Source organism: Bradyrhizobium iriomotense (assembly GCF_018130765.1).
Lineage (GTDB): Bacteria > Pseudomonadota > Alphaproteobacteria > Rhizobiales > Xanthobacteraceae > Bradyrhizobium > Bradyrhizobium iriomotense_A.
Genome location: NZ_JAFCJZ010000016.1, coordinates 115,343 through 199,871 on the forward strand (window position 1 = coordinate 115,343; position 84,529 = coordinate 199,871).

Here is an 84,529-nt window from a genome sequence, read left to right on the forward strand (position 1 = left end):
CCAATGCGACGTTGTCGAAGGCCGTCAGATCGTCGAACAGGTTAACCAACTGGAAGCTGCGCGCGATGCCGGCTTTTACCCGTTCGATCACGGATGAGTGGGTCACATCGGAACCCCTGAAGATGATTCTTCCGGAATCGGGAACGAGAAGGGCGCTGATGACGTTGCAGAGCGAAGTCTTTCCGGCTCCGTTGGGGCCGACCACGGAAATGAACTCGCCTTCCGCAATTGTCAGGTTCACATCGTCGACAGCGTGCGTGTCGCCGAAGTATTTCTTCAGGTTGACCGTCTCAAGGAGGGTCATTTCGTCCGTCTCCTGAGCTTTGCGGCGAGCCGCGCGATCGTTCCAACGATCCCGGCTGGTAGCGCCATGACCAGAATGACAAGCACGACGCCAAGCAGAAGTTGCCAATATTCGGTGCTGGCGATCGCGTAGGTCTTCAGGTAGTTGAACGCGATCGCACCGACGATCGGACCGGTGAAGGAGCGGAATCCGCCCAGCACGGTCATGAACACGATCTCGCCGGAGAATGGCCAATAGAGAATGTCGGGCGTGGTGAGGCCGTTGAGCGGAACCCACAGAATCCCGGCAAGTCCGGTAAATATCCCAGAAATCATGAAAGCGATCCAGCGGTAGCGCCGAACCGAGATGCCGACGAACCGCGCGCGCGTTTCGTTGTCACGGATCGCTTGTAGCGCCTTGCCGAACGGTGAATGGGTGATCACCCATAGAATGGCCGTGGAGATGGAAAACAGCACAAGCACATAATAGTAATAAGCATAGATGAAGCGCTGGAACGAGCCCGCACCCTTGAAATCGACCAGGCCGCCGACCAACGTGAGATTGGTATAGGGTACCCGAATGCCGTCGGTGCCGCCCGTCACCCAGAAGAACTTGAAGGCAAGGCTCCAGAGAACCTGCGACAACGCAAGCGTCAGGATGCCGAAGAAAATGCGTGTGTGCCGTACGCAGACGAATCCGAAGATCGCCGCAACGACCAGCGTGCCAAGCATCCCGCCGACGATGTAGAGCTCCATGGAGTGCGCGCCAAGGTCCCGCGCGATGAAGGCCACTGCATAGGCGCCGGTGCCGAAGTAAGCGGAATGGCCAAATGACAGGAGGCCGGTGTAGCCAAGCAGCAGATTGAAACCGAGGGCGGCAATGGCCATGATCAGACCGTAGGTCAGCAGCACCGTTTGATAGGGATCGACGATCTGCGGCAGGATCGCAAGGATGACGAGAATGATTGCGGATACGATGGTGATCCGCCAACTCGAGGTACCAGTTGCTGCTATCGCCATCGTCATGCCCTTCCAAAAAGGCCAGTGGGACGGACGAGCAGGACTGCGGCTGCAATCAGGTAGAGAACTGCGAGTTCAATCTCGGGGAAGAATTGAATGCCGGCGGTGCGCACGAAGCTGACGATCAGCGCGCCGACGAGCGCTCCTTGCAAGCTCCCGAGCCCGCCGATCACGACGACAACGAAGGCCAGAATAAGCACCTCGATACCTAGGCCGAGGACCGCCGCCTGCGCCGGTACCACCACCGCACCGCCGAGGCCGGCCATGAAGCAGCCGATGGCGAAGGCCTGGACATAGACGCGACTGACATTGATGCCGAGCGCTGCAGCCATGCGTCGATCCTGAGAGGTAGCGCGCAGGATGACCCCGAACTTGGTGCGGTAGATAAACGCCCACAATCCGATCGCGGCGGCAAGCCCGACTGCGACGACGAACAGATTGTAAGTGGGATACATCAGCCGCCCAACGGGAATACTGCCCATCCGATCCATGATCGCGCCTGCCGAGAGTGGCGTGCGGCCGAACACGAACTTCATAACGTCTTCGAGGATCATGAGCAGGCCGAATGTGACCAGCAGGTGATATTCTTCCGGTCGTCGATAGAGCGGGCGCAGCAGGGTGGGCTCGATCAGCGCGCCGACGGCCGCGATGGCAATCGCGCCAAGCGGGAGGAGGAGAAGCATTCCGGCTAGGCCGAGATTGCCTTCCACCGCGTGGCCAACGGCGCTGCCGACAATCCAGGCGGAGACGTAGGCGCCGAGCGCATAGAGCGCCCCATGCGCCAGGTTCACGATGCGCATGACGCCGTAGATGAGACTTAAGCCTGCAGCGATAAGGAACAGGACTGCCGCATAAAAGAAGGAGTTGAGAATCTGGATGACGAGAATCGTCACGGTTTTCTCTCCTCGTCCCTGGCGTCTCCGGCTTGCCCGGCCTTGCCAATTGTTCCGCTATTCCGAAGTTCGATGCGTCCGATTGCTGGATTGATCGTGTTCCTGTCGAGAAAGATCGCCGCGAACAACGTATAGACGCCGGATTGAAGAGTGGTCGGCAGCGATACCGCAAAGCGATTGTCCGGTTGCCGCACCAGGTTTCCGGCGTGAGCGACCCGGCCGTCTTGGCCAATGACGACGTAGTGCGATTCCGGTCGAATGGGCAGCAGTGTGCCGCGCATTGTGTCGGGCTGCAGCGGTGCACGAACGAGACGATGGTCGCGTTGCTGCTTGACAGCGAACTCGGCGTCGGCGCTGACCAGCACGAGATCGCCCGCGCGCTCCATTCTGTTGATGAGCGCGCGCGCCGGGTAGGCAAAGCCGTTGAACGTACCGAGACCCACGGGATAGGTGAATTCCCGCACAACCTCAAAAACGAACGCGCCGGGCGACCAGGCCTTTAGCCGGTACGGGCCGTTGGTCACCAGCAAATGACCGTTGGCTTCAACGAACTTGTCGAGAAGTGCCCAGCGGCCCTTTGCCGTCTCCGGGCCGACCAGCGATTCGAGCGCCGCCGGCCGGTAGCCGGTTTGCGCAAATTCCCTGATCAGCGCTCGCAATGTCTTCAATTGCGCTGGATCGCGGACAAGGTCGAGCCACGGCAGGTGTCGCCGCTCGGCCTCGCCGCGCGAGAAGGCTGCGATGCCGCGCTCGACCGCCGCATCCATCAGCGCAAGCACGTGCCAGGGTACCGAACTCCAGGGCGGAGCGATGAGAGCATTCTCCTGTTCGTCGAAAGTTAGGTTGTCGAGATAAACCTCGATAATCGGGCTGCGATAGGTGAAGGTCTGATCAGCGATCGACCGCGAGGTTTCCTCCACCCGGACGAGCTTCACGCCGCGCAGCCGCTCGCGCATCAGTCGCGTCGCAGCGGCGATGTCCGGATCATGGGTCGCCGCGTCGTGTCCGCCAGTGCCCCAGCGGAATGCCAACGCATACGGATAGAGTAAATCGGCCGGCTCCATCACGGAACCGTCGCTGAAATTCGAGGCCGAAAGGCGGTACAGCGCTTTGGCCATCGCGCCGTGGCGCGGCCCGACCGGTTCAAGGCTCCCGGTTATGGCCTGCGGCATCAGCGCATCGTTGGGAATGCGAACCGACTGCTTGATACTGGGCTCGTCCACAGTGCGGACTTCGGCACGGTTCTGAACCCATCGGCTATTGAAGGGAATCGGCAGGAAGGCGTTATCGCCGACGGTTGACCACACCAGGCGACCGGCCGAATCGGTGAAGCCCGCGACCGGATTCCAGGCTGCGGTCGGGTGTGGATCGATACCAATGCGCAGTGAGCCATTCCAAAGGAAATCCTTCAGCTTGACCGTCCTCAGGAAGACGGCCGAGTTCAGCCCAGACTGCGAATCCACGGCGGCATTCTCTATGCCGTCGGAAAAGTCGTCAGAGTAGAATTCCCGCCGCAGCCGATAGCCGACCACCGCGCGCTCGCAACTGCCGATCAAACCGGTCACCAACTCGCGCTCGAGGTTGAGCTGTTCGGTGCGATCGATGAACTCGCTATGGGTGAGGCGCTCATAAAGCTCATCGACCTGCTCTCGGTCGCTCGCCTGGCTGAGGGCGGGGCGAAGCAGCCGGTAGGCCTGGAACCATCCTTCTTTCGTCCAGGGTGGCGCCGGCCATTCGTTGGAGCCTACGCCGGCGTCGATCAGCAATGCGTTCACCGAAGTCTCATCGAGAACCACATCCCAATCGGTTTCCTGGACGCGGGCTCGCGGCGAGAACAGGGACATATCGGCTCCGGCGCGAAACGTCGGCGCCGCCGCATCTGTTGGCTCGCGCGTGGCCTTGCCCGGAGAGACCCGATCTGCGTGGCAGAGATAGTCGGCGTGATAGGGCGTGATCGGATAGGGGTGCATAACGACGTCAGGTCGCGCGGCTAGCGCCGCGGCGGCCTGTTCGATGGCGTGGCAGCGCGCCTCGCGGCCCTGAAGCTGCGATGACTGCGGATTGACGCTAATGGTGATCAGCGACTTGAGCGAGTCGACCGACTTAAGGTGCCCGGGGATATTGCTGGCAAAGTGTGGTGCGGTGCCCAAATAGACGTGCAGCGGATCGGTCTTGTTGACGAACTCGCGTGCTGCTTCTTCCGGATCTAGCGGCTCGATGCGGATTTCATGCGGGTAGAACGAGGGAAAATAAGATACCTCGTGGTCGGCCCGCGCCGATGGCGACGCAACAATAACCGCACATGTCAGCCCCAGCACCAAGCCGCCGATTCGCGCCTGAGGCGAAGCTGCGCGCCGAGACATGTTCCGCTCCACCGCGACCGCCGCAGGGCCTGCAGCATCTCGCCGCGGCCGCACAACGCGGATGTAGGGTTCGGGTTGGCGGCCGCCCGATCAAGACCCGAACACCGCCATGCCTTCGAGAAGAAGGCATGGCCGTCTCCATTGCGCCACTCAAGCGACCTGCGGCCAAGTTTCCTTGATCCAATTATAAGTGGCCGTCGGATCGTTGTGGCCATGGCCCGGCTTCGGCCAGTGCGGAGGCGCCGTGATATTGCGAATCGGAATGGTGACCATCCGATTCGGGTCCAGGATCTGGAACGGGTATTCCGGCACGTTCTTGCTGAAGCCGGTTACCGCGTCCTTGTAGCCCTGGTGATTGTCCGGGCGGATATAGAGATCACCGGCCGCCGTCTCGAAATACATGCCTTCGAGCTGGCTGATGATCGCCTCTTCTTCCGGCCAGCCGCCGGTAAGCCTGTTCGCCTTCTCGACTGCCGTCTTGTACATGTAGAGCGTGTGATACGCACCATCCGATTGGAAGTTCGGATACTCGTTCCAGCGCTTGTAGTACTTCTCGACGAATATCTTGTTAGCCGGCCAGCGATTTCCCGGCGGGAAGGTGAAGTAATAGTTCGCGTGCACGCCCGCGATCACGCCCTCCGGATGATCCTTGCCGATGGCATGCGGCGCAACGCCGAAAGCGATCGTGCTTGCGAACTTGGCGTTATTGAACATGCCGTAGCGCAAGGCCTGCTTGTACATTGCCACGTAGTCGCCGCCCCAGACCGACGAAACGATCAGGTCAGGATTTGATGACATCGCCTTGGTGATGTGAGCGGTGAAGTCGGTGGTGCCGAGCTTCGGCCAGCCTTCCGAAACGACCTGGGTACCGGGCACAAGCTTGCTGAACGCGAGGCCGAAATGGTCGAAGGCATTGCGGCCATAGCTGTAGTCCGGGTGGATGTGCGCAATCCGCTTTGCCTCAGGCCAGGCCTGCGCCGCCGCCACTGCGCAGGTGACACCGTCCGCTGACTGGATGTTGGTAATGCGGAACGCGAATTTCGGATTCGGCACTGCCTTGTCCCACAGGAAGTCGGTGCAGCCATCGACAAAAATCGTCAGCACGCTAAGCTCCTCGGCGACCGGGCCGAGCGCCGGCGTGTTGCCGCTCGATATGACGCCGGTAAACATGTCGATCTTTTCGGAGAGCTTCATACGGCGAAGCTCTTTCACGTTGGCGTCCGTGCCGGCTGCTTCGTCGGCGGTTATCGTCTCGATCTTGCGCTTGCCGAGAATGCCGCCCTTTGCGTTGATTTCTTCGGCAGCCAGGATGTGGCCTTTGAGTGAAGGCTCGCCGAGCACAGCTCCGGGGCCAGTCAAGAAGGTCATGTGACCGAACTTGAGGGGGGCGTCGGGAATATTTCCTTTCGGCGCCGCCGGAGTTTGCGCCGATGCCGGGTTCATGGCCGGTATTGCGGTTGCTGCCGTGGCGCCGCCGACCACAACGCCGAGTTGATTGAGAAAGCTTCTGCGATCTACGTTTCTCTGCTCCATGGTTTATCCTCCTTTGTCGAGGACACTGATGATCTCGCCAGCCTCATCGAGGGCTCGTCGCCGCATTTTAAGCCATTGTATCGCGCCAAACCACAGCTCTTTAATGTATCTTTGACGTTCAAAGCGTTCGGCGTCAGCGATTGAACCTCTCCAGCCAGGGCCGATCCATGGCCGTCGCATGCCAGGCGGTGCCGGGGCATTGAGCCCTGTCAGCGGCGCTGCGATGCGCGCGACGCCTTGGTCAGGGAGCCATCCGTTGAACCGAAGGGGCGCGCAAGCTTGGTAATGTCTTGCACATCCCAACCCGCCGCACTGCAGCATTTCTCGCAAACCGACCGTCCCGGCCTCGCGCCCTTTGACGATTAGGGTTACCCTTTCTCTCTGATCTTGCTTTCGGCGAACCGCATGAAGCTTGGCTCCCGGTGGCGGCTCCCGGTGCAAGAATGGGCCGCACAGCTTCCGTCGGGATCATCAAATGACGCACGGCGGCCAAAAGGGTTTCGGCATGACCAAGCACGGCCGATCGGGGCACGCGACCCGATCGCCGCGTTTCCGCTTCCTGCAGAAGCTCGAGGCACAGAAGAACGATCGCAAGGACCGCTCTAGGATCGGGGACCCGAAGCAGTCTGTCGAAGAGCTATTCCATCCCCGGAAGCCAACACGGGCCTGACGCTCTCGGGGATGTTAGGCGGGCAGCTAAACCATGCTGTTCGCCTCGGGTCTGGGAACCCCTTGGCTGACGCAGCTGCAATGCTGGAAGCCGCACCCGTGGCATCGAGCCGGCCGACGGCAAAAGGCAGGTCGCAATTTACCCGAGCTAAGATCTCAAAGGAAACCCGACGATGTCGACATACAACGTTCTGATCCTGGGCGCTTCATACGGTTCGTTGCTCGCATCGAAGATTCTGTTCGGCGGGCATTCGGTTAAACTTGTCTGCCTTCCGCCGGAGGCAGATCTGATCAACTCCGAAGGGTTTCGTGTTCGGATTCCGATCCGCGGCCGGAGCGAACCCGTCGAGCTCGATTCACGCAAGCTTCCTGGCCGAGTGTCGGCAGCGGGAGCGACAGGCGTCGACCCGCGGGAATATGACCTCATCGGACTTGCGATGCAGGAGCCCCAATACGGATCACCCGGAGTGCGCGAGCTTATGAACGCTGTGGCGACATCGCGGGTGCCGTGCATGTCGATCATGAACATGCCGCCGTTTCCCTATATGAGGCGCGTTCCCGGGATAGATTCCGAACTACTTAAGCCCGCCTATACGTCGCCGGAAGTGTGGAAGGAATTCGACCCCGCTACCCTGACGCTCTGCAGTCCAGATCCCCAGGCAATACGGCCGGCGGACGAGAAGGCCAACGTATTGCAGGTAACTCTACCGACCAACTTCAAAGTCGCCCGCTTCGATACCGAGAAGGGGAACGAGATCGTGCAGCGGTTGGAAACGGAGATCGATGCTGCGCGTTACGATGCCCCCGAGGGCAGGATACAATTGCCGGTGAAGTTGCGGTTCTATGACTCGATCTTCGTACCCTTGGCCAAGTGGGCCATGCTGATGGCCGGGAACTACCGGTGCATCACCGAGGACGGGATGCGAACCGCCCGGGAGGCCGTTCATTCGGATCTGGAAGCGTCGCGCTCCATCTACGATTTCGTGCTCGAAGTATGCGTCAAGATTGGTGCCTCGCGTGACGAATTGGTGCCTTTCGAGAAGTACGCAACGGCGGCGGAGAGCCTGTCGCGTCCATCCTCCGCGGCCCGCGCCCTGAACAACGGCGCCCTGAATATCGAACGCGCGGACAAGCTCGTTCAGCTTGCTGCGAAGCAGAAGGGCATGCGCCACCCCGCTCTTGATGAGATCGTGACACTGGTCGATCGAAGGCTGGAAGCCAATCGGAAGATGAAACCCGCGGCGGCATAGTCAGGCAATCCATCGGGCCAGCCCCGCTGAGCGGACATCTTGAGTGCCCGTCGCAAGGTCTAAAACGGGCCAAAGGCGGATATCCTTATTGAGGAATGAACGTCTTGCCCGACGGCCCAACACCGGTGACCTGAATAATCACCTCCCCGTCCTTCGCCCATGTATAGTGCGGAGCTCTTGGAGGCTCGGAGTAGAACGTTCCCGCGGGGTATGGTTTGAATTTGCTTTCATCCCACTTCTCTCCCGAAGCGAAGTAAAAAGTGCCGGACAGGACGACGACCGTGCGCACTTCATCGGGATGCCAGTGCGGCATATCTTTCCAGCCGGCCGAGAACTTTACTCGCGTGACGAACATCCCGGGTTTGCTGGGATCGCCGTACAACACGACGGTTTGTGGTGCCCCTGCTAGAGGACCTTTGAACTCAATATCCTGCGGGAGCTTGAGGACACTCGTGTCCGTGCCCTGTGCGTAGGCGAGCGTCGCAACCAGTGCAGCCCAGAGTACCAACAATCCGGACCTAACTCTCATCTTTTCCTCCCTAGCGCTCCTTCGTTCGGCCCCGGCAAAGTAGCAGGGAAGAGGCTCAAGGCGCTGCGTCAATCCGCCACCGCGCCATGCAAAATATCCAGTTTGGGTCTTGTGCGGGTGGACCGAAGATTTTCTGATCCACCCCTATTAACGGACCTTCTCAGAGCCTGTCGGCATGTCTCAAAAGGGCCAGAACCGGGCGTGCTGACCTTGAGCGGCACCGAGACTATAGTGGCGTTTGCCATCCCTATAGTTTAGTCCGCTCGCAAAGGATTGACCAATGACCCGTATATATTTCGAAGATGCCGAAATTGGTACCGCCGGAAAGGCGGGTCCTTATTTGGTCTCGAAGGAAGAGATTATTCAGTTCGCCAAGCAATACGATCCGGTACCGCGCCACATCAATGAGGAGGCAGCAGCACGTTCAATTTTTGGTGGATTAACCGCATCGGGCGCCCACACGTTTGCAGTCTTCATCTCGCTTACGCCCAAGCTCCAGCCTCGGCCTCTCCATGTCCTCGCCGGAATGGGCTGGGATGAGCTGAGGTTGCCGAACCCGGTACGCCCGGGAGATGAACTTAATCTCGAAGCGATTATCTTGGAGAAGCTGGAATCAAAAACGAAACCTGATCGCGGTATCGTGCGCAATCAAATTCGATTATGTAATCAAAGAAACGAAATCGCCTTGCAATGCATCGGCACCATCCTCGTTGCGAGGCGACCGGACGCGAAAGCATCGGCGTAAGCCGTTCTACAAGGTTCCGTCGGTTGGTTGCGCTCCGATGTCTCTTGTGGGTCAAAACGCGAAGAACTCAGGTAGAGCAAATCTGGTCCGCTCTGGGCTCAACGAGCGGACTTCTGACCGCCGAGGCGCAACTTCGCAGATGGGGCAAAAACGGACTTCGCGGTACCGAGCTTAACAATGGCTCAAGCGAGGGATGTCTGCAGTCCTCAACTTACGCTATGGATGGACTGACATAACCTGCTACGTTGTCCCTGTTACGAAGACGGGGCGAGGTAAAATGGGCACACAAGCCGGAGCATGTCTTCGTTTAGCAGTATTGGTTACGTGCGTTTGCACCAACGCCCGTCACCATGGCACAAGAGTTGGTCAGGTTCGACAGTGCTCCAGTCCGCCTTGGCCAGCTCCAGCAGCGCTTGGCGCGCGAGCGTGGCGAAGCGCCGAAGGCGGGGGATACGATCGAGGGCTACCTCGCGAAACCTGAGGGCGACGGCCCATTCGCAGCCATTGTGTATCTCCATGGATGCGATGGACTTTCGAAAGATGCCCCAAAGTTCATCGCTCAATTCGTGACCGGTTTGGGGTATGTGTCACTTGCAGTCGATAGCTTTGCGACCCGTGGCATCAAGGACGCCTGCACCAAACCGATGCCTGCCATGATGCTTGCCCGCCAAGGTGATGCCTTAGGCGCTCTATCCTATCTTTCCAAACTTCCTTTTGTCGATCCTCAACGTATCGCTGTCCTGGGAGGATCGATGGGTGCAATGGTTGCGCTGCAATTAGCGTCGACCCACCACGTGGAAACATTCGACGCTCCTCGGGATCTGCAGTTCAAGCCCGCGGTGGCCTATTATCCGCTGTGCGGCGTTGCTTCCGAGGAACTCATCGTTCCCACATTAATCCTGATCGGCGAACTCGACGACTGGACGCCTGCGAGGGACTGCGAACTTTGGATGAAGAGGCGGGCCGACAGGGGTGCACCCGTTAAGCTGGTCGTCTATCCCGGTGCCTATCACGCCTTTAGCGTCCCGGCTTTCGCTGACGGCAGGGAAATGCACGGGCACTGGCTCAAGTACGATGCGGAAGCGGCCAGGAAGGCAGTCCAGGAGATGCAGAGTTTCCTCTCTGCTCAATTTTTCCGTTGAGTGACAGCGAGGCGAATGCTCCCATACGCGACTTGGAGCAGCTTCCGCTTCGGGTCATTCACGTCATTTTTGCAGTTGGACAGCTACTTCCGATCTACCCCCAACTTCAGACTTGTCGCGGCGCTGCGCTAGCTGAAGCGATGGGCCATGAGCCAACATTCCAACTTAGATTTTATCAGGGAAACGGATGATGAAGCCGCCACGGTTCGGCATCCGCACCTTGGGCAGCGTCTCGGGGTTCATGGTGTCGGTCTCGCCTATGAGTTTGTTTTTCGCCAGGATGAACGCGGTCAGAGCGTAGACCTCGTCGTCGGTGAGTGAGTTCGGCTGCTGCCACGGCATCCCTCTACGGATGAAGTCGAAGAGCGTCGTGGAGTAAGGCCAAAAGTTCGCGATGGTCTTCATCCCGGCCGATATGTCGGTGATCTTGCCGCCTCCGAACAGTGGTGAAAAACCGAATTTGTTCTTGCCGTCCTTGTCGTGGCAGGCGACGCATTTCTCCGCGTAAATCCGCTCGCCTTGCGCTGGCGTACCGCTTCCTGCCGGCAGGCCGGAGCCGTCAGGCATAACGCTGATATCCCAAGCCGCGACGTCGGCGGGGTCGATAGGCGTGCCAAGATTGGGCCCGTCGGCGAACGCTACGCTGATGCTCAGAGCGAACCCCAACGACGCGCTATAGACGAAAATTCTATGTATAGGCATGGCTGATCTGCCCATTGGCGTCGACCGCCCAACTAGTGACCGCGTTGAAGTGCTGGTTGGGATACGCCCCAATCGGGGGGACATTCTTCAACTCGCCGCGCTGAGCTACGAACTCGGCGCGTGTGGGTTGGAAGTTCCCGGCTTCATCCCAGGCCCGACTTTGAAGTATTGCGGGGCCACCGTTCCAATGCCAAGCCATGCGGAAACGGGTGAAAGCCTTCGCCAATACCGGCTCCTGCAGCGCCGCTTCGGCCCAACTCTGCCCGCCATCGGCCGAAACCATAACCCTGGCGATACGGCCGGTGCCGGAATATGCGACACCGGAAATCTGGTAAAGGCCGGGCTGCTTTAGGGGCATTCCGGGAGACGGCTGCGTGATGAACGATTTGACTTCTTGCAGGAAATAAAACTGGTATGCCTCGCCGTTCGGGAGAAGCTGCGTGTAGGTCTTGGTCTCCCAGAAGCCCATGGCTGGTTCCGTCACGAGCTTGATGCGCCGCAGATACTTGACGTTCATGTTGCCCTCGTAGCCGGGCAACAGCAGGCGCACCGGATACCCGTTACTCGGCGTGAGGCGCTCGCCATTTTGATAGAGGGCGATCATGGCGTCGTCCAAGGCCTTCGCCACGGGCACGCTGCGTGTCAGGTGAGGCGCGTCCGCGCCTTCGGCGATGAACCATTTCGCCTTCGGATCAATGCCGGTTTCTTCGAGCAGGGTGGAGAGTTTCACACCCGTCCATTCAGCACAAGACGCGAGGCCGTGCAGTGCCTGAACGTTGCCCTGCAGCGGCTGGGGGGAAAACAGCGGTGCGCTGTTGCCGCCGCATTCCAGGAAGCTGATACGCGACACCATCGGATAGCGCGCAAGTGCCTCAAGCGTGAACATCAAGGGGCGTCTGACGAGGCCGTGGATAACGAGGCGGTGTTTATCCGGATCGATGTCGGGCGGGCCGCCATAGGCGACCACAAAGTGCAGGCCATTCGGCGTGATCATTCCGTGTAGCATGTGATGCGGGGTACGCGCAGTTTGAACGAATGGCAGGCCGTCGGGGTTGTTCAGCGTTCGGGCGACGTTCTTCTCAAACCGAGACGGCAGCTCATACGATTTGATGCTCGAACCGGGCTCGAGGCTCCATGGATCATCCTTGAGGGGCTCGGCCGCGGCGCTTGTCAGCGAGGCCCCGACGCCCGTGCTGAGCGCGCCTGCTATAGCGACGCCCTGTCCGAGAAGTGCACGCCGGTCAATCAGACCGTTTCCAGCTACAGCATCCCCCGAAGGACGACGGATTCCTTTGGGCATGACCGCCTCCTCAGCTGTCGGCGTCTTGAAAGTATAGAACTGATTTTCTCTCGCCCGCAATGACCGGTTCGGGGCGTCCGGCTATCCGCCAGGCGATCGGAGGAGTACGATGCGAAGGCCCAGAGCATGAGCGAAAAGGAGATGAGCCCGTCGGCCCAGACGAGTACGACATCCTTGCTGACCCGGAGCGCCTGCGCCAACTCGACTTGCGGCCTCGGCGACGGATGTTCCGCGCCTCGGCCCGGCACCATCCGCAGGAGATCGGAGCAAAGGAGGCACAGATGGCAACGATCGTAGAGAGCATTGAGATATCCCGTCGGCCCGAAGACGTCTTCGTATACGCGACGGACTTTTCGCATTTCCCCGAATGGCAGGGTGGCGTCGTATCGGCACGCCGGGAAGGTGACGCCCCACTGAAAGCCGTGGTGACCCGGCGGCTCGGTCCGCGGAATTTGCAGAGGACGGAGGAGATAACCGAACTGAACCCTCCGAGGACGTGGACCGTGCGCGGTGTTGGCGGCCCGCTCACAGCGATTGCCAAAGGCACAGTTGAGCCACTCGATGACGGCAAGCGGTCGCGCGTAACGATCGCCCTCGAATTAGAAGCCCACGGGATCGCCAGGGTGCTTGCTCCGCTCATCCTTCGGCAAGCGCGAAGGCAGCTGCCGAAAAACGAGCAAAAGCTGAAGGAACTGCTCGAGCGGGGCGCGTAACCGCAAAACGGGACGTTGTGTTCAAAATCGACCGCGGTGCCGCGCCTCTGGGCGCATAGAGAGGTCGATGGTGCGCCGGCATGGCCGACCAGGCGCTCAATCTTCTCGGGGACGTGGCTGGCTCGCACGGCGTGGGCGGCGCTTTGTGGGCTTCACTATCGCGCGGGCAGGGATCGTCGAAATCGACGTTGTTGCCGACTCCGAGCGCCTTCGCGGGGCCCACTTGGCAGTTCTCAACGACTGACGAGCCAACCTGCGTTACCAGGCACGTGCCAGCTGGCAGTTTTAGGCCGATGACCGCGATGTCTCACTTGGGTCAATGCGCGACCTCGCGGAGAGGGCTGCTTCCGGCGCAAAAGAGGACGTTTGGCCGGGTGCGCATGTCTCAGAAGACAACCGGCGGTTATGACGAACGCGGGCTAACGTCCAGTCTACCCAGACAGTCGACATGCTTATGGCTTACGCATTGATCGGCTCGGGGCCAGCGGCAGAACTCCGAGCGTTGCAAAATGAGCGAGCGCAATCGGTCGATAACGCGGTTGGCGTTGGCGAGAACGCGGTCGGGAACGGCAACGTCGTGACCGCTGACTTCGCGGTTATTAGCAGAAGCATGTATCGTAGTAAGGTTGTGTCCCTAATGAGAGCCAAGATTATGAAACTAACCTATACGGATTCACGGGATGGAAGGGTGATTATTGGGTTCACCGACGAGCGCGGTGAACATGAAATCGCTCTAAGCACAATAGAGACGGCAGACCTTATCGGTGCGTTGAGGACCTCGTTAGAGGAGGCGATTGGAAGTCCGGCCGCAGACAGCATGGCCCTTCCCGGCATTGAAAGAGTGCAGATCGTTGAGACTGCGGAAGAAGTGCTTTTCCGCGTCTATATGAATGATCGCATTTCCCATGATTATCCGGTGCCGAAAAGGACCGTTCTTGCGGATGAGCTTCGGATGCTGGCTGACCGGATGGAGGCGCGCAATTCGGCAAAGGCCACACATCCATCGCCCGATGCCCAAAAGGGCAAACTAAATTAGCGGATGGTGGGTACTCACAAATCGCGACCGTTCTGCAATCTCTAAGTGATGTCTGCTTAGCTCCCAAGAGCGGCGGAAAAGCGGAAATCGTGGGAGGTCCGGCCAGGGCCACAACCGGACCTTCTCTTAAGGGTGCAAAACGTTGCGGATCAAATCAACACAACAGGTTGGAACTTCTGAGGGGCTCAATCGGCTGGCGAATTTCGTTGCGCGCTCATCGACCGCGTTCATCGAAATCGGGGAGCATGACTCGAAATGTCACCGTGTCACAGTTTCAGGGTATCGAAGACCATCGCATTCGAACAGTTCTACCGCCCCCTTCCCCTTGAGCTCCACTAATCCGCGGCTTCGGCCCGTACAGCAGTGCTGAATCCGGGCCCATGCGGTAGCACTCATTAGGATCGATCCGCCTTCCGCATGAGAGGTGACACGGGCGGCAGTGTTGACAGTGTCTCCCCACAAATCAAACGAGTATTGGCGCCGGCCCATGATCCCAGCGACCACGGGGCCGCTATGAATCCCGATGCGGACCGCCCAGCCGGGCTTGAGTCTCTGCGAGGTCTCGATCATCGCCCTTGCACACCGCACCGCGGCCAGCACGCCGTTCTCCATGGGATGAAGAAGCCCCGCGGTGGAAAGGAACGCATCTCCGATGGTCTTTATCTTTTCCATGGCGTGCGCTTCGACGATGTCCTCGAACGCGTCGACAAGAGTGCGAAGCTCAGACACGACCTGCTCGGCCGGATGGCGATCGCAGTATCGCGTAAACCCGACGATGTCGCTGAACAGCACCGTGACATCCTCCATGCGACGAGGCTTAACCTCGTTGGTCGCCTTCAGCTCGGCCACCGCGCTCGGCGGCAGGATGGCCTGCAACAATTCGTCGCCGCGCCGCCTCTCGCGCTCGATTTCTTCGAGGTAGTAGGCCTCCCTGTCGCGCAGACGTTTCTTCTCAAGACATGCGCCGACACGAGCGCCGAGAACCACGGGATTGAAAGGCTTCAGAAGATAGTCGTCGGCGCCGAGTTCGATACCGCGAACCACGCTTTCAATCTCGTCCACTGCGGAAATCATGATGACTCGGATCTCTCGCGATGCCGGACATGCCTTGAGCTGTTCCAGCACTTGATGGCCATTCATCCCTGGCATGAGGACATCGAGGAGGATGAGGTCTAAGGGCTGTTTGGCAACCATGGCGATTGCCTCGGCCCCGTCGTTAGCGGTCAGCACTGTTTCATAGCCCAGGCGCCGCAATCGACGCGTGAGCAGATAACGATTGTCCTCGTTATCATCTACGACGAGAATCACGGGGTGCGGCTCATTCATGTCTTCGGCGTCGCGTTCAGCAGGGCGTCGATTCGATCAATCAGGCGCGGAAAATTGACCGGTTTCGCAAAGAAGTCATCACAGCCCGCCGCGAATGCTCGCTCGCGATCCTCCGGCATGGCGTGGGCGGACAGTGCAACAATCGGGACAGCCGCAGTTTCCGGTGCTTCGCGCAACTGCCGTGTAACTTCCCAACCGTCGATGACTGGTAGCCCTAGGTCCATCAGAATAAGGGCCGGGACCCGGCTCTTGGCTTGCGCCAAGCCGTCCGCGCCGTCGCGGGCGATGAGGACCTCGTAGCCCTTTCGCTGCAACCTGCGCGACATCATGTAGATGTTGTCCTCGTTGTCCTCAATGTACAGGATCTTAGCCATCGCGTTCGGCCCGCTGCTGCATTCCACCGATGGGGACGTTGTGCACGACGAAATCCCGGATTCTTGCCAGCAACTCGTCGCGGTCGCAGGCCGCTTTGGACACGAACTCCGCAATTCCGCTATCGAGTCGGCGGCGGTCCGCCTCGCTCAAGCTGGTAGCCGTCATCGCGACGACCGGAATATTGCTGAATGCCGCATCACCTCGGAGCAGTTCGAGAAATTTGAACCCGTCCATGTCAGGCATCATGAGATCGAGCAGGATCAGACTCGGCCTGCGTTCCCGAAGCCGCGTCAATCCCTCTCGACCGTCCCCGGCTTCGATGGTCCGCCAGCCCTCATCGGCGAGTGTCGACGTCAGCAGTCGCCGCGTCCCCTCATCATCCTCTATGACGAGAATATCTCTTGGACTTCCGTTCAGATGACGTAATACCGCTCGGAGCCGTGCCCAGTCGATCGGCTTGGTGATGTATTCGCTCGCGCCAAGCGCATAGCCTTTGCTGCGCTCATCAACGATGGTTAGCATGATCACCGGAATCGCCGCCAACTCCGAGGTCGATTTGAGTTCTCGGAGCACGCTCCAGCCGTCGGGCTCAGGCATCAATACATCCAGTGTAATCAGCGAGGGGCGAACCTCACGCGCGAGCTTGAGGCCTTCTCGTCCTCCCTGCGCAGTCAAGACGTCAAAACCTTCCTTGCTGAGGAAGCGACGCATGACATCCAGGGTATTGAGATCGTCGTCGATGACGAGCACGCGCGGAGCCGTGCCGCCCGTGCCGCGAATCGGTGGGATGCCCGGCGCAACCGCTGGCATCTCGGCGCGCAGTGGCGTCCCCTGAACAGCTTGAGCAGGTAGACGGACGGTGAAGGCCGCGCCGCAACCTGGCGCGCTCTTGACAGTGATTTCTCCGCCCATTGCTCGAGATAGGTGCCGGCTAATTGCCAAACCCAGCCCGGTCCCGCCGTACTTGCGCGTCGTCGAGCTGTCGGCCTGAGAGAACTCCTGGAAGAGGCGGCCAAGTTGCTCCTCCGTCATTCCGATGCCGGTATCGGCTACGGTGAAGATCAACCATTCGGCCGATCCGTCAGCTTCGCGCTTGGCGGTGAGGCGGATCTCGCCCCCTTCCGTGAACTTGCACGCATTGCTAAGCAAGTTCAGAAGCACTTGACGCACCCGGGTCGAGTCCGCCTGCATCGCCCCAATGTCCGCAGGGCAGTCGACGACAAGTTGGTTGCTGCTCCTGTCGGCGATCGGCTGGGTTGTCTTCGCGAGTTCGCCAACCAGTGTCGCGACATCGAGCTCTTCTGGATACAGATCGAGCTTGCCGGCTTCGATCTTGGACAAGTCGAGGATATCGTTGATCAGCATGAGAAGGTGTTTGCCTGCCCGCACGATACGCCCAACGGGCTCGGAAATAGCTTCCTCACGTTCTTCCTGCGCTTCCTCGTGGAGCACCTCGGCGATGCCAATGATGGCGTTCAGGGGTGTTCGAAGTTCGTGGCTCATATTTGCGAGAAACTGGCTCTTCGTTCGATTTGCCGCCTCTGCCTCCTCGCGCGCCTGCTCGAGTTCGATCTGACGGCGCTTCAGCTCGGTGATGTCGGTGTAAACGGCGACTGTTCCGCCGTCATGGGTCCTGCGCTCGGTGATGCGGACCCAACGATCATTCAGGTACGAATATTCAGCCACGCTGTAGGGCGCTGAATGCTCTCTCAGGCGTCCCTCAATCCACTCCTCTGGCGTCCGCTCATTCAGCTCCGGCACAGAGCGTGCAACTCCTGCTTCGAGAATCTCGCGTAATCTGGTGCCGGGCCGGAAGAGGTCTGCCACGGCGGGGTAGATCTCGCGCACACGCTCATTGCACGCCACGATGCGGTCGTCCGCGTCATAGAGAACGAAGCCATCCGAGATGGTTGCGATTGCGGCCGCCAGCGTCTTGCGTTCATGCTCCCGTTCGGCAGTCAACCGGTCCCGCTCTGTAAGAGTGTCGCGGAACATCGCCAATGTCCGTGCCATGGCACCGATCTCGTCCTGGCCCGCAGCCGGAATCTGGACTTCCACGTTCCCGGCGTTGAGGCCATCGATCGCCACGACAAGTCGCCGCAGCGGAAGCGTGATCGAGCGCAACAGGAAGAAAGTGACGAGTGCTCCCATGGTCACCACGAGCACTGTGATCCCCTGCGTGATCCGGGTCGCAGTGTCGACATCCGCAACCGCACGTTCGCGAGCCGCAGCCGCCTCTCGGGTTAATTCAGTGACGATTGATCTCAAGAGCTCATCAACGACTGCACTGTGTTGTCGCGCCTGAGCCAGGAGAGAATTGCCCATCACTCGGCGATCAGCAGTGTACTCCTCAACGGCATCAGCGGCGAATTTCTGAAACTGCGCCAGCTCCGCCCGAACGGCGTCAATGCGGTCGGGTTTCCTCGCCGCTACCTGGTCGAGAAGATGCTCCATTCGGCTCCGAGCTTCTTCGGCATTTCTCTCCGAAAGTGTCAGCATGCTAACGGCGAGGTCGGTCAACCAATAACGCAACTCCCCGAACGCGACGCGTGCGCCATTTGCCGATTCGATCACATCGATCAAATCAGCCACTTCGGCAACAACCGCCGAGTTATCCGTTAGCTTGCGTGTGAGATAGATATTCGTTCCCAAGATAACGAGGAGCAGCGCGCTCGATAGAAGAATGATCCGGGTTCGGATGTTCAGTCGCGCCATCGTCGCGAGCCTCGCATGCTCAAATGCCGGGCTATCGGTAGAGAATGATGCTAATGACGCCGCCCAGCTCATCCAATTTCGCGCCTTCCTTCGGGTAGCCTGTTATGTCGACTTCGCCTTTTGGTGAACCGTGGCAAGCCAGACAGGTTTGATCGTAGTATTGGGGCACCATGACTCGGAACGCCGGACGCCCGCGCGTTTCGACAGCAGCTGAATAGGCCTGATCGCGCAGCCAGTTCGACGCGAGCAGCTTTGATTTTATGACATCGGCCTCCCACGCGTCTGGACGTGCTTTTCGGTTGCGGATGCGATCGGGCGGGCCCGTGACCTTCACTTCAGCCTCGCCCTTTGCTCTGCGGGCAAACGCTTCGTTGACCAGGCGCGCGAACACCGCCGGGATGAACCCCTTGAACCCGGTCCCTGTCGCGTTGATCGTTGCCTGATTTGCGTCCATGACCTCGATGATCGCATCCATTTGGGCGCGCAGCAGTCGGCCGTGCCGGGAGGCGGGGTCGACTGATGCCGGATCGATGCCGTTTGTTGCGCGGTAGATTTCGCGAGCCCGTTCGATCAACGCACCGCCGCTAAGGCCCTTGTCGCCGAGCTTTGGATCGTTGATCCGGTCCTGCTCGCGGGAGATGACAGTTTCGCCAGCGACCAGCATATCGGCCAGGCTATTGCCAATTGACAGATCTTCGCTCGGATCCTCTCTTTCCGGGGCCGCGCAAATCACCGACGCCGGGATCGTGCCCATAAGGATAAGGGCTATCATCGCTGTCACCAACGAGTGCCTCGACAGGACCATCCCTTGATCTCACAGTTGTTGAACGACTACAGGTCAGTGCCCCTCGATCGCTGCCAAAACCTTCACCGGGGTGAACGGGACGGAACGTAACCGCACGCCAAGAGCATCGAAAACCGCATTCGAGATCGCGGATGGCACGATCGTGGCTGCTGGCTCGCCCGCCCCCCAAGGCCTTTCGTTTGGACGATCAATAAGCTCGATGATGACGTCCGGCACCTCGGGGAAGGTGAGGATCGGGTAGGTTGCCCAATGCAGGCTCGTCACCGCCGAGCGGTCAAAAAGGATTTCCTCCTTCAAGGTGCGACTGACGGTCTGGATGATGTTTCCTTCGATTTGATTTTTCACCCCGTCGGGATTGATGATCTGCCCGCAATCGTGCACGACAAAGAAGCGCTGCACGCTGATCTCACCAGTCCGCCGGTCGACCTCGACCTCGGCGACGGCGCCGACGTAGGTGCGCCCCAGCTCATACTTGACGTAGCTGATGCCCCGTCCTTGCGCGATGCCGCCGCCGCCCTTCTGCGGCGAAGGTCGGTTCTGCCATTTTGCAAGAGTAGTGAGCCGTTGCAGGAGCTCAATACCGCGTGCGTCGTCAAGATGCGCAAGGCGAAACTCGAGTGGGTCGGCTTCGACAGACGCCGCCAGCTCGTCCATGAAGCACTCATTGGCGAAGGTGCTCTGCAGCCGCCCTGGCGAGCGGATCCAGGACGGACGGAATAGCGTCTCGGCGAGGAGGTGCGCGACTGTCTTGACGTTCGCGAGGGTGTAAGGAATAGCCGAGTTCTCGGCGAAGACGTTCTGGAACTTAGCCCGAACGTATTGTAACGGCGGCTCGGTCGCTGACGGCAGCCCGGCGAGTGTTGCCGCGACGAGGGGTACCGGTTTGAGGCCGTCTTCGGGGACGAAGGATTCCGACTCCCAGGCGACGACTTGGCCTGCGCGGTCAAGGCCGGCGCGCAGGTCGACGAGGATCGGCGGACCCTTCGGGTCCCAGCCGTGCTCGTCAGCCCGCATCCACTGGACGCGCACGGGTCTTCCCCCCACAGCACGGGACAGGAGCGCGGCGTCGCCGGCCGCGTCTTCGTGCCCGTTTCGGCCGTAACAGCCTGAACCTTCGATATAGAGGCAGCGCACATTGTCGAGGGGGATTGCCATCATCGCGGCAAGCTGATTTCTAAGCCGGTGCGGCGCCTGCGAGGCGCTCCAGCACGTAATTTTGCCCTCAATAATCTCGACCACCGCGCAAGATGGGCCGAGAGAGCCATGCGTGTGGATGGCGAAATCGTACGTCGCTGAAATGCGTTTCGGCGCATCGCTCAGCGCATTGGCGCTGTTTCCGACATTGGAGGAAATCTCATCGCTGTTGACCCGAGTGGCGCGAACGTGCTCCCAGAGGTGCGTGCGCTCCGGCAGTCCTTCCCATTTTGACCAGGTCGCCTTCAGCTTGCGCGCCGCCTGAATGGCGCCCCATTCGGTTGTTGCCACGACGCCAAGGAAGTTGCCTTCGCGCACCACCTTCACGAAACCCGGGACGTCGTTCACCGAAGACCCGTCGACATTCTCAAGTTTGGCGCCGATCGCCAATGGACGAACTACGCGGCCATGCAACATGCCGGGGACGCGGAAATCCTGCATGTACGTGAAGTGTCCGGTCGCCTTTGGCGGAATATCGACACGTGGCACCGACTTGCCGGCAATGGCGTACAATGCCGGGTCCTTGACTGGCGCGTCCTTATCGACCTTCAGCGAGAACGTGCTGCCGCCGACGAGCTCGGCATATGAAATGCTCCTGTCGCCGGCCTTGATTGAGCCGTCCTCGATCCTCAGCCCGGCCGCCGACACGCCCAGGCGCTGAGCGGCCATCTCAGCGAGCGCCTTTCGCGCGGTCGCCGCCGCCTTGCGGATCTGCATCCCGCCGTTCTGGATCGAGAGGCTGCCCCAAGTGGGACCCTGATCGGGCGTCAGCGCGGTGTCGCCTTGAATGAGGTTTACCTGATCGAGCGGCACGTCGAGCTCTTCAGCGGCGATCTGCGTCAGCGCAGTACGCAATCCGGTCCCGAGGTCTACTTTGCCGGAATAAACAGTGACCTGTCCGTCGGCGTCGATGGACAGAAATGCGTCGACTTGGTCGGATGCGACAGTCTTGTTTCGGGCGCTGCTCTGCGCCAAAGCCGAACAAGCCGTCGCCGCGAGCGTGAAGGTGACGAGGAGTGCGCCGCCGGTCTTCAACACGTCGCGACGGGTAGAGACGAAATCCGGCATCCTTGTCTCCTTTGCCTCATGCATTCCGGGCCGCCCGTTGCACCGCCCGAATAATCCGAAGATGCGTACCGCAACGGCAAAGATTGTCGGCGAGCGCCTTCTTGATCTGCGGAATCGACGGGTTCTTGGTTTTCGCGAGCAGCGCGGTCGCCTGTATGATCATGCCGTTAAGACAGTAGCCGCACTGTGCCGCCTGTTCATCGATAAAGGCTTGTTGAACGGGCGACGGCTGCTCCGGGCTGCCGAGTCCCTCGAGCGTCACGACCTTCTTGTTTGCGGCCTTGGTGAGAGGCGTTTCACACGAAAGTACCGGCTCGCCATCCAATAGGACAGCACAGGTGCCGCACTGGCCTAGTCCGCAGCCGAAGCGCGGCCCCTTCAACTCAAGATTATCTCGCAGAGCGTAGAGCAGCGGCATACCCGGATCATCGACTTCGATCGTGACCGCGCGGCCGTTTACATCCAACGAAACAGACGTGGGCATGAATATCCTCCCCACTATCCGTTTGTGCTTATTCAAAGTCGCTTATATGCCTTTCGGCAGCTGTTTTGAATGCCCAAGAGCGCCCCCGGGCAAAAGACCCGCGCGGGCTTGTAGGCGCTCCTCATCCGCGAGACACTCTGTCGCAGAACCATTCGTTTTGCCGGAAGACTAACCTCTAGGCGGAAATCTGCCGTTCGCAATGTCGAACGGCGTGCAGCGGGGTAATTCCGCGCCGCTTCGGTTGCAAGAGTCCGTGGGCGTGGCCGCCCTTCTGCTGATCCGTCCAAGAGCATGAGAGCTGACTGCCGAAATACTGACCGCCAGTCACGGAGGAGATGCCATGGCGGAGATCCGGCTGGCCTCGCTGCAGGGCGGGGCGATTACGCTTGAAAGCGATGCAATTGCTGCCTTTCGCCAAACCTTGCGAGGCAACGTCTGTCTGGCCGAGGAGCCGGGCTACGATGAAGCACGCACGATCTGGAATGCGATGATCGATCGTCGCCCAGGCGCGGTCGTGCGCTGCAGAGGGGCCGCAGACATCATTCGTGCCGTACGGCTTGCGCGTGAGCACGGCCTCTTGGTCGCCGTGCGCGGCGGCGGCCATAACATCGCGGGCAATGCCGTTTGTGACGGCGGGCTCTTGATCGATCTCTCGCTCATGCGTTCCGTCCGGGTCGATCCATTTCACCGCACCGCGCGCGTGGACCCGGGGGCAACGCTTGGCGACTTCGACAAGGAGGCGCAAGCTTTCGGCCTTGCCACCCCGCTCGGGATCAACTCGACGACCGGCGTTGCGGGATTGACGCTGGGCGGCGGCTTCGGGTGGCTTAGCCGCAAGTTCGGGCTTGCCGTCGACAACCTGATCTCGGCCGACGTGGTGACGGCCGAAGGCGAGCTCGTCCGGGCAAACATCGCCGAGAATACCGACCTGTTCTGGGCGCTGCGCGGAGGCGGGGCCAATTTCGGGGTGGTGAGTTCGTTCGAGTTCCGCCTGCACCCTGTTGGTCCGATGGTTCTGGCCGGGCTCATCGTCCATCCCTTTGCGCGGGCGAAGGAGCTGCTCGCGGGCTATCGCGACGTCGCTGCCAGGGCGCCCGACGAACTGACGGTGTGGGTGGTGCTCAGGCAGGCGCCGCCGCTGCCGTTCTTGCCCGCCGAGGTTCATGGCAAGGAAATCGTCGCGTTCGCCGTCTGCTATGCGGGAGATGAGAACGAGGGCAAGCGTGCATTGGAGCCGTTGCGCGCGCTCGGAGAGCCGATCGCAGACGTGATCGGCATGCAGCCCTTTGCGGCTTGGCAGACCGCGTTTGACCCACTGCTCACGCCCGGCGCCTATAATTACTGGAAGTCGCATAATTTCGTTGCGCTCAACGACGGTCTTCTCGACACGCTGGTAAGCCATACGACAAGCCTGCCGACCGGGGAGTGCGAGATTTTCATTGGTCAGCTTGGTGGCGCCACCAGTCGCATGGCCGTCGACGCCACGGCGTTCCCCCACCGCGATGCGAAGTTTGTCATGAACGTTCACACGCGATGGCGCGATCCGGCGGATGAGCAACGTTCGATCGCCTGGGCGCGCAGGCTCTTTACTGAGACCGCGCCTCACGCAACCGGCGGCGTCTATGTCAACTTCATGCCGGAGGACGAGACCGATCGCGTAGCCGGCGCCTACGGCCCGAATTACGCCCGTCTTGCCGCGTTGAAGGCCAAGTACGATCCCGGCAACCTGTTCCGGCTAAACCAGAACGTCAGGCCGTCTGCCGCACAGCGACCGGCCGCCTGACAAGCGGAGGAGGGGATCCGTAATCGAGGGGGCTACGGAGACGAAGTTGGACATCGGAGAATGGCTGCGCAGCCTGGGCCTGCAATCCTATGAGCAGAGGTTCCGCGACAACGGAATTGACCTTGAGATCCTGTCCCACCTGACGGTTGAAGATCTCAAGGAGATTGGAGTCCAGGCCGTCGGCCACCGGCGGAAGCTTCTCGATGCAATCGGCCTGCTACCAGCGGACCTGGCGGCGGCGCGGCCCCCCGCTTCGGTGGAGCGCCGTCAGCTCACGCTCATGTTCGTCGATCTCGTCGGCTCGACCGACCTCAGCCGCCGTCTCGATCCCGAGGAGCTGCGCGAGGTCATGCGGGCCTACTCGAACACGGTGGCGGGAGAGATTGCGCGACTGGAGGGCCACGTCGCGAAGTTTCTGGGAGACGGTGTGCAGGCCTATTTCGGCTGGCCGCGCGCAAGCGAAGATGCGGCAGAGCAAGCTGTCCGGGCGGGACTTGCGGTCGCAACAGCGGTCAGCGGCATGTCGTCAGGCGCAGGAGGCTTGCTGGCAGCACGCGTCGGCATCGCCACCGGGCTTGTCGTGGTGGGTGATCTGCTCGGGGAAGGTGCTGCGAGGGAGGAAGCGGTCACTGGGGAGACGCCTAATCTCGCGGCCCGTCTGCAACAGGTTGCGGAGCCAGGTACGGTCGTTATCGCCGACAGCACGCGCCGCCTGGTCGGCGATCTCTTCGAATTTATTGAGCTCGGTTCCCTTCGGCTCAAGGGCTTTGCCGAGCCGGTGCAAGCTTGGCGGGTCATCGGCGAAGGCCGGGTAGAGAGCAGGTTCGAGGCTTTGCACGGAGCCCACGTCACGCCACTCGTCGGGCGCAGCGAGGAGCTCGATTTGACGCTGTCACGGTGGCGGCTTGCCAAAGGACGGGCTGGACAGGTCGTCCTGATTTTTGGCGAGCCAGGAATCGGAAAATCACGATTGGTGCTCGCGCTGCGCGAACGACTACAGGCCGAACAAATCACGCTCGTTAGCTACGCCTGTTCGCCGCATCACCTAAACAGCCCGCTCTTTCCCTTCATCTCGCAGCTCGAGCGCGAGGCGCGGTTCGCACCCGAGGATACCGCGGAAACACGACTCAAGCGCCTCGAATTGCTCCTTGGCGAAAACGGCGAAGGGCTGTCTAGCGATGCAATCCAGCTTCTTGCCGATCTGCTCGGCATTCCAAACGAGAGGCCGAGCACCCAGCCAGAGATGTCGCCGCAGCAAAGGAAGGCGCTCCTGTTCCGCACATTCCTGGCCCGGCTCAATCGACTTGCCGCTCGTGGCCCGGTGCTGATGGTGCTTGAAGACGCGCACTGGCTCGATCCCACCTCGCGCGAGCTGTTCGACCAGATCGTGGATCGTCTTCAGGACCTGCCAGTGCTGGTCGTCGCCACATTCCGCCCGGAACTCCCACCGCCATGGACCGGGTTTCCGCACGTCACGTTGCTCATGCTAAATCGCCTGCCACAGGCGCAGGTGGTTGTACTCGTCGACCGGATCACCGAAGGCAAAGCGCTTCCCGCCGAGGTCCTCGACCAGATTCTGGCGCGGACCGAGGGTGTGCCGCTCTTTACCGAGGAGCTCACGAAGGCCGTTCTTGAAGCCGGGATCCTCCGCTACACCGGCGCTCGCTACGTGCTCGCCGGAGCATTCCCGTCCTTGGCGATCCCGGCGACGCTGCACGATTCGTTGATGGCGCGGCTTGACCGTCTTGCCCCAGTCAAGGAGGTTGCCCAGATCGGAGCCTGTATCGGCCGTGAGTTCGATCACGAGCTGCTTGCTGCGGTCGTGTCGATGCCAGGTGGGGAGCTCGCCGCGGCGCTTGACCGCCTGGTAGCGGCAGAGCTCGTTTTCCGGCGCGGCCTCGCGCCTGCCGCTACCTATGTCTTCAAGCACGCCCTGGTGCGCGATGCCGCCTACGAAAGCCTGCTCAAGCGGCGCCGCCAGGAGCTGCACGCGCGGATTGCCACATCGATCGAAGCGCTCTTTCCGCAACTTGTCGAAGCACAGCCGGAGCTCGTCGCCCGTCACTTTGGCGAGGCGGGATTGGCCGAGAGGGCCATTCCATACTGGCTGAAGGCCGGCCGCCTCGCAGCCGCCCGATCGGCGAATATGGAGGCAATTGCCCATCTGAGATCGGGGCTCGAGTGCGCCCAAGCACTTCCTTCTGGAGCATCACGCTCGCGCTTCGAGCTTGCCCTGCAGCTTGGGCTTGGCGGCCCGCTGATTGCAACAAAAGGATTTGCTTCACGCGAGGCAGAAGCGGCGTTCCAGCGCGCACAGGAGCTCAGCCGCGAGTTGCAGAGCGAGGTTGATCTCTCCGCCGCGTTGAAGGGGCTCGGCCACGTCTACCACGTGCGCGCCAACCTGCGGGAGGTCACAAGCCTCGTCGAGGAGACGGAGGCACTAGCGAAACGAAGCGGTGATCCCGTGCGTCAAGCCGAAGCCGATCATCTTGCGGGAGTGCTCTCATTCCACCTCGGCCAGTTTCAATTCTCGCGCGACCGGCTCGAGAGAAGCGCACAAGCCGGCGAATACCGCGGCCGCTATTATTCCGAGGTCTACGGAATTGACATGAGCGTATTCTGCCGCGCCTACATGAGCCATTGCGACTGGCATCTCGGCTATCCCGTTCGTAGCCTTGGGATTGCTGAGAAAGGGCTCGCCGTCGCGCGTGAGATTTCACATCCATTCAGCATCGCGCTCGCGCTCAACTATCTGGCGATGCTATATCAATTCCGGCAAGAGCCCGATGCCGCACTGAAAGCCGCTGCAGAGTCACGCGACATCTGCGCCGAGTACCGCTTCGACTACTATGGCGCATGGGCCAGCCTCGTTCGCGCCTGGGCGATCGCTGAATTCGGCAGGCTTGAGGAAGGTCTTGCGGACTTTGATGCCGGGCTCGAGGATTTCCGGCGTACAAGTGCGGGGCTACGTATTCCGCACCATCTTGGCTTGCTCGCGGCGCTTCATCGCAAGGCCGGAAACGCCATGGCCGGGCTTCGGGTCATCGACGAAGCGGTCGCAATTGCGGACGCAAGTCTCGAGAGCTGGTGCGCCGTCGAACTTCACCGGGAGCGCGGTGAACTGCTGTTGCTGGCAGCCGGGGAGGAGGCCGAAAATCAAGCGGACGCGGAGTTCGAGGCCGCGATTGAAATTGCCGCTGCCCAGGGAGCAAGGCTGCCCGAGCTTCGCGCAAGCGTTGCGCGCGCCAGACTCCAGGCGGCACGCGGCATGCGGCGAGAGGCGCGCGACGCTCTTGTGCCGATCTACAGCTGGTTCAGAGAGGGCTTGGAAACACGCGATCTCGTGGAAGCTCGCAAGTTGCTGGCAGACCTGTGACGAAGTTACCGCAATAGCGACCCATCTCCCCGTCCGGCAACGTGTTGCGCCATCGTTCTGCAATGCGGTGATCAATTCGGTAATACTCCTCGCAGCGGGCAGCGCGCCGCGATATATTTTCGTTCGAAGGACTGCTGCCCCCAAGGTTTGTGGGCATCATGGTCAACCCCACGCCCGGAATGCGGAGAGTGCTACGGCAAGCGCACCTGTACGGCCGTTTGGTCGCACATGATGGGAAATTGTACTATCCTGGCGGTAACCACCGGTTATGCAGTGAAGAGACCGCGATCGCGATGGTAAAGGCAGGCTGGCTCAGGCATCGCGACGACGACTATGAAATTACATCCGACGGAATAAGGGCTGATGCGCGGCGTGAATAGCTCCTTCTGACCGGCACGTCCGCCTCGTGCGGAAACGGCAGTGATATGCAGGCTCAGACCGAGAGAATTCCACAACCACGAGTGTGCCTCCGGGGGCATGGATAATTTGCGGGCGCAATCGGACGTCGCCGCGACCGCAATGCCCAAGGGAAAGAAATGCCCAAGGGAAAGATAGGCTGATCTATTGCGGCGACGGTTTGCTAGCCGGATGTCAGTGGCGCCATGCAGCAACTCCAGCTGTTAGCCACCAGACCCGAGCAAAAACGCATCGACCGACGCAGCTAATCGGTCTGCCACTTGCATGGCCGGTGTGGACTGCGCTTGAGGAGGCAGCGAACTTCTAGAATGGACTGCCAGCCCAGCGCCTGCAGCAAGAACAGCTATTGCGATCGCAGCGAGATATTGAGTCCTCATGGCGATGGTCCTGTCATCGCCCCATATCCTAACCGGACAGTCTCAGAAATGGTTCCCGAGGCGCCTAGAGGCCCTTGAGCGTGATCAGCATGTCGAGATCGCTCGCGCTTTCCTTGCGCAGCTTAATCAGTGGCTGGTACTCACGTGAGTTGTACCAAGGCGGTCGGTGATTGCTTGTCAGGAAATTCGATGGCGACGACGCGCTGTGGCTCCCAATGGCCGCCTTCCGGGAACTGATGCGCGTTGCCCTTTCAAATACCGCCCACCGTATTTTTCGATCATAGGTCCAACCTTGACCCGATACTCTTCAAATATAGCGGGCTCCGTGATGAAGTGTTCAGCGATCAGGTAAGGCTTTGGCATAGGCCAGTCTCTGCTCTTGATTTGCATGCCGGAGAATTATCACGCCCACCAGCCTACCGGCGGAAGGGTCAGCGCCCGGTACTGCGCGATACAAAATTTCGTGCGGGGACGCGCGACTGCCTGCCCTGACAACACCTCACGACCTTGTTTCCCAATCTTGCCTCGTGCAAGCGACCACGGGCGAGTTTTGCTGGACAGGGGGGGCTACTCCGGGGTGAGCGGCTAGCGTAATGGTCAATATTTCGGCCGTACCTGGCCGAAGCTCCCAAAATGGCTTCATCCCATGGGGATCTCGCGCACAGGCAGCGAGAGGGTCACTAGCCGCGGTCGCCCGCCGCTCCACTCATTCGCTGCGCGTTCGCTCTTTCTTCGTGTGTGATACGTTTGTCTAGTATACGGTTGTTCGGACACCGAGAACGAGCGGGGTGCCATGAGAGGCGTCACGGAGTGGCTCGAGTCAATCGGCTTATCGAAGTACGCCCAGCGCTTCGCCGATAACGGCATTGACCTCTCGGTCGTCCGCGACCTGACAGAACAGGACCTAAAGGAGCTGGGCGTCCTGCTAGGTCATCGCCGCAAGCTGCTGCGCGCTATCGCAGAGCTTGATGACGAAATTAGGCCTCCGGCTAAAACACAGCTTTACCCGAGCCGACCGGAAGAGGGCGAGCGGCGTCACCTTACAGTGATGTTTTGTGACTTGGTTGGCTCCACAGCCCTTGCGGCGCGGTTGGACCCAGAGGACCTGCGAGCCCTGATTGGCGCGTATCACAGCTGCATCGCAGAAGTCATAGGCCGTTATCAGGGAAGGATTGCTCGCTATATGGGTGACGGTGCATTGGTCTATTTCGGCTATCCGCATGCCCATGAGGATGATGCCGAGCAGGCTGTGCGCGCTGCACTCGCACTCATTGATGCCGTAGCGAGCATCCGGAATGTCGGCGCGTCGCTGCAGATTCGCATTGGCATTGCGACGGGGACTGTGGTTGTCACCGAGCTTCTGATTGAGAGTGTTCCGGCGGAGCAAGCGGTCGTTGGTGAGACGCCGAACCTCGCCGCGCGCCTGCAAACAATGGCCGAGCCGGGGACCGTGTTGATCTCCGCGGGCACACGCCGTCTCACCGGGGGAGAGTTCCATTACCGCGATCTCGGTCCCGTCGCGCTGAAAGGCTGGGCGGAGCCGCTCCGGGTTTATCAGGTGCTGGGAATGAGCGGTGTCGAGAGCCGCTTCGAGGCGATGCACGCCACCAAGCTGCCGCCGCTGATTGGGCGTGAGGAGGAAATAGAGCTGCTGTTACGCCGCTGGCGACAAGCTACCCAGGAAGAAGGCCGGGTGGTGGCCCTTACCGGCGAGCCGGGGATTGGCAAATCCCACATTGCGTCGGCGCTTACTGAGCGGCTCCAGGGTGGATCACACATCACGCTGCGCTATTTCTGCTCTGAGCATCATACCCACAGCGCATTGTTCCCATTCATCAGCCAGCTCGAACGTGCTGCCGGGTTCAGGCACGGCGACTCGCCTCGGGAGAAGCTATCCAAGCTGGACGCTCTGTTGGTGCAATCCACACATAATCCCGAACACCTGGCGGTCTTGGCAAACTTGTTGGTGCTACCGGCCGATGATCACTACCGGCTGCAGGACCTCACTCCACAAAAACGTAAAGAGAAGACCTTCGCAGCATTATTGGCCCAGCTTGATGGATTAGCGGCGAGGCAGCCGGTCTTACTTATTTTCGAAGATGTACACTGGATTGACCCAACTTCGCTTGAGCTGCTCGCGGCTACTGTGGAGCATGTGCCGCAGCTTCGGGTACTGGTGCTGATCACGGCGAGAGCCGAATTCACTCCCCCCTGGCCGAGTTATCCTCACACCACCACCATCCCGCTCACCCGCCTTGGCCGACGCAACGGCACAGCGTTGGTCCTGCGGGTAACCGGAGGCAAAACCCTCCCCAAGGAGGTCATGGAGCATATTCTCGCACACACCGATGGCGTGCCCCTCTTCGTCGAGGAATTAACGAAGATGGTGCTGGAAGGCGGGCTTTTGCGAGAGCGCGACGGGGAATATGTTCTTGAGGGGCCTCTGCCGTCATTCGCAATCCCAACCACCTTGCAGGCTTCGCTGATGGCTCGCCTGGATCGGTTGTCACCGGTGCGGGATGTGGCCCAAATCGGCGCTGTCGCGGGGCGAGAATTTCACTACGAGCTTGTGAGCGCCGTCGCCGGGCTGCCGAAGCAGAGGTTGGACGAGGCGCTTGAGCAGTTGGTCCGTTCGGAACTGATGTTTTGCAGGGGTGAAAATCCACACGCGGTATACACGTTCAAGCACGCTTTGGTGCGAGACGCCGCATATGCTGGGCTCCTGAAGAGCCGGCGCGCGCATCTACACGCCGCTATCGCGAAGGCGCTCGAGCAGAAATTCCCCGAAGCTGTACGAACGCAGCCCGAGATTATTGCATACCACTACACCCAGGCGACGAACCACGAACGGGCCTTGCACTACTGGTACGAAGCAGGCAGGCAGTCAGCGGCTCGCTCGGCGCACAATGAAGCGGTCCGTCACCTGAAGCAAGGGTTGGATCAGATTCCCCAGATCGACGACCCGGTGCTACGCAACAGGTCGGAGTTGCTGCTTCAGATATCACTCGGCAACGCTCTCCGGGCGATTAAGGGCTGGAGCACTGACAGCGTGAAGCATGCGTACACGCGGGCGCTTCAACTCTGCAAAGAGACCGGGCTTGACGAACATATCTTGCCTGCGATGTTTGGTTTATGGACGTGGAATTTCGTTCACGCATCGCTTGGTGAAGCTCAAGCCCTTGCAGAACATTTGCTGGATAGCGCCGACAAGGCGGACAACTCGGTTTTCAGGGTTCTTGCCCATGAGGCTATAGGGTTTACGCTATTTGCGCGGGGGAAGTTTGGCGATGCTCACGCGGAGTTAGAACGTAGTATTAGCCTCTGTGAGGACAGTAAGGCTACAGAATACCTTGACCTGTCAGCGCAAGACCCCCGAGTTCATGTGCGGGTATACGACGGCATGACACTCTGCTTGCTTGGTCATCCGGATCGAGCCTTGCGAATGTGCACGGAAGCTCGCCGATACGCAGATGCATCTCGACATCCCTTCAGTGAGGCAATCGTACGAACGATAAGCCTTCGGGTGCATCAGCTTCGCGGTGACGCCGCCGCTGTTGCAGGTGAAGCGAACGCCGCCGTTGCATTCTGCAAAGAACATGAGTTTGCGCACTATTTGGCTATGGCCCTGGTTTTGCGCGGATGGGCAAGCGCTTACCAAGGCGACTTTGGGAAAGGTCTCGCCGAAATTCAGGAAGGCTTGGAACAGGAACGCGCCACTGGCGCGCTATTATTTGAGTCCTACGCTTTGGGCCTATTGGCGGATGCATGCATAGAGCACGAACACTACGCGAAAGCGCTCGACTTTTTGAAGCAGGCGCAATTGAGGCTTAATGAGGAGAACTCCGAACGCTTTTACGCGGCTGAGATATATCGTTTGTTCGCCGAAGCCTACCTCCGATCGAACCAGGACTTGGATCAGGCGGAGTACTATTTTTCTAAAGGCCTTGAGGTTGCGCGCGAACAGAAAGCCAAATCCCTGGAACTTAGACTTTGTTTGAGCATGTGCGGCCTGAGCGAACTGAGACACAACGCTGACAAGTGCCGCTTGCAACTCGGCGAGATTTACGGATCGTTTAGCGAGGGGTTTGACACTCCGGATCTAGTCAGAGTCAAGGCAAAGTTAGAAAGTGCTTGGTAATGTCCAGCCAGAGATCACGCTCGACCAGTCCCGTTCGTCAACGGCGCGCTTGCAATTCCCACTCGAGAGGAGCGGGCGTGGTCGCGAACGCCATGAGCGACGGCGCGCGACCCGCCAGCGAGCGCGGGCGAACGCTTCCTAGCGGAACTGGCGCGCCTCTTCGGACGGCGAGAACTTCGCCACACCGATCACCTTGGATTTCCCCGAAGTTGCCGATGGCTGGGCCTCCGGAGCGGCCAAGGCGTTGGCGCCGAGAGAGCCAGACTAGCGCGAGAGCACCTCACTGGCGGCTTTTTGAGAGAAGCGCTCGACAGATTCACCTGCCGAGATTCCGTTATCGGAAGGTACGGCCGGGTAAGGCAATGTAATAGCGGCCCAACTTTTTGGCTCAGAAGCGCGATACTCGTTCCCTTTGGTCTGAGAGGGATTGTGAGCGCGGTTGGTTCCGGAGTCGAGCTCGCGCCGCGAGGGCTGCTTCTTCATTTGGAAACGGCTGCTAAGCTATTGAGTTAGCGAGGCTCTGTTTTGCCGACTGCGCCTTTGTGCTGGGGGCGGGCGCGCGGAACTTTGCATGATCTATTCAATTGTCGAAGAGGCACCCCAATGGCCGAAGCCGACGAGCTTCGATCAATTCTGTTATGGCGAAGGAGATCAGACCGATCACTGGATCTATAGAGAGGACGATCTATGCAGCCGCCGAGCCGACCGTGCCATCGGCTGGCGCCGAGGTTTTTTACGCCCAGGCCTTGCGTGAGCTCGCGAAGCTCGACCTTCCGTTTCTCTTGGCCGGCACCTATGCGCTCAGCGCCTATACCGGCGTGGCGCGCGCGACCAAGGATCTCGATATCGTGTGCAAGCCGACTGACTATCCCCGTGTTCTCAACCACTTCCGGGACCTCGGATATACCGTCGCAATCGAGGACGAACGCTGGCTCGGCAAAGTCTTCCAGGCCGAGCACTTCTTCGATGTGATCTTCGCGTTCTGGCATGGCATGGCTCCCGTGACCGACCAATGGTTCGAATCCGCACCGCGCATCGAGGTGTTCGGCACGCGGATGCGCATCATGGCCCCGACAGAGTTGATCTGGTCCAAGGCCTTCGTCCAGCTGCGGCACCGTTACGACGGCCCGGATATCGCGCATCTCATTCTCAAACAGCACGATCAGATCGACTGGCGGCGTCTGCTTGCCTACATGGAGCTGCATTGGGAGGTGCTTCTGGCACATCTACTCAACTTCCGCTGGGCCTATCCGAGCGAGCGCGATTGCGTGCCGCGCTGGCTTATGGAGGAACTGGTCGCCCGCCTGAAGGCACAGTTCGAGCTTCCTCCGCCGCGCGTGAAGATATGTCGGGGACGGCTGTTTTCGCAGGTCGATTATGCGCCGGCCGTTGAGGAATGGGGTTTTGTCGACGCAGAGGAAGATACTGAGTAGCGCCATGTCCGAAAAACCTAAGAAGCTCATTTTCGCGGCCATTGGTGATCTCCACGTGAAGGAGGACCGCACATTGTCCTTCCGGGAGCTCTTTGCCGAACTCTCGACCAAGGCCCAGGTGCTCGTCCTTTGCGGCGACCTCACTGACCTGGGCAAGCCGTTCGAAGCGGAACTTCTGGCGGAGGATTTGCGCGCCTGCTCCATTCCCGTTGTCGGCGTGCTCGGAAATCACGACTACGAGTCCGGACAGACTGAAGACGTAAAGCGCATTTTGAAGAGCGCCGGGATGCACGTGCTCAACGGGCAGTCGTACGAAATCGACGGTGTGGCCTTCGTCGGGGTGAAGGGGTTCATCGGCGGGTTCGGCCGTCGCATGCTTGCTTCGTTCGGCGAGGCCGTCATCAAGAGCTTGGTAGCCGAAGCCGTCAACGAAGCGACGCGCCTCGAAAATGCCATGCGCGCGGTAGCGAGCAAGCAGGCTGTCGTCGTTCTTCACTATGCGCCGATTCTCGATACGGTCGAGGGCGAGCCACTGGAGATTCTTCCGTTCCTCGGCTCATCACGTCTCGGCGAAACCATCGATCGATTCAAGGTGAGCGCGGTGGTGCACGGCCATGCCCATCAGGGCCGCTATGAAGGCCGCACGCCCGGAGGCGCGCCGGTCTACAACGTGGCCCGATCAATCGAGAAGCCCAGCGGTCGCCCCTATGCCTTGATTGAGGTCTGAGCCGGGCGTCCGGATTTATTTATTGAGGTCGAAGTCCGCGCCTGGATACGATTGCATCATCTTTGGCTCGCGCCCATGTGGCTCCCGCGGTTCCGGCACCGGTGAAGGATCGCCATTGCTATCGCCTTAGAAGACCTGATGGAACAAAGTTCCCTTCAGGCGTGTTGTGAAAACGCATAGGACAACACTTGAGGTGCGCTGGGGGTTTGTTCCCGATCTTTGCGGTTGAGCGGGGCGTCGCGCCGGCCGACGGAAGAACCGTCGGCGTCTTGATCGCGCGGTGAACTCCTCGTGCAGCCGCTCGATCGCTTTGGTGGTAGCAGCGACGAGGCGATCCCGCCGCACGAATTCCCACCACAATTCCAGGCGCCACCAGTGCGTTGTCATGCAACCGGTTGAGGACAATGCATGGCGCTTGAGCGGGCGGATGGCGACGACTCTGGGTTTGTGAGGCCGGAACTCGGCCTCACATTTGCTGCCCGCCATGCCGAGACGTTGCTCGTGCTCCTTGTGCTGGGCGTGGCCTTGGTCATCGGGCTTAAGACCGCCGCGGATTACGGGCTGTCGACCGACGAATTCAACACCGATGATTACGGCCCCAAGGCGCTTGCCTGGTACGCGAGCGCCTTTGCGGACCGGTCTCAGTTCGAGACGGTCGAAGAGTATCTGTGGATGTATGGACCGTGGTTTCAGGTGCTCGTCGCGGCCGTGCAGTCGCTCGACCTCGCGAACCCGATCACGGTCCGGCACGCCATGACCTTCCTGGTCGGCCTCGCTGGGCTCGCCGCTGTCGTGCCGATGGCACGGCTCACGGTCGGGCACTGGGCTGGGTTGACGGCGCTCATCCTGTGCCTGCTGACCGGCTACCTGTACGGCAACCTGTTCTTCGCCCCGATCGACGTGCCGTTCCTGTTCGCCATGAGCTGGTCGACGCTCTCGATCGTCCTGATGGTGCGGCGGAGGGTGCCGAACTGGCGTCTGACCCTCGCGACGGGCCTTGCCACGGGCCTCGCCATTGCGACGCGCACCGGCGGGGTGATCACGCACGTCTACCTCGTCGGCGGCATGAGCCTTTGCGCGCTCGAGGCGCTGCTGCGCCATGGCCCCGCGGGCTATGGCCAATTGCGCCGGATCGCCTTGCATACGCCGCTCGTCATCCTCATCGCCTGGCTGACGGCGATTGCTCTCTGGCCGTGGTTGCAGATTGGAAATCCACTCACGCAATTCCTCGAGGCCAATCGGCACTTTGCTACGCTCGACACCTCGTTCGAATTCCAGAACTGGGGCCGGCGCACGTTCACCGATCAACTGCCCGCCTGGTACATCCCCGGACAGCTCCTGGCGCGCTTGCCCGAGGGCTTTTTGGCGTTGCTGTTGATCGGAATGACGGTCTGGATCGGTGCAGCAGGGTCGTGGAGCCGCGCCGCCCTCGGCGCCCTGCGTCGGTACGGCGTCGCGGGACTGCGACCGGTCGCCGTCGACCTCGCAGGATCGCGCGCGGTGCTGGTCGTCGCTGCGGCGGCGTTCGGGCCTATCGGGGTGCTCATTCTGCAAGGCTCGACGCTCTATGACGGTGTCCGCCACGTTTTGTTCGTGATCCCAATGCTCGCCATCGTGGCCGCGCGCGGGCTCACGAGCCTCTTGCCCTTCTTGCGACGCCTCCCGATTGTGCCCGCGGCCCTTGGGGTCGCGCACACGGCCGCCATCGTGGTGACGCTCGTCATCCTGCATCCGCTCGAATATATCGCGATGAACAGTCTGGCAGGCGGCGTCGTCGGCGCTTACGGTCGATTCGACCTCGATTATTGGAGCATGGCCGCTCCCGAGGCGCTGCGTCGCCTCGAGGCTCGAATTGACGCCGAAGGCCGGTTCACGCGCGATCCGCCGCGCGTGCTGGTCTGCCTGGGCTGGCGCGAGCAACTGGCCGGCGTGATGTTCCGTCGCAACTGGATTAACGAAACCAAGCTGTACAAGGCCGACTACCTGATCACCACCGAGCGCTGGCCTTGTGCCGACGGCACGACGGCCGTACTGATTGACGAGGTCACGCGATTTGGCCGCCCGTTCGCCCAGATCTACGCCAATCGTCGCGGGCCCGGCGAGTGACGCCAACTCCCGGCCCGGCCTGGCAATGGCATCTACTTCTTCGCCTGCAATTCGATCGGGGGCGACTCGGCCGTTCGGCTCAACATGACCGCACGACGTTTTCGCGGGGGGCTTGCCTCACGCTGGCTCTCCTTGGCGCGATCGATCGCCACGGCTCGCGCAAGCCGCGTGATCATGTCGAGCTGGAGCCGCAGCTTGAGATGCAAGTTGAGCATGATGAGCAGGCTGATCACGACCCAGGTGTAGACGATGAGGTCGGAGCCGCGGCCGATTCCCGCGAAGGCCGCAAGTGCGTTGGCATGCTCCGGCATCCAGACGAAGTAGAGGCCGGCGAGCGCAGCGCCGCTCGCGAGCAGGCCGATGATCGGCACCGTCCGATGCACCGACCAGGCGTAGACCAGAACCAATGCCAGAAAGGCCGTCAGCAACAGCTGCGCGATCATCGGTAGAGCCTCCGCGCAAACAGATCGATCAGGATGGTCATCGCATCGGTGAGGCGCTGACCCTTGCCCAGCGAATAGGCGCTGTACTCGATGTTCACCGGCACCTCGACAAATCGCAGGCGGCTCTGCGCGATCTGGTGCAGGATTTCGGACGCGTGCGCCATTCGGTTCTGTCGCAAGGAGATCGCGCGGGCGCCGCGCGCGGTCATCGCCCGAAGGCCATTGTGGGTATCGGTGACCGGCAGTCCAGTGCTCGCGCGCGTGAACCAGATCGCGGCACTGAGCAGGATGCGGCGCGACACCGGCAGATTGGCGGTCGCGCCGGTGAGAAAGCGGCTGCCGAGCGCGAAATCAATGCCTGGCTGCTCGATCGCCGCGAGCAGCGCCGCGATGGCCGCGGTGGAATGCTGGCCGTCGGCGTCGAACGTGACGAGCGCATCCGCAAGCTTCTCGAGGACGTAGTCGATGCCGGTCTGCAGCGCGGCGCCCTGGCCGAGGTTGATCGGATGCCGAAGGACGACCGCTCCCGCGAGCAACGCGACCTCGCCGGTGCGGTCGGCGGAGCCGTCATCGACCACGACGACCGTGTATCCGGCGTGGCGAATGCCGGACACGACGCTGCCGACCACCGGCGCTTCATTGTACGCGGGGACAACGACCCAGGGATTGCGAATCCGGCGGGTCATGGCAGGCTCTTATCCGAACATGGGGGCGTCTTGCTCAAGACCACGCGGATCGCGTCGAACAGGTTCACCGGAATGGCGAACCGGTTGCCGCTCGGGCTGGCCGCGATCTTGCGGCCGAGCATGCGACCGGCCTGGAAGGCGATCAGCGAGAGCGGTACGAATTTCCAAGGGTGATCGAAACTTTCGACGCGAAGGCCGACCGAACGGGCCAGAGACGCGATGCTGTCGCGGTTGAAGAACCACAGGTGCTGCGGAGGCGTCATCAGGCGCCAGTGCGCGCCGGTCGACCGCGCCGCCAAGGAACCGAAGTCTCCGGTCGTCAGCACGATGATTCCGTCCGGCCGGAGATGGTCGACGAACAGCGCGAGGGCTTCCTTCGGGTCGGGCAGATGCTCAATCACGTCGAGGAGGACGATGACATCCTGGGTACCAAGCGACTTGAGAGTCGCTTCGCTCAGTAGGCCGCAGACGACGTTCAAGCCGAGATCGCCAGCATGGGCAGCAGCCGCCTCCGCCGGCTCGATGCCGCTGACCTCAAATCCGGCGCGGCGGGCTTCATCGAGAAAGAAGCCGTAGGCGCAACCGATCTCGAGCAGGCAGCCCTGTGGCTTGCGGTGCTGGATGAACTCGACTGTGCGGGCGAACTCGCGCCGTAGCACGGGTTCGGCGCCGCGATAGTCGGCGTAGCCATCGGACTGACGGCCGGAGAAGTAGCCATCGTCATAATAGGCGAGGGGATCGAAGTTCGATGCCTCGGTGCGTCCCAGTCCGCAGTCACGACATTGAAAGATGTGGCAGCCGTTCTTGATGTAAAGAAACCGATGCGGCGTCGCCCGACTGCACGCGGGACACTTAAACGTAAGTGCAGTTCGGCCGTTTCGCATCAGCACATGCGTCCTACCAATCGCGTTTCTTCAGTGCGAAAAACGCCTCTGATGCCGAACCGTTCCGTCCGGGCGAACAGCCACGGGGTCGCAGCCTGTCTGGCTGTCAGCTGCGAAATAGATCGAGGATGGTCCGCACTCTCGCCGGTGCAGCACGGTGAGATCGGTCATCCGCGGGTACGACGCCAGTTAAGCAGACGCCCTCGACGCTGAAGCCCGCGAGCGCGTCGGCGCAGTTCGCCCTGATTTGCCGGGACTGATCCTGCGTGGAGGGCTGTTTTTCATTTGGAAACGACTGCCAACCTGTTGAAATTGCTGGAGCATGTTTTCGCCGTTTTTCCCAAATGCGCCTTGAAATCGTTGAATAATCGAACTGATTTTGATTCCGCCATTCGGAGGTTCGATCCCTCCCACCCCAGCCAGATGCGCGCGCGACAAGAGAGCCAAACTGCCCATCAAGAAGGCCGAGGCGATCTTCCGGACACCTCCCTTTAACAATTGCGCAGCGTGGGATCGGCTGGCGACCGGCGGCCTTTCAGGGGCGATGAGCCAATGCCAACGATCTAAAGCCCGTGAGAGCGTCGGCATCAATTTCGTGGGCGTGCCGACGCTTGGAACTAGGTGGGCCGGATCTCCGAGCCGAATCCGACAGGCAGCCGGAGCAGTGATGCTCGGGACGGACCGTGCCAGACCGCAATCGTGGTCACGACGGCATGCGTCTTTGGGGTGCTCACCGGATCTTCGCCCGTTCCCGGATTGACGGGATACGCCGGATAATCCGCCCCCGCGACGGAGAGGCGGAGCCGCTCACCCTTCTTGAGCGTTGCGCACGTGGTGGCAAGCTTCAGCTTGTATCGGCCAGCCGTCGCAGCGCGATGGTGCGCGTATCCGCTCGAGATCTGAAGGACCCGTTCGTCAGGAGTGACGAGTGAAAGGATGCAGCAAAGGTCGAAGCTCGGACGGTCGCAGCTAAGCTCGAGCTCGACCTCGGGTTCGCCGACCACCTCGACGGCGTCAGCAAGCGCTTCCGTCGTGAAGGTCAGGACGTCGCCGCGTTCATCGGCGACCCGGCGGTCCACTGGCCCCGTCGGAGCGCCGTAGTAACCGCCAACGGTAGGCGCCGGTCGCCAGGGATCGTGCACGATGTGCTCGACATCCACCTCCGGGCCCGACTGAAGACCGAGAGTGCCGTCCTGTACATCCAGCGAGGCTCGACCCGTGCCACCGAGGAACAATTTCTGCGTGTTTGCCGGCAGATCCTGATACTGCCGCCACTTTTTCAAACCCATATCGAACAACTCGATCCGCTTGCCTCCGACTTGGCTCGGCGAACCCTTCAGGACGCGGTCGAAGAACCGGATGTGATCGATGTCGATATTGCGTTCTGCTTCTACCCCGAAGTCGACCGAGCCCACTTTCCGGGTCCACGGAAAATGGATCCATGGCCCGACGATGAGCTTGGTGTCATCGCAGCTGCTTGCAACAGCCCGGAAGGACTCGATCGTGGCCGGCAGAAATGGGTCAAACCATCCGCCAACGAACAGTATTGGCAGACGCCGGGCGCGGATGGCGTCCACATGCGTCACAGGCGAAATGCGGTCCCAATACGGGGAATCGGGCGGCGTCTCGAGCCAGTCCATGACGTGCGAGTAATGCCGGTATTTTTGAAGCAGCTGTGGCATTGCTGCGACGGGGCCGGTGAGCGGCAGATTGGCCCCAGCGGCTTGCAAAGCGCTGAATGCCTCGTCGTCACCGGCGCGTCGAGCCGCCTCCGCAGTAATCTGAATGCCCCAGCCGATCATGTGCTTCATCTGCAAGGCGCCGTTCTCATAGGCCCAGTGTGCAGGATTCCATGGTCCCATCACCGGCGCGAGGGCCTTCAACGACGGGCAGTCTCCAGCAGCCGCAAGCAGTTGATTGTAGGCTTGATAGGAGAAGCCATACATCGCGACGTCGCCGTTCGCACCATCGAGACGCGCTGCCCATTCGATCGCCTCGGCACCGTCCTCAATCTCGGTTTCGCCTGGGCGGAATGTGCCTTCCGAGGTGCCGCGTCCTCTGACGTCCTGCACCACGACGATATAGCCATGGGAAGCGTACCACGCCGGGTGCGCGTAACAGATGCTGCATGCGATGCGCCTGCTGTAGGCCTGGCGCTGAAGCAGAACCGGATAGGAGCCCGGCGCGGCCGGACGGTAAACGTCGGCATCGAGCCGTGTGCCGTCCTTCAGCGTCATGGTCTCGATTTGCGGGGGCAGGACGGGCAGGCGGAGCGATTTTGCTGACATCTAGGGAAGCTTTATCGTGAATTCATTCAAAGGCGCGGCGTGTCGAAAATTCCAGTTCGCCGTATCATCGGAGTCGGCTAATCCGCTGCCGATTTGATCCGGGACATGGGATACCGCTCGACCTCCTTGATCAGCTTGATCAAGCGTCTGGCCGCGCGTTCGACAGCCGTGCGGCCGCGCTCGGCATCAGCGAGAGCGGCGTTGCCGCAGGCTCCCTTGGGGTTGATGTCCTGCATTTGCCAACCGAATCCAACCGGACCTTCCGGCATCAGGATCTCGCATTCAGTCTCCAGCGTCTGGGAGAGAGACCTGAAATCCTCCGCCAGCGCCATGTCCACGAGTTCGGGATGCAGATGGCGCATCACGCTGGTCTCGATCTCTCCAGCGTGGATTCCATGCTTGCGTTCGGCCGCATTGAAAAGGTCCGACAGGTCCGTGAAGCGCGACCATTGCGAGGAGACGGCCAACATGCCGAGCCTGACGCGGAGCTCGCGGCAGACGATCTCCATGACCTGCGGCTGCCCGCCATGGGAGTTGACGAAGACGACTTTGCGGACCCCGGCCCGGTGAACGCTCTCGCAGACCTCGTACCAGACGCGGCCCAAGGTTTCCGCCGAGAGCGTCAGCGTGCCGGGAAACGCAGAATGCTCGTTCGACTTGCCGATCGACATCGTTGGCAGGATGAGGGCCGGGAAATCGTCCGCCATCTGCGCAGCTGCGTGCTGGATGATGCCTTCGACGATCGCCGTATCGACGCGAACCGGCAGATGAGGCCCGTGCTGCTCGACGGCGCCGACCGGCAGCACGGCGACGATCCTGCTCATATCAAGCTGACGGAAATCCTCGGCCGACAGGTCCCACCACCAATGCGACTTCAGTTTCATCTCGGTTGCCTTGGCCCGAATTAGCGGAAAGCCGGCAAGGCTTCGTCGCCCAGCGGCCTGGCAATCATTGTTGGGCATCCGCGGAAGCATGAAAAGTGCTTAATTTCGTCTGTTGTGTTGCCCTTTTGGCAACGCGCTCCGCGCGGGCCGTGACGACGGCTGTGATGATCGTCGCTGTCGTCTTCGCCGGCTCAGCTGGTGACCTCGCGGATCATCGCCTTCAGCAGCTCCGCAAGCACGCTCGCGATCGCGCTGGTGCCCCGGACATGGCCGATCAGCATCAACGCCTGCGCGTCCTGCGCAAGCTCGCGAACGGGAACGTAGGTGAGCCGCCCGGCACGCCGCTCGGATTCCACGTCGAAGGGGGTCAGGAAGGTGATGCCATCGTTCAGGATGACCGCGTGCCGCATGATCTCGATCGAATTGGTTTCGATCGCCGGCTGCAGGTCGATCGCGACGCGGGCGAAAGCCGCCTCCAGATAGGGCCGGATCGCACTCGTGCTGTCGGCGATGACGAGCGGGTAGTCGATGCAATCGCTGAGACGGACGTTGCTTCGCTTTGCCAATGGATGGTTTGGGGTCATCACCGCGCCGAGCCGGCCCACGGCGCGCGCGAGGACCTTCAGATTGCTGTCCTTGCCGAAATCAAACCCGATCCCGAGATCGGCCTCGCCGCTGGCAACGGCAACCTGAATTTCCGCTCCCGTATTGAAGAGCGTCAGGTTGAGCTTGACGCGCGGATTGGCCGCTCGAAACTCCTTGACCTTGTTCGGGACGAGGTTGGAGGCGAGGCCGCTCATCATCGCCAATGTGATTTCGCCGCGTCGCAGGCCCTTCAATTCCTCGATCTTGACCTGGGTGCGGGTCAGCTCCTTGAGCGTCTGGCGGACATGTCCGATCAGGACCTCCCCTGCGGCCGTCAGGATCAGCTTCTTCGGAAGACGCTGGAAGATCGGCGTTCCCAACTGCGTTTCGAGTGCGAGAATCTGGCGGCTGATTGCTGACGCTGCGACATTGAGACGGTCTGCCGCCTTGCGGATCGAGCCGGTGCGGGCAACCTCGTCAATGTAATTCAACAGCCGGCTGTGAAGCATGGTCCTGGCCCGATCAATTTCCGCAGGATGGTGGTTCGTTGCCGAAAAGGCAACAGGTCTGTCGAATTAAAGCGCTTTGAGGCGATGCGTTGTCATGCGACATCCGTCATGACGAGAGTGCACGGTCCGAGGAAAATGATCCATGTCGTTCAGCGTCGCCGATCTCACGCATGCGAAAGTCTTTCGCATCTCGCCGAAGGACACCAACTATTTCGTCGTCCTGTTCGACCAGGTGACGGATCGGATCGGCAACATCTTCGTCATCGAAATCTTCCAGCCCGGTGGGGCGACGCCACCCAACGAGCACGCCGCGGCGCATGAATTCTTTCATGTGCTGCACGGCGTCGGTGTCGCGCGCTGCGACGGCAAGACCCTGCCGATCAAGAAGGGCGATTCGCTTTTGCTGCACCCGGGCTCCGAGCACGTCATCGAGAACACGGGGCCGGGCAAGCTCTACACGCTCACCGTGATGACGCCGAACGAAGGCTTTTCCGAGCTGATCCGCAGCGGTGAGCCGGTCGCGCTCGATGCTGAGGACATGCGCGTCCTGCAAGGGCTCTGATCGATGGGCGTCATATCATCCGATCCCGCCGTGAACGAAGGCCTGCTGCCGCTGGGCTCGAGCCGTGCGAACTGCTGGATGGTCGCGGAGGGGCGCGCCAGTCTCGTGCGCCAGTCGGTCCTGCCGCGACCGGCGACGGTCCAGGCTCACGGCAAGCTTGTCACGTTCGACCTCGCCCGCACCGCGCTCGTCATCGTCGATATGCAGAACGACTTCTGCCATCCCAGGGGGTGGCTTGCGCATATCGGCGTGGACGTCGCGCCGGCGCGGCGACCGATCGCGCCGTTACGGCGATTGCTGCCGCTGCTGCGCGGCTGCGAGGTGCCGATCATCTGGCTCAATTGGGGCAACCGGCCCGACCGGCTCAATCTCAGCCCGTCGCTGCTGCATGTGTACAATCCGACCGGCGCCGGCATCGGCCTCGGCGACGCGCTGCCGGGCTCGGGCGCGAAAGTGCTGGAGCGAGGCAGCTGGTCGGCGGCGATCGTCGATGAGCTGCCGACGGAGCCGACGGACATTCACGTCGCCAAGTACCGGATGTCCGGCTTCCAGGATACCGAGCTCGACAGCATTCTTCGCAATCTCGGCGTGAACACCTTGATGTTTGCGGGGGTCAACGCCGATCAGTGCGTGCTCTGCACGCTCCAGGACGCGAATTTCCGCGGCTACGATTGCCTGCTCCTGGAGGATTGCACGGCCACGACGTCACCCGACTATTGCATGGCCGCGACCATCTACAACGTCAACCAGTGCTTCGGCTTCGTCATCGGCTCCGAAGCGATCGCGGCGGAGCTCGTGCATCGAAGGGGGGCCAATGGTGACTGATCTCGCATCTGATGCGCTGGACCGGCTGATCGCCGATCTCGGCGACATTCCGGTGGTGACCGAGCAGAAGGTCGTGCGCCGTCGCTCGCGCGACTTCTTCTGGTATAGCCCCATCCTCAATGCACAGCTCGACGGCAAGTCTGCCGACTTGATCGTGCTGCCGCGTAACGAGGACGACGTCATTCGGATTGCGTCCGTTTGCGCGCGCCATCGTGTGCCGCTGACCGTGCGCGGAGGCGGCACCGGCAATTACGGACAGGCCGTGCCGCTCGAGGGCGGCGTGCTTCTCGACATCTCACAGCTCGAAAGTATCGAGTGGATCAAATCCGGCGTCGTTCGGGTCGGCGCGGGCGCAAAGATGAGCGCGATCGATGCCGCCGCGCAGGCTGAGGGGTGGGAGCTGCGGCTGCATCCCTCGACCAAGCGCATGGCGACGATCGGCGGTTTCGTCGCGGGCGGGTCGGGTGGCATCGGTTCCGTAACCTATGGCGGCCTGCGGGAGCCGGGCAACATTCTGGCAGCGCGGATCGTGACCCTCGAAGAGAAGCCGCGCGTGCTCGAACTGCGCGGAGATGCGGCGCAAAAGGTCAATCGCGCCTATGGTACCACCGGCATCATCACGGCACTGGAAATGCCGCTGGCGCCTGCCTGGAACTGGATCGACGTCATCGTCGCCTTCGACGATTTCATGGAGGCCGCGGCATTCGGATACGAGGTAGCGCTGGCCGACGGGATCGTGAAAAAGGTTCTCTCGCCGGTCACCTGGCCTTTGCCTTCCTATTTCGGGGCGATGAAGCTGCATTGCCCCGAGGGAAAGAGCGTGTTGATGGCGATGATCGCCGAGCCGTCTCTCGAGAGTTTCAGGTCGCTTCTCGGTGGCCGCGGCACGATCACGCTGGAGACACCGACCGACGAGAGCCCGAGCCGGGTCCCGCTGTACGAATATTGCTGGAATCACACCACGCTCCAGGTTCTGAAGAGCGACCGGTCGGTGACCTATCTGCAATGCCTCTATCCGCACGATCGCGTCCTGGAAAAGGTCGCCGAGATGCGCGAGCTATTTCCGGACGAGGTCATGCTGCACCTCGAATTCATCCGCTTCGGCGGCCGCGTCACCTGCAGCAGCCTGCCGGTCATCCGCTACACGGATGCGGATCGCCTGAACGAGATCATACGTCTGCACGAGGAGCGCGGCGTCTTCATCGCCAATCCGCACGTCTTCACGATCGAGGACGGCAGCCGCTACAAGCGTGCCGATGCGGATCAGCTCGGCTTCAAGCATGAGGTCGATCCGCATGGCCTGCTCAATCCCGGCAAGATGCGGAGCTTCGTCAGCACGAGGGGATGAGCGATGCGCGTCCTCTACGTGTATTGCCACCCGCTTGCCGACAGCTTTCACGCGGCCATTCGGAGCGAGGCGTTGGCCGGGCTCGCCGAGGCCGGGCATACGGTCGATCTGCTCGATCTCTATGCCGAGGGATTTGATCCCGTCCTGAGTGCGGAGCGCCGCCGCGACTATCATGATCCCGTGCGGAACCGGCGCAATAGCGAGGCTTATGTCGCGCGCCTGATGGCGGCGAATGCTCTGGTCGTGCAGTTTCCGACCTGGTCGTTCGGGCCGCCGGCGATGCTCAAGGGCTGGTTCGACCGTATGTTCGGTCCGGGCATCGCGCTCGACCTGTCCGATCCCGGCCATGCGAAGCCGATGCTGCAACACATCGAGCGCATCACGGGCATTGCAACCTATGGCCGGCCGCGATGGCAGGCGATCGGCATGGCCGATCCGCCGCGCAAGATCATCAAGCGATATTTGCCGTGGTTCACCGGCGGCAAGGCGCGCGTGCGCTATTACGCGCTCTATCACATGAATGTCGCCGCCGCGGGCAAACGCGCCCGCTTCCTTGCCAAGCTGCGGCGGGACATGGGGCGGTTCTAGCCGCGCCGCGCCGCCTGGCAAGGGTCGAAAGGCTACGAGAAGAATCCGGTCGTCAGCACGCCCACCGTGGTGACATTGAACTCCGAACCCATTCGACTGACGTTCGATGCCAGCAAGGCACTCTGGGGACCGCGATACGCCCACTTCGTCGATCTCTGGGTTGCCTACCGCTATTGGCAGAACAAATTCGGCCTCGATCACAATCGAAGTGCAAGCTGTCTGTTCAAGGGCACCAGCAACAACAGCTGCACGGAAGAGACGGTTTATGCCGGCGTGACCATGAAGTTCTGACGGGCTCAAGGCCGGGTACCGGTTGGTCACCGGTACCCGGAGCGCCTCTTTTTCGTGGCGACCTTGTGCCTCGTTTTTCGTGGCAGATTGCCCACGAAACCAGCATCGCTGCGAAGGCAATAGAGCGCCTGGAACCTTCGCTTCCTTCCGCCAAGTCCATGGTCGGTTCGGCTTAACGGGCGCCGGCCTGCAAGCCAAAGGCGCCCATGAGGTCTGCTCCATCGGAATGAGACCAACCCGCTTGCACAGCAAAGCGGCGTTGCCAGAAAGGCAACGGATTGCTCGAATCTAAATGCTTTGAGGTGACAGCCTGCCCATGCATCCTCACGCTCGGAAAGTCTCGCAGCGCATTGCTCGCCGGCCGATGGCGGCGAGCTGCAGAAGGGCACCCAGCATGGCCATGAAGAATCTGTCCCGAATGATCGCAGCCGGTCTGTTGGCGGGTGCGGCACTGGTCGCATCCCTCGCTCCGGCGCAGGCCGCCGACAAGGTCACGTTCCTGACGAACTGGTTCGCACAAGCTGAACATGGCGGCTTCTACCAGGCCAAGGCGACGGGGCTCTACGAAAAAGCCGGGCTCGATGTCACGATCAAGATGGGCGGCCCCCAGGTGAACGGCTCGCAGCTTCTGCTCGCGGGCGATACCGATTTCATGATGGGCTACGACATCCAGGTTCTCAAGGGCCGCGAGCAGAACCTGCCGCTCGTGACGGTCGCTTCCTCGTTCCAGTTCGACTTGCAGGGCATCATGGTCCATGACGATGTGGCGGACCTCGCCGCACTTAAGGGTCGGCCGATTCTGATTGCCGGATCGTCGCGGACGACATTCTGGCCCTGGCTGCGGACCAAATACGGCTACACCGACGACCAGATCCGCCCCTATACCTTTAACCTGCAGCCTTTCTTCGCCGACAAGACCGTCGCGCAGCAGGCCTATCCGTCTTCCGAGCCGTATCAGGCCGAGCAGCAGCAGGAGAAAGTCAAGTTCTTCCTGCTCGCGGACGGAGGCTATCCGCCCTATGGGTCCACGATCGTCACCACCGAGAAGATGATTGCCGACAAGCCCGGTGTGGTGGAGCGCTTCGTCAAAGCCTCGCTGGAGGGCTGGTACGACTACATGAAAAATCCTGCGCCCGGAAATGAGCTGATCAAGGCCGCCAATCCCAAGATGACTGATGGCCAGCTCGCCTTTGCCCTCGACCGATTGAAAGACATGAAGGCCATCGACCGCGGCGATGCTGCAACGCTGGGCGTCGGCATCATCACGGCCGACCGATACAGGCAAACCTATGATTTCCTGGTCGCGGGCGACCTGCTCGACTCCAAGGTGGACTGGCGGAAATCGTTCGACGACCGGTTCGTCAAGAACCTGAAGGTCGGGCTGAAATAAGGGATGCTGACATGACGGTGCTGTTGCCCGTTGAGCCGTTCGACGAGGGGGCAAGGCAGATGACGACAGCTGTTGACCGGCCGCCGGCCGTCGAGGTCCTGTCCGCCGAGAAGGTCTTTGCCAACGGTGCGCGCGGCCTGGCGCCGATCGATCTTGCCATCGCCGAGGGCGAATTCCTGACCCTGATCGGTCCATCCGGTTGCGGCAAGAGCACGCTTCTCAAGCTGATCGCCAATCTCATCGAGCCTTCGGATGGCCGCCTGTTGTGGTGGCGCGGCGATTTCGGCCAGGTGGGACAGGAGGGCAGGCGTCTCGCATTCGTGTTCCAGGAGCCGACATTGATGCCCTGGTCCCGGGTCGAGGCCAATGTCCGCCTGCCGCTCGAGTTCGCGAACATGCCGCGGGCCACGGCGGATCCGAAAGTCGCCGATGCCATTGCGCGCGTCGGTCTGTCGGCATTCAACCGGCATTTCCCAAGGCAATTGTCCGGTGGAATGAAGATGCGCGTCTCCATCGCGCGTGCTCTGGTCACGAGCCCCAATCTCCTGTTGATGGACGAGCCGTTCGGCGCGCTCGACGAGTTCACGCGCAACAGGCTCGACGATGATCTCGTCAACCTGTCCTGGGAGCGCAAGCTGACGACGGCGTTCGTCACTCATTCGATCTACGAGGCCGTGTTCCTCTCGACGCGCATCGTCGTGATGGCTGCGAACCCCGGCCGCATCTTCCGTATCATGACCATCGATCATCCGCAGCCACGTGATCAGGCATTCCGCGATAGCCCGAAATTTGCGGCCTATTGTCGTGAATTGTCGACGTGGCTGGCCGAGGCGTCTCTGCAATCCGTCGGGGGAGGAGAAGAGTGAAGCCGCTGTTCGAGTCCGAAGTTTTCGTGCGGATCGCAGCCCCGCTTGCGGTCGGGGTCGTTCTGTTCGCCGTCTGGGAGATCGGGTTTCGGCTCGCCTCCGTGCCCGTCTATCTGTTTCCGAAGCCGAGCGACATCTTCACAAGCTTCGTGCAGCACGGCCCCTCGCTGTTCCGCGCGCTGCTCGTGACCTTGCGCGTGACGTTGCAGGCGTTCGTGGCGGCCGTGATTCTCGGCACGCTGATCGCCTTCGTGTTCGTGCAGAGCCGGGCGATCGAGATCAGCCTGTTTCCTTACGCTGTGCTTCTTCAGGTGACGCCGGTGGTCGCGATCGCGCCGCTCATCATCATCCTGGTGAAGAACACGCAGTTGTCGCTGACCATCTGCGCCACGCTGGTGGCGCTGTTTCCGATCATCTCGAACACGACGCTTGGCCTGCGCAGCGTCGACCCCGGACTTGCGAGCTTCTTTCGGATGAATCGCGCCAGCCGATTCAAGACGCTGGTCAAGCTGCGCATTCCCGGCGCTTTGCCTTATTTCTTCGGCGGTCTGCGGATATCGAGCGGCCTCGCGCTGATCGGCGCCGTTGTCGCTGAGTTCGTGGCGGGCACGGGCGGTCGTTCATCGGGGCTCGCTTACGAAATCCTGGATGCGGGGTTCTCCCTCGATATTCCCCGCATGTTTGCGGCGCTGTTCCTGATCACGTTGACCGGAGTGTTGCTGTTCGCCGCCATGGTCGCGGTGTCCCAACTGGCTCTGTCGAACTGGCATGACAGCGAGACCCGGGCCGAGACATGACGGCGCTTCTGATCGACAATGCCGCAGGCATATTCACCGGCCTGCCGGGCGCCGCGATGCGCACCACGGGCCAGATCCGGATACGTGACGGTGTGATCGCGGCAATCGGCGCCCTCGCGCCGGAACCGGGCGAGATCCGGCTCGATGCGCGGGGCGGCGTGATCTATCCGGGTCTGGTCTCGACGCATCATCACCTGTTCCAGAGCGTGCTGAAAGGGGTGGGCTCCGGGATCGACCTGCCGCTGGCCGGCTGGCTGCGCGCGGTGCCTTATCGGTTCTGGTCGAAATTCGACGAGGAGGCGCTCGCGGTCGCGGCTCGCATCGGGCTTTCGGAATTGCTGCTCTCGGGGACGACGACGGTCGCAGACCATCACTATCTCTTCAGCGACACCTTCCGGTTCGATCCGGCACAAGTCATCTTCGACGTCGCGCGAACCCTCGGTCTTCGTCTGGTGTTTTGCCGCGGCGGGGGCACCACGGCGCGCCACGTCGATACCGACAGGTTCGCAGCGATGCCGGTCGAAAGCCTCGATCGCATGCTCCAGTCGGTTGAGGCGTGCGCGCAACGCTTCCACGATGCCTCGCCGAATAGCCTGTCGCGGGTTGCGCTGGCGCCGACCACGCCGACATGGTCCCTCGATCCGGGCGAGCTGCGCGAGGTGATTGCAGCGGCACGGCGCATGGGAGTCCGGCTGCACAGCCATCTGTCGGAGACCGCCGACTATGTCGAGTTCTGCCTGTCCGTCCATGGCAAACGTCCGGTGCATTGGCTGGCGGATCACGATTGGCTCGGCCAGGACGTCTGGTTCGCGCATCTGGTGCATCTCGACGAGGAAGAGGTGCGGATTCTCGCGAGCACCGGCACCGGCATGGCCCATTGTCCTCAGTCCAACTGCCGCCTCGGCTCGGGCGTGGCGCCCGCCGATGTGATGGCGCGCCTCGGCGGAGCCGTCTCGCTCGGCGTCGACGGCGCCGCTTCCAACGAGGCGGCTGACATGCTCTGCGAGATGCATAGCGCCTGGCATACGCACCGCGCGGTCAAAGGCGCAGGCGCCGTGACCGCCGAGGACGTCGTGCATTGGGCAACCGCCGGCGGCGCCCGTGTGCTCGGCATGCCCCATGTCGGCACGCTCGCGCCCGGGCAACAGGCGGACATCGCCATCTTCAATCTCGACGAACCCCGGCATTTCGGCATGCACGATCCTTTGATCGCGCCGGTGACCTGCGGCGGTTCGGCAAAGCTTCGCTATCTCCTGATCGGCGGCCGGATCGTCGTCGAGGACGGAGCCATTCCGGGGCTCGATCTGCAAAAACTCAAGGCCGATGCCGCGCGGGCCGTTACACGCCTCGCCGCCTAGGACACGAGAGGAAGATCATGTTGAGCACCAAACAGCCCGTGTTGCGCCGGTTCTGGTATGCGTTGATGCCTGTCGACCATCTCAAGGATGGGCCGAAACCTTTCACGTTGCTCGGCGAGCCGATCGTCCTTTTCCTCGACGCCAACGGCGAGCCCGCCGCGCTCGAAGATCGGTGCTGCCATCGCACCGCGAAGCTGTCGAAGGGCTGGTGCAACAACGGCAACATCGTCTGCGGCTATCATGGCTGGGAATACGATCGCGACGGCAAGCTGGTGATGATCCCGCAATTCCCGTTCGAGCAGCCAGTACCCGAGGCCAAGGCGCGCTCCTTCCGCGCCAAGGCTCGCTACGGCTATGTCTGGATTGCGCTCGACGAGCCTTTGGCCGACATCCCCGAAATTCCCGAGGACGGCATGCCCGGCTATCGCCGCATCAACCAGTTCTACGACAAATGGGACACGGCGGCGCTACGGCTGATGGAAAACTCCTTCGACAATGCCCACTTCGCCTTCGTCCACAAAGGCACCTTTGGCGACATCAATCAGCCAAAGCCGGAGAAGTACGAGATCGTCGAGACCGAAGCCGGTTTCGACGCCGAGACCATCATCACGGTGCGAAATCCGCCCAATGCTCACCGGATCACCGGGACGAAAGAGCCGATGACCAGGCGGCATCAGCGCAACAAATGGTTCATGCCGTTCTGCCGGCGTCTCGACATGGAATATCCGTCCGGCATTCGGCACATCATCTTCAATTGTGCGACGCCGATCTCTGACGACCAGATCCAGGTCATCCAGCTGCTGTTCCGCAATGACAGTGAGGCGGATTGCTCGACGCAGGAGCTGATTGATTGGGACGCCGCGATCATTGCCGAAGATCGCGACATGCTGGAATCGACGGATCCGGACGCCATCGTCGATATGGGCCGCAAGATCGAGATGCACATGCCATCCGACCGTCCCGGAATGATCATGCGCAAGCGCCTGCTCGACCTCCTACGGCGGCATGGCGAGGAGGAGCGGCCGCGGGAGCATCAGGCGTAGGCCTCATCCTGAATGCGCGCGAGCTTTCTAAGATGGAGCGGGCGGTCGGGAATGGTGTTGTTTGGCGTGAAGCGGCCATATTTTGTCACCCTTGATCTTCTTGGCCACAACTAGCTCAAACTTCCCCATGATGGATTGGAGCGAAAGTTCGAGGTTTTCAATGGGTTAGAGCGCGGCGTGTGCACCGAGAGATCAAGGAAAATTTCATTATCTGCATCTGCAGCGGGCCGAAGCCCGGCGGCGATCATCTGTGTTGAGGCATACCGGCCGGAACGATCGTCTGCACGATCGATGAATCGAGGGCTTCGTAGGCGTGCAGACCGATTGTCGCGTAGAGCTCCGCGCGCGTCTGCATCCGCTCGACGACCTTGTGCGTACCGCCGTCACGCGCAATCGCCGCGTAAAGCTCGGCTTGAGCCTTGTTCGCCACGCGTAGCGAAGATACCGGCCAGATCACCATCGCATCGCCACGGAGGCCGCGCAGCGAATCTCCTTCCGCCATCAATCCCTATACTCGCGAGGAATGGGCGTTGGTGCCGCAGGCGACTCCCGGGCAAGTCGCTGATGCGATCGCGGCCGCTCGAAGAGCCTATGAATCCGTCTGGAGCAAGACGACCGGGCTCGCCCGGGCGAATTTGCTGAACAGGCTGGCCGACCTGCTCGATGCGCAAGCCGAGCGCATAGCCATCATGGAGAGCACCGACAACGGCAAGATCATCCGCGAGACGCACGGGCAGATGCATTTTGCGGCGCGCGCGTACCGGTTTTTTGCGGGCTGCGCCGACAAGATTTTTGGCGATACGATCCCGCTGGATCAGCGCGACGTCTTCGACTTCACGCGCCGGGAGCCGATCGGCGTTGCCGTTCTCATCACGGCCTGGAATTCGCCGATGGGGCTGCTTGCCAACAAGCTCGCCCCAGCGCTCGCCGCGGGCAATTGCGTCGTCATCAAGCCGTCCGAGCATGCATCCGTGACGACGCTGGAATTCGCCGAGCTGGTCCGCGAGGCCGGCTTTCCGGCGGGCGTCGTCAACGTCGTGACCGGCGACTATAGGACCGGGCAGGCACTGCTTACGAGCGGACGGATCGATCGCGTCAGTTTCACTGGGAGCCCGAACGTTGGCCGTCAGATCGCGGCCGAGGCAGGCCGCTCTCTTGTCCCGGTGACATTGGAGTTGGGTGGTAAGTCCCCCAACATCATCTTCGACGACGCTGACCTCGACAGGGCGATCGTCGGGGCTCTCGCCGGCATCTTTGGCGCGACCGGGCAGACATGTATTGCGGGCTCGCGGCTGCTCGTTCAGCGTTCGATTCACGATGAGATCGCAAAACGTCTGATTGATCGCGCCCGGAAGATTCGTTTGGGCAATCCGCTGGAGAAGACGACCGATATGGGCACCGTGGCGAACGAGCCTCAGTTTGGTCGTATCCTGAAATGCATTTCCGACGCACAAGCGGAGGGGGCGCTTCTCGCCTGCGGCGGAAAGCCGGCAAAAAGCGACAGCCTTGGGAGAGGCCTGTTTATCGAGCCGACCATCTTCACCTGCGTGGACAACAAGATGGCCATCGCCCAGGAAGAGGTGTTCGGACCGGTGCTGTCGATCATTCCGTTCGAGACCGAGGAACAAGCGATCGCCATCGCCAACGACAGCAAATACGGGCTGGCGTCCGGAGTCTGGACGACGAACCTGTCGCGCGCATTGCGTGTTTCGCGGGCGGTCCATGCGGGGACAGTCTGGGTGAACACCTACCGTGCCTCCAGTGCGATGGCGCCGTTCGGTGGGTTCAAGGAGTCCGGCTTCGGCAAGGAGCGCGGTGTCGCGGCGCTGGAGGAGTTCTTGCAGACCAAGAATGTCATGATCGATTTTTCAAACGAAGAGCGTGATCCATTTGCGCTGAAATTGTGAGAACGACAATGGAGCGGCGCCAATCTGCAGCTCCACGTGATCTTCAGCGACGCCGGAGAATGGCAAGGCCGGCGACAAAGAGGCCCCGGGACCGAAGGACCAGTTCGGTGCGAAGCCATATTCCCGATTGCAGAAGCGGTGTGATCGGTGGCCCGGCCGTTTTTCGCCGCTTCGGCCGCTATGCCAAATCGGCGGGCCCGCCGCTCAGGCCGGCCTTGCGTAGGCCCTCGAGAAAATGGTCGCGGTCAATGGGATCTCTGTACCTGGCGGCGCGCATCCGGGCGAGTTCGAGCGTGTTGACCGGCAGCGCCTCACCGCGCTCGCTCAATTCCAGGCCTCGTTCTCGAATGAACGCGCGCACCTCGAGGTCCGCCTCGCTCTGTCGATCGGTTTGCGCGTAGCATGCCGCAAGGAGTGCGTGGGACCAGCGATCACTCGATCGCGCTTCCCTGAGCACCTTGATCGCCTGTTCGTAGTCGCGCGCCGAATAGAGCGCCAACGCGTGGTACCAATGATAGATGTTGGGTGGAAACGGGTTGAGCTGTTTGGCCGATCTGATCCATGTGAGCGCTTCCCGCCAATGCCCCCAATAGACCAGGATGTTGGCAAACGCGGCTGCGACGTCGGCATCGTTCGGGTTGAGCGCCAGAGCCCGCTTGAAGTGGGTTTCGGCCTCCTGGTCACGTTTCTGCAGGAAAAGAAGCTGGGCGAACACGCCGTGCGACCAGGCATCGTTCTCATCAAGATCGAGCGCGATCTCGATCTCGCGGTGCGCATCATCCAGCGAAGGCGCGGCGGGTGATTCCAGAAACGCGGCGCAGACGATCGTCCAGGCGATATTGGCGTGAGCGCGCGCATAGGCTGGATCGAGAGCCACGGCCTTTTCGAAGCAACCTCTCGCCTCATCCATGCTTGTCACGGTCAACTGACGCCACCGCTCGTTACCCAGCAGGACGAGATCGTAGGCCGTGATGTTCGAGGTCTGTTTGCCTCTTGCGATATCGCGGCCTGCGTCCTCGACGCGGCCGGGCAGCGCCGAGACGATCCTGCCGACGATTTCGTCCTGGATGGCGAATATGTCTTCGATCTCGCGGTCGTAGCGCTCGGTCCAAAGGGTGAAGCCGCTCACGGCATCCAGTAGCTGGACCGTCACCCGCACCCGTTTCCCGATCCGGCGCGCGCTCCCTTCCACCACATAACGTACGCCGAGTTGGCGGCCGACCTCTCTGATGTCGGACGACCTGGCGCGGTAGACGAAGCTGGAATGGCGGGCCACGACGAAGAGCGACCGGAAACGCGACAATTCCGTGATGACGTCTTCGGTGACGCCGTCGGAAAAGTAGTCCTGGGCCGGATCGCCGCTCAGGTTCGAAAACGGCAGCACGGCGATCGATGGTTTGTCGGAGATTGCGGAGGGGGGCCACGTTCGCCGGCTGCCATCGAAGAGCGTTGTGGCCGGCGGGCCGACGTAGCGGTAACCGCGGCGCGGCAGGGTCTCGATCCAGCCACTGCCGCCTTCGACGTCTGCAAACGTCCGGCGCAGCGCCGCGATCTGTACGGTCAGATTGCTTTCCTCGATGGCGAGCCCCGGCCAGGCCGCCTCCATCAGCGCGTCCTTGGCAATCGGTTTTCCAGCCTGCTCCAGCAGCAGCCGAAGCAGTGCGACCGCTCGCCCGCCGAGCGCAACCGGCTCGGCTTCCCGAAACAGCGTGCCGGCGTCTGTCTCGAGACGAAAGGGACCAAACTCGTAGATTGTCGCCATGGCCTAGAGACACCATTTTTGGCGAAATTTGCAACTTTTTCCGATTCGATTCAGGAAACGACCCGGTGCTCCGTGAGACGATGCCATGGGGCATTGGTGGCGAGGAGCAAATCGGATGGAGCAGCGGCGGCCAGACGACAATTTGATGGGAAAATCACACTCCGCCCCACAGCTACGGCTCAAGGGCAGGGTGGTTCTCAAGGGGGACGCCGGCTACGACGAGGCGCGCAAGGTCTGGAATGGCGCGATCGACAAGAAGCCGGCCGTGATCGCCTACTGCGCGGATGCGCAGGATGTGGTCGAGGCCGTGACGTTCGCGAGATCCCGCCGTTTCGCGGTGGCCGTTCGCAGCGGAGGCCACAATGTCGCTGGTCTCTCGGTCTGCGACGACGGCATGGTCATCGACCTGTCGCGGATGAAACGCATCGACGTCGATCCGGTCCGTCGCACCGCGCGCGCAGAGGCAGGCCTCGATCTCGGCGAGTTCGATCGTGCCACGCAGGCGCACGGTCTGGCGACCACCATGGGGGTCAACAGCGATACCGGCATCGCCGGGCTCACGCTCGGCGGCGGCTTCGGTAAGCTCGGGCGCAAATACGGGCTGACCTGCGACAATCTGATTGCCGCCGAAGTGGTGACAGCCGAGGGAAATATCTTGAGGGCCAGCGCGACCGAACACCCCGACCTGTTCTGGGGTCTCCGAGGCGGCGGCGGCAACTTTGGCATCGTGACTGCGTTCGAATACCGGTTGCATGCGATCGGCACGTCATTGCCTGTCGCGTCGACGCTTCATCCTTTCGATCAGGCGCGCGAGGCCATGCGGTTCTACGATGAATTCGCCCGAAGCGCTGCCGACGAGGTCAACGTCGATGCCGCCCTCGTGACGCTGCCGTCGGGCGAGCGTTTCTTCAGCATCACCGGTTGCTATGTCGGCTCGCATCAGGACGGCGAGCAAGCGCTTTCACGGATCATCGAGTTCGGCTCCCCCGTCGAGACGCGCCTCGCGACCGTCCCCTATCTCGAGATTCAGTCGGGCGGCGATGCCCTGTTTCCACGGGGACGTCGCTATTACTGGAAGGCGCAGTTCCTGCGCGAGATCGGTGCGGGTGCAATCGACGCGCTGCTCGACGCCTATGCGAGAGCGCCGAACACGTCGTCGCTATTGGTCTTCCAGCACGTCGGCGGCGCAATCGCGCGCGTTCCAGCGTCCGACTCGCCTTATGCAAACCGTGATGCGGCGTTCGACTGCTTCCCGGTCGCGGTCTGGGATGATCCGGCCGACGACGATGCGAACATGCGCTGGGCACGCGAGCTGTGGAGCGCCGTCAGGCCCTATTCGACCGGCGGCGTCTATGCGAATAATCTCGGCGATGAGGGCGAGGACCGTATTCGCGACGCCTATGGTGAGAATTATCCGCGTTTGGCCGCGCTCAAAATGAAGTATGATCCGACCAATTTCTTCCGCCTGAACCAGAATATCAAGCCGACAGCATAGTTCATACCATTCGAGAGCCTCCAAATGCGAAGCCGCTGGACCATTCTTGCTGCTCTGTTCGTTGCTCGTGCCACCATCGCCTTTCAGTTTCAGAGCGTCGCCGCCGTCGCGCCGCAGCTCAGCCAGGGTCTGGGTGCGAGTCTCGCCGATATCGGCGTTCTGATCGGGCTCTATTTTGCGCCGGGCACCGCGCTTGCCCTGCCTGGCGGCGCGATCGGCCGCCGCTATGGCGACAAGGTGACGGTCCTCGCCGGACTCCTGATGATGCTGGCCGGTGAACTGCTGATGACCACGTCGACGTCATGGAGTGTGCAGATCGCGGGCCGGCTGATTGCCGGCATCGGCGGTGTTCTCCTGAACGTTCTGATGACCAAGATGGTCGCGGACTGGTTTGCCGGTCGGGAAATCGCCACCGCGATGGCCATTTTCATCAACTCCTGGCCGGCTGGCATCGCGCTCTCTCTGATGCTTCTGCCCGCCATTGGCGCGGCGCTCGGGCTCCATGCCGTCAATCTTGCCGTCGCAGGCTTGATCCTGATCGGGCTCGGCCTCATCGCCTTGGTTTATCGCGCGCCTGATGCGACCGTCGCGGCAGAAGGCGAGCCCGGCAGCCTGACCGCCCAGACGATCTGCGCCGTGATTGCCGCCGGCTTGATCTGGTGCCTCTACAATATCGGCTTTGCTATGATCTTCAGTTTCGGCCCGTCGATGCTTGTCGAACAGGGCTGGTCCAGCGCCGCAGCCGGATCGACCATCAGTATCGTGCTCTGGCTCGCCGCCCTCTCGGTTCCGTTCGGCGGCTTCCTCGCGGATCGGACCGGGCGCGGCGAGGCGATCCTCGTGATAGGCTGCATCGCCTTCGCCGTCCTGACGCTTCTTCTGTCGCGGAGCGGCACGGTGCTTCCCATCGTCGTTGCTCTTGGAATCCTTTGCGGCCTGCCTGCTGGCGCGATCATGAGCCTGCCGGCGCGCGTGCTCGACCAGACAATGCGGCCGATCGGAATGGGAATATTCTACACGGTCTTCTACGCTGGCATGCTGGCCGGACCGGCGATCGGAGGCAAGCTCTCCACCTCGTTCGGCTCCGCGAGCGCCGCACTCGACTTCGGCGCCGCCGCGCTCCTGGCGTGTCCCGTCGTCCTGTGGCTCTTCCGCCGTATCGTTGCCGGCCGCTATCGGTCGGCTGTGAGCGTTCGAGCCTGATCGCGCGTTAGAGCGAGCTGCCGCCGCAGATGACGAGTTGCTGTCCCGTGATGGCGGCCGCTTCCGTCGAGAGCAGGAAGGCCACGGCGCTGGCGACTTCCTCCGGGCGGACGAAGCGGCCGATCGGCGGCAGTCTTGGCGTGACATTGGCGCGCGCGGGATCCTTCAGCATCGGCGTCTCGGTTGCGGCGGGGGCGACGACGTTGACCGTGATGCCGCGAGGTGCGAGCTCGAGCGCCCAGGACCGCGCCAGCGCCACCAGCGCCGCCTTGGTCGCGGCATATTGCCCGCGGCCCGCGGCGCCCGATGCGGTGCGGCTGCCGATGAAGACGATACGTCCTCCGTTCGGCAGGCGCGGCGCCAGTGCGTTGGCGAGGCGCTCGGCGACGTCGACATGCAGCCGCCACATCGCCGCGCCGTCGTCATGGTCGAGCGATCCGAGCGGACCGACCTTGAGCAGCCCCGCGGCATGAACGAGCGCGGTCGACGCGATGCCTGCAACGGCGTCGGCAATGCTGTCGACATCGTTCAGGTCGAGCGACAAATGATCGAACGCTGGATGGTCAAAGGTCGCAAGGCGGCGGCTGATCCCGGTGACGCGCCAGCCGTCGCGCAGCAGCTGCTCGACGATCGCGGCACCAATCCCCGAACTTGCGCCCGTCACCAGCGCGTGAGGCCGCTTGTACATGAGCTCAGCCCCGTGCGGCGCGCGTCACCCATGGCTCGGTCACGCGGACATATTTGATGGCGCGGCGGTGGAAGGTGAAGGCCATATGGAGCGCGCCGTCGGCGGTCTGTTTGACGGACGGGTAGGACAGCTCGCGGTTGGTCTGGTCGCGCGAATTGTTGGTCATGCAATAGCCGTCGCCGGTCTCGACATTGCGCCTGGTCCAGCTTCGTCCGCCGTCGGCCGAGACGGCCAGCGTCATCGGCGCCCGCGGCGCGCCCCAGAACGCGGTGCGGCCGTCTGCCGTGCTGCCGTCCCCGGCAAGCACCGGCGGCAGGTCGTCCTCGATCTCGTCATAGAGCGAGAGGCGGCGCCCGGTCGCGTCCCTGGCGCTGGAATCGTTGAAGACGAGCGCGAGATGCCCGTTGCCGAGCCGCGTGAGCTGGATCGAGGAATTGTTGTTGGGAAGCACGGTCGCAACAGGCGCCGACCAGGTGCGGCCGTGATCGGAAGACCTGCTCTGGTAGATGCTGTCCGCCCAGCGGCTGCGGAACATTGCCAGCAGCGAGCCGTCGTCGAGCCGCGCGATGCTCATATGCACGCAGCCGCGGCTGCCGGGCACGTCGACATCGCGCCACGTCTTGCCGGCATCGGAGGAGATTTTCACCGCGCTGGTGTCCTCGTCGCCGTTCCATTTCCGGCCCGGCGTGCTGTGGCAATAGAACACCGGCAGCAGCCAGTCGCCATTGTCGAGCACCACGATCGGCTGGCGGATGAAGGTGCCGCGGCCGCGATGCTCGGGAAACAGCGTCTCGATCGGGCCCCAGCTCTTGCCATTGTCGCGGGAGATGCGGCGGCGGATCAGGGCGGTGTCCTGGTTGCCGGCAAGCTGCGCCGTCCACATCAGCCACAGTGTGCCGTCGGGGGCGGGAAACAGCAGAGGGTTCTGCTCCGAACGTCCCTTGTCGTCGGACAGCTTTTCGGCCGGCGACCATCGTGTCGCGCCGCGGGGCAGGCGCGAAAAATACACCGAGATGTCCGACATGCCCTCCTGCGTGCCGCCGAACCAGACGCAGGCCAGATCGCCGTTCGCGAGCGGCATCAGATTGGCGGCGTGGTTCTGCACGCAAGGCGAGGGGATGAAGGCGTCGAACCGCTCGGGATCGCCGGCGGCCTGGCGAACGATGCCGTCGGCGGCGATCTCGATGTCGGCGGTGACGATCCCGGTATCGACGGTCATGTCGAAGTCCTTTCCACGAATGCATTGGGCTGCGGCGCCTGGGTAGCGGCAGGGGCGCGGCCCAGCGCCACGCGCTCGATCGCCATCACGACCAGCGGCGTTGCGGCGGCGATGTACATGTTGTCGATGCCGAAGGGGTTGCCGAGCATGTACCAGGCCGTGGTCGAGACCGCGGCACCGATCAGGCCGGCGGTGGCGCCGCGGTTGCTGGCGAACAGCGGCAGGTAGAAGCCCATCATCGCCACGATGGTGATCGACAGCCGCAGCGCGCGCGTGAAGAACGACAGTTTCAGGATCTCCGGAATGAAGAACACGAACACCAGCGGCACGATGCCGATCACCACCGAGAACACGCGCGTCATCTTCAATTCGCGCTCCGGCGTCGGCTTCCAGTAGGGTACGTAGAAGTCGCGCACCACCAGCGAGGCGATCGCGAGCGCGACGGTGCAGACGCTGACGAAGATCGAGGCGACCAGCGAGGTCGTCACGAAGGCCGAGGCGAGCGGCGGCATCTTCTCCAAAAACACCGGCAGCGCGTAGAGGCTGTTCATGTCGGGGTAGAGATATTTCGCGGCAACTCCGATCAGCGCGAGCAGGAAACCCAGCGGCAGGCAGAACGCCGCCGCATAGAACGTCGCCTTGCGGGCGTCGTCCGCGCTCGGGGTCGAGGAGATCGCCTGCACGATGAACTGCGTCGAGAAGATCGCGCCGACCGTGCCGAAGGTCCAGGCGAAGATGGTGGTAAAACCGATCTTGCCGTCCCAGGTGAAGTAATAGGCCGGCAGCTTGGCCTGGATCGGCGCGATGCCGCCGGTCAGCGACATCGCGACCGCGAAGATGATGATAATGCCGATCACCTTGAAGGCGCTGTGCAGGATGGTCACCCAGGCGACGCCCTTCAATCCGCCGAACACGTAGTAGAAGGTCGAGACCACCGCGATGATGCACATCGCGACCGGCAGGCTGACATGCAGCGCGGTGGCGATCGCGGCCGCGCCGCTGACGTAATTGCCGACATTCACCAGCAGCAGCGCGTAGATCATGATCACGGACACGGTGAGCATGGTCGACTTGCCGTATTTCTGCGCGATCGCGGCGGAGATGGTGTATTCGCCGGAATTGTAGAGCTTCTTCACCATCAACAGGCCGAACAGCAGGAAGCCGATCGAGGCGCCGAGCACGGCCCACCCCGCCGCCATGCCCGACTGGAACGCTTCCTGCGCCGTGCCGACGGTCGACTTGGCGCCGACGAACTCGGACATCATCAGCACGCCGACCACCACGGCCGGCATGGCGCGGGCGGCGGTCATGAACTGGTCGCTGGTCCGGCTGCGCAGCTTGAGCGTGAGCCAGGAGGTGAAGGCGATGTAGGCGACGATCATCGCGACGATGAGCGTGCTGTCGCCGTTGAGGATGGCTTGCATCGGTGATGTTTCCTCCGGTGACGCGGATGCGGTGTTGTGAGCCCGCCTTGCGCAATTCTGTATTGTTCGGAATGCGAACAATTGTTCTATATACTCATTAGACCTGCGCGGACGCGATGCGTCAAGCGCACGTGCCAGGCACGGCGGCGGATGCGTCCCATAGGGGCGCAACGCCGCAGCATGTTCAAAGGGTTGCAGAGCGCAGAACAGGACCTGCCGGCACCGGGGATGCGCCGCCAATCGAACGCCTCAGGAGCGCGTCGGGCTCCGGATCGCCGCGCCGGCATCGATCGTCCGCGACTGCAAACGACGGTCGGCGGGACGCGCCACCAGAAGATAAAGGCCCAGCGCGAGCAGCGACGACACAGCCATGACCGCCGTCATCGACAGCGCGGTCCGTCCGTCGAAACGCGTCGCCACCAGTCCGCTCGATACGGCGCCCGCGATCAGTTGAATGCTTCCGGCAGCCGCGCTGACGGCGCCGGCGATGTCGGGGAGGTGCTGCATCGTCGCGCTCATCACGTTCGGCACGCTCAGTCCGAAGCCGAGCGCCACCGCCATCAGCAGTACGACGACGAGCGCCGTCGGCATCCAGCCGGCCAATGTCATCGCGAGCAGGACGACGCTGGCCGCCGACGACAGTGTCAGCCCGGTCGCGAGCATGTGGCTGGAGGATATCCCGCGCCGGCCAGCCTGGCCGTCGAGGAAGGCGCCGGCCATCACGGAGGCCGAGCAGGCGCTGAAGATCAGTCCGTATTGCGCGGGCGAGAGCCCGACGGCGCCGACGAAGAACAGCGAGGCGCCGGTGACGTAGGCAAACACCGTCGCGCCGCCCGCGGCGCCGACCAGGATGAAAGGCAACGAAACTGGATGCGTCAGCACCCGGCGATAGCTGTCGGTCGCGGCGGACGGAACGAGGCGCGCGGAAGGTGCGATCGCCGCGGTCTCGGCGAAGCGAAACATCACCACCACCAGCAGCATCAGGCCGACCGCGCTCTGAGTCGCATAGATCGATCGCCAGCCGGCCGCCGCCAGCAGGGCGGCGCCCGCCGTCGGCGCGATCACGGTCGCGACGTTGACTGCGACCATGACGTTGGCGATCTTGCCTCGCGCGGCGTCACCGTCGAACAGATCGCGAATGATGGCAAACGTTGTAGCCGTCGCGGCAGCGCCGATCCCCTGGAAGAAGCGGCACACCAGCAGAAGCGGCAGCGAGGTGGCAAGCGCGCAACTGATGCTGGCGGCGATGAACAGCGCAAGGCCAAACGCCAGAACCGGCTTGCGGCCGGTGCGGTCGGAGACCGGTCCGTAGATCAGCGGCGCGGTGGCAAGGCTCAGCATGAAGGCGCTCATCGTCAGCCCGACGTCCGAGGCGCTCGTGCCGAGCGTGGCGCCGGTGGCCGCCAGTGCCGGCAGGTTGATATCGATGCCGGAATACGGCACGGCCGCGAGAGCGCCGAGCAGCACCGTGAACGCAAAGGAATCTGGTTCGATCCGCATGGACGATGATCCGAAGGCGTGTGGCGAAGTTTCACAAGGCGATGGAGCGCGGTCGCACCGCGCTCCATCATTCCGTCAAGCGGCAGCGATCAGGCGCGCCGGCCGGCACGCCGTCCCTGGCTCGCCGCGACCGCGCGCAGGCGTGACACTTCGGTCTCGTCGGTCACGAGTTCGCCGATGATCCGGACAATTTCCGCCCGGGTATCGATCTCGGCGAACTCGTCGGCGATCTGCGTCGCACGCAGCTGATAGCGCGGCTGGTCGAGCACCGCCCGCACCGCATTGCGTATGGCTTCCGGTGTCGGCTCGTTGGTCTCGAGGTTGATGCCGACGCCGGACCATGCGACCCGCGCGTTGACGTCGGCCTTGTCTTCGGTCAGTCCCGCAGTGACCAGCGGAATGCCGAAGCTCACGGCCTGGTTGACGCTGCCATAGCCGCCATTGGTGACGAGCACGTCGACGTTCGGCAGCAACCATTCGAACGGCAGATAGCGGGCGAGACGCGCGTTCGACGGCACTTTGCCGGGGATGGCGTTGACCGGACGGCCGCCCGCGGTCGCGACCACCAGGATGTCGGGCTCGTCGGCAAGCGCTGCCAGCGTCGGGGCGACCAGCAGGTTGAAATTGTGGTTGGCCACCGTTCCCTGCGTCACCAGAACGACCTTGCGCGAACCGTCGAGATCCTCGACCCATGGCGGCGGCGGCACCTGATTGGCAATGATCGGAGGCGTGCCGACGAAATGCACGGACGACGGGATCTCGCGGGGGAATTCGAAGCTCGGCACGGACAATTGCAGATAGGCATCGGCGAGGGCGACCACCAAATGGAACAGCGGCATCGATATCGGCCCGACGCCGAGGGTCTTCAGGGCCCGGTTCAGACGCAGCGACACCGGCTGATCGACCGCCGCGTCATATTCTCGCGCCTTGACGGCGTATTGATCGCGCTGCTCGGGGGTCGTCGCCGGCGGCAGGCCGAGGAAATTCGGCGCGCCGTCCTCGCGCGCCCAATGCAGGAACGAGGTTCCGCAGAGCGCGATCGGCGGCCGCTGCGAGCGCGGTCCGAGCAGCATCGGCAGCACGCCGAACAGCATGTCGTCGCCGACGATGATGTCGGCCGGAAACTGCTGTAGCGCTTGCAGCAGTCCCTGGTGTTGCGCCGGAATGGCATCGACGAAGATGCGCTCCAGCGCCACGCGGAACCACTCGAGTCCCGGCGGGATGGACTTGAGCTCGGGGACCAGGGCGAAGACGTCGTTCGGATCGAAATCCGCCCCTTCCGGAAGGGGAAAGAACTTGACGCCGCTGGCCTCGACGCGGGCACGAAAGGCGGTGCCCGTCATGAAGGCAACCTCGTGGCCTTCGGCGACGAGGACCTGCGTGATCGCCAGCATCGGATTGAGATGACCCGTCGCAGGCGTCGAAGCGATAAGAATCTTCATGGGAGTTGACCTCTTGATGATCGATGCTCGGCCGCCAACAGGGCGGCCGCTCGATTGAGCAGAGGCAATTGGGGGGATCGCCGTTACACCGAGGCTTCCGATGATCGCCAAATGGTTACGGCGGCAACGCATCGTGGCGCGGCCAAGGCCAGCGCCGAGCGGCCGGGATGGTGCCGCAGCGCAAGCGTTACAGTTGTAACGCGAGCGGCCGCTCGTGAAACGGGGCGGTAATGCCGCGCTCGTAATCCGGCAAGGCGCCGTTTGGCGCGCCGCGGGCATTCAGCGGTTTGAGTCGAAGATGATTATCGACGGTCGGGATATCGCGCGAATTTGACCGCGCAGAATTCGTTGAGGCAACATTTTTGAGGAGAACGCCATGCAGAATCATGCAGAATATTGTCGCCCTGGCTGCAATGGTCGCTGTCGTTGTGCTCCTGGTCTGGTCGGGCGTTCGCGCCTGGCAGACAAAGAATTCCCTGTTGAAATGGTGCGGCGTGGTTCTGGCGGCACTGCCGGCCATTGCGCTGTCCGGCGCGAGTGCGCTGATGGCTGCGGGCATCGTCAAGCAGCACTCTCGTTCCGCGCCCATCCCCCATCTCGAGGTGGAGGCGACACCGGAACGGATTGCCCGCGGCAGGGCGGTCGCCGACAGCTTCTGCGCCGGATGTCACTCGAACAGCGGCGTGCTGTCCGGTGGCGGCGACGTCGGCAAGGATCTCCCGCTTCCCATCGGCTCCTTCGTGCCCGCGAACCTGACCCCTGCCGGCGCCTTGAAGCATTGGTCCGACGGCGAGATCTTTCGCGCCATTCGCAATGGCGTCGACGCGCGCGGGCGATGGCTCGCGATCATGTCCTTCACCAATGCCGGCCGGCTCAGTGACGACGACACCAAGGCCGTGATCGCCTATATCCGCAGCCTGCCCGCAGGCGGTGAGCGGACGTCCGAGCCTCCGGATCGGTTCACCCTGCTGGGCCTTGCGATGCTGGGTGCGGGACTCTTGCCGGATGCCAAGCCGGTGTTCACCGGTGCGATCATTGCGCCGCCGAAGGAGCCGACAGCCCGTTATGGCAGGTACCTGCTGTCCTATCAGGATTGCCGCGAATGTCATGGCAAGGATCTCGCAGGCGGCGTGCCCGGACAATTGCCGCCGCTCGGACCGGATCTCGGTGTCCTCAAGGACTGGAGCAAGGCGCAGTTCATCGCCACCATGCGTACGGGCGTCGATCCGAACGGACATCGGCTCGACGAGCAAATGCCGTGGCGGCCAATCGGGCGGATGGACGACGACGAGCTCGCTGCGATCTACCAGTACCTCGTGGGTCTGCCCCGCTCCTGACACGACCCGCCAAAATGATCTCGCGCGGCCGGTCTCATCCGGGCGCGCGATCGTCGTTTACGCGTCGGATAAGCCCAGCGGCGGAAGCGCGCACGCCGTCGCGATCGCCGAACAGTCACTTCGTCATCGACGAACAATGACGCGGGCCCGCGCACTGGAATCGCTCAAAAGTAGCATTAGCTAGGATCACAATGGTTCACGTCTGCGACATCCTGCGGACTTGGCCGCAGAAATACCGGCTTATGGCGTCATCGAAACATCATGGACAGCGGCGGCGCATGCCGACCTTTTTGGCTGTCGCTGATACTAATTTGAATGATTGCCGATCTTGAACGTGACCCGGTTGGTGACGGCAGATTTTGAGAGAGAAGTATGCTTGCAGATGTTGGCCACATCGTCGTCGTCGACGACGATCCCACCTTGCGACAGATGGTGATCAGATATCTGGAGGAGCACAATGTCCCGACCAGGGCGGCGTCCAGCAGGTCTGAACTGAACCACTATCTCGAAGCCAGTCAGCCCAGCCTGATCATTCTCGACCTTCGCCTCGGCCAGGAGGACGGTCTGGACCTGCTGCGGGAAATCCGTTCCCATTCCGACGTACCTGTCATCATCACGACCGGTCATCGCCCGGATGAGATCGACCGCATCGTCGGGCTCGAGCTCGGCGCCGACGACTACATCATCAAGCCGTTCTCCTTGCGGGAACTGCTGGCGCGTGTCCGGGCGGTGTTGCGGCGACAGGAGATGGGCCGAGCCGCGCGCGCCCGCGATCCCGAGCGCGGAGGCTATCGCTTCGGCGGATGGAAGCTGGAACGCCGCGGCCGCAAGCTCATCGATCCCAGTGAAACGCCGGTTCCGCTCAGCAAGGGGGAGTATGCCCTGTTGCTGGCCTTCCTCGAGGCGCCGCAACGCCCGCTGACCCGCGAGCATCTGCTTCAGGCGACCCGTATCCATGAGGACATCTTCGATCGCAGCATCGACGTTCAGGTGCTGCGGCTGCGGCGCAAGCTGGAGTCCGATCCGAGTGCGCCGCGCGTCATCCAGACCGAGCGCGGCGTCGGCTATGTTTTCGCGGTTCCCGTAGAACCGTTCTAGAGCGCGATCCGGACCTGGAGCGCCGCGTTAGCGCAAAGTGCGCAGCAGTGGCTTTCCGAAATGGTCATGCTCAAGCAGAAACGTGGCCGCGGGATTGCAACTGTAACCCCTTTGCCGATGACGGTGATTTCGCTGTAACGCCCGGCCTGCACATTGCCTCCCACGAACAGCGTGTGGGAGATTTACGATGAAGACGCATTTTCGCAGTGTGATCCGTTCCGTTCGGCCGGATGATGCGCAGCCCGTGCTGCAAGCTGCGGCGCCAGACCGGGAGGTCAGCTTAATCCGGTCGGTGGCCTTTGCCTTCATGGAAGGGTTTGCGCTCTATGGCGCCGCATTGCATCCGTCCGCGGCCATGCCGGTTCACGCCATACTCGCAGCCCGGCGGGATTGGCAGCCGTATCCGGAGGCCGGCGAGCCCGAGAAGCCGGTGCAGAACGGCGATGGCCGCGGAACGTGCAGCACCGGCAATGTCGTCAAATTCGATCGCGCCCTGCCGCGCGAGGCGCAACCGGAGCGGCGCTGGAGCTGGCTGCGCTCAGCCGGTGAAATGCTGACGGTTCTGCTGTCGCATGTGCGCCGGGAGCGCGAGGTCAGGAGAGCCGTCGCCGCCTTGACGGAACTCGACGACCGGACATTGCGCGATCTCGGAATCCGCGGACGTTCGGAAATCGAGCGGATGGTGAGGTACTGTCGTGATTGCTGACGTGGTCTACATTGCCTTCGCCGGGCTGGGCGTGTGCCACGCTGCCTGCCGTTCGATGATCTCGGGCGGCCTCGAGGCCAGCCTGTTCGGCCTGCGTCCCCTCGTCTCGCGATGGCCGCGTTCAGGACATCATCGCGCGTCGATCAAAAGCCCTTGAGTGGGTGCCACTGCCTTCGCTTCCACCCCATATCACGGACAGTGCGACTATTGACTGGATTTCGCGGAGCCGGACCAGGCGCCGGCTATCGGGGCGGGGTGATCGCGATCTGCGCGGTGTTGCTGTGCTGCGTGGAAGTCACGCCCGCGCCGTCGCAGTCGCCGCCGGCACCAGCGCTCGACCGCGGGGAACCGATCACGCCGATTCCGCCGGCTCCCACCGTCGATCCGCTGAAGGCGGCGCTTGGCGAGAAGCTGTTCGGCGACCGCCGGCTCTCGCATGACAATTCCCGCGCCTGCCAATATTGCCACGATATCGCGACCAACGGTGCGAGCCAGAGGCGGCACGATGTCGGTCTCGACGGGGTGGAGATCGCGCTCAACACGCTCACCGTCTTCAATTCGACGCTCAGCTTTCGTTTCAACTGGGAAGGAAAATTCCGCACTGTCGAGGCCGACATCAAGGCATCGCTGGAAAGCCCGCACACGATGGGCAGTAGCGCGGCGGAGATCACCGCAAAGCTCGATGCCGATCCCGACATGCGCAATCGTTTCGTCGCGGCCTATGGAAGGCGCCCCGACAGCGGCGACGTCGTCGACGCGCTCGCAAGCTATCAGCGCACGCTGCTCACGCCGGGCGGCAGGTTCGATCGCTGGCTGGAGGGCGACGACGCAGCCCTGTCGGCCGAGGAACTCGACGGCTACCGCCTGTTCAAGTCGCTGGGTTGCTCGGCCTGCCACCAGGGCGTCAACGTCGGCGGCAATCTGTTCGAGCGGCACGGCATATTCCACCCCCTGGCGTCGCCCGAGCCGAAAATCCTGCGCGTGCCGAGCCTGCGCAACGTCGCGACGACGGCCCCTTATTTTCATGACGGCAGCGCGCCGACGCTCGAGGACGCGGTTCGCAGGATGGCGCTGGCGCAGTTGAACGCGACGCTGACGGACCGGCAGGCCAGCGCGCTCGTCGCCTTCCTCAACAGCCTGACCGGGACCTATCGCGGCACGCCCGTCGGTGGCTCGCCATGAGATCAGCTCCTGCGGTGGTCAGTGTCGCGTTCGTGCTCGCGCTTCTCACCTGGCTCTTGTTGAACGGGCTGAACGTCAATTCGGCGCGTTATGACAGCCAGCTGGAGGCGCTCGGGGATTTCACCCGGTTCGAACGCGGGATGACCAGGGAAGTCCTCACCGCGCGCGCCGGCTTGTCGCGCAATTACGACGCGCTGGTGCAGATGGTGAATGCCTATGACGATGCCTTGACGCGGCTGCGCGACACGGCGGGCCTCGACGCCGAGCAGACGAGGGCCATCGACGTCCTGTCGGCGCGAGCCGGCCGGCAAGAGAGCCTGATCGAGCGGTTCAAAAGCAGGAATGCGTTGCTGCAGAACTCCTTCGCCTATTTCGGCCTGTTCAGCGACAAGCTGGCCGAGTCGGACTCCCGGCCGCTGGTGACGGCCGCCTCCGCGCTGGCGGCCGCCATGCTGCGCCTGACGCTCGACACCTCGGACGCTGCTGCGCGCCAGGTCGAGGACCGCCTGGAAGAGCTGGCGCAACTGCAGGCGCCGCCGGCGGAGAAGGATTCGGTCCGGGCGCTGCTGACCCACGGACAGATGCTGCATGACCTGCTGCCCGATATCGACACCATCCTGAGGACGCTCGTCGCCGATTCCAACAACCGCGACCAGGATGCCATGCTGGCGGTCATCCTGAAGCGCCAGCACGCCGCGCGCGCCTCGGCGCGCAAGACGCGTTTGTTGCAATACATCACCTCGCTGCTGCTGCTCTCCGGCATCATCTATTTCGGCATGCTGCTGCGCAAACGGGCCGTGACGCTGCGCCGCCGCGCCGCGTTCGAGCATGTGATCGCCAACATCTCGATGCTGTTCATCAACTCGAGCAGCGAGCGGATCGCCGCGGATGTCGAGATGGCGCTTCACCAGCTTGCCGGATGCATCGGCGCGGACCGTGCCTATTTTGTCTGCGAGGTCGGCGCGACGACGCACAGCTACCGCTGGTCCCGCGACGGCGTCGGGTTCGAGCAGGGCTGGCCGCAACGGGTGCTGGGCCTCGCGTTGCGATCCGACGGCGGCGACGACGGCATCATCTACATCCCCAAGGTGAGCGCTTCGCATCCCCACGAGGCGATGAACCTGCTCGCCGAAGCCGGCGTGAGCGGCTGGCTCTGCATCATGGCGGCGCACAAAAGCCGCGACGGCATTCTCGGCTTCGACGCCGTGCACGGAGGGGCGCTCAGATACTGGTCCGAGGTCTCGCTGTTTCGCATGGCCTTCGACGCGATCGGCAACGCGATCAGGCGGGCCCGGCTCGAGGGCGAGAAGGAGCGTCTCCAGGCGAGCCTGCAGCAGGCGCGCCGCATGGAGACCATCGGAACCTTTGCCAGCGGCATCGCCCACAACTTCAACAATATCGTCGGTGCAATTCTCGGCTATGCCGAAATGGCCGACGCGCGCATTCCGTCGGGAAGCCGGCCTGCCGCAAGTCTCGCCGAGATCCGCCGGGCCGGCGAGCGGGCGCGCGAGCTGGTCGAACAGATTCTCAGCTTCGGCCGCCGCGGCGAGGGCAGGCGGGAGCGTGTGTGCGTCAAGACCCTGATCGACGAGACCAGGTCGCTGCTCGCCGCGTCGCTGCCTTCCTATGTCAGGCTCGAGGTGAACGAAACGGCCGAAGCGCCCGTCGTGACCGGGGAGCCGGCCCAATTGCAGCAGGTGATCCTGAATCTGTGCAACAACGCCGCGCAAGCGATGAAGGAGCCTGGCCGTATCGAGCTCCGCATCAAGGCGTGCGATCTCGCAAGGCCGCTGCCGGTTGGGCGCAGCGATGTCGGCCCTGGCCGCTTCATCGTCATTTCGGTCACCGATCCCGGTCCCGGCATGGACGAGGCGACGCTGGAGCGGATCTTCGAGCCGTTCTTCACCACCCGCCCGGACGGCAACGGCCTTGGGCTCGCGACGGTGCGCGAGATCGTCGAGCAACATGGCGGCGCGATCGCGGTGCAGAGCCGGCCGGACGCCGGCACGCGCTTCGACGTCTGGCTGCCATCGGGCGTGCCCGACGAGCCGCAGCCGGCTTCGCACGGCTCCGATCCGGCGCTGCTTGGCGCCGGCGAAACCGTGCTCGTGATCGACACCGATCGCCGCCGCTTGTTGCGCTATGAGGAGATCCTCGCGGCGCTCGGCTATGAGCCCGTCGGCTTCACCAGGCTTGCGGAAGCGATCGCCGCCTGCCGCGCCGCGCACGCCCGCTTCGACGTGGCGCTGGTGTGTCATCTGCCCGGAGGTTCCTCGCTCGACGTCGCGGCGGCGTTGCATGATGCCGCGCCGGCTCTGCCGATCATCCTGGCGGCGCCCTCGACGCGCGACCTGGCGATGCCTTCGCTCGAGACGTCGGGCATCACCGAGCTCGTTCATCACCCGCTGGTGTCGTCGGAGCTCGCCGGCGTGCTGGCGCGCAGCCTCGCCTCGTCCGCGACGGGCGGCAGGTCGAGGCGCATAGCCGGAGTTTCCTGAAGCATGACCCGCAGGCGGTTTCAGCCGTAACGCGATAGCATCGCAGGCGACATGGCCGGGTAGCCGGCATCTCCTATTCCCGGCAGGCGCGGCTTCGCAATGTCACCGCGATAGGAGAAGAATGATGTCGATCAGACTTGGTGTGACCATCGTCGCAGCTACGGTGTTGTTCTGGCCGGTTTCGAGCCTCAGGGCGGGAGAGGGCGCGCGCGCCGGCGCCCGCTCGATGATCGTCCCGCCCGGCAGTCTCGCCCCGACAAGGTTCGCGGACCTGTTCCGGCAAGCTCCCGTCGGACACCGGCAGCCGCGGCCCAGCGACCTGCTCGAGCCTGTGCAGGCCTCGCCCGTCGACGCCGAGCTGCGACGTCTCGACGAGGAGATCGATCGCAAGCTGGTCATCTGTCGCGGCTGCTGACCATGCCGGAGGCGGCGAGCGCCAGGCCCGCCGCCCTTCGCATGCTAGTTCGCGCTCAGCGCCGTCTTGGCGACCTCGGCCATCCAGCTGGATGCGACGGGAAGGATCGCGTCGTTGAAATCGTAGCGCGGGCCGTGCAGCTCGGCGCCGTCGCGCAATTCGCCGTTGCCGATCCAGACGAAGGCGCCGGGCCGGTGCTTGAGGTAGAAGGCGAAGTCCTCGCCGGCCATGCTCGGTGCGAGATCGCGGCGAACGGGTGCCTGCACCTTCTCGGCGGCGAGGCGCGCGAGGCCGGCCTCGGCCGGGGTGTTGATGACAATGCCGACGCCCATGACGATCTCGGGCGTGACCTTGACGCCGAAGCTGGTGGCGATGCCGGCGCAGGTCCGTTCGATCCCACTGAGGATGGTGTCCTTGATCTCCTCGCGATGAAACCGCAGCGTGCCGCGGATCACCACCTTGCCCGCGATCTGGTTCGGCGCGGTGCCGCCCTCGATCGTGCACAGCGAGAGCACTGCGGTGTCGAGCGGATCGACGCTGCGCGAAACGACCGATTGCAGCGCGACGATCAGGTGGCCGGCGGCCATCACCGGATCGCGCGTCAGATGCGGCATGCCGGCGTGTCCCGCATGGCCCTCGATGGTGATGGTGACGCGCCCGCCGGAGGCCATGACGACGCCGTCATGCACCGCGATGCTGCCGGCCTGAAGGCCGGGCCAGTTGTGGAAGCCGAACACCCGTTCCATCGGAAAACGCTCGAGCAGCCCGTCCGCGACCATCGTGCGCGCGCCGCCGTAACCTTCCTCGGCCGGCTGGAAGATGAAGTGGACCGTGCCGCTCCAGTCGGTATCGGCAGCGAGCAGCGCCGCCGCGCCGAGCAGCGAGGCGGTGTGCCCGTCATGACCGCAGGCATGCATCACGCCCGGTGTCGTCGAGGCGTAGGGTAGGCCGGTATCCTCGGTGATCGGCAGCGCATCCATGTCGGCGCGCAGGCCGACGCGGCCCTGCGCAGATCCGCGCCGCAACGTTGCGACGATGCCATGGCCGCCGACATCAGCCTCGAACGGAATGCCGAGCTCGGTGAGCTTGTCCTGCACGAAGGCGGCGGTGGCCTTCTCCTGGAGGGACAGTTCGGGGTGGGCATGCAGATGCCGGCGCCACGCGGTCAGTTTCTGGTGCAGCTCGGGTGTCAAGGCAGGGGATCTTTCACTGGGAGGGCCGGCTTGCAGCCAGCATAGCCGAATATTGGGCCGAAGCATCAAGCGCCAGCGAATGCCCCGCGTGCAGCAATGCGCGTTGCCTCTCCCTCGTCATTCCGGGGCTCTTCTTCGTAGGGTGGGTTAGCTGGCGGCCGCGCGAAGCGCAGTCCGCTGGCGTAACCCACCACTTCTGTCTTTGCGGATACCAACAGTGGTGGGTTACGCCTAGCGGTTTGCGCTTCGCGCAATCCGCGGGGCTAACCCACCCTGCGAACCTGACTCACCGCATCGTCGCAACCTGCAGCGCCAGCGCACACGCGCGATCATATTCGTCGAGATTGATCCATTCGTCGACCGTATGCGCCTCGTTCTGGCCGGCGCCGAAGGTGACGGTCGGAATGCCGTGGCGGACCATCCAGTTGGCGTCGAGGCCGCCATTGGCGGCGCGCACGTTCGGGGTTCCGCCCACGGCAGACACCGCCTCGATCGCGCGTCGGACCACGGGGAGGTTCTCCTTCATGCGGAACGGATAATAGTCGGTCTCGGCCTTGAACTTGACCTTGCCGGACTTGCCTTGCGCGTTGGTCACCTTCTTGGCCGCCTTCTCGAACGCGGCCTTGTAGGCCTTCGTGATCTCCTTGAAGAATTTTCCGTCGTGGCTGCGGCATTCGCCGCGCACATGGACGTAGTCGGTGACGACGTTGGTGGCATCACCCGCGGGGCGGCCTTCGCCGCCGGTGACGGGGCCGACATTGCTGGTGCCTTGCTGCTTGCCCTTCACCACCTTGCCGAACCAGCCGCCGGCCTTCACCTCGGCGAGCGCGAGGGCCATGATCATGGTCGAGGAGATGCCGCGCTCGGGCGCGACGCCCGCATGCGAGGCGCGGCCAAAGATCTCGACGGTCCAGCGGTCGGCGCCGACGGCGCCGATCACGACGTTGGAAGCCGAGCCGCCGTCATAGTTGAACGCCATCACCGGCTTGCCGAGCTCGTCCAGCTTGACGTGGCGCGCGCCATAGAGCCCGCTCTCCTCGCGCACGCAGAACAGCAGTGTGATCGGCGGATGATCGAGCTTCTGTTTTGCCAATTCGGCCGCCAGCGTCACCAGCACGCCGCAGCCGCAGCGATTGTCGCCGCCGAGCGCGGTCTTTGCCTCGTTGACGATCTTGCGTCCGGACTTCTTCGGCTTGGCGCCGGCGCAGAGCGGCACCGTGTCCATGTGGGTCATGAACATGATGCGCGGCTGGTTGTGCAGCGCGCCGCGGCCGGGCAGGTCGACGATGAGGTTGCCGGTTTCGGTCGGCACGGGAATGCGCGTATTGGCATCGTCGAGCCGGATCGCCTTCGCCGGCACGCCGGCCTCCTTCAGCGCGGCGGTGAGCTCACGCCCGATTGCCGCCTCCTGTCCGGTGACGCCCTCTACAGTGAGGAAGCGCATGAGACGATCGGTGGCGGCTTTGTGGTCGACAGGCATGGACTGGAATTCCCTTGATGCAGATAGCGGCGCGGCGCGAACGCGTAGGATGGGTAGAGCTCTTCGCGAAACCCATCACTTCCCGGCAAGAAGAATGGGTTTCGCTTCGCTCTACCCATCCTACGAATTCGACGTCGTATAAGTCAAAAAGATCAGCACGCCGAACACCAGCGCGGCCGCCATGAACAGCAGCACGGCCGGCAGCCCCGCGAGCGCCGCCACCGCGCCGGTGACGGACTGCATCAGCGCCGTGCCGAGAAAGAAGGCGAGGTTGACGGCCGCGAGCGCTTTCCCTGCGACCTGCGCGTCGACGAGTTGCCTGGACATGCCGAACAGCAGCGGCTGCGCGGAGGTGAAGAGCCCGATCAGCACGAACAGTGCCAGATCGTAGTACGGCGGCATGACGGTCACGCCGAACAGCCATGCAACGGCAAAGTGCGGTGCGCCAAGTGCCATCAGCGCGAGCAGCAGGGCGGCGAACGCGTGCGTGCCGGCGACCAGCTCGCGGCGGCGGCCGAGCCTGCGGTCGATCATGCCGACGATCAGGGGACCTGCGATCATCGCCAGCGTGAACGCGCCGAGCTGGTTGCCGGCCTCGACCCGCGTCAGTCCCTTGACCTCCATCAGCCATGGCCCGCCCCACAGGCCGCGGAGCACCAGCGAGCTCGCCAGCGACACCAGCGCCAGCGCGATCACGCCGCGCAGCGGCCGCGACAGGCCGAGCCTTAACACCTCGATCATCTGCGACAGCGGCGAGGAGTCGTCCTTGTGCTCGGCCGGCTGGCTCGGCACCAGCACGAACACCGCGAGCGCGACGAGGACGCCGCCGATCGCGGAGATCCAGAACCCCGCCCGCCAGCCATAATGGTCGATCACGAAGGCGAGCGGGCTCGACGACAGCAGCATGCCGATATTGCCGATCGAGAGGATGGCGCCCGACCACAATCCGAACCGCGCGGCGGACAATTGCTTGGCCGCGAGCGTCATCGGGCACATCAGCATGCCCGAGGTCGCGACGCCCAGCATGAACTGCCCGACCGCAAAGCTCGAAGGTCCCGTCGCAAACCCCGAGGCCACCGCGCCGAACACGGTTCCTGCCAGCAGGCCGAGCGACACCGGCCGCACGCCAAACCGGTCCATCGCCGCGCCGACCGGGATCTGCGAGGCCGCAAAGGCAAAATGATAGACGGAGGTCAGGCTCGCCAGCGCCTGCGGCTCGATGCGGAAATCCGACGCCATCAGGTCGAGACTGACGGCCGGAATCGTGCGCAGCAAGGTCGAGAGCATGTGCCCGCAGGCGAGCGCCACCAGCGCGAAGATCAGCGCGCGGCTGGCATCGCCCGCGTTATCACTGGCAGCACCCATTGAGCATCCGTCCCGACAAGCTTTTTGGTGCCGTTACACGATCGGAGGGCGCGTGCCAACAGCGGGAGGTGCATGTCGGCGCAGAGCCGACCAGACGTGGGGGCAGATCAGTCCAGAAACGGGCCGGGGGTCGTTCTCGAAGGGGGATGCCCGGCGATTGCAGGCATCAGTCAATATGAACCAAGCGGGCCGCCAAGACGTTGTTCTCGGGAAAACGCGGTATGCTTGGAATCGGCAAGCACCCTGATCTGCGGCAGCGGCAATGTCTTCGTCCGAGAGTACAAGTCAGACGACCGGTGAGGCGGCCCGCCGAGAGCGGAGAAGAAGCAATTCCCTACTGCTGGCCCTCGCAGTTGGATTTCTTGTTTTTGGCGCCGCAACGGGTGCGCTCTATTACGCGTTGCGGCCGGAGACGCTCCGGATTGCCGTCGGGCCGCCTGGCAGCGACGATGAGAAGGTCGTCCAGGCGATGGCCGATGCCTTCGGCAGCGAGAGTCGAACTGTCCGGCTGTCCCCGATCAAAACCGAGGGCGCGGCGGAGTCTCTTGCCCTGCTTGGCGCCGGCAAAGCCGACCTGGCCGTCGGTCGCGGCGACCTGGACATGCCTGCCGAGGCGCAGGCCGTTGCGGTCGTGCGCAAAAACTTCGTTGTGCTTTGGGCGCCGTCCGGACTTGCGGGCAAGAACTCGAAAAGGAAGCACTCGCCGAAAATCAAGGAAGTCGCCGATCTCGCCGGACGCCATGTCGGTGTCATCGGGCGGACCGCGGCGAATGCCGCCTTGCTGCGGGTCGTCCTGAGCAGCTCCGGCGTAGCGGCGGACAAGGTCGCGATAACGCACTTTGGCACGGACCGCATCGACGAACTGGCGCGCGATGCGAGCCTCGATGCATTCATGGCGGTCGGGCCGCTCGATAGCAAGATCACTTCGGACGCCGTCGCTGCAACGGCGCGCACGCGTGGCGAGCCGAAGTTTCTCGCCATCGAGACGTCGGAAGCGATCGCCTTAAAGCACCCCCGGTATGAATCGGAGGAGATTCCACCCAGCGTCTTCAATGCGGATCCAGCCTGGCCGGGCGACAAGGTTGAGACGGTCAGCGTCAGTCACTTCATCGTGGCAAAAAAGACCTTGTCTGAAACGACTGTGGCCGCCTTTTTTCGGCAGCTCTTTGCCGTACGTCAGGCGATCGCGAGGCAGGTGCCGGGTGCTGCCCACATCACCAAGCCGGACCTCGAGAAGGACACCGAGCTGCCGGTACATCGGGGGGCGGCGGCGGTGATCGACGGCAATGAACGCACCTTCCTCGACCGGTATGGCGATTACTTCTGGTTCGGGCTCCTTCTGCTCTCCGGGATCGCTTCGGCCGTCGCCTGGTTGCGTCGCTATCTGAATCGCGACGAAAGGGAGGAAAACACCAGCCATCGCAAGAGAATCCTGACCATGGTTTCTAGCGCGCGAACCGCGGACTCCAACCAGGAGCTTCTGTCTCTGCAGCGTGAGGCCGACGCCATCATCCATGAAACGCTCGAATGCTACGATGATGGCGCTATCGAGGAAGAAGAACTCGCGGCATTTGGGCTGGTGCTTGAGCTGTTGAGCAATGCCATCGCGGAGAGACGAGCCGCGCTGCAGCGCGCCAATTTCGAAACCGTTCGAGGCGCCGCAACAGCGCCGCGAGGGTGAGGCGTCGGACTAATCTGCCGTCGGCGATCTCCGCGGTGCCGCGAGCGCACGCATCAGTCGCTTGCCTCGATTACCCCTTTGTGCTGGCATGCCGAGATCGACCGGGAGAAGCGTCATGCAAGGATATGTCGCTCGCGCCAACATCGACCACTATATCGGCCTTCTGAACGGGAACGATCTGCCGCCTCATAACCGGGACACGATCCTCAAGCTGCTGATCGCGGAAGAAGACACGCTCAGCCGTGACCTCGAACATCTCGAATTTGCGGAAAGCCGGGCGGCGAGCGGCCGCCAGCGGCTGAACCATCTGATGCGCCTGCGCAGCGCTTTTGCGCCCGGCACGACCGAGCGCGCGCAAGCCGACCGGCTGGTGGTCAACTTCGAGAAGCTCCAGGCGCTGCTGGACGAGCTCTGTCATCGCCTGCGCGACAAGGTCAATGCGCGGGGCGTCTAGAGCATGATCCGAAAATGTGTGAAGCGGTTTTCCGAAAAGATCATGCTCAAACAATAACCTAAAGCGCGATGAGATTCGTCGCAATCTCATCGCGCTTTAGGCGCCCGCTCACCCGACCCGCGGATTCACCACCGCATAGCCCCGCAATGATCGCGCGTGGATGCGGGTGGCCCGGCCTCCTGAATTGCCGTCATACGCCATCCACACGTCTCCGCCGACATGCTGCTCCAGAACGAAGACGTGTCCGTGCCGTGCGGCGACCATTCCCGGCGCGGGCGATGTTCGCGGAAAGCGCAGCCAGTTGGAGGCCAGGTTCAATCCCGGGACGATGTGGCCAAACACGCGTATCGACGCCGCGCAACCGCAGAAGGAGCGCGGGCAGCCGGATGGACGGCCGCCGACGACCTGGCCTGCACCTTCCACTGTTGCAACCCGCATGACGGCAACACGTCCCGTTCCCTCGCGCGGCGCGCGAAGGCGCGATGCCGTCGCGCGCATGTTCGAGCCGGAGAAGTCGCAGGGCATGATGACGTTGCACTCGCGCGGCGGCGCCGCGAGGATCGATCGAGCGGGGCGTGCATCGGCAGCGCCCGATGAAATCGCGACAATGCAAGTAAAGGAAAACGCAAACGCAACATGACGACGCATCGCAGGTCTCCAGGTTCATGAAGCCTGCCCCGCCGCAGAGAAGGAACAATCCTGGACCAAAATACGACGGCGAACCGGTGCGAAATGAGGAAACTTTGTGACACCCTTAACGTAAGTTAAGTGAACGCCGGCCGGGGCGCCGCTACGTCAGCTCGCGCAGCAATTTCAGCGCGTCATTCAGCAAGGAATCGATCTGCCTTCGCTCGGCGATCACTTCTCTCGCGAACAGCCCATGCTTGCGCGCATTCCGGTTTCCGCCGGGCGCGCCGGTCGTCGCGGTGTCAGGATTGTTCGGGCGGCAACAGGCCGCGAACGAGATAATATCCGCTGCATAGGCAAGGCACCGCCAGCGTCACCCACGAAAGGGGCCACCAGAAGCCCCCTTCACCGATCAGGGCCGCGAGCAGACCGAACAGCGTCACGAGCGCCAGCAGCGCCGGGATCGCCCAGGGCGCTTGCCTGGTCCGGCCTGTCGTCATTGGGCGGGCTCAGCCGGGACTGCTCCCACGGCGTCGACGACAGCACGGCCCGAGCGCCATTTGGCGAGCCAGAGATACAGGCCGCTGATCAGGATGATCATGGTGACGATGTCGAGGATCGCCCAGATGATCTTCAGCGGCAACCCGCCGTAGTCGCCGAAATGCAGCGGCTGCGACACGAACAGAGCCGTCGCGTACCATGGCATGTCGCGAACCGCGACGACTTCGCCGCTGGCGGCATCGACGATGGCCGGTTTGAGGATGCGGCTCGTGAGCGGCGTATCGCCGGTCAGGAACGCCGCGTAATGCGTGGGCGTGGAAAACGGGCTGCCCGGAAAGGCGAGCGTCGTGACCGTCATTCCCGGCACGGCTGCACGGACCCTGGCGAGCACCAGGTCGACCGGTGCCTTGCGATCGTCTTGCGCCTGTCCGCTGTTTTGCGCCGCCATCTCGATCAACTGGTTCGACTGCCACATCAGCTCGATCGGCGCCGCCAGCGTATTGATCACGCCCGTCAGCGTGACGATGCCGAACCAGGCCAGCGTGATGATGCCGAGCAGATTGTGGAGGTCGAGCCAGCGCAGCCGGTGGCTGTGCCGCTTGCGTATCTCGCCGAACCTGAGGCGCCGCGCAAACGGCCCGTACAGGACCATGCCAGAGACGATCGATACGGCCAGCAACAGTCCCATGCCTCCGAGGAACAGCGTGCCCTTGATGCCGGCAAACAAATCGGCATGAAGCCGCAGCATGACATAGATGAAGCCCTCATTGGGCTGGTCGGCGCTGAGTGCCTTGCCGGTCCTGACGTCGAACACCTTGTAGAAGAAGGTGTCCGGGGCAGACGTCATGCTGGCGGCCGTCGGTATCTTCACGATCGGTTTCTCGCGATCGTAGAACAGATACGGCACGACCTCACCCGGCCGCCCGGCGAGCGCCTGGGCGATCATCGTGTCCACGGACGCGCGGCTGCCGGAATCGGCGACCTCGTCGATCGCGGGGCTTGGTCCCAGCTCCTCGTGAAAGATGAGGGGCAGTCCCGTGAGACAAAGGAGCAGCGCAAAGATCGTGCAGATCAGGCTGCTCCACTTGTGAATCCAGGACCACCACCGCAGCCGTGTCGCTGTCATGGCCGGCACAGCATCATGCGATCACCACCGGTAGCGCAGGCCGGCGAGCGCGAGCCGGCCGTTTCCGAACTGGCAGTAGAAGTTGGAGCTGCAACTGGTGTAGTAGCTCTTGTCGAAGAGGTTGGTGACGTTCAGCGTGACCTCCGCGCCCTTCCAGGCGCGCACGAGATTGGCGAGGTCGTAGCGCACTGCGGCGTCGAACACGACGTATCCCGGCGAAACCAGGCTGTTGATGTCGTCGCCATAGCTCGGGCCGACCGAACGGACGCCGCCGCCGATGGTCAGGCCGGCGAGGCCGCCGGTGAGAAAGCTGTAATTGGCCCACAGCGACTCGAAATGCGTCGGCACGGCCTGCGGGCGCTTGCCGATCGCCGTGAGGTCGGTCGATCGGGTGACCTTGGTGTCGAGGAAGGTCGAGGCCGCGATGATCTCGATGTTCTCGGTCAGCTTGCCGCGCGCCTCCAGCTCGACGCCGCGCGAGTGGATCTCGCCCTGCTGCACGCTGAGGCCCGCAACAGCGGACGGCGTCAGCGTGTTCTGCTGGCGCAGGTCGAACACGGCTGCGGTGAACAGCATGTCGACAAAGGCCGGCTTGTATTTCACGCCGCCTTCATACTGCTCGCCCGTCGTGGGCACGAAGGGCAGGCCGCCGGGCCCGACACCGATGGTCGGCTCGAACGACGTCGAATAGCTGACGTAAGGCGCCAGACCGTTATCGAAGAGATAAAGCAGACCGGCGCGATAGGTCTGCTTGTCGCTGTCCTGCGACGTCTTGGCCAGCGAGATCCGGTTGTCGTTGTTCTGCTCGGTCCAGTCGTGCCGCGTGCCGAGCGTCAGGCGAAAGCCGCCGAACTTCATCTGGTCCTGGACGTAGATGCCGGTCTGCGACAGCGACTGGTCGTTGTTGATGAACGGAAACAGCGTTCCCACCGGCTGATAATAAGCGGGGTTCACGACGTCGAGCGAGGTTGCGGCGCCGAACTGATAGAGCCATGAGCTGCGCGCGTTCTGCTGGTCCCAGCCGGCGAGCACGGTGTGCTCGACCTCTGATGTCCTGAAGTCGAAGCGCAGGCGGTTGTCTGCGGCGATGCCGTCGGCGCTCTCGGTGGACCGGATCGCCGCGCGGGGAATCGTGCCGGCCGCGGTGATCGGGCCGAACATCTGAAGCGACTGGAAGTCGGTATCGACCTTGGCGTAGCGCAGCGCCGAGTGGAAGCTGACGACGTCGTTCAGGCGGCGGTCGAACACATAGCCGACACCCGATTGCTCGCGGTCGAAACGATCGAACCCGGGATCGCCGATGTTCAGATTGCGATTGAGATACGGCCGGTATGCTGCCGGCGCCAGCGATTGCGGATAGAGCGAGTTGAAATATCCGCCCTTGGGATCATGCTGATAGAAGCCGGATACCGTCAGCTGCGTATCGGCGTCCGGGCGCCACGTGATCGCCGGCGCCACGCCAAAGCGCTGCTCGTCCACGTCGTCATAGCGCGTGCCCGACATCCGGCCGATCGCGCTGATGCTGTAGAGCCATTGATGCGCAGCATCCAGCGAACCCTGGCTGGTGATGCCGCCCTGGATGCGGCCGTAGCTGCCGCCTTCGATGCGCACCTCGTTGTAGGGGACGTCGCTCGGCTGGCGGCTGACCAGATTGACGAGACCACCGGGGCTGATCTGCCCGTACAGGACGGCCGAGGGGCCCTTGATGACCTCGATGCGATCGAGCAGGAACGCGTCGATCGACGTCACCGCGAAAGCCTGGCCGCGCGGCAGCTTCAATCCATCCAGGAAGCTGACGAAATTGGTCGAGATGCCGAAGCCGCCGATGCCGCGCAGGAACACGCTGTCATAGCGCGTGGTCGCATCCACTTCGGAGAGGACGCCTGCCGAGTATCTGAGGGCATTGCCGACGGTCTGCGGATTCTGCTCGTCGATCTGCCGGCGCGTTACCGTGGTGACCGATTGCGGAGTCTCCAGTACGGGCGTGGACGTCTTCGTCGCCGTCGACTGGTTGGTGGCAAGCACCCGGTCGCGCGTGTCCTGCCGGCCTGATGTGGATGCCGCTGCTGGAGCAGCCGGCGCCGGTGCCGTCGGATTGCTCCTCGCCCGGGCGCTGCGCCGCGTCGTCACCTGTTGACGCTGTGATGCGACGTTGCGCGCCGCCCGTTGCGCTTGCGGTGCGTCCACCGTGACCGGCGGCAGCGCGGTGTTTTGCGCAAAGGCCGGCACGTCGAACGCCAGAAAAGCAGTAGAACCAAGCAAAAGTGCCGCACCTCGCAGAGTCCGCTGCGATCCCCCGGTCATTCCCATTTCAAAACCCCAACCAAAATCTGCGGACCGGCTTAAAACAAAACGGGACGGAACTGTCCAGTTATGCGGTTGGCATTTTCGAGTATTTAGAACTATTAAAAGTCCAGCGGATGATTCCGGGACCTCGCAGGGGAAGGCATGAAGACGGCAGTGAAGACCGGCAAGCGCAGCAGGACATCCGCCAAGGCACCCGTCAGCAAGCGTGTCGGCGCAAGGCGGGAAGGCCGTGGCGGCCGGCCGACCAAGGCGGAAGCGCAGGCGATCGAAGACCGGATCCTTTCGGTTGCGGCAGAATTGTTCGCCAGGGACGGCTATGCTGCGACATCCATGGAGCGCGTCGTCTCGGAATGCGGCGCCGGCAAGGATACCATCTACCGGCGCTACCCATCGAAGCGCGCGATCTTCGATGCCGTGCTCGAGCGGAGCCGCCGCCGCATCATGGCGCTCCTTGCCGATCTTCAAGTCAGGCAGTCGGGTCAGAACAGCCTGGCGCAGCTCAAGGAGCTGGCGAGTTGTCTCCTCGACATCAATCTCGATCCGGAGCTGGTGGCTTTCAAGAGGATCGCCGCGAGCGAGATGATGGTGGCTCCCGGAAACGACGCCGAGCCGGCGCCGGACGCCATCATGTCGCTGCTGCGGGCCTCCGTGACCAAAGCCCAGTCCGATCAGCGCCTCGTCTCGGGCGATACGAACTTCCTGACCGACTTTCTCATCAACAGCATCATCGTCGGCCCGACCACGCTGGCGATGTTCGGATTCAAGCCGCTCGCCTCGGCCAAGGAGCGGAAGCTGTATTTCGACAAGGCATGGAAGCTGTTTCTTGGCGGCGCTGTCGGACGGCAGGACAGGTGAGGGCTGCCGGTCGCCTTGACGGTCTTTTGGCTGGCCGATATACCGGCGACGCGCCGCTGTGACCGCTGGATGACGCGGCTGCGCAGATCAGGCCAGCTCCTTCAGCAGTTTGTGCGCGTCGCCCAGCAGAGAACCGATCTGCCTTCGCTCGCTGATCGCTTCCCCAGCGAACCGTCCATGCTTGCGCGCGTTCCGGTTTCCTGGCGGCGCGCCGCATCCCGGTGCGCCGCCGTGCATGCGGCAGCGCGCCTTGCCGTGCGCGGCCGGCGAACGGCAGGCCGTGCCGTTGCGGGTCATGGCGCCACAGCGCGGACTGGCCCGCATCCGGAGGGTGTTGCGGGTGTGGCCGGTCATACGACACTACCTTGTCTTGCTTCGCTCTGGCTCTCCGCAACGATCACATTCGCATGCTGCGTGAGGTTCCCCACGATCGCCTTGCCGCCGTCCTGCACCGACAGGTTCTGCACGGTGATCGCGCGCTCGCCGCTGTTGCGATGGCGGCTCAGGGCCTCGGTCTGTGCTGCGAAGGTGCGGGCCAGCCGGGTCAGGGCGCGCGTGGCGCTTTCCTGTTGCGCAAGGTCGTCGGTGAAGGCAAGGCGGCAGGCGGAGCGCATCGCCATGGCGTGAACCGCCACCATCTGCGCCGCGAGCATGGCCTCGATGGAATCCCTGGGCGCGATGCTCTTCATCATCGAGACCATGAAGGCGAGATTGGCCTCGTCCGGCTTCTGCCCGATCACGCTCGCCTTCATGAGCTGCTTCAGGATGCCTTGCAGCGCGTCGCGATCGACCGCGCCGAGGGCGTCGGCGAGCAGGCGCTCGCCGGCTTGCTGATCGGGATGGTCGATCGCAATGCGCCGCCGATGCAGCCTGATCCGCGGGCTTGCCGGTCTGCCGTAACCGTTCGCCGCGATGGATGTCGTGCTGGTGTGTTCCAGAGCTGTCGTCATGTCGATGTGTCCCTTGCCGGTGCACGCGCGGGCTCGCGTGAAGCGAAGCCGATCGCGCTTTGCGCGGCGGTTGCGATTTTCAGATGTCGATGCGGGATTTACGCGGAGCTGCCGCGAGGCGCCCATGGCCGGGCGGGCCGGATGCTCACGGTGATCGCGATGATGCCATTCTGCCACTGTTTTGCCCGACGAGGCTGGGCAAGAATGTTGCTTTTTGGGAGTTGATGTAGGATTCGTCTTATGGCGAATCGCACTTTCAAGACCGG

At 62.6% G+C, this 84,529-nt stretch carries 70 protein-coding genes and 2 pseudogenes (1 of these 72 only partly in view); 34 read left to right on the top strand and 38 right to left on the bottom strand.

Annotation, left to right across the window (positions count from 1 at the left end):
- From JQ635_RS25690 to JQ635_RS25710, 5 genes are all read right to left on the bottom strand, one after another.
- Window positions 1–412, bottom strand: partial view of an ABC transporter ATP-binding protein gene (locus JQ635_RS25690; protein WP_211412562.1) — the beginning only. The gene continues 470 nt to the left of window position 1, outside the view; only the first 412 of its 882 coding nucleotides appear in the window; it begins with the start codon at window positions 410–412; its stop codon lies off the left edge, out of view.
- Entirely contained in the window at window positions 301–1,302 is a 1,002-nt protein-coding gene (locus tag JQ635_RS25695; RefSeq protein WP_211412563.1) for a branched-chain amino acid ABC transporter permease, read from the bottom strand. The genes JQ635_RS25690 and JQ635_RS25695 overlap by 112 nt, the downstream gene beginning before the upstream one ends.
- 2 nt (window positions 1,303–1,304) lie before the next feature.
- Window positions 1,305–2,195 carry a branched-chain amino acid ABC transporter permease gene (locus tag JQ635_RS25700; protein ID WP_211412564.1) on the bottom strand — a complete coding sequence of 297 codons (891 nt, stop codon included), beginning with the start codon at window positions 2,193–2,195 and terminating at the stop codon, window positions 1,305–1,307.
- Window positions 2,192–4,558, bottom strand: coding sequence for a hypothetical protein (locus JQ635_RS25705; protein WP_211412565.1), 2,367 nt, complete (start codon window positions 4,556–4,558; stop codon window positions 2,192–2,194). The genes JQ635_RS25700 and JQ635_RS25705 overlap by 4 nt, the downstream gene beginning before the upstream one ends.
- A 150-nt stretch (window positions 4,559–4,708) precedes the next feature.
- The gene (locus JQ635_RS25710) at window positions 4,709–6,040 is read right to left on the bottom strand and encodes an ABC transporter substrate-binding protein (protein WP_211412566.1); all 1,332 of its coding nucleotides are present in this window, start codon (window positions 6,038–6,040) and stop codon (window positions 4,709–4,711) included.
- 893 nt (window positions 6,041–6,933) lie between these two features.
- On the opposite strand from JQ635_RS25710, the gene JQ635_RS25715 reads away from it, so the two are divergent.
- Window positions 6,934–8,010, top strand: a complete 1,077-nt coding sequence (locus JQ635_RS25715; RefSeq protein WP_211412567.1) for a hypothetical protein — start codon at window positions 6,934–6,936, stop codon at window positions 8,008–8,010.
- A gap of 85 nt (window positions 8,011–8,095) precedes the next feature.
- Here the strand turns inward: JQ635_RS25715 and JQ635_RS25720 are convergent, their stop codons facing one another.
- Complete coding sequence (locus JQ635_RS25720; protein ID WP_211412568.1) at window positions 8,096–8,521, bottom strand: cupin domain-containing protein; 426 nt, start codon at window positions 8,519–8,521, stop codon at window positions 8,096–8,098.
- Window positions 8,522–8,819: 298 nt separating this feature from the next.
- On the opposite strand from JQ635_RS25720, the gene JQ635_RS25725 reads away from it, so the two are divergent.
- Window positions 8,820–9,284 carry a MaoC/PaaZ C-terminal domain-containing protein gene (locus tag JQ635_RS25725; protein ID WP_211412569.1) on the top strand — a complete coding sequence of 155 codons (465 nt, stop codon included), beginning with the start codon at window positions 8,820–8,822 and terminating at the stop codon, window positions 9,282–9,284.
- A 350-nt stretch (window positions 9,285–9,634) separates the two neighbouring features.
- A complete protein-coding gene (locus JQ635_RS25730; protein WP_211412570.1) occupies window positions 9,635–10,426 on the top strand; it encodes a dienelactone hydrolase family protein in 792 nt (263 codons plus the stop codon).
- 165 nt (window positions 10,427–10,591) lie between these two features.
- Here the strand turns inward: JQ635_RS25730 and JQ635_RS25735 are convergent, their stop codons facing one another.
- Window positions 10,592–10,993 (bottom strand): c-type cytochrome, encoded by a 402-nt coding sequence (locus JQ635_RS25735; protein ID WP_211412571.1) that lies wholly within the window; start codon window positions 10,991–10,993, stop codon window positions 10,592–10,594.
- Window positions 10,994–11,114: 121 nt separating this feature from the next.
- Window positions 11,115–12,428, bottom strand: a complete 1,314-nt coding sequence (gene soxC / locus JQ635_RS25740) for a sulfite dehydrogenase (protein WP_211412572.1) — start codon at window positions 12,426–12,428, stop codon at window positions 11,115–11,117.
- Between the two features lie 281 nt (window positions 12,429–12,709).
- On the opposite strand from soxC, the gene JQ635_RS25745 reads away from it, so the two are divergent.
- Window positions 12,710–13,141, top strand: a complete 432-nt coding sequence (locus JQ635_RS25745; RefSeq protein WP_211412573.1) for an SRPBCC family protein — start codon at window positions 12,710–12,712, stop codon at window positions 13,139–13,141.
- Window positions 13,142–13,595: 454 nt separating this feature from the next.
- Window positions 13,596–14,177: a hypothetical protein gene (locus JQ635_RS25750; protein ID WP_211412574.1), complete on the top strand. Its 582-nt coding sequence runs from the start codon at window positions 13,596–13,598 to the stop codon at window positions 14,175–14,177.
- Between the two features lie 258 nt (window positions 14,178–14,435).
- Here the strand turns inward: JQ635_RS25750 and JQ635_RS25755 are convergent, their stop codons facing one another.
- From JQ635_RS25755 to JQ635_RS25780, 6 genes are all read right to left on the bottom strand, one after another.
- A complete protein-coding gene (locus JQ635_RS25755) occupies window positions 14,436–15,503 on the bottom strand; it encodes an adenylate/guanylate cyclase domain-containing protein (RefSeq protein ID WP_211412575.1) in 1,068 nt (355 codons plus the stop codon).
- Window positions 15,500–15,877: a response regulator gene (locus JQ635_RS25760; protein ID WP_211412576.1), complete on the bottom strand. Its 378-nt coding sequence runs from the start codon at window positions 15,875–15,877 to the stop codon at window positions 15,500–15,502. The genes JQ635_RS25755 and JQ635_RS25760 overlap by 4 nt, the downstream gene beginning before the upstream one ends.
- Window positions 15,870–18,593, bottom strand: coding sequence for a response regulator (locus JQ635_RS25765; RefSeq protein WP_211412577.1), 2,724 nt, complete (start codon window positions 18,591–18,593; stop codon window positions 15,870–15,872). Before JQ635_RS25765 ends, JQ635_RS25760 begins: the two co-directional genes overlap by 8 nt.
- A 31-nt stretch (window positions 18,594–18,624) precedes the next feature.
- Window positions 18,625–19,365, bottom strand: coding sequence for a Tll0287-like domain-containing protein (locus tag JQ635_RS25770; protein ID WP_211412578.1), 741 nt, complete (start codon window positions 19,363–19,365; stop codon window positions 18,625–18,627).
- Between the two features lie 66 nt (window positions 19,366–19,431).
- Complete coding sequence (locus JQ635_RS25775; protein WP_211412579.1) at window positions 19,432–21,660, bottom strand: xanthine dehydrogenase family protein molybdopterin-binding subunit; 2,229 nt, start codon at window positions 21,658–21,660, stop codon at window positions 19,432–19,434.
- Between the two features lie 16 nt (window positions 21,661–21,676).
- Complete coding sequence (locus JQ635_RS25780) at window positions 21,677–22,144, bottom strand: (2Fe-2S)-binding protein (RefSeq protein ID WP_211412580.1); 468 nt, start codon at window positions 22,142–22,144, stop codon at window positions 21,677–21,679.
- Between the two features lie 340 nt (window positions 22,145–22,484).
- Between JQ635_RS25780 and JQ635_RS25785 the strand changes: the two genes are divergently transcribed.
- Both JQ635_RS25785 and JQ635_RS25790 read left to right on the top strand, forming a co-directional pair.
- Window positions 22,485–23,927 (top strand): FAD-binding oxidoreductase, encoded by a 1,443-nt coding sequence (locus JQ635_RS25785; RefSeq protein WP_211412581.1) that lies wholly within the window; start codon window positions 22,485–22,487, stop codon window positions 23,925–23,927.
- A gap of 46 nt (window positions 23,928–23,973) precedes the next feature.
- Window positions 23,974–27,303 (top strand): adenylate/guanylate cyclase domain-containing protein, encoded by a 3,330-nt coding sequence (locus tag JQ635_RS25790; protein WP_211412582.1) that lies wholly within the window; start codon window positions 23,974–23,976, stop codon window positions 27,301–27,303.
- A 971-nt stretch (window positions 27,304–28,274) separates the two neighbouring features.
- On the opposite strand, the gene JQ635_RS39415 is transcribed toward JQ635_RS25790, so the two are convergent.
- Window positions 28,275–28,487, bottom strand: coding sequence for a DUF1330 domain-containing protein (locus JQ635_RS39415; protein WP_433996576.1), 213 nt, complete (start codon window positions 28,485–28,487; stop codon window positions 28,275–28,277).
- Between the two features lie 403 nt (window positions 28,488–28,890).
- Between JQ635_RS39415 and JQ635_RS25800 the strand changes: the two genes are divergently transcribed.
- The 4 genes from JQ635_RS25800 (at window position 28,891) to JQ635_RS25815 (ending at window position 36,501) form a co-directional block, all read left to right on the top strand.
- Window positions 28,891–32,235, top strand: a complete 3,345-nt coding sequence (locus tag JQ635_RS25800; protein ID WP_211412584.1) for an adenylate/guanylate cyclase domain-containing protein — start codon at window positions 28,891–28,893, stop codon at window positions 32,233–32,235.
- A gap of 638 nt (window positions 32,236–32,873) precedes the next feature.
- Window positions 32,874–33,668, top strand: coding sequence for a nucleotidyltransferase family protein (locus tag JQ635_RS25805; protein ID WP_211412585.1), 795 nt, complete (start codon window positions 32,874–32,876; stop codon window positions 33,666–33,668).
- A 4-nt stretch (window positions 33,669–33,672) separates the two neighbouring features.
- Window positions 33,673–34,395, top strand: a complete 723-nt coding sequence (locus JQ635_RS25810) for a metallophosphoesterase family protein (RefSeq protein ID WP_211412586.1) — start codon at window positions 33,673–33,675, stop codon at window positions 34,393–34,395.
- Between the two features lie 408 nt (window positions 34,396–34,803).
- Window positions 34,804–36,501 (top strand): phospholipid carrier-dependent glycosyltransferase, encoded by a 1,698-nt coding sequence (locus tag JQ635_RS25815; protein WP_211412587.1) that lies wholly within the window; start codon window positions 34,804–34,806, stop codon window positions 36,499–36,501.
- A gap of 32 nt (window positions 36,502–36,533) precedes the next feature.
- On the opposite strand, the gene JQ635_RS25820 is transcribed toward JQ635_RS25815, so the two are convergent.
- From JQ635_RS25820 to JQ635_RS25845, 6 genes are all read right to left on the bottom strand, one after another.
- On the bottom strand, window positions 36,534–36,944 hold the full coding sequence (locus JQ635_RS25820; protein ID WP_211412588.1) for a DUF2304 domain-containing protein: 411 nt from the start codon (window positions 36,942–36,944) through the stop codon (window positions 36,534–36,536).
- A complete protein-coding gene (locus tag JQ635_RS25825) occupies window positions 36,941–37,630 on the bottom strand; it encodes a glycosyltransferase family 2 protein (protein ID WP_211412589.1) in 690 nt (229 codons plus the stop codon). Before JQ635_RS25825 ends, JQ635_RS25820 begins: the two co-directional genes overlap by 4 nt.
- A complete protein-coding gene (locus JQ635_RS25830; RefSeq protein WP_211412590.1) occupies window positions 37,627–38,514 on the bottom strand; it encodes a class I SAM-dependent methyltransferase in 888 nt (295 codons plus the stop codon). The genes JQ635_RS25825 and JQ635_RS25830 overlap by 4 nt, the downstream gene beginning before the upstream one ends.
- A 617-nt stretch (window positions 38,515–39,131) precedes the next feature.
- On the bottom strand, window positions 39,132–40,802 hold the full coding sequence (locus JQ635_RS25835; protein ID WP_211412591.1) for a CocE/NonD family hydrolase: 1,671 nt from the start codon (window positions 40,800–40,802) through the stop codon (window positions 39,132–39,134).
- 77 nt (window positions 40,803–40,879) lie between these two features.
- Window positions 40,880–41,686, bottom strand: a complete 807-nt coding sequence (locus JQ635_RS25840; RefSeq protein WP_211412592.1) for a creatininase family protein — start codon at window positions 41,684–41,686, stop codon at window positions 40,880–40,882.
- 191 nt (window positions 41,687–41,877) lie between these two features.
- Window positions 41,878–42,780 (bottom strand): LysR family transcriptional regulator, encoded by a 903-nt coding sequence (locus JQ635_RS25845; RefSeq protein WP_211412593.1) that lies wholly within the window; start codon window positions 42,778–42,780, stop codon window positions 41,878–41,880.
- Between the two features lie 142 nt (window positions 42,781–42,922).
- On the opposite strand from JQ635_RS25845, the gene JQ635_RS25850 reads away from it, so the two are divergent.
- The 10 genes and pseudogenes from JQ635_RS25850 (at window position 42,923) to JQ635_RS25895 (ending at window position 51,848) form a co-directional block, all read left to right on the top strand.
- A complete protein-coding gene (locus JQ635_RS25850; RefSeq protein ID WP_211412594.1) occupies window positions 42,923–43,342 on the top strand; it encodes a cupin domain-containing protein in 420 nt (139 codons plus the stop codon).
- A 3-nt stretch (window positions 43,343–43,345) separates the two neighbouring features.
- A complete protein-coding gene (locus JQ635_RS25855) occupies window positions 43,346–44,167 on the top strand; it encodes a cysteine hydrolase family protein (protein WP_211412595.1) in 822 nt (273 codons plus the stop codon).
- Complete coding sequence (locus JQ635_RS25860; RefSeq protein WP_211412596.1) at window positions 44,157–45,515, top strand: FAD-binding oxidoreductase; 1,359 nt, start codon at window positions 44,157–44,159, stop codon at window positions 45,513–45,515. The genes JQ635_RS25855 and JQ635_RS25860 overlap by 11 nt, the downstream gene beginning before the upstream one ends.
- A 3-nt stretch (window positions 45,516–45,518) precedes the next feature.
- Window positions 45,519–46,103, top strand: a complete 585-nt coding sequence (locus JQ635_RS25865; RefSeq protein ID WP_211412597.1) for an NAD(P)H-dependent oxidoreductase — start codon at window positions 45,519–45,521, stop codon at window positions 46,101–46,103.
- Window positions 46,104–46,109: 6 nt separating this feature from the next.
- Window positions 46,110–46,394 (top strand): annotated as a pseudogene (locus JQ635_RS25870) (hypothetical protein); the annotation flags it as partial.
- Window positions 46,395–46,788: 394 nt separating this feature from the next.
- Window positions 46,789–47,784 carry an ABC transporter substrate-binding protein gene (locus tag JQ635_RS25875; RefSeq protein ID WP_211412598.1) on the top strand — a complete coding sequence of 332 codons (996 nt, stop codon included), beginning with the start codon at window positions 46,789–46,791 and terminating at the stop codon, window positions 47,782–47,784.
- An 11-nt stretch (window positions 47,785–47,795) separates the two neighbouring features.
- On the top strand, window positions 47,796–48,650 hold the full coding sequence (locus JQ635_RS25880; protein ID WP_211412599.1) for an ABC transporter ATP-binding protein: 855 nt from the start codon (window positions 47,796–47,798) through the stop codon (window positions 48,648–48,650).
- Complete coding sequence (locus JQ635_RS25885) at window positions 48,647–49,447, top strand: ABC transporter permease (protein ID WP_211412600.1); 801 nt, start codon at window positions 48,647–48,649, stop codon at window positions 49,445–49,447. The genes JQ635_RS25880 and JQ635_RS25885 overlap by 4 nt, the downstream gene beginning before the upstream one ends.
- Window positions 49,444–50,805, top strand: a complete 1,362-nt coding sequence (locus JQ635_RS25890) for an amidohydrolase family protein (RefSeq protein ID WP_211412601.1) — start codon at window positions 49,444–49,446, stop codon at window positions 50,803–50,805. The genes JQ635_RS25885 and JQ635_RS25890 overlap by 4 nt, the downstream gene beginning before the upstream one ends.
- A 17-nt stretch (window positions 50,806–50,822) precedes the next feature.
- The gene (locus tag JQ635_RS25895; RefSeq protein WP_211412602.1) at window positions 50,823–51,848 is read left to right on the top strand and encodes an aromatic ring-hydroxylating oxygenase subunit alpha; all 1,026 of its coding nucleotides are present in this window, start codon (window positions 50,823–50,825) and stop codon (window positions 51,846–51,848) included.
- A 244-nt stretch (window positions 51,849–52,092) separates the two neighbouring features.
- Here the strand turns inward: JQ635_RS25895 and JQ635_RS25900 are convergent.
- A pseudogene (locus JQ635_RS25900) lies at window positions 52,093–52,317 on the bottom strand (methylisocitrate lyase); the annotation flags it as partial.
- Between the two features lie 64 nt (window positions 52,318–52,381).
- On the opposite strand from JQ635_RS25900, the gene JQ635_RS25905 reads away from it, so the two are divergent.
- Window positions 52,382–53,755 (top strand): aldehyde dehydrogenase, encoded by a 1,374-nt coding sequence (locus tag JQ635_RS25905; protein WP_349631884.1) that lies wholly within the window; start codon window positions 52,382–52,384, stop codon window positions 53,753–53,755.
- 178 nt (window positions 53,756–53,933) lie between these two features.
- Here the strand turns inward: JQ635_RS25905 and JQ635_RS25910 are convergent, their stop codons facing one another.
- Entirely contained in the window at window positions 53,934–55,517 is a 1,584-nt protein-coding gene (locus JQ635_RS25910) for a winged helix-turn-helix domain-containing tetratricopeptide repeat protein (RefSeq protein WP_211412603.1), read from the bottom strand.
- 190 nt (window positions 55,518–55,707) lie between these two features.
- On the opposite strand from JQ635_RS25910, the gene JQ635_RS25915 reads away from it, so the two are divergent.
- Together JQ635_RS25915 and JQ635_RS25920 are read left to right on the top strand one after the other, a co-directional pair.
- Window positions 55,708–57,012, top strand: a complete 1,305-nt coding sequence (locus JQ635_RS25915) for an FAD-binding oxidoreductase (protein WP_349631885.1) — start codon at window positions 55,708–55,710, stop codon at window positions 57,010–57,012.
- Between the two features lie 24 nt (window positions 57,013–57,036).
- Window positions 57,037–58,215: an MFS transporter gene (locus tag JQ635_RS25920; protein ID WP_211412605.1), complete on the top strand. Its 1,179-nt coding sequence runs from the start codon at window positions 57,037–57,039 to the stop codon at window positions 58,213–58,215.
- A gap of 7 nt (window positions 58,216–58,222) precedes the next feature.
- Here JQ635_RS25920 and JQ635_RS25925 read toward each other — a convergent pair whose 3' ends face one another.
- From JQ635_RS25925 to JQ635_RS25950, 6 genes are all read right to left on the bottom strand, one after another.
- Complete coding sequence (locus tag JQ635_RS25925) at window positions 58,223–58,903, bottom strand: SDR family NAD(P)-dependent oxidoreductase (RefSeq protein ID WP_211412606.1); 681 nt, start codon at window positions 58,901–58,903, stop codon at window positions 58,223–58,225.
- Window positions 58,904–58,907: 4 nt separating this feature from the next.
- Window positions 58,908–60,122 (bottom strand): sialidase family protein, encoded by a 1,215-nt coding sequence (locus JQ635_RS25930; protein WP_211412607.1) that lies wholly within the window; start codon window positions 60,120–60,122, stop codon window positions 58,908–58,910.
- The gene (locus JQ635_RS25935; protein WP_211412608.1) at window positions 60,119–61,546 is read right to left on the bottom strand and encodes a sodium:solute symporter family protein; all 1,428 of its coding nucleotides are present in this window, start codon (window positions 61,544–61,546) and stop codon (window positions 60,119–60,121) included. Before JQ635_RS25935 ends, JQ635_RS25930 begins: the two co-directional genes overlap by 4 nt.
- 249 nt (window positions 61,547–61,795) lie before the next feature.
- Window positions 61,796–63,046 carry a Bcr/CflA family efflux MFS transporter gene (locus JQ635_RS25940; RefSeq protein WP_211412609.1) on the bottom strand — a complete coding sequence of 417 codons (1,251 nt, stop codon included), beginning with the start codon at window positions 63,044–63,046 and terminating at the stop codon, window positions 61,796–61,798.
- 89 nt (window positions 63,047–63,135) lie between these two features.
- Window positions 63,136–64,488 carry a glycosyltransferase gene (locus JQ635_RS25945; protein WP_211412610.1) on the bottom strand — a complete coding sequence of 451 codons (1,353 nt, stop codon included), beginning with the start codon at window positions 64,486–64,488 and terminating at the stop codon, window positions 63,136–63,138.
- Between the two features lie 187 nt (window positions 64,489–64,675).
- Complete coding sequence (locus JQ635_RS25950; RefSeq protein WP_211412611.1) at window positions 64,676–64,876, bottom strand: hypothetical protein; 201 nt, start codon at window positions 64,874–64,876, stop codon at window positions 64,676–64,678.
- Between JQ635_RS25950 and JQ635_RS25955 the strand changes: the two genes are divergently transcribed.
- The 7 genes from JQ635_RS25955 to JQ635_RS25985 all read left to right on the top strand — a co-directional run bounded on the left by JQ635_RS25955 (window position 64,875) and on the right by JQ635_RS25985 (window position 71,724).
- Window positions 64,875–65,825 (top strand): c-type cytochrome, encoded by a 951-nt coding sequence (locus tag JQ635_RS25955; protein WP_211412612.1) that lies wholly within the window; start codon window positions 64,875–64,877, stop codon window positions 65,823–65,825. The genes JQ635_RS25950 and JQ635_RS25955 overlap by 2 nt on opposite strands.
- Before the next feature lie 372 nt (window positions 65,826–66,197).
- Window positions 66,198–66,923, top strand: coding sequence for a response regulator (locus JQ635_RS25960; RefSeq protein ID WP_211412613.1), 726 nt, complete (start codon window positions 66,198–66,200; stop codon window positions 66,921–66,923).
- Window positions 66,924–67,110: 187 nt separating this feature from the next.
- Complete coding sequence (locus JQ635_RS25965; protein WP_211412614.1) at window positions 67,111–67,629, top strand: DUF1127 domain-containing protein; 519 nt, start codon at window positions 67,111–67,113, stop codon at window positions 67,627–67,629.
- The gene (locus JQ635_RS25970) at window positions 67,619–67,786 is read left to right on the top strand and encodes a hypothetical protein (protein ID WP_211412615.1); all 168 of its coding nucleotides are present in this window, start codon (window positions 67,619–67,621) and stop codon (window positions 67,784–67,786) included. The genes JQ635_RS25965 and JQ635_RS25970 overlap by 11 nt, the downstream gene beginning before the upstream one ends.
- A gap of 41 nt (window positions 67,787–67,827) precedes the next feature.
- A complete protein-coding gene (locus JQ635_RS25975; protein ID WP_349631886.1) occupies window positions 67,828–68,811 on the top strand; it encodes a cytochrome-c peroxidase in 984 nt (327 codons plus the stop codon).
- The gene (locus JQ635_RS25980; RefSeq protein ID WP_211412616.1) at window positions 68,808–71,309 is read left to right on the top strand and encodes a two-component system VirA-like sensor kinase; all 2,502 of its coding nucleotides are present in this window, start codon (window positions 68,808–68,810) and stop codon (window positions 71,307–71,309) included. The genes JQ635_RS25975 and JQ635_RS25980 overlap by 4 nt, the downstream gene beginning before the upstream one ends.
- Window positions 71,310–71,433: 124 nt before the next feature.
- Complete coding sequence (locus JQ635_RS25985) at window positions 71,434–71,724, top strand: hypothetical protein (protein WP_211412617.1); 291 nt, start codon at window positions 71,434–71,436, stop codon at window positions 71,722–71,724.
- A 44-nt stretch (window positions 71,725–71,768) separates the two neighbouring features.
- On the opposite strand, the gene JQ635_RS25990 is transcribed toward JQ635_RS25985, so the two are convergent.
- The 3 genes from JQ635_RS25990 to JQ635_RS26000 form a co-directional block, all read right to left on the bottom strand.
- A complete protein-coding gene (locus JQ635_RS25990; RefSeq protein ID WP_211412618.1) occupies window positions 71,769–72,917 on the bottom strand; it encodes an amidohydrolase in 1,149 nt (382 codons plus the stop codon).
- 286 nt (window positions 72,918–73,203) lie between these two features.
- A complete protein-coding gene (locus tag JQ635_RS25995) occupies window positions 73,204–74,397 on the bottom strand; it encodes a M20/M25/M40 family metallo-hydrolase (protein WP_211412619.1) in 1,194 nt (397 codons plus the stop codon).
- 120 nt (window positions 74,398–74,517) lie between these two features.
- Complete coding sequence (locus JQ635_RS26000) at window positions 74,518–75,762, bottom strand: MFS transporter (protein WP_211412620.1); 1,245 nt, start codon at window positions 75,760–75,762, stop codon at window positions 74,518–74,520.
- Window positions 75,763–76,024: 262 nt separating this feature from the next.
- On the opposite strand from JQ635_RS26000, the gene JQ635_RS26005 reads away from it, so the two are divergent.
- Window positions 76,025–77,443, top strand: coding sequence for a TAXI family TRAP transporter solute-binding subunit (locus tag JQ635_RS26005; RefSeq protein WP_246583753.1), 1,419 nt, complete (start codon window positions 76,025–76,027; stop codon window positions 77,441–77,443).
- 115 nt (window positions 77,444–77,558) lie between these two features.
- Complete coding sequence (locus JQ635_RS26010) at window positions 77,559–77,897, top strand: hypothetical protein (RefSeq protein ID WP_211412621.1); 339 nt, start codon at window positions 77,559–77,561, stop codon at window positions 77,895–77,897.
- 108 nt (window positions 77,898–78,005) lie between these two features.
- Here the strand turns inward: JQ635_RS26010 and JQ635_RS26015 are convergent, their stop codons facing one another.
- From JQ635_RS26015 to JQ635_RS26030, 4 genes are all read right to left on the bottom strand, one after another.
- Window positions 78,006–78,422 carry a hypothetical protein gene (locus JQ635_RS26015; protein ID WP_349631887.1) on the bottom strand — a complete coding sequence of 139 codons (417 nt, stop codon included), beginning with the start codon at window positions 78,420–78,422 and terminating at the stop codon, window positions 78,006–78,008.
- A gap of 404 nt (window positions 78,423–78,826) precedes the next feature.
- Complete coding sequence (locus JQ635_RS26020; protein ID WP_211412623.1) at window positions 78,827–79,024, bottom strand: hypothetical protein; 198 nt, start codon at window positions 79,022–79,024, stop codon at window positions 78,827–78,829.
- The gene (locus JQ635_RS26025) at window positions 79,021–80,151 is read right to left on the bottom strand and encodes a PepSY-associated TM helix domain-containing protein (protein ID WP_211412624.1); all 1,131 of its coding nucleotides are present in this window, start codon (window positions 80,149–80,151) and stop codon (window positions 79,021–79,023) included. The genes JQ635_RS26020 and JQ635_RS26025 overlap by 4 nt, the downstream gene beginning before the upstream one ends.
- A 21-nt stretch (window positions 80,152–80,172) precedes the next feature.
- Window positions 80,173–82,413 carry a TonB-dependent siderophore receptor gene (locus JQ635_RS26030; protein ID WP_246583754.1) on the bottom strand — a complete coding sequence of 747 codons (2,241 nt, stop codon included), beginning with the start codon at window positions 82,411–82,413 and terminating at the stop codon, window positions 80,173–80,175.
- 186 nt (window positions 82,414–82,599) lie between these two features.
- Between JQ635_RS26030 and JQ635_RS26035 the strand changes: the two genes are divergently transcribed.
- On the top strand, window positions 82,600–83,313 hold the full coding sequence (locus JQ635_RS26035) for a TetR/AcrR family transcriptional regulator (RefSeq protein ID WP_211412625.1): 714 nt from the start codon (window positions 82,600–82,602) through the stop codon (window positions 83,311–83,313).
- A gap of 87 nt (window positions 83,314–83,400) precedes the next feature.
- On the opposite strand, the gene JQ635_RS26040 is transcribed toward JQ635_RS26035, so the two are convergent.
- Both JQ635_RS26040 and JQ635_RS26045 read right to left on the bottom strand, forming a co-directional pair.
- Complete coding sequence (locus JQ635_RS26040) at window positions 83,401–83,667, bottom strand: HGGxSTG domain-containing protein (protein ID WP_211412626.1); 267 nt, start codon at window positions 83,665–83,667, stop codon at window positions 83,401–83,403.
- On the bottom strand, window positions 83,664–84,263 hold the full coding sequence (locus tag JQ635_RS26045) for a hypothetical protein (protein ID WP_211412627.1): 600 nt from the start codon (window positions 84,261–84,263) through the stop codon (window positions 83,664–83,666). Before JQ635_RS26045 ends, JQ635_RS26040 begins: the two co-directional genes overlap by 4 nt.
- Window positions 84,264–84,529: the final 266 nt, after the last annotated feature.

What these genes read in the sequence shown, in the direction of transcription:
- JQ635_RS25695 (WP_211412563.1), bottom strand. Translation starts at nt 1,302, where the DNA reads ATGGCGATAGCAGCAACTGGTACCTCGAGTTGGCGGATCACCATCGTA.
- JQ635_RS25705 (WP_211412565.1), bottom strand. Translation starts at nt 4,558, where the DNA reads ATGTCTCGGCGCGCAGCTTCGCCTCAGGCGCGAATCGGCGGCTTGGTG.
- JQ635_RS25715 (WP_211412567.1), top strand. Translation starts at nt 6,934, where the DNA reads ATGTCGACATACAACGTTCTGATCCTGGGCGCTTCATACGGTTCGTTG.
- JQ635_RS25725 (WP_211412569.1), top strand. Translation starts at nt 8,820, where the DNA reads ATGACCCGTATATATTTCGAAGATGCCGAAATTGGTACCGCCGGAAAG.
- JQ635_RS25730 (WP_211412570.1), top strand. Translation starts at nt 9,635, where the DNA reads ATGGCACAAGAGTTGGTCAGGTTCGACAGTGCTCCAGTCCGCCTTGGC.
- JQ635_RS25735 (WP_211412571.1), bottom strand. Translation starts at nt 10,993, where the DNA reads ATGCCTGACGGCTCCGGCCTGCCGGCAGGAAGCGGTACGCCAGCGCAA.
- soxC (WP_211412572.1), bottom strand. Translation starts at nt 12,428, where the DNA reads ATGCCCAAAGGAATCCGTCGTCCTTCGGGGGATGCTGTAGCTGGAAAC.
- JQ635_RS25745 (WP_211412573.1), top strand. Translation starts at nt 12,710, where the DNA reads ATGGCAACGATCGTAGAGAGCATTGAGATATCCCGTCGGCCCGAAGAC.
- JQ635_RS25750 (WP_211412574.1), top strand. Translation starts at nt 13,596, where the DNA reads ATGGCTTACGCATTGATCGGCTCGGGGCCAGCGGCAGAACTCCGAGCG.
- JQ635_RS25755 (WP_211412575.1), bottom strand. Translation starts at nt 15,503, where the DNA reads ATGAATGAGCCGCACCCCGTGATTCTCGTCGTAGATGATAACGAGGAC.
- JQ635_RS25760 (WP_211412576.1), bottom strand. Translation starts at nt 15,877, where the DNA reads ATGGCTAAGATCCTGTACATTGAGGACAACGAGGACAACATCTACATG.
- JQ635_RS25765 (WP_211412577.1), bottom strand. Translation starts at nt 18,593, where the DNA reads ATGGCGCGACTGAACATCCGAACCCGGATCATTCTTCTATCGAGCGCG.
- JQ635_RS25770 (WP_211412578.1), bottom strand. Translation starts at nt 19,365, where the DNA reads ATGATAGCCCTTATCCTTATGGGCACGATCCCGGCGTCGGTGATTTGC.
- JQ635_RS25775 (WP_211412579.1), bottom strand. Translation starts at nt 21,660, where the DNA reads ATGCCGGATTTCGTCTCTACCCGTCGCGACGTGTTGAAGACCGGCGGC.
- JQ635_RS25780 (WP_211412580.1), bottom strand. Translation starts at nt 22,144, where the DNA reads ATGCCCACGTCTGTTTCGTTGGATGTAAACGGCCGCGCGGTCACGATC.
- JQ635_RS25785 (WP_211412581.1), top strand. Translation starts at nt 22,485, where the DNA reads ATGGCGGAGATCCGGCTGGCCTCGCTGCAGGGCGGGGCGATTACGCTT.
- JQ635_RS39415 (WP_433996576.1), bottom strand. Translation starts at nt 28,487, where the DNA reads ATGCAAATCAAGAGCAGAGACTGGCCTATGCCAAAGCCTTACCTGATC.
- JQ635_RS25800 (WP_211412584.1), top strand. Translation starts at nt 28,891, where the DNA reads ATGAGAGGCGTCACGGAGTGGCTCGAGTCAATCGGCTTATCGAAGTAC.
- JQ635_RS25805 (WP_211412585.1), top strand. Translation starts at nt 32,874, where the DNA reads ATGGCGAAGGAGATCAGACCGATCACTGGATCTATAGAGAGGACGATC.
- JQ635_RS25810 (WP_211412586.1), top strand. Translation starts at nt 33,673, where the DNA reads ATGTCCGAAAAACCTAAGAAGCTCATTTTCGCGGCCATTGGTGATCTC.
- JQ635_RS25815 (WP_211412587.1), top strand. Translation starts at nt 34,804, where the DNA reads ATGGCGCTTGAGCGGGCGGATGGCGACGACTCTGGGTTTGTGAGGCCG.
- JQ635_RS25820 (WP_211412588.1), bottom strand. Translation starts at nt 36,944, where the DNA reads ATGATCGCGCAGCTGTTGCTGACGGCCTTTCTGGCATTGGTTCTGGTC.
- JQ635_RS25825 (WP_211412589.1), bottom strand. Translation starts at nt 37,630, where the DNA reads ATGACCCGCCGGATTCGCAATCCCTGGGTCGTTGTCCCCGCGTACAAT.
- JQ635_RS25830 (WP_211412590.1), bottom strand. Translation starts at nt 38,514, where the DNA reads ATGCGAAACGGCCGAACTGCACTTACGTTTAAGTGTCCCGCGTGCAGT.
- JQ635_RS25835 (WP_211412591.1), bottom strand. Translation starts at nt 40,802, where the DNA reads ATGTCAGCAAAATCGCTCCGCCTGCCCGTCCTGCCCCCGCAAATCGAG.
- JQ635_RS25840 (WP_211412592.1), bottom strand. Translation starts at nt 41,686, where the DNA reads ATGAAACTGAAGTCGCATTGGTGGTGGGACCTGTCGGCCGAGGATTTC.
- JQ635_RS25845 (WP_211412593.1), bottom strand. Translation starts at nt 42,780, where the DNA reads ATGCTTCACAGCCGGCTGTTGAATTACATTGACGAGGTTGCCCGCACC.
- JQ635_RS25850 (WP_211412594.1), top strand. Translation starts at nt 42,923, where the DNA reads ATGTCGTTCAGCGTCGCCGATCTCACGCATGCGAAAGTCTTTCGCATC.
- JQ635_RS25855 (WP_211412595.1), top strand. Translation starts at nt 43,346, where the DNA reads ATGGGCGTCATATCATCCGATCCCGCCGTGAACGAAGGCCTGCTGCCG.
- JQ635_RS25860 (WP_211412596.1), top strand. Translation starts at nt 44,157, where the DNA reads ATGGTGACTGATCTCGCATCTGATGCGCTGGACCGGCTGATCGCCGAT.
- JQ635_RS25865 (WP_211412597.1), top strand. Translation starts at nt 45,519, where the DNA reads ATGCGCGTCCTCTACGTGTATTGCCACCCGCTTGCCGACAGCTTTCAC.
- JQ635_RS25875 (WP_211412598.1), top strand. Translation starts at nt 46,789, where the DNA reads ATGGCCATGAAGAATCTGTCCCGAATGATCGCAGCCGGTCTGTTGGCG.
- JQ635_RS25880 (WP_211412599.1), top strand. Translation starts at nt 47,796, where the DNA reads ATGACGGTGCTGTTGCCCGTTGAGCCGTTCGACGAGGGGGCAAGGCAG.
- JQ635_RS25890 (WP_211412601.1), top strand. Translation starts at nt 49,444, where the DNA reads ATGACGGCGCTTCTGATCGACAATGCCGCAGGCATATTCACCGGCCTG.
- JQ635_RS25895 (WP_211412602.1), top strand. Translation starts at nt 50,823, where the DNA reads ATGTTGAGCACCAAACAGCCCGTGTTGCGCCGGTTCTGGTATGCGTTG.
- JQ635_RS25910 (WP_211412603.1), bottom strand. Translation starts at nt 55,517, where the DNA reads ATGGCGACAATCTACGAGTTTGGTCCCTTTCGTCTCGAGACAGACGCC.
- JQ635_RS25920 (WP_211412605.1), top strand. Translation starts at nt 57,037, where the DNA reads ATGCGAAGCCGCTGGACCATTCTTGCTGCTCTGTTCGTTGCTCGTGCC.
- JQ635_RS25925 (WP_211412606.1), bottom strand. Translation starts at nt 58,903, where the DNA reads ATGTACAAGCGGCCTCACGCGCTGGTGACGGGCGCAAGTTCGGGGATT.
- JQ635_RS25930 (WP_211412607.1), bottom strand. Translation starts at nt 60,122, where the DNA reads ATGACCGTCGATACCGGGATCGTCACCGCCGACATCGAGATCGCCGCC.
- JQ635_RS25935 (WP_211412608.1), bottom strand. Translation starts at nt 61,546, where the DNA reads ATGCAAGCCATCCTCAACGGCGACAGCACGCTCATCGTCGCGATGATC.
- JQ635_RS25940 (WP_211412609.1), bottom strand. Translation starts at nt 63,046, where the DNA reads ATGCGGATCGAACCAGATTCCTTTGCGTTCACGGTGCTGCTCGGCGCT.
- JQ635_RS25945 (WP_211412610.1), bottom strand. Translation starts at nt 64,488, where the DNA reads ATGAAGATTCTTATCGCTTCGACGCCTGCGACGGGTCATCTCAATCCG.
- JQ635_RS25955 (WP_211412612.1), top strand. Translation starts at nt 64,875, where the DNA reads ATGCAGAATATTGTCGCCCTGGCTGCAATGGTCGCTGTCGTTGTGCTC.
- JQ635_RS25950 (WP_211412611.1), bottom strand. Translation starts at nt 64,876, where the DNA reads ATGATTCTGCATGGCGTTCTCCTCAAAAATGTTGCCTCAACGAATTCT.
- JQ635_RS25960 (WP_211412613.1), top strand. Translation starts at nt 66,198, where the DNA reads ATGCTTGCAGATGTTGGCCACATCGTCGTCGTCGACGACGATCCCACC.
- JQ635_RS25965 (WP_211412614.1), top strand. Translation starts at nt 67,111, where the DNA reads ATGAAGACGCATTTTCGCAGTGTGATCCGTTCCGTTCGGCCGGATGAT.
- JQ635_RS25980 (WP_211412616.1), top strand. Translation starts at nt 68,808, where the DNA reads ATGAGATCAGCTCCTGCGGTGGTCAGTGTCGCGTTCGTGCTCGCGCTT.
- JQ635_RS25985 (WP_211412617.1), top strand. Translation starts at nt 71,434, where the DNA reads ATGTCGATCAGACTTGGTGTGACCATCGTCGCAGCTACGGTGTTGTTC.
- JQ635_RS25995 (WP_211412619.1), bottom strand. Translation starts at nt 74,397, where the DNA reads ATGCCTGTCGACCACAAAGCCGCCACCGATCGTCTCATGCGCTTCCTC.
- JQ635_RS26000 (WP_211412620.1), bottom strand. Translation starts at nt 75,762, where the DNA reads ATGGGTGCTGCCAGTGATAACGCGGGCGATGCCAGCCGCGCGCTGATC.
- JQ635_RS26005 (WP_246583753.1), top strand. Translation starts at nt 76,025, where the DNA reads ATGTCTTCGTCCGAGAGTACAAGTCAGACGACCGGTGAGGCGGCCCGC.
- JQ635_RS26010 (WP_211412621.1), top strand. Translation starts at nt 77,559, where the DNA reads ATGCAAGGATATGTCGCTCGCGCCAACATCGACCACTATATCGGCCTT.
- JQ635_RS26015 (WP_349631887.1), bottom strand. Translation starts at nt 78,422, where the DNA reads ATGCCCTGCGACTTCTCCGGCTCGAACATGCGCGCGACGGCATCGCGC.
- JQ635_RS26020 (WP_211412623.1), bottom strand. Translation starts at nt 79,024, where the DNA reads ATGACGACAGGCCGGACCAGGCAAGCGCCCTGGGCGATCCCGGCGCTG.
- JQ635_RS26025 (WP_211412624.1), bottom strand. Translation starts at nt 80,151, where the DNA reads ATGACAGCGACACGGCTGCGGTGGTGGTCCTGGATTCACAAGTGGAGC.
- JQ635_RS26035 (WP_211412625.1), top strand. Translation starts at nt 82,600, where the DNA reads ATGAAGACGGCAGTGAAGACCGGCAAGCGCAGCAGGACATCCGCCAAG.
- JQ635_RS26040 (WP_211412626.1), bottom strand. Translation starts at nt 83,667, where the DNA reads ATGACCGGCCACACCCGCAACACCCTCCGGATGCGGGCCAGTCCGCGC.
- JQ635_RS26045 (WP_211412627.1), bottom strand. Translation starts at nt 84,263, where the DNA reads ATGACGACAGCTCTGGAACACACCAGCACGACATCCATCGCGGCGAAC.